Annotated in this window: 99 protein-coding genes and 5 pseudogenes (1 of these 104 only partly in view); 55 read left to right on the top strand and 49 right to left on the bottom strand. The window is 63.9% G+C overall.

Features of this window, described 5'->3' with window-relative positions:
- The 3 genes from WIN67_RS12305 to WIN67_RS12295 form a co-directional block, all read left to right on the top strand.
- A protein-coding gene (locus WIN67_RS12305; protein ID WP_339071359.1) for a transporter substrate-binding domain-containing protein crosses the window boundary here: on the top strand, window positions 1-2,743 show its 3' portion. The gene continues 905 nt to the left of window position 1, outside the view; the window shows 2,743 of its 3,648 coding nt (coding positions 906-3,648); its start codon lies off the left edge, out of view; the stop codon is at window positions 2,741-2,743.
- Between the two features lie 335 nt (window positions 2,744-3,078).
- On the top strand, window positions 3,079-3,738 hold the full coding sequence (locus WIN67_RS12300) for a hypothetical protein (protein WP_339071358.1): 660 nt from the start codon (window positions 3,079-3,081) through the stop codon (window positions 3,736-3,738).
- 199 nt (window positions 3,739-3,937) lie between these two features.
- The gene (locus tag WIN67_RS12295) at window positions 3,938-4,366 is read left to right on the top strand and encodes a hypothetical protein (RefSeq protein WP_339071357.1); all 429 of its coding nucleotides are present in this window, start codon (window positions 3,938-3,940) and stop codon (window positions 4,364-4,366) included.
- Window positions 4,367-4,526: 160 nt separating this feature from the next.
- On the opposite strand, the gene WIN67_RS12290 is transcribed toward WIN67_RS12295, so the two are convergent.
- Both WIN67_RS12290 and WIN67_RS12285 read right to left on the bottom strand, forming a co-directional pair.
- Window positions 4,527-5,213: a hypothetical protein gene (locus WIN67_RS12290; RefSeq protein WP_339071356.1), complete on the bottom strand. Its 687-nt coding sequence runs from the start codon at window positions 5,211-5,213 to the stop codon at window positions 4,527-4,529.
- Window positions 5,210-5,818 carry a TetR family transcriptional regulator gene (locus tag WIN67_RS12285; RefSeq protein WP_339071355.1) on the bottom strand — a complete coding sequence of 203 codons (609 nt, stop codon included), beginning with the start codon at window positions 5,816-5,818 and terminating at the stop codon, window positions 5,210-5,212. Before WIN67_RS12285 ends, WIN67_RS12290 begins: the two co-directional genes overlap by 4 nt.
- Window positions 5,819-5,923: 105 nt before the next feature.
- On the opposite strand from WIN67_RS12285, the gene WIN67_RS12280 reads away from it, so the two are divergent.
- From WIN67_RS12280 to WIN67_RS12265, 4 genes are all read left to right on the top strand, one after another.
- A complete protein-coding gene (locus WIN67_RS12280; RefSeq protein WP_339071354.1) occupies window positions 5,924-7,438 on the top strand; it encodes a 2OG-Fe(II) oxygenase in 1,515 nt (504 codons plus the stop codon).
- A 241-nt stretch (window positions 7,439-7,679) separates the two neighbouring features.
- Window positions 7,680-7,934: a bacteriocin immunity protein gene (locus WIN67_RS12275; protein ID WP_123393036.1), complete on the top strand. Its 255-nt coding sequence runs from the start codon at window positions 7,680-7,682 to the stop codon at window positions 7,932-7,934.
- A 246-nt stretch (window positions 7,935-8,180) separates the two neighbouring features.
- A complete protein-coding gene (locus tag WIN67_RS12270) occupies window positions 8,181-8,936 on the top strand; it encodes a DUF4239 domain-containing protein (protein ID WP_110595887.1) in 756 nt (251 codons plus the stop codon).
- Between the two features lie 443 nt (window positions 8,937-9,379).
- Window positions 9,380-9,916, top strand: coding sequence for a hypothetical protein (locus WIN67_RS12265; RefSeq protein ID WP_339071353.1), 537 nt, complete (start codon window positions 9,380-9,382; stop codon window positions 9,914-9,916).
- A 1,350-nt stretch (window positions 9,917-11,266) separates the two neighbouring features.
- Here WIN67_RS12265 and WIN67_RS12260 read toward each other — a convergent pair.
- Window positions 11,267-11,641 (bottom strand): annotated as a pseudogene (locus WIN67_RS12260) (PAAR domain-containing protein); the annotation flags it as partial.
- A gap of 228 nt (window positions 11,642-11,869) precedes the next feature.
- A complete protein-coding gene (locus tag WIN67_RS12255) occupies window positions 11,870-12,148 on the bottom strand; it encodes a hypothetical protein (protein WP_268562257.1) in 279 nt (92 codons plus the stop codon).
- 361 nt (window positions 12,149-12,509) lie between these two features.
- Between WIN67_RS12255 and WIN67_RS12250 the strand changes: the two genes are divergently transcribed.
- On the top strand, window positions 12,510-12,809 hold the full coding sequence (locus tag WIN67_RS12250) for a hypothetical protein (RefSeq protein WP_339071352.1): 300 nt from the start codon (window positions 12,510-12,512) through the stop codon (window positions 12,807-12,809).
- A gap of 794 nt (window positions 12,810-13,603) precedes the next feature.
- Here WIN67_RS12250 and WIN67_RS12245 read toward each other — a convergent pair.
- From WIN67_RS12245 to WIN67_RS12215, 7 genes are all read right to left on the bottom strand, one after another.
- Window positions 13,604-14,182 carry a HEPN domain-containing protein gene (locus tag WIN67_RS12245; RefSeq protein WP_339071351.1) on the bottom strand — a complete coding sequence of 193 codons (579 nt, stop codon included), beginning with the start codon at window positions 14,180-14,182 and terminating at the stop codon, window positions 13,604-13,606.
- Window positions 14,183-14,387: 205 nt separating this feature from the next.
- Complete coding sequence (locus WIN67_RS12240) at window positions 14,388-14,912, bottom strand: hypothetical protein (protein ID WP_339071350.1); 525 nt, start codon at window positions 14,910-14,912, stop codon at window positions 14,388-14,390.
- 150 nt (window positions 14,913-15,062) lie between these two features.
- Window positions 15,063-15,998, bottom strand: a complete 936-nt coding sequence (locus WIN67_RS12235; RefSeq protein WP_339071349.1) for a PoNe immunity protein domain-containing protein — start codon at window positions 15,996-15,998, stop codon at window positions 15,063-15,065.
- Window positions 15,999-16,145: 147 nt separating this feature from the next.
- Window positions 16,146-16,694, bottom strand: a complete 549-nt coding sequence (locus WIN67_RS12230; RefSeq protein ID WP_015635120.1) for a cupin domain-containing protein — start codon at window positions 16,692-16,694, stop codon at window positions 16,146-16,148.
- A 248-nt stretch (window positions 16,695-16,942) separates the two neighbouring features.
- On the bottom strand, window positions 16,943-18,223 hold the full coding sequence (locus WIN67_RS12225) for an NAD(P)/FAD-dependent oxidoreductase (RefSeq protein ID WP_306392676.1): 1,281 nt from the start codon (window positions 18,221-18,223) through the stop codon (window positions 16,943-16,945).
- A 55-nt stretch (window positions 18,224-18,278) separates the two neighbouring features.
- A complete protein-coding gene (locus WIN67_RS12220) occupies window positions 18,279-19,769 on the bottom strand; it encodes an aldehyde dehydrogenase (protein WP_339071348.1) in 1,491 nt (496 codons plus the stop codon).
- Between the two features lie 33 nt (window positions 19,770-19,802).
- Window positions 19,803-21,179 carry a glutamine synthetase family protein gene (locus WIN67_RS12215; RefSeq protein ID WP_110595901.1) on the bottom strand — a complete coding sequence of 459 codons (1,377 nt, stop codon included), beginning with the start codon at window positions 21,177-21,179 and terminating at the stop codon, window positions 19,803-19,805.
- Window positions 21,180-21,445: 266 nt separating this feature from the next.
- Here WIN67_RS12215 and WIN67_RS12210 point away from each other — a divergent pair, with 266 nt between their 5' ends.
- The 8 genes from WIN67_RS12210 (at window position 21,446) to WIN67_RS12175 (ending at window position 29,416) form a co-directional block, all read left to right on the top strand.
- On the top strand, window positions 21,446-22,201 hold the full coding sequence (locus tag WIN67_RS12210; protein ID WP_273906462.1) for a gamma-glutamyl-gamma-aminobutyrate hydrolase family protein: 756 nt from the start codon (window positions 21,446-21,448) through the stop codon (window positions 22,199-22,201).
- A gap of 250 nt (window positions 22,202-22,451) precedes the next feature.
- The gene (potA, locus tag WIN67_RS12205; RefSeq protein WP_273923171.1) at window positions 22,452-23,594 is read left to right on the top strand and encodes a polyamine ABC transporter ATP-binding protein; all 1,143 of its coding nucleotides are present in this window, start codon (window positions 22,452-22,454) and stop codon (window positions 23,592-23,594) included.
- Between the two features lie 44 nt (window positions 23,595-23,638).
- Window positions 23,639-24,520 (top strand): ABC transporter permease subunit, encoded by an 882-nt coding sequence (locus WIN67_RS12200; protein ID WP_170004810.1) that lies wholly within the window; start codon window positions 23,639-23,641, stop codon window positions 24,518-24,520.
- Window positions 24,517-25,413: an ABC transporter permease subunit gene (locus WIN67_RS12195; protein WP_102864200.1), complete on the top strand. Its 897-nt coding sequence runs from the start codon at window positions 24,517-24,519 to the stop codon at window positions 25,411-25,413. The genes WIN67_RS12200 and WIN67_RS12195 overlap by 4 nt, the downstream gene beginning before the upstream one ends.
- Window positions 25,414-25,553: 140 nt before the next feature.
- A complete protein-coding gene (locus tag WIN67_RS12190) occupies window positions 25,554-26,660 on the top strand; it encodes a polyamine ABC transporter substrate-binding protein (RefSeq protein WP_422394726.1) in 1,107 nt (368 codons plus the stop codon).
- Window positions 26,661-27,087: 427 nt separating this feature from the next.
- Window positions 27,088-27,612: a DUF2867 domain-containing protein gene (locus WIN67_RS12185; RefSeq protein ID WP_339071346.1), complete on the top strand. Its 525-nt coding sequence runs from the start codon at window positions 27,088-27,090 to the stop codon at window positions 27,610-27,612.
- 24 nt (window positions 27,613-27,636) lie between these two features.
- The gene (solA, locus tag WIN67_RS12180) at window positions 27,637-28,806 is read left to right on the top strand and encodes an N-methyl-L-tryptophan oxidase (protein ID WP_339071345.1); all 1,170 of its coding nucleotides are present in this window, start codon (window positions 27,637-27,639) and stop codon (window positions 28,804-28,806) included.
- Between the two features lie 169 nt (window positions 28,807-28,975).
- Window positions 28,976-29,416, top strand: a complete 441-nt coding sequence (locus WIN67_RS12175; RefSeq protein ID WP_102864196.1) for a CBS domain-containing protein — start codon at window positions 28,976-28,978, stop codon at window positions 29,414-29,416.
- A 161-nt stretch (window positions 29,417-29,577) separates the two neighbouring features.
- Here the strand turns inward: WIN67_RS12175 and WIN67_RS12170 are convergent, their stop codons facing one another.
- Entirely contained in the window at window positions 29,578-30,921 is a 1,344-nt protein-coding gene (locus WIN67_RS12170; RefSeq protein WP_339071344.1) for an ATP-binding protein, read from the bottom strand.
- Window positions 30,918-31,577 (bottom strand): response regulator transcription factor, encoded by a 660-nt coding sequence (locus tag WIN67_RS12165; protein WP_339071343.1) that lies wholly within the window; start codon window positions 31,575-31,577, stop codon window positions 30,918-30,920. Before WIN67_RS12165 ends, WIN67_RS12170 begins: the two co-directional genes overlap by 4 nt.
- A 235-nt stretch (window positions 31,578-31,812) precedes the next feature.
- On the opposite strand from WIN67_RS12165, the gene WIN67_RS12160 reads away from it, so the two are divergent.
- The 8 genes and pseudogenes from WIN67_RS12160 to WIN67_RS12130 all read left to right on the top strand — a co-directional run bounded on the left by WIN67_RS12160 (window position 31,813) and on the right by WIN67_RS12130 (window position 41,528).
- On the top strand, window positions 31,813-32,283 hold the full coding sequence (locus WIN67_RS12160) for a DUF2271 domain-containing protein (protein WP_339071342.1): 471 nt from the start codon (window positions 31,813-31,815) through the stop codon (window positions 32,281-32,283).
- A 26-nt stretch (window positions 32,284-32,309) separates the two neighbouring features.
- A complete protein-coding gene (locus tag WIN67_RS12155; RefSeq protein WP_339071341.1) occupies window positions 32,310-34,499 on the top strand; it encodes a PepSY domain-containing protein in 2,190 nt (729 codons plus the stop codon).
- Window positions 34,489-35,463: an FAD:protein FMN transferase gene (locus tag WIN67_RS12150; protein WP_339071704.1), complete on the top strand. Its 975-nt coding sequence runs from the start codon at window positions 34,489-34,491 to the stop codon at window positions 35,461-35,463. The genes WIN67_RS12155 and WIN67_RS12150 overlap by 11 nt, the downstream gene beginning before the upstream one ends.
- 55 nt (window positions 35,464-35,518) lie before the next feature.
- Window positions 35,519-36,220: a VIT1/CCC1 transporter family protein gene (locus tag WIN67_RS12145; protein ID WP_306408868.1), complete on the top strand. Its 702-nt coding sequence runs from the start codon at window positions 35,519-35,521 to the stop codon at window positions 36,218-36,220.
- 283 nt (window positions 36,221-36,503) lie between these two features.
- The gene (locus WIN67_RS12140) at window positions 36,504-38,729 is read left to right on the top strand and encodes an LTA synthase family protein (RefSeq protein ID WP_339071340.1); all 2,226 of its coding nucleotides are present in this window, start codon (window positions 36,504-36,506) and stop codon (window positions 38,727-38,729) included.
- 213 nt (window positions 38,730-38,942) lie between these two features.
- Window positions 38,943-39,719: pseudogene (locus tag WIN67_RS31115) on the top strand (CHASE3 domain-containing protein); the annotation flags it as partial.
- Window positions 39,711-40,574, top strand: a complete 864-nt coding sequence (locus WIN67_RS31110) for a methyl-accepting chemotaxis protein (RefSeq protein ID WP_422394725.1) — start codon at window positions 39,711-39,713, stop codon at window positions 40,572-40,574. The pseudogene WIN67_RS31115 and the gene WIN67_RS31110, both read left to right, overlap by 9 nt.
- A 111-nt stretch (window positions 40,575-40,685) precedes the next feature.
- Entirely contained in the window at window positions 40,686-41,528 is an 843-nt protein-coding gene (locus WIN67_RS12130) for an NAD-dependent protein deacetylase (RefSeq protein WP_110595910.1), read from the top strand.
- A gap of 3 nt (window positions 41,529-41,531) precedes the next feature.
- Here the strand turns inward: WIN67_RS12130 and WIN67_RS12125 are convergent, their stop codons facing one another.
- A complete protein-coding gene (locus tag WIN67_RS12125) occupies window positions 41,532-42,434 on the bottom strand; it encodes a LysR family transcriptional regulator (RefSeq protein WP_102879983.1) in 903 nt (300 codons plus the stop codon).
- Window positions 42,435-42,613: 179 nt separating this feature from the next.
- Here WIN67_RS12125 and WIN67_RS12120 point away from each other — a divergent pair, with 179 nt between their 5' ends.
- From WIN67_RS12120 to WIN67_RS12110, 3 genes are read left to right on the top strand one after another with little or no spacing between them, the layout of a single operon-like run.
- Window positions 42,614-43,312, top strand: coding sequence for a CoA transferase subunit A (locus tag WIN67_RS12120; protein ID WP_011060621.1), 699 nt, complete (start codon window positions 42,614-42,616; stop codon window positions 43,310-43,312).
- Window positions 43,313-43,348: 36 nt separating this feature from the next.
- A complete protein-coding gene (locus WIN67_RS12115) occupies window positions 43,349-44,008 on the top strand; it encodes a CoA transferase subunit B (protein ID WP_011060620.1) in 660 nt (219 codons plus the stop codon).
- 11 nt (window positions 44,009-44,019) lie between these two features.
- Complete coding sequence (locus WIN67_RS12110) at window positions 44,020-45,198, top strand: acetyl-CoA C-acetyltransferase (RefSeq protein ID WP_110652954.1); 1,179 nt, start codon at window positions 44,020-44,022, stop codon at window positions 45,196-45,198.
- 128 nt (window positions 45,199-45,326) lie between these two features.
- On the opposite strand, the gene WIN67_RS12105 is transcribed toward WIN67_RS12110, so the two are convergent.
- On the bottom strand, window positions 45,327-46,241 hold the full coding sequence (locus tag WIN67_RS12105) for a LysR family transcriptional regulator (RefSeq protein WP_110652953.1): 915 nt from the start codon (window positions 46,239-46,241) through the stop codon (window positions 45,327-45,329).
- Window positions 46,242-46,370: 129 nt separating this feature from the next.
- Here WIN67_RS12105 and lysA point away from each other — a divergent pair, with 129 nt between their 5' ends.
- On the top strand, window positions 46,371-47,603 hold the full coding sequence (gene lysA, locus WIN67_RS12100; protein WP_110595913.1) for a diaminopimelate decarboxylase: 1,233 nt from the start codon (window positions 46,371-46,373) through the stop codon (window positions 47,601-47,603).
- Between the two features lie 7 nt (window positions 47,604-47,610).
- On the opposite strand, the gene WIN67_RS12095 is transcribed toward lysA, so the two are convergent.
- Window positions 47,611-49,335 (bottom strand): alkaline phosphatase D family protein, encoded by a 1,725-nt coding sequence (locus tag WIN67_RS12095; protein ID WP_339071337.1) that lies wholly within the window; start codon window positions 49,333-49,335, stop codon window positions 47,611-47,613.
- Between the two features lie 36 nt (window positions 49,336-49,371).
- Window positions 49,372-50,808 carry an MFS transporter gene (locus tag WIN67_RS12090; protein ID WP_339071336.1) on the bottom strand — a complete coding sequence of 479 codons (1,437 nt, stop codon included), beginning with the start codon at window positions 50,806-50,808 and terminating at the stop codon, window positions 49,372-49,374.
- A 128-nt stretch (window positions 50,809-50,936) separates the two neighbouring features.
- Between WIN67_RS12090 and WIN67_RS12085 the strand changes: the two genes are divergently transcribed.
- Window positions 50,937-51,860, top strand: a complete 924-nt coding sequence (locus tag WIN67_RS12085) for a LysR family transcriptional regulator (protein WP_110652950.1) — start codon at window positions 50,937-50,939, stop codon at window positions 51,858-51,860.
- Between the two features lie 26 nt (window positions 51,861-51,886).
- Complete coding sequence (locus WIN67_RS12080; RefSeq protein WP_123392989.1) at window positions 51,887-52,342, top strand: hypothetical protein; 456 nt, start codon at window positions 51,887-51,889, stop codon at window positions 52,340-52,342.
- Window positions 52,343-52,413: 71 nt separating this feature from the next.
- On the opposite strand, the pseudogene WIN67_RS31105 reads toward WIN67_RS12080, so the two are convergent.
- The 10 genes and pseudogenes from WIN67_RS31105 to WIN67_RS12035 all read right to left on the bottom strand — a co-directional run.
- Window positions 52,414-52,947, bottom strand: a pseudogene (locus tag WIN67_RS31105) (methyl-accepting chemotaxis protein); the annotation flags it as partial.
- 588 nt (window positions 52,948-53,535) lie between these two features.
- Window positions 53,536-54,171: pseudogene (locus tag WIN67_RS31100) on the bottom strand (cache domain-containing protein); the annotation flags it as partial.
- Between the two features lie 718 nt (window positions 54,172-54,889).
- Complete coding sequence (locus WIN67_RS12070; protein ID WP_102864173.1) at window positions 54,890-55,183, bottom strand: DUF3144 domain-containing protein; 294 nt, start codon at window positions 55,181-55,183, stop codon at window positions 54,890-54,892.
- Window positions 55,184-55,388: 205 nt separating this feature from the next.
- A complete protein-coding gene (locus tag WIN67_RS12065) occupies window positions 55,389-56,507 on the bottom strand; it encodes a site-2 protease family protein (protein WP_110595918.1) in 1,119 nt (372 codons plus the stop codon).
- Between the two features lie 307 nt (window positions 56,508-56,814).
- The gene (gene rtcA, locus WIN67_RS12060) at window positions 56,815-57,843 is read right to left on the bottom strand and encodes an RNA 3'-terminal phosphate cyclase (protein WP_339071334.1); all 1,029 of its coding nucleotides are present in this window, start codon (window positions 57,841-57,843) and stop codon (window positions 56,815-56,817) included.
- Window positions 57,844-57,851: 8 nt separating this feature from the next.
- Window positions 57,852-58,640 carry a nucleotidyltransferase domain-containing protein gene (locus WIN67_RS12055; RefSeq protein WP_339071333.1) on the bottom strand — a complete coding sequence of 263 codons (789 nt, stop codon included), beginning with the start codon at window positions 58,638-58,640 and terminating at the stop codon, window positions 57,852-57,854.
- 16 nt (window positions 58,641-58,656) lie between these two features.
- Window positions 58,657-59,301 (bottom strand): hypothetical protein, encoded by a 645-nt coding sequence (locus WIN67_RS12050; RefSeq protein ID WP_339071332.1) that lies wholly within the window; start codon window positions 59,299-59,301, stop codon window positions 58,657-58,659.
- Window positions 59,302-59,320: 19 nt separating this feature from the next.
- The gene (locus WIN67_RS12045) at window positions 59,321-60,664 is read right to left on the bottom strand and encodes a PBS lyase (protein ID WP_110595921.1); all 1,344 of its coding nucleotides are present in this window, start codon (window positions 60,662-60,664) and stop codon (window positions 59,321-59,323) included.
- Window positions 60,665-60,668: 4 nt separating this feature from the next.
- Window positions 60,669-61,895, bottom strand: coding sequence for an RtcB family protein (locus tag WIN67_RS12040; protein ID WP_060838629.1), 1,227 nt, complete (start codon window positions 61,893-61,895; stop codon window positions 60,669-60,671).
- A gap of 754 nt (window positions 61,896-62,649) precedes the next feature.
- Window positions 62,650-64,200, bottom strand: a complete 1,551-nt coding sequence (locus tag WIN67_RS12035; protein WP_339071331.1) for an RNA-binding protein — start codon at window positions 64,198-64,200, stop codon at window positions 62,650-62,652.
- 204 nt (window positions 64,201-64,404) lie between these two features.
- Between WIN67_RS12035 and rtcR the strand changes: the two genes are divergently transcribed.
- Window positions 64,405-65,997 carry an RNA repair transcriptional activator RtcR gene (rtcR, locus tag WIN67_RS12030; protein ID WP_339071330.1) on the top strand — a complete coding sequence of 531 codons (1,593 nt, stop codon included), beginning with the start codon at window positions 64,405-64,407 and terminating at the stop codon, window positions 65,995-65,997.
- Between the two features lie 440 nt (window positions 65,998-66,437).
- Here rtcR and WIN67_RS12025 read toward each other — a convergent pair whose 3' ends face one another.
- Window positions 66,438-66,857, bottom strand: a complete 420-nt coding sequence (locus WIN67_RS12025) for a PaaI family thioesterase (protein WP_339071329.1) — start codon at window positions 66,855-66,857, stop codon at window positions 66,438-66,440.
- A 197-nt stretch (window positions 66,858-67,054) separates the two neighbouring features.
- Between WIN67_RS12025 and WIN67_RS12020 the strand changes: the two genes are divergently transcribed.
- Complete coding sequence (locus WIN67_RS12020; RefSeq protein ID WP_339071328.1) at window positions 67,055-67,852, top strand: DUF4349 domain-containing protein; 798 nt, start codon at window positions 67,055-67,057, stop codon at window positions 67,850-67,852.
- Window positions 67,853-67,960: 108 nt separating this feature from the next.
- On the opposite strand, the gene WIN67_RS12015 is transcribed toward WIN67_RS12020, so the two are convergent.
- A complete protein-coding gene (locus WIN67_RS12015; RefSeq protein WP_339071327.1) occupies window positions 67,961-69,052 on the bottom strand; it encodes a DUF1615 domain-containing protein in 1,092 nt (363 codons plus the stop codon).
- Window positions 69,053-69,528: 476 nt separating this feature from the next.
- On the opposite strand from WIN67_RS12015, the gene WIN67_RS12010 reads away from it, so the two are divergent.
- Window positions 69,529-70,143, top strand: a complete 615-nt coding sequence (locus WIN67_RS12010) for a LysE family translocator (RefSeq protein WP_016962992.1) — start codon at window positions 69,529-69,531, stop codon at window positions 70,141-70,143.
- A 63-nt stretch (window positions 70,144-70,206) separates the two neighbouring features.
- Window positions 70,207-71,757 (top strand): FAD-dependent oxidoreductase, encoded by a 1,551-nt coding sequence (locus tag WIN67_RS12005; protein ID WP_339071326.1) that lies wholly within the window; start codon window positions 70,207-70,209, stop codon window positions 71,755-71,757.
- A 41-nt stretch (window positions 71,758-71,798) separates the two neighbouring features.
- On the opposite strand, the gene WIN67_RS12000 is transcribed toward WIN67_RS12005, so the two are convergent.
- The 7 genes and pseudogenes from WIN67_RS12000 to WIN67_RS11970 all read right to left on the bottom strand — a co-directional run bounded on the left by WIN67_RS12000 (window position 71,799) and on the right by WIN67_RS11970 (window position 81,412).
- Complete coding sequence (locus tag WIN67_RS12000; RefSeq protein ID WP_339071325.1) at window positions 71,799-74,273, bottom strand: TonB-dependent siderophore receptor; 2,475 nt, start codon at window positions 74,271-74,273, stop codon at window positions 71,799-71,801.
- 103 nt (window positions 74,274-74,376) lie between these two features.
- The gene (locus WIN67_RS11995; protein ID WP_339071324.1) at window positions 74,377-75,348 is read right to left on the bottom strand and encodes a FecR domain-containing protein; all 972 of its coding nucleotides are present in this window, start codon (window positions 75,346-75,348) and stop codon (window positions 74,377-74,379) included.
- The gene (locus WIN67_RS11990; protein WP_102864158.1) at window positions 75,345-75,866 is read right to left on the bottom strand and encodes a sigma-70 family RNA polymerase sigma factor; all 522 of its coding nucleotides are present in this window, start codon (window positions 75,864-75,866) and stop codon (window positions 75,345-75,347) included. Before WIN67_RS11990 ends, WIN67_RS11995 begins: the two co-directional genes overlap by 4 nt.
- Before the next feature lie 111 nt (window positions 75,867-75,977).
- The gene (gene hemB / locus WIN67_RS11985; protein WP_016962997.1) at window positions 75,978-76,952 is read right to left on the bottom strand and encodes a porphobilinogen synthase; all 975 of its coding nucleotides are present in this window, start codon (window positions 76,950-76,952) and stop codon (window positions 75,978-75,980) included.
- Between the two features lie 284 nt (window positions 76,953-77,236).
- Window positions 77,237-78,082, bottom strand: a complete 846-nt coding sequence (locus WIN67_RS11980; RefSeq protein ID WP_102880006.1) for a PhzF family phenazine biosynthesis protein — start codon at window positions 78,080-78,082, stop codon at window positions 77,237-77,239.
- Window positions 78,083-79,188: 1,106 nt separating this feature from the next.
- Window positions 79,189-80,368: pseudogene (locus tag WIN67_RS11975) on the bottom strand (integrase core domain-containing protein).
- Window positions 80,369-80,707: 339 nt separating this feature from the next.
- Window positions 80,708-81,412 carry a glutathione binding-like protein gene (locus tag WIN67_RS11970; RefSeq protein ID WP_102864156.1) on the bottom strand — a complete coding sequence of 235 codons (705 nt, stop codon included), beginning with the start codon at window positions 81,410-81,412 and terminating at the stop codon, window positions 80,708-80,710.
- A 219-nt stretch (window positions 81,413-81,631) separates the two neighbouring features.
- Here WIN67_RS11970 and WIN67_RS11965 point away from each other — a divergent pair, with 219 nt between their 5' ends.
- The 3 genes from WIN67_RS11965 (at window position 81,632) to WIN67_RS11955 (ending at window position 84,449) form a co-directional block, all read left to right on the top strand.
- On the top strand, window positions 81,632-82,294 hold the full coding sequence (locus WIN67_RS11965) for a histidine phosphatase family protein (protein ID WP_339071323.1): 663 nt from the start codon (window positions 81,632-81,634) through the stop codon (window positions 82,292-82,294).
- 359 nt (window positions 82,295-82,653) lie between these two features.
- Window positions 82,654-83,709 (top strand): permease, encoded by a 1,056-nt coding sequence (locus WIN67_RS11960; protein WP_339071322.1) that lies wholly within the window; start codon window positions 82,654-82,656, stop codon window positions 83,707-83,709.
- A gap of 398 nt (window positions 83,710-84,107) precedes the next feature.
- Window positions 84,108-84,449 carry a DUF3077 domain-containing protein gene (locus tag WIN67_RS11955; protein WP_016964563.1) on the top strand — a complete coding sequence of 114 codons (342 nt, stop codon included), beginning with the start codon at window positions 84,108-84,110 and terminating at the stop codon, window positions 84,447-84,449.
- Between the two features lie 52 nt (window positions 84,450-84,501).
- Here WIN67_RS11955 and mnmH read toward each other — a convergent pair whose 3' ends face one another.
- The 3 genes from mnmH to WIN67_RS11940 are packed head-to-tail and all read right to left on the bottom strand — an operon-like array spanning window position 84,502 to window position 87,045.
- Window positions 84,502-85,602 carry a tRNA 2-selenouridine(34) synthase MnmH gene (mnmH, locus tag WIN67_RS11950; RefSeq protein WP_170004197.1) on the bottom strand — a complete coding sequence of 367 codons (1,101 nt, stop codon included), beginning with the start codon at window positions 85,600-85,602 and terminating at the stop codon, window positions 84,502-84,504.
- Window positions 85,602-86,636, bottom strand: coding sequence for a selenide, water dikinase SelD (gene selD / locus WIN67_RS11945; RefSeq protein WP_047303467.1), 1,035 nt, complete (start codon window positions 86,634-86,636; stop codon window positions 85,602-85,604). The genes mnmH and selD overlap by 1 nt, the downstream gene beginning before the upstream one ends.
- A gap of 43 nt (window positions 86,637-86,679) precedes the next feature.
- Entirely contained in the window at window positions 86,680-87,045 is a 366-nt protein-coding gene (locus tag WIN67_RS11940; protein ID WP_339071321.1) for a nuclear transport factor 2 family protein, read from the bottom strand.
- A 213-nt stretch (window positions 87,046-87,258) separates the two neighbouring features.
- On the opposite strand from WIN67_RS11940, the gene WIN67_RS11935 reads away from it, so the two are divergent.
- The 10 genes from WIN67_RS11935 (at window position 87,259) to WIN67_RS11890 (ending at window position 96,847) form a co-directional block, all read left to right on the top strand.
- Window positions 87,259-88,230 (top strand): LysR substrate-binding domain-containing protein, encoded by a 972-nt coding sequence (locus WIN67_RS11935; RefSeq protein WP_339071320.1) that lies wholly within the window; start codon window positions 87,259-87,261, stop codon window positions 88,228-88,230.
- 96 nt (window positions 88,231-88,326) lie between these two features.
- Entirely contained in the window at window positions 88,327-89,787 is a 1,461-nt protein-coding gene (locus WIN67_RS11930; protein ID WP_110594934.1) for a 2-hydroxymuconic semialdehyde dehydrogenase, read from the top strand.
- Between the two features lie 13 nt (window positions 89,788-89,800).
- Window positions 89,801-90,613, top strand: coding sequence for a 2-keto-4-pentenoate hydratase (locus WIN67_RS11925; protein ID WP_253166014.1), 813 nt, complete (start codon window positions 89,801-89,803; stop codon window positions 90,611-90,613).
- A gap of 13 nt (window positions 90,614-90,626) precedes the next feature.
- Complete coding sequence (locus tag WIN67_RS11920) at window positions 90,627-91,565, top strand: acetaldehyde dehydrogenase (acetylating) (RefSeq protein WP_213666070.1); 939 nt, start codon at window positions 90,627-90,629, stop codon at window positions 91,563-91,565.
- A 12-nt stretch (window positions 91,566-91,577) separates the two neighbouring features.
- On the top strand, window positions 91,578-92,612 hold the full coding sequence (gene dmpG, locus WIN67_RS11915) for a 4-hydroxy-2-oxovalerate aldolase (RefSeq protein WP_339071319.1): 1,035 nt from the start codon (window positions 91,578-91,580) through the stop codon (window positions 92,610-92,612).
- Window positions 92,609-93,400: a 2-keto-4-pentenoate hydratase gene (locus WIN67_RS11910; RefSeq protein WP_339071318.1), complete on the top strand. Its 792-nt coding sequence runs from the start codon at window positions 92,609-92,611 to the stop codon at window positions 93,398-93,400. The genes dmpG and WIN67_RS11910 overlap by 4 nt, the downstream gene beginning before the upstream one ends.
- Window positions 93,397-93,831 carry a RidA family protein gene (locus WIN67_RS11905; protein WP_102880017.1) on the top strand — a complete coding sequence of 145 codons (435 nt, stop codon included), beginning with the start codon at window positions 93,397-93,399 and terminating at the stop codon, window positions 93,829-93,831. The genes WIN67_RS11910 and WIN67_RS11905 overlap by 4 nt, the downstream gene beginning before the upstream one ends.
- Window positions 93,832-93,833: 2 nt before the next feature.
- Window positions 93,834-94,406 carry a 3-hydroxyanthranilate 3,4-dioxygenase gene (locus WIN67_RS11900; RefSeq protein ID WP_339071317.1) on the top strand — a complete coding sequence of 191 codons (573 nt, stop codon included), beginning with the start codon at window positions 93,834-93,836 and terminating at the stop codon, window positions 94,404-94,406.
- Complete coding sequence (locus tag WIN67_RS11895; protein WP_110653019.1) at window positions 94,403-95,392, top strand: amidohydrolase family protein; 990 nt, start codon at window positions 94,403-94,405, stop codon at window positions 95,390-95,392. The genes WIN67_RS11900 and WIN67_RS11895 overlap by 4 nt, the downstream gene beginning before the upstream one ends.
- 102 nt (window positions 95,393-95,494) lie before the next feature.
- Window positions 95,495-96,847 (top strand): MFS transporter, encoded by a 1,353-nt coding sequence (locus WIN67_RS11890; RefSeq protein ID WP_213666066.1) that lies wholly within the window; start codon window positions 95,495-95,497, stop codon window positions 96,845-96,847.
- A gap of 82 nt (window positions 96,848-96,929) precedes the next feature.
- Here the strand turns inward: WIN67_RS11890 and WIN67_RS11885 are convergent, their stop codons facing one another.
- The 3 genes from WIN67_RS11885 to kynU all read right to left on the bottom strand — a co-directional run bounded on the left by WIN67_RS11885 (window position 96,930) and on the right by kynU (window position 101,104).
- Window positions 96,930-98,261 carry an OprD family porin gene (locus WIN67_RS11885; protein WP_102880020.1) on the bottom strand — a complete coding sequence of 444 codons (1,332 nt, stop codon included), beginning with the start codon at window positions 98,259-98,261 and terminating at the stop codon, window positions 96,930-96,932.
- Between the two features lie 151 nt (window positions 98,262-98,412).
- Entirely contained in the window at window positions 98,413-99,828 is a 1,416-nt protein-coding gene (locus WIN67_RS11880; RefSeq protein WP_110594942.1) for an amino acid permease, read from the bottom strand.
- Window positions 99,829-99,859: 31 nt separating this feature from the next.
- Complete coding sequence (gene kynU, locus WIN67_RS11875) at window positions 99,860-101,104, bottom strand: kynureninase (protein WP_110594943.1); 1,245 nt, start codon at window positions 101,102-101,104, stop codon at window positions 99,860-99,862.
- Window positions 101,105-101,470: 366 nt separating this feature from the next.
- On the opposite strand from kynU, the gene WIN67_RS11870 reads away from it, so the two are divergent.
- The 3 genes from WIN67_RS11870 (at window position 101,471) to WIN67_RS11860 (ending at window position 103,932) form a co-directional block, all read left to right on the top strand.
- Window positions 101,471-102,418 carry a nucleoside-specific channel-forming protein Tsx gene (locus WIN67_RS11870; RefSeq protein WP_306392595.1) on the top strand — a complete coding sequence of 316 codons (948 nt, stop codon included), beginning with the start codon at window positions 101,471-101,473 and terminating at the stop codon, window positions 102,416-102,418.
- Between the two features lie 109 nt (window positions 102,419-102,527).
- Window positions 102,528-103,556 carry a purine nucleoside permease gene (locus tag WIN67_RS11865; protein ID WP_339071315.1) on the top strand — a complete coding sequence of 343 codons (1,029 nt, stop codon included), beginning with the start codon at window positions 102,528-102,530 and terminating at the stop codon, window positions 103,554-103,556.
- A gap of 148 nt (window positions 103,557-103,704) precedes the next feature.
- A complete protein-coding gene (locus tag WIN67_RS11860; RefSeq protein WP_011060569.1) occupies window positions 103,705-103,932 on the top strand; it encodes a DUF6555 family protein in 228 nt (75 codons plus the stop codon).
- 46 nt (window positions 103,933-103,978) lie between these two features.
- Here WIN67_RS11860 and WIN67_RS11855 read toward each other — a convergent pair whose 3' ends face one another.
- Window positions 103,979-104,149 carry a metallothionein gene (locus tag WIN67_RS11855; protein WP_102864137.1) on the bottom strand — a complete coding sequence of 57 codons (171 nt, stop codon included), beginning with the start codon at window positions 104,147-104,149 and terminating at the stop codon, window positions 103,979-103,981.
- 252 nt (window positions 104,150-104,401) lie between these two features.
- On the opposite strand from WIN67_RS11855, the gene glcD reads away from it, so the two are divergent.
- Genes glcD through glcF form a run of 3 tightly spaced genes read left to right on the top strand, consistent with a single transcriptional unit; the run spans window position 104,402 to window position 108,186 of the window.
- Window positions 104,402-105,901 (top strand): glycolate oxidase subunit GlcD, encoded by a 1,500-nt coding sequence (gene glcD / locus WIN67_RS11850; RefSeq protein ID WP_300246739.1) that lies wholly within the window; start codon window positions 104,402-104,404, stop codon window positions 105,899-105,901.
- Window positions 105,901-106,965, top strand: a complete 1,065-nt coding sequence (gene glcE, locus WIN67_RS11845; protein ID WP_339071314.1) for a glycolate oxidase subunit GlcE — start codon at window positions 105,901-105,903, stop codon at window positions 106,963-106,965. Before glcD ends, glcE begins: the two co-directional genes overlap by 1 nt.
- A gap of 3 nt (window positions 106,966-106,968) precedes the next feature.
- Window positions 106,969-108,186, top strand: a complete 1,218-nt coding sequence (gene glcF, locus WIN67_RS11840) for a glycolate oxidase subunit GlcF (protein WP_273923246.1) — start codon at window positions 106,969-106,971, stop codon at window positions 108,184-108,186.
- Between the two features lie 10 nt (window positions 108,187-108,196).
- On the opposite strand, the gene WIN67_RS11835 is transcribed toward glcF, so the two are convergent.
- Window positions 108,197-108,670: a DMT family transporter gene (locus tag WIN67_RS11835; RefSeq protein ID WP_102880028.1), complete on the bottom strand. Its 474-nt coding sequence runs from the start codon at window positions 108,668-108,670 to the stop codon at window positions 108,197-108,199.
- 2 nt (window positions 108,671-108,672) lie between these two features.
- Window positions 108,673-109,098: a DMT family transporter gene (locus WIN67_RS11830; protein ID WP_422394724.1), complete on the bottom strand. Its 426-nt coding sequence runs from the start codon at window positions 109,096-109,098 to the stop codon at window positions 108,673-108,675.
- 192 nt (window positions 109,099-109,290) lie between these two features.
- Between WIN67_RS11830 and WIN67_RS11825 the strand changes: the two genes are divergently transcribed.
- Window positions 109,291-110,238 carry a LysR family transcriptional regulator gene (locus WIN67_RS11825; protein WP_110653030.1) on the top strand — a complete coding sequence of 316 codons (948 nt, stop codon included), beginning with the start codon at window positions 109,291-109,293 and terminating at the stop codon, window positions 110,236-110,238.
- Between the two features lie 80 nt (window positions 110,239-110,318).
- Here WIN67_RS11825 and WIN67_RS11820 read toward each other — a convergent pair whose 3' ends face one another.
- Entirely contained in the window at window positions 110,319-111,638 is a 1,320-nt protein-coding gene (locus WIN67_RS11820; RefSeq protein WP_339071311.1) for an Nramp family divalent metal transporter, read from the bottom strand.
- 157 nt (window positions 111,639-111,795) lie between these two features.
- Between WIN67_RS11820 and WIN67_RS11815 the strand changes: the two genes are divergently transcribed.
- Window positions 111,796-112,257 carry a thiol-disulfide oxidoreductase DCC family protein gene (locus WIN67_RS11815; protein ID WP_339071310.1) on the top strand — a complete coding sequence of 154 codons (462 nt, stop codon included), beginning with the start codon at window positions 111,796-111,798 and terminating at the stop codon, window positions 112,255-112,257.
- Window positions 112,258-112,279: 22 nt separating this feature from the next.
- Here the strand turns inward: WIN67_RS11815 and WIN67_RS11810 are convergent, their stop codons facing one another.
- From WIN67_RS11810 to folE, 3 genes are read right to left on the bottom strand one after another with little or no spacing between them, the layout of a single operon-like run.
- Window positions 112,280-112,807: a DUF3833 domain-containing protein gene (locus tag WIN67_RS11810; protein WP_102880033.1), complete on the bottom strand. Its 528-nt coding sequence runs from the start codon at window positions 112,805-112,807 to the stop codon at window positions 112,280-112,282.
- A 24-nt stretch (window positions 112,808-112,831) separates the two neighbouring features.
- On the bottom strand, window positions 112,832-113,359 hold the full coding sequence (locus WIN67_RS11805) for a chalcone isomerase family protein (RefSeq protein ID WP_339071309.1): 528 nt from the start codon (window positions 113,357-113,359) through the stop codon (window positions 112,832-112,834).
- Window positions 113,360-113,920, bottom strand: a complete 561-nt coding sequence (gene folE, locus WIN67_RS11800; RefSeq protein ID WP_102864126.1) for a GTP cyclohydrolase I FolE — start codon at window positions 113,918-113,920, stop codon at window positions 113,360-113,362.
- Window positions 113,921-114,212 lie beyond the last annotated feature (292 nt).

Genomic DNA, 114,212 nt, shown 5'->3' with positions numbered 1-114,212 from the left:
GATCATCAACGATGACTTGGCGCCCGTGGCGTTCTTCGACGCCAACGGAGTGTTCTCCGGAGTTGCCGCCGAACTGCTGGAGATCATCTCGCAGCGCACCGGTCTGCATTTCCAGGTGACTGTGCGTAATGGCGGCTATCCGCAGCAGATTGAAGCCTTGAGCAACTCCGAGGCGGACATCGCCATCATGACGGCAGGCCCGCAGCGCGAGGACAAGCTACGTTTCACCCGGCCCTTCTTGACCAGCCCTTTTGTCCTGGTCACACCCAGTGGCAGCAAGGACAAGGGGCTGACCGCCGAAGACCTGGCAGGCAAGCGTCTTGCCATTCCATCAGGTCACGTGACCCTGCAACACGTCCGCGAGCTTTATCCGAGCACGCAACTGATCGAGGCCGGCACCACTCTGGACGCCATGAACAAAGTCTATGACGGCAGCGCCGATGCCGCCCTGGTGTCATTGCCAGCCGCTCGCTACTACATTGTCCGCCTGTTTCAAAATCGCCTGGGCATCGCCGACCTGATCCACACCAGTCGGGCAAACGCCAGCTTTGCTCTGCGGCGCAGCGACTCCGAGCTTCAGTCGATTCTCGACAAGGCCCTGCTCAGTCTACCGGCGGACGATCTGAACGCGATCGCCAACCACTGGCGCTCACCACCGGGCATGAGTGGCGAAACCTGGCGCGACTATGCGCTGCTGATCGCCGAAATCATCGCCGCCGCGGCGCTCCTGCTGTTGCTGACACTGGCCTGGGCCTTATATCTGCGACGTCGGATCAAGGCCGAGAAAACCCTGAATGAGCAATTGCGCTTCATCGAGGCCCTGGCCGAAAACATGCCCCCGGTTCTCTACATTCGTGACATGGACGGCAAGATGCTCTCGTGCAACCGCAGTTACCTGCAGAGTGTCGGCCTGACCGCCGACCAGGTTCTGCACAAATCCGTGCAACAGCTGCCCAAGGAGCATTTCTGCGCTGAACCCGACCTGCATCACAGCTACCTGCAAGCCATACGCGACGGTCAGACCATCAGTTCGGTGTACAAGGTCAAGTTGCAGGGCAAGGATGTCTGGATCGATCACTGGATCCAACCCTTCCAGGACAACAATGGCGTCACCAAAGGCGTTATCTGCGGCTGGCTGGACATCACCAAGCATCGGCATCTGGTCCAGGAATTGAAGGAAGCGAAGAACCTGGCCGACCAGGCCAGTCGCACCAAGACCACATTCCTGGCCACCATGAGTCATGAAATCCGTACGCCCATGAACGCGATCATCGGCATTCTGGAACTGGCGCTCAAACGCGCCGATAGCGACCGGATCGAGCGCTCCAGCATTGAAATCGCCTACAGCTCGGCCAAGAGCCTGCTGGACCTGATCGGCGATATTCTCGACATCGCCCGCATCGAGTCGGGACGTCTGAGCCTTTCGCCCAAACGCGCCAACCTGCGCGAGCTGGTGGAATCCATAGCCCGTGTGTTCGAAGGTCTGGCACGCCAGAAATGCCTGAGCTTCATCCTCGAAATCGACTCCAGCATCAATTGCGATGTGCTGGTAGACGGCATGCGCTTCAAGCAGATTCTGTCCAACCTGATAAGCAACGCCATCAAGTTCACCGAAGCCGGCTTCATTAAAGTGAGCATCAGCGGCGATCTGGTGGAGAACTCGTTGCTGCAGGTCAAACTGCGCGTCGAAGATTCAGGGATAGGCATATCTCCAAGTAACCAGCAGCGGCTGTTCCAACCTTTCGCCCAAGTCGAACGCAATGTCCTGAATACCGAAGGTACCGGCCTGGGGCTGGTGATCTGTCGCTCCCTGTGCGAAATGATGGGCGGCACTGTTTCAATGAGCAGCACCCTGGGCCAGGGCACCCTGGTGGAGGTGGATCTTCGCCTTCAAGTGCTGGAGCGCCTGGCCGCCGTAGAACCTGCTCCCAGCATCAAGCGACGGCAGATGTACCGCCTGCAGATTCTGGTGGTGGACGACCACCCGGTGAACCGTCAGGTCCTGGGACAGCAACTGGCGTTTCTCGGGCACGACATAGTCGAGGCGGAAAATGGACAACAGGCACTGAAGACCTGGCGCGAGCACGCTTTTGACCTGATCATCACCGACTGCCACATGCCCGTCATGAACGGTGCCGAACTGGCCCGCTCAATTCGCCAGGCTGAACGCGACACGCAGGACGAACCGATCGTGATCATCGGCCTGACGGCCGACGCCCAGCCCGAGGAAGTGGAACGCTGCATCCAGGCCGGAATGAATGACTGTCTGATCAAGCCCATCAGCCTGGATGAACTGGAGGCGCGCCTGTTGGCCCTGGGTCAAGTCGAGGAAGAAGAACGCGCACCCCTGCCGCCCGAAGAACGCGTCAGCAGCCAATCCCCACAGGTATTCGATCTGGAGTCGTTGCATACCCTGGTGGGCAGCGAGCCGACCATGCTGCAGCACATCCTGAGCGAATTGCTCAGCAACAATCGCACCGACCTGCAGACCCTGGAGACACTGCTGCGCGACCAAGCAACAGCGGAACTGTCCGAGTTGGCGCATCGCATCAAAGGGGCAGCACGAGTCGTCAAGGGCGAGCAACTGGTGGAAAGCTGCAGGCAATTGGAAGACGCCTGTCAGAGCCCGGACCTGAACATGCCCCTGGTGAGCGACTGTGTTGAGCAGGTTAAACAGGCCATCGTGACCCTTGAACAGCAGCTGCTTGAGCAGTACGACGGATCGGCACCACTGGCCGGGTGATATCGAGGAGAACGCACGGACTGCCCCGCTTCAGCGGGGCCAAGGTGATTTTCAAAGGCGCTGAGCGGCGCTGACCGCGCCAGTGAGTCGACCGCTGCAATGGCAGCAGGCTCGGCCGGCTTGGTGGCCAGGTTTGACTCATTGATCGCGGATTACCGGATGCCCGGTAGCCCCTCAAGGACATAGGCCGCCCCCACTCTTTTCCCAGGGGTGGCACACAGAAAAAAATCGGCAAGAAACCCGTAAAACGCAGCACCAACGCCTGCTAAACTCCCGTCCCCCAACCCACTTGAAGGTGACCACAGGTCCTGGTCACCCATTGAAAGGACTCTCCCATGAACAAGCTGATCTACAGCCTTTTTGCCTCGACACTGGCCCTGTCCGTTGACGTCGCCCATGCCGCCTCCGTGGCCGAAGTCTTCACTGGCGACATGCTGGGCACCAATCAGCGGTACTTTGAATCCGTCGCCGGAATCCCTCGGGAATCCTTCGGCGATGAGCACAAGTTCAAAGTCCAGGGCTGCAACATCACCGCCACCATAGAAGGCGGCACAGTCAGCAAACTGCGCATGGAGCTGACGCCCAAATGCCAGGCTGACCTGACCCAGTTCGTCGACACCTTCGCCCCCGCTCCCGGCAAGCCGCTCACCGTAGGCGCGTTCACCGAATCGTCCGGTGGCGGCCTGAGCTACAGCGCCAGTTGCCTGAGCATGTGCGGCAACGCCGCCGACCCTTCCGTCTACGCCCACTGGGAAGGCCCACGCGCCATAGGTTTCAGGGAGGTGCTGCTGGAGGTGGTGCTGGTCTCGGATGCCGCGCTCAGCGCCGCCGACCAGTGGGAGTCGCAGATGCGCAAAGCAGAAGGCGAAGACTACGTGATGGAAACACGCTTCAACTGCGACCAGAAATACAACGCCGCCGCGCAGAAGGCCTTTGAAAAGGTGCAGGTCAACGCGGTCACCATCGGCACCGGGCTCAAAGCTTCCGGTTGCTGACAGTCAGCACCAGAGGCCACCCGGGCTCTGTAAGAAAAGTTTTGAGACGAAGGTCAGACCGTTTTCAACGCAGCATCACCGAGTATCAAGGCTTTTCGTACAAAGCCCAGCAGCCGGAAGTGGACAACGACCGGCTGCGACACTGCCGTCTCCACTCTCAACCCACGCCCCCCAAAAAAAATACGCCCAAAGGATGGAGATGAAACTCTGGCCCCTCCATGCAGGCACGCGCCGGCCCTGGTACGTAAAGCTGCTCTGGATAGCGCTGCTGTTTGGGCTGGTCACGCATTGGGACATCGCATTGCCAACGGTGAATGTGCACTACTCCCAAGCCGGCCGGGATGAGCTCAGGTACATCTGGAATGTCCAGGATCGGATTGATAAAGGAGGAATGCTTCCCGGAGGCGGCGCAACCGATCATGGCGTGCTCTTCCGGGACGACGAGTTCTTCATGGAGTTCTCGTGGTGGAGCAAGAACACGGGGCGTAATCACTGCATCAGCATCACCCCGCAATGGCCCAACACCCATATCTACCTGAACGCCGACGGCGACATCGACAGGCGAGAAAAGAGCGGAACCGATGGGCACCGGTTGGCGGAATGTCGCTGGGATCGGGCCAAGCCTTAGGTCGGTATCACGGGCGCAACGGTAACGGCAGCCTGTGTGACCGGTAACCATGGTTTTTTGGCCGGCGATGCCCCGTCATCTGTTTGCGGTGGCGGCTTGAACTGCCGAGTGGCCAGGCACCTGAGAAGGCGAATGTCCCGCCTCCGCTGTTGGCCGTTTCTCAGTCGAGGCGCTCGATGGCGCGGGCAAGGTTGACGCGGGCTTGCTGTTCGAATGCATCGAAGTACGGTGCGGTCGTATAGATGCGCCCGCGTGCCAGGAAGCCTTCCAGGACCTGGCGCCGCTTTCGGCGGTACACAAACAGAGGCACATATCGGTACTCGCGACGGACTTGGCGGTCGTACTCCTCAAACCGCGCGGCCGATGCCCCAAGGATCGCCAGATCCGTGTCCACCAACACGGCCTCGTCTGCCGAGGCTGGAGCGCCGTCGTGTCGCGTCACCATGATCAGGCCGTAAAGCCTGCGTCGGGTTTCATCGTCCAGGCCGCTATCGCGTGCCACGTCGTCCAGCCATTGTGCACTGCGCAGCTCGTTGTCGCTGCGAAGGGGGTCGTATATGGCGTCATGAAACCAAAGTGCGAGGTCGACTTCAGCGGGGGCGTGGCAGGCTGCGTTGATGAGTCGGCGCACCTGGAGGCATTCCTGCAAATGCTGGCAGTTGTGATACGCACGATGGGGCTCGCGGTAGCGTCGCAGGAGCTCTTCGTAGGTTTCTCGCGGCGGGCAGCCGGCGCCAAGCTCCGCCCAGAGGCGAGTCCAGGCGGCGAAATCCACACCATCAGGCACCTCAGGGGCACCGTGCGCGCCGGCCGGAAAGAGACGGTGCCCTTCTGGCGGTTTCGTCATCGCTCCTCCTGCGTATCAATGTAACGCTCTACCCAATCGATCAACGTCGGTGCGGCGAAGGCCGTCGGCAGCAGTGGCCGCGCCGTGGTGGACAGCGTGAACGCCCCCTGGATAAAGCATGTAATGCCCGCCACCAGCGCGTCGAGCCCTCGGACGCGGCGTCCGCGTTCGGCGAATCGCTGCCGGAGCAGGCCCTTGAGAAGCTTCATCTGCGCCGCTAGCACAGCCTGATAGACCTCACGCACGTCTGGGTCGTGGGCCGATTGCTCGCCGATCATCACCCACGCCGCCACCGCATCGGGCTGCGCGTCCGAACCGTAGGCCAGGTGTGCTGCAATGTAGGCCTGAAGCCTTTGCTCGGCCGTCTGGGCCGTAGCGGCCCGGGACTCGTAGCGCTGACGGGCGTAGCCGGCCAGTGAGTCGACCAGTGCCACCAAGATCTCGCGCTTGTCCTTGAAGTGGTAGTGCACGAGGCCAGGCGCTAGCTCCGCGTGCCGGGCGATGGCCGCTATGGTTGCGCCTGCGTAGCCAGCCTTGGCCATGACGGCCTGGAGTGCCGCCACGATCTGGCCGCGTCTTTCATCAGTGTTCGAGCGCCGTGCCATGTCACCTTCCCAATGTTGGTTGCGCGACCAGCTTAGCATTGACATCGACCCCGTCGCACCCTAGCTTTCCAAATATTGGTTATTAGACCAATTTTGGAGATCACGATGAATTCCTTCGCTGAAAAACTGGTGGCCGGGGCCACTGCTCCGTCGGCCTCGGTCGAGCTACCGCTGGGTGAGCAGGTACGCTGTGTGTTGGTCCACGAGTTTCTTTCGGCCAGCGAGTGCGAGGCGTTGATAGAAGCCACGCAGAAGTGCGGGTTCGCCAGCGCAGGGTCTGACTACCCGTCCTCCTACCGCGATAATGACCGGATCGTCACAGACGACCCAGCTCTGGCCGGGCGACTCTTCGAACGCTTGAAGCACTGCGCCTTGCGGATGCCGAGGCTGGGGACGGTGATCGATGAGGACGGCTGGCGTCTGGTCGGCATCAATGAGCGGCTGCGCTTCTGCCGCTACCGGCCCGGCACCCAGTTCCGTGCCCATCAGGATGGTGTACACCATCGCCAGCGCCAACAGTCACGCCTGACCTTCATGATTTATCTTAACGACGATGCATTCAGCGGCGGAGAGACCGTGTTCTTCGAGGGGCGGTCCGCAGCCATGTCGAACCGGAATTCCACGCTCAGGCTGCGCCCCCGAAAGGGCAGCCTGATCGTATTCGACCACACACTCTGGCACGCCGGCGCCTTAGTGGACGCAGGCCAAAAATACATCATGCGCAGTGACCTGATGTACGAGCCACAGCATGCGTTGCACGTCGACGGCCCCTTCCAGCCGGGCCACCGCGGTTACGTATGGGCGCTTGCCGACCTTGGCGACAAGGGCTTTGCAAGCGCCGGGCGTGACGCAACCATCCGGCTGTGGGATCGCGAGGGCCGCTGCCTGGGTCAGCTTGACGGACATACACAGTCCATTCTGGGTCTGGTGGAAGTGGCGCCTGGCGAGCTGGTTTCTCACTCGCGAGACCGTACGATCCGGCATTGGTCCTTGGCGAGCGGCAAGTCAAGGTTGGTCGGCACATCGGATTCGGCCGTCCTGTCCTCGGCAAGGTTAGACGCTGGCCGCTTCGTGACCGGGGCTGCTGACGGTCGCCTGACAGTCTGGAACCTGGCGACAGGTGCCGCGGACAGGCGTCAGGCCCACGCCTGCTGGGTCTGGGCGATCGCACCTACGGGCGACGGCGGTTTCGCCAGCGCATCGGAGGACGGAACCGTCAGGCTGTGGCAATCCGAGGAGCGGGACTGCGTACAAGTGCTCGATCTGGGCCGCCCCCTGAGGACGCTGGCGAGCTGGATCGACGCCGATGGCAGCGTCACCTTGGCCGCTGGTGATCTTGACGGCGCGGTGCACCTGCTAGCGACCGAACCGATGCTGGCGCTCCTGGATTGCCTGGCCGCTCATGACGGGCCGGTCCGGCGCGTGCGCTTCGAGGCGCGACACATACTGCTGACCTGCGGCGAGGATGGATTCGTCAGACGCTGGAACCTGCCCTCACGGCAAGGGGCGATCATCGGCTCACACGACAACTTTGCAACCGATGTACTCCCCACCCGCTCCGGTCGCTGGATCAGTTGTGGGTATGACGGCCGGATATTGGTGCATGGCGACAAGGGCTAGGACGCCCTACCCCTGCACCACCCAATACCCGTGCTTTCGAGCGCACATATCGCACCGATAACCAAGACCGCGACCAGTCATGTGGCCCGATCAATGGCCGGACAGACCGTGGCCAAAGGTGCAGTCAGCACCGTTGCGGGTTTAGCGGCTACGGGTGGAGTTTCCAGCATGACGGCAGAAAGCTTGAGGGTTAAAAACCCACAAAATCACATTAATCTTCACAAGAAAAAACAGGCACAACATGGACGATATTTCTGATTTTACCGAAGCCGAATTCATTTCCTTCGTCAAAAACATACGGATCGTCAACAAGGGCGGGACGGACGATGAGCTGGGTGAGTTACTTGAAAAGTTCAGCAGACTCGCAGGCCATCCAGATGGCTACGACCTGATTTTCCACCCTGAACTCGGTGCGGATAACTCCGCCGAGGGAGTTACTAAAACAGTGAAGGAATGGCGGAAAGCCCAGGGGCTGCCGGGATTCAAGAACGACTGATTGAAGCGCTTACCCACATAAAGAGACACGCTCATAGTTAAAAACGGCCATAAGCAGACGGTCGTGATCTGTTGCCTCTAACGATTGGCAGAACTCGCCCAGTATCCACCGATGATCAGCGCTGGCGTTAAAACCAATATGGGGGGCATTCCCGGGGTGCAACCGCAGTATCTGCCGAGCAGAATTCGCAGAGAACCCCAACGGTCTATCCTTCAAGACTTGACTCCAATTGATCAGGGCTGATGTATGGACTCTCTCTGGATCGCACTGGCCATTTTTGGGTGCCTCGTTGCTGCCTCGCTTCTCATGATGCAGTGGTACCCAAAGCTGGCATCCCACCACAGGGATGAAGACACCAACTCCGTAATTCGTCTAGTAGCCAACATTTTTGTGGTTATGACATCGCTGGTCTTTGGTTTGATGATCAATTCTGCCAAAAACACTTTCGAGTCCATTGATGCAAACTTCCATGGGTATGCAACCAGCATGATCATTTTTGATCGGACACTGCGAGGCTATGGCGATGCGGCACAAGACACGCGAAACCGTCTGATCATCTATCTTGAGCGCGCTATCGAGACCCCGTATCGGGGAGACGAGGCGCTGCAGCATCGTAACAGCGAGGCGGCTAAACACCTGGATGATATAGGCAAGTCTTTGGCTCTTATAAAGCCCCCGGACCGCTACCATGAAACGATGCTTCAGGATATTCGTCAGCAATATCATTCGCTCATCGAGCAACGCTGGAGGATCGTAGAGCAGTCAGAGGGAGCGATTCCTGGTCCGCTTATTGGGATGCTTGCTGCCTGGTTGACGCTCATTTTCGCCAGTTTTGGATACCGCGCTCCCCGTAATTCGATGGTGATAGGAATGTTCATCATCTCGTCATTGCTCATTGCGGCTTCCGTTTACCTTGTTTTGGACATGGACGTGCCATTTCATGGTCCTATCCAGATATCCGACGAGCCCCTGCGCAGGGCCCTCGCAGTAATGCAGCTCTAGGGGCGCGTAAAGCTCTGGCGTTCTGATTCGCGGCCTCGAGGCGGACCAAGCCGAAGTCCGTTTCTGGCCGGTAGCTGCCTTTCGCTAAGGGCCACTATGGGTCGATAGCTGTCTCCCGTGAACGTCTGCTTTTTGGCCGATTGCTGCCCGTCAAGAACGGCACTAATCGGCCAATAGCGGACGTTTAGGCTAGAGAAATAAATCTCTCCGTGTCTCTTGGGGCAACCACTACAGTTCAGCTTTCATGTTGAAACGCGGGTTTCAATTTTTACTTGGGCTCTTCACACCGCCTGGGCCGGAAGCAGACAGCTGTCGAGATGGGGTTCGGTAGCCGAGCTAAAGAGCCTCCTTGCCTTTCTGCGCCTTTGGCCAACAGGTCGCTGGTATGATCTGCGTCCGGAGCCGCCTGCTGGAGCGCGGTGTGTTTGAGCACAGGAAGTCCCATGAAAAGAATGCTGTTCGGTGTGTGTCTGCTTTCACTGGCCGGTTGTGTCAGCTCGCCCGATACCTCCTTCACCCAGGCCACCCCAGGTTGCAAAGCGGCCACCTCTGAGGTCAATGGGAAACCGGTCACGACGCAGTTCTGCATCAAAACCATCGCCTTCAAACCCTCACAATACCGAGTCACTGTTAACGACCAGGTTCTGTTCACCGGTACTGACTACCAACGCGTCGCCTTTACCAAAGCCATCAAGGAAGGTCTGGCCAAGGGCACATGCAACGAGCTGATCGAGTTGCAGGGCTCCGGCTCGACAACAGTGCCATTGAACGAGTTGCCCACCGAATTGGTGGCAGGTTGCCGGATTACGGCAGACGCGGCCGGTAACACCCAAGCCTTCAGCAAAGACGACGCCTGCGACAAGGTGTTCTACAAGTCGCTGGCGCCGTTGCTGGGCAAGGTGATGCCGGCTGAAGTAGCCCGCCAATGCAGCGTGACGGTGGGCGAGCAGACCGTGTTTGACCAACGTTTCAACTTTTAGAACAAGGCACTGGAGCAGAGGGGTAGATTTCCTTTCTCTGCTCTAGCCGATACCCGCCTCTCCGCTGTCCCTGCGCCACCCACCACCAGAACGGCGGAGCCCTAAGGTAGTTTTTAAAAGTCAGTGAACGGGTCCGAGGGCAACGGCAGAGGAATTGCGTCGCCTTTTTTCGTATCTTCAGAACTCAATCGGGGTTGCTCAGAGTCAACCTGACGTACATAAGGTACGTAATGAATGCTCAACTAAATAAATACCGAACAACTAATAGCCAGGGAAAGCTCAGGATGCGTCACTCAATAATTAACAGCTTGATTGCTGTCAGCTTTGCCATAACATGCTCCGGCTGCACATCATATACGTCCAAGCCACCAATCAATGAACACTTCGAACCCAGAACAAAAGAAACCATCTCCAGCTTCACTTATAAAATGGACTCTGCATGGAAAAACAGCCGCTTCGCAAAGAGCGCATACGAAGCAACACAGAAAATCATTCCAAATGCACAAGACAATAGTTCAAGACTTATAGCTCCACGCCTTCCTGAATTAGAAATAAAAATCTCCGAGATTCCATCTGGCGGCGCTTGCGTACAAGAATACTTAACCAGCTTGAGTCTTGGCTTGATTCCTAGCTGGTGTACAAGACCCAACCTATTCAGGTTCGATTTCACACTGAACAATAGTCACGGTTTTTGCAGACAGAAATCCTACTCCATAAGTTCAATATCGTTCTCACACCTCGCAGTAATCCCATTCGCCCTACTCAGCACCAAAAGCAAACCGTTAACTATTTATCAGGCAGCGTTAAAAGACTTCCTTCAAGAAGGTCAATGTACAACGCGCTAACACGCTCTGTTCGACCTAGGAGAGGGAGCCACTTGCAGTGACAGCAGCCTAAAAAAACCTCCAACTACTATCAACCCACAGAACAGAGCACCCGCACCCAGGGTCGGGACACCGAATCCCATACTGACGGAACTTGCAACAGAATCAGTCGACCATTACCTGAAACGTAAAGCATATGAAATGCCATCAACCACTCACTTAACCCAGCCCATGTATTGACCGACAGACCACAGCAAAAGAAGAACCCCCAATAGAACTGCACCTGCTCGGTACCAGACCACCAGCCTCCTTCTAAGGCCTCGGGGAAAGTTATTGATATCTTCGATGCTTGCGCCCCCATCACGGATGTACATCGCAGGCCAGGCAATCACTCCAACAATACTCCCCATTAGAAACAGCCTCCCCGCTGGCCCGGCGCTCTTGAGCGAAGCTCTATTAGTGCCGAGCGGGACATGGGCTGCTCGACAATATGAAACCCCGGCTCGACGCCCTCCTGAAGGGCCGCCTTGGAAGCAGCCAACGGGCTGACCAGCGCATTGGCCGCCTGGGCTTTTTCCGTGAGCGCCGGATCGGCCAGCAGCGTGGCCATGCGCAACTCACCCACCGAGCCATCGGCGGGCGCGAAGAGCGAGCCGCCGAAAGTATCGACAAGGGTGCCGCCATGGCTGCTGAGGCTGCCCACATGGGCCAGGGGCCGGCCATTGACCAGCACAGAAGGAAATCCTGTGGTAATCACCGCGCCGCAGACACAGACATCACCGACCCGGGCCGCACCCATGCCGTTGATGATGACGTTGCTGGAGGCGGTAACGATGGGAGTGGTGCCGTGCCCCGGCATCGGGCAGACATGGCTGTCGCCCAGGCGAGAAGAAGCGATCATTGGGCACCCTGCGCTATGAGTGAAAAAGCCTCCCATCCGGGAGACAGGGGACCCTATCGCAGGAGTTCGGGCATGGCCCGAAGGTCATTCTTAAAAGTCAGCGAACAGAGCTGAGGCCAACGGCAGAGGCAGGACAGCAGCGCAGGGTCGATCTCTGGAAAGTGCTCCGCTCAAGCAAAAAGGCGACGCATTGCGTCGCCTCTTCGTTGCCTCAGTACTCAATCGAGGTTACGCCGGATCAGCCTGCCCCAAGGTTCTATCACCCAAGGTACGCAGCAGATCGAAGCCATCACTGAGCAACAAGCCGATGGCAAAGCGTATCTGGGAGAGGTCCTGCGGACCAGAAGTGCAGTCAAGGATCTCCAGCAGGTTGCGGGCTGCGCCGATGCGTTGCTGAGCGCAGGTATACAGATCGGCCAACGAGGCGTTGGCGTCCAGATAGAGGACGGGATGGTCGGTGTCGTTGCGGGTGAGCGGGATGGGGTTGCAGGTATGTGTGCGGGTCATTGGTGAAACTCCATGAGAGACAAGTCTTTACCGCCGTCAAACAGCCAAATGGAATCGGCTAAGAGACGAGGTTTATGCCCATAGTTTTTTGGCCCGCGATGACCAGTCACTGAGCTGCGGTGACGTGTTGGACTATAGAAGTGATATTCGCTCGATGACAGTTTCTGGGTAAAAGATCGTTCGGTTTATCGTTTCAAAAACACACAGTGATCAGCTTGTGACAGGCTACCTTTGCCCGGAAGCAGCCTCTGACTAATGGCCGCTTTTGACCCATAACGGTCTTTCGCTTTTGACAGTCTGAAAGTTTATGTAATCTCGCGAAATCCGTTCGCAAAATCGTTGTAATACCCGGGATACCTTTATGCAGACTGCTCAAACTAGGCTACTCGCGCTTGCACTGATAGAGATCAGGACGTTGCTTGCAGATTATCTGGGCAGTGATGTAGATGCTCCAATGAGCGTCCGTGTTGCGGCCCATATGGCCTATGCACTCCACAATGAGGCGGGGGCTACATACAGCAATGCTGACTTTCAACTCGACTGTGCGACCCAGAAAATAGCCGCAATTGATCAGATTCTTGGTGTTTCGGATGGAGCCGCATTGTTGAGTAGATTTGACGTCGAAGACAAAATCAACCCGGATGACGCCCAACCTGGATGACCGTTTCTGGCCGATAGGTGCCTCTCGCAAAGGGCAGCTACCGGCCAAAAGCAGACGCTCGATTTCGTCTGATAACAACTCTGAACTGCCCTTCGTGGCAGATAGCAATCGGCACAAAACAGCGTTAACCGTCGAACAATGGCTAAGAAATCTGATCACCTATCACTACGATAGATACTCCGAACGTTACGCTAGATAGCCGGGTAAGCTCAGCCAATGCCCGCAAAGGGGCAGGCAAGTCGTAAAGTCTTAATGGATTCAGTGGACGGTATTGCAGCTCATATCCGTTTAAGGCTTGGTGTGCATCGCGATGGACGTCCGACCAGTCATATGCAAAGAATCCACGTTTGGCAAAGGCAACGAAAGCGTTTGCGCTAGACATGGAAGTGACCAGATTTACATCGGACACCTCCGGCAATGAACAGACCCATTCTTCGGAGTGCTCGACGGCCGGAATTGCGGAGTCAGGAATCGGCCCCAGACCAGCCGTAGTGAAAAGCGCAACCTGCCCGATGGTATCAGTGGCGATCCATCCAACATCAAAGCCATGAAGAACGAGGGGAGTAACCATTGGCACCTACTTAGAAAAAAGAGGCTAGTTTATTTTTAAACTCTAGTTTCACAGATCTGAGTGTGTAAAAGCGCGTCGGCGAATTGCCAAGCCGGGAAGAAATGCGACGATATTACCTTCCCGTTCTAAATGTCCCTTCCCGGCCGAAAGCTACCTGTCAGAGTTGCAGCTTTCGGCCAAAGGCGGCCATTAAAATGCGCTGACGACAGTCATGGAATCACAGTTATTTTTCATTCCCGAGAGCTTCTTTTAGCTCTTCAAAAACCGCGCACTCGGTAAGTTCGGCGATCTTCATTAGCGTTTCCATTTTTTCAAAATTGCTTTGGTAGGAAAGTGGGAATAATGTTTTGCCTTCATGAGCGATTTGATGTCTTGCTTCTAAAAGCGTGCTCAGCGTTGAGGTAGCTTCATCTCTTGTTAATTCTTGCGACTGCCAATGATTTGAAATTTTACTTATGCCTAGTGCGTCTTTGAAAAGAAGATCTATGTTTTTTGTATTCGGCGTATTGAACCTACCTAGTGATTCGTCGAATTTTTGTTTCGCGATAGTTTTTAATATACTGCTCCCCTCGGAATTTTCGACTTGCCGAAAGGCATGTCTTGCAAGATCTTCAATAAATACTTGCCAAAAGGCGATCAGCTGGAATATGTATGATTGATTCAGAAATTGTATTTTTAGCTCGAGCCTTTTAGTTTTGCTATCTATTAAGTCTTTTTGGATATGTTGGATGTATTTTATCTTTACTAGGTTTTTACTAAAGATGTGGAGCGGTGTGTATTCAAGGTCGAGAATAATTGACATGGTTCGCACTGCCAAGGAATGGATTTTTATGTGTTAGCTGGAACGTTCCCTGTCCATTTGGAGGAATGGAAATTTCCGACGTGACAAGAAGATTCTGACCTAGCCTTACAGGGAAGTGAATCTCCGCTGATTTTTTAGACGTATCGGGCGGTCTGCTTCTGGCCGAAAACAGCCCACCACGAGAAAGCTTTTCAACCCATAGCTTTCATTGAATGAAGGTCACGAAGCTGGTTTCAACTTCGACGCATGTTGGCGGGAGCGTATTGACCAACATGGCGGCCTCGTCGCCTTGGTTAAGAAAAACCAGGAAGTCCCCGGACTCAAACTCGATCCTAAATCCGACTAGCCGAGATACCTGACCATTGAGGGCATCGAGCATGCCCTTGACCTCGAGAACTTTCTCGCCTTCGAGGTGGGACGCTGATAACGCTGCAAGGAGGTTTTCCCTCTTCCAGGCGCAAGTCACGCCAGGCTCTATCTCGAAGGAAACGGGCGTGTTGATGGGGAATATGTCAGCCCCAACACTCTCACCATCACTCAAGAGGTACATGGATATCACCTCTTGCTCGCCGAAATGCCATTCAATAGAACCGACATCTCCCAGACTCCTTTCTCCGTTGAAATAGTACTGGTCATGCATCAGCGCGCTCAGTCGCTTACCCACCAGCAAACGTGCCCTGTGCAAGTCTTGAGCTGCTCTCGTATGAGAAAAGCAATAGCGGCTATCCATTAAGCACCTCATGTACGTCGGACGAGGGGCAGTCCACTGCTGACCGAAAACTGCCGCTCAAGGACGATGCCGTTGAGTCGATAGCAGCCCCCTTCTGCATTCGACCAGAAACAAGGGTTGGAAAACGCTACAACGAATGGCAGCCCACCCCTACCCCTGCGCGACCCAATACCAAACCGCTCCCCCCTCAAAGGCCGGCATCACTTCCCCCTGTGCAAAGCAGCGCCGCGACTCCGGCTGCGCCGGGGTAAACCAATAACCGGCCTTGCTGCAGGACTGCCCCGCCACCACCGGCGCTACATGCTTCGGATCGCTCGGCCGAAGGTTCCTCGCATAGGCCACCAGATCCTTGGGATAGACCCTATGCTCGACCCCGCTGTCATCGATGCCATAAAGGAAGGCAATGGCAGCCGCCTCGAACGCCCAATACCCGCAATAGCTGCCTTCGTCCCCTTGCAGGTGGCTGTCGTGCCAGGGCGCTTGCTCGAACGCGGGGTACCAGTCGTCACAGTACTGCTGCAGAAGGTCGCTGGCCTCGGTCGGGTCGTCGGCGTAGATGGCTTGTATCAGCGGTGTGTAGACGTCGTGGTACCAGTCATCGACGTCATATCGATCGGGCAGCAGTTTGCTCAACAGGTCTTCGTAGAGGGTGTCGTCCCCGGCGTAGCCTGCGGGGTCGATCAGGGCCACGAAGCGTTGGAGCAGGTCGGCGCGGTGCAGCAGGATGCACAGGCTGAAAACCTGGACGCACTCTTGGTACTGATCGAGCCAGTCGTCAATCGCCAAGGGGGTGATGTTAGGAATCTGGTTGTACTCGGCCAGTTTTTTTTGCAGGTGTTCGTAACTGTCCACCAGGGTTTCCAGCAGGGGAATCAGCAGGTCGATGCTGTGGCCGGCGGTGTAGCGGATGAGGATTTCCTTGAAGATCCACTTCTGGAAATGCCGGGCCCTGAGGGACTTTTCCTGGGCTTCGGAGTCGGACTCAAAGGTGTTTTCGGCAAAGAATTCCACGCTGTGCTGGTAATTGCTGAAGAAGTTCTCCAGGCGCGCTGCGCTGAGGAATGCTTGTCGTCTGTCCTTGATCATGGGTCTTCCTTGTCTGAACGGCGCCCGCTCCAGGCCCTGCCCGCAAGCGCGGCAACGGCAGTCACCAGTCTAAAAAACAAAGCCCGCGACACAAGGCGCAGGCTGGATAAGGTTGCAACAGGTCGAGCCGGATCAGTCACCCAGCCCTTAGAAGTTCGCCGGGGTGTTGGCGCTGATGATTTCCGCCTCATCCTGGCCAATGTTGCGAAAGCTATGAGGCAAGGTGGTGGGGAAGTAATAGCCATCCCCAGGGTTGAGCACGCTGACTTGCCCGTCCACGGTCAACTCCACGGTGCCGCGGGTCACCAGCCCGCACTCCTCGCCTTCGCTGTGCACGATGGCTTCTTCGCCGGAGCTGGCGCCGGGAGCGTACTGCTCGCGCAGAAAGCGCATCTGCCGGTTGGCCACCGGGGCACCGATCATCAACAGACGCAGGCCATCGCGACCCAGGTCCGGCTGTTCGTTGGCGCGGAACACGTATTGGTGCTCCCGGGGCGGCTGGTCGAAGGTGAAGAAGTCGGCCAGGGACATGGGGATGCCTTCCAGCAGCTTTTTCAGGGAGCTGACGGAGGGGCTGACGCGGTTCTGTTCGATCAGGGAGATGGTGGCATTGGTGACGCCGCTACGACGGGCCAGCTCGCGCTGGGAGAGTTTGTAGCTTTCGCGAACGAGTTTGAGTCGGGTGCCCGTGTCCATAACAGCCTTATGTGAGAAGTACTTAAGGGTATTTTTGCGGCGGTTGGGTCGCGAGGATCGCGATTTGGCTGCCCTGGAGCCTGAAAAGGCGGCTATTTAAACATGTTTGACAGGCAAGCTGTAAAGGCTGGCGATGAGGGGTGCAGCGGGGGAAATGTGGGCGCTGTCGGGGGCGTCGGGAGGTCCTGCGGACCTCGTCGCAGCCTGCGGCAGCGGCTACAGGGGAAAGCTGTAGCCGCTACGTGCATTCAGATGCCGAAGCGGTCGCGCAGGGCGTAGTACGCGGCGCCCATGGCGGTCAGTGGGGCCTGGAAGGTGCGCCCGCCAATCATCGGCATGTGCGGCAGGGAGGCGAAGGCGTTGAAGCGTTCGGCGTCGCCGCGGATCATTTCGGCAATCAGCTTGCCGGCCAAGTGCGAACAGGTGACGCCGTGGCCGCTGTAGCCCTGCATGTAGTAGGCGTTCTTTTCGATCCGGCCAAATTGCGGCATGCGTGACATGGTCAGCAGGAAATTGCCGGTCCAGCGGTAGTCGATCTTCACGTCCTTGAGCTGGGGGAAGGTCTTGAGGATCTTCGGCCGGATCAACTGGTCGATGTCATCCGGTTCCCGGGCGCCGTAGACCACGCCACCGCCGTACAGCAGGCGGTTGTCGCCGGTGAGGCGGAAGTAGTCCAAGAGGTAGTTGCAGTCTTCCACGCAGTAGTTGTTGGCGATCAGGCTGCGGGCCAGTTGTTCGGGCAGTTGCTCGGTAACCACGATCTGCGAACCGCAGGGCATGCTCTTGCGGGTCACTCGTGGATCGAGGTCTTGCTGCAGGTAGGCGTTGCCGGCGATCAGCAGGTATTTGGCGCGCACCAGGCCCTTGGCGGTACGCACCACGTTGGGTTCGCCGTAGGTGATTTCCACCGCCGCCGACTGTTCGAAGATCTTGCCGCCCAGGCCGATGATGGCGCTGGCTTCGCCCAGGGCCAGGTTCAGCGGATGGATGTGGCCGCCCTGCATGTCCAGCAGGCCGCCGATGTAGTTCTTGGTGCCGACTTCGCGGTCGATCTGCGCCTTGTCGAGCATCTTCAGGTTGTGATTGCCCAGGCGCTCCCAGTTGCGTTTCTGTTCCGCCAGGCCCTTGAGCTGCTTGTTGTTCAGGGCGGCGAAAATGCCACCGGGGCGGTAGTCGCACTGGATGTCGTAGTGCTGGATGCGCTGGCGGATGATGTCGGCGCCTTCGAAGATCATGCTGCCGAGCACTTCGGCGCTTTTTTCGCCGTAGCGTTCTTCGATCACGTCCACGTCGCGGCTGTAGGAGTTGACCAGTTGCCCGCCGTTGCGCCCGCTGGCGCCGAAGCCGACCTTGGCCGCTTCCAGCACGGTGACGCTGTAGCCCGCTTCCGCCAGGAACAAGGCCGAGGACAGGCCGGTGTAACCGGCGCCGATCACACAGACGTCGCACTCCACACTCTCTTCGAGTGGCGGGTAGTCGGTGGTCTGGTTGCGGGTCGCGGCGTAGTAGCTGTTCACGTAGGTTTGCATGAGAAATTCCCCAGCGGGTACGGGCCCAGGCCCGCCGCCGCTGTTGTTATAAGAGTTAGAGCTTGATCCAGGTCGCTTTGAGCTCGGTGTATTTGTCGAAGGCGTGCAGCGACTTGTCGCGACCGTTGCCGGACTGTTTGAAACCGCCGAACGGCGCGGTCATGTCGCCACCGTCGTACTGGTTGACCCACACGCTGCCAGCCCGCAGGCCACGGGCAAAACGGTGGGCGCGGCTGAGGTTGGCGGTCCAGACCCCGGCCGCCAGGCCGAAGATGCTGTCGTTGGCGATCTGCAGCGCTTCTTCTTCGGTATCGAAGCTGATGACCGACAACACCGGGCCGAAGATCTCTTCCCGGGCGATGGTCATGGCGCTGGTCACGCCGTCGAAGATCGTCGGCTCGACATACAGGCCGCCAGTACTTTCCAGGGTGCGGACGCCACCGGCCAGCAGTTGGCCGCCCTGCTCCTTGCCGATCTCGATGTAACGCAGCACGTTCTCCAGTTGGCGCTGGTCCACCACCGCGCCAACCCGGGTTTCGGGATCGAGGGCATGGCCCGGTTTCCAGCCCTTGAGGGCCTCCACCAGCAGCGGGATGAACTGTTCGCGGATCGAGCGTTCCACCAGCAGGCGCGAACCAGCGGTGCAGACTTCGCCCTGGTTGAAGGCAATGGCCGCAGCCGCCGCTTCGGCCGCTGCGCGCAAGTCCGGGGCATCGGCAAACACCACGTTGGGGCTCTTGCCACCGGCTTCCAGCCACACCCGCTTCATGTTGCTTTCGCCGGAGTACACCAAGAGTTGCTTGCCCACGGCGGTGGAGCCGGTGAAGGCCAGCACGTCCACGTCCATGTGCAGGGCCAGGGCCTTGCCGACGGTGTGGCCGTAGCCCGGCAGGACGTTGAACACACCCTTGGGGATGCCGGCGTCCAGGGCCAGCTGGGCGATGCGGATCGCGGTCAGCGGCGACTTTTCCGACGGCTTGAGGATGAACGAGTTGCCCATCGCCAGGGCCGGGGCGAACTTCCAGCTGGCCATGATCAGCGGGAAGTTCCACGGCACGATGGCCGCCACCACGCCCGCCGGTTCCCGGGTCACCAGGCCCAGCTGGTCGTGAGGGGTGGCCGCCACTTCGTCGTAAAGCTTGTCGATGGCTTCGGCGTTCCAGCGGATGGCGTTGGCCGTGGCCGGAATGTCGATGCTCATGGAATCGCCAATCGGCTTGCCCATGTCCAGGGTTTCCAGGAGCGCCAGTTCTTCCTGGTGCGCAAGGATCAGGTCGGCGAAGCGAATCAGGATGCGCTTGCGCTCGGCCGGTGCCTTGCCCGACCAGACGCCACTGTTGAACGCCTGGCGCGCCACGGCCACCGCACGATCGGCATCGGCCTGATCGGTGCTGGCGACGTTGGCCAGAAAGCGCCCGTCCACCGGGCTCAGGCATTCGAAGGTGGCGCCGCTGGCGGCGGCGCAGTACTGACCGTCGATAAAGGCACGGCCTTCAAGGCTGAGGGACTGGAAGTGCTGCTCCCAGTCGCTGCGGGATTTAGTCATGGCAAATACTCAAGGCAGGAAATGACACGGTCATCAGACCGTGTGCAGGTACCAGTTGTATTCCAGGTCGGAGATGGAGTTTTCGAACTCCGCCAACTCGCTTTCCTTACAGGCCACGAACACGTCGATGTACATCGGGTCGATGTACTTGGCCATCACTTCACTGTCGTCCAGTACGCGCAGGGCGTCCCGCAGGTTGGTGGGCAGGCTTTGTTCGTTCTGCTCGTAGGAGTTGCCTTCAACCGGCGCGCCCGGGTCGATCTTGTTGGTCAGGCCGTGATGAATGCCCGCCAGTACCGAAGCCATCAGCAGGTAAGGGTTGGCGTCGGCGCCAGCCACCCGGTGCTCGATGCGCACCGCATCGGCAGAACCGGTGGGTACGCGCACGGCCACGGTGCGGTTGTCGATGCCCCAGGTCGGCGAGTTCGGCACGTAGAACTGCGCGCCAAAGCGGCGGTAGGAGTTGACGTTGGGGCACAGGAAGGCCATCTGCTCGGGCAGGGTGTCGAGCACGCCGCCGATGGCGTGGCGCAGGGCTTCGTTGGTTTCCGGGTCTTCGCTGGCGAAGATGTTGTTGCCCTGCTTGTCGAGAATCGAGATGTGCACGTGCAGCCCGTTGCCCGCCTGGCCTGGGTAAGGCTTGGCCATGAAGGTGGTGTCCATTTCATGGTCGTAGGCGATGTTCTTCACCAGGCGCTTGAGCAGTACTGCGTAGTCGCAGGCTTTGATCGGGTCGCTGACGTGGTGCAGGTTGACTTCGAACTGCGCCGGGGCGCTTTCCTTGACGATGGCGTCAGCCGGAATGCCCTGCTCTTTCGCGCCTTCAAGGATGTCTTGCAGGCAGTCGACGTATTCGTCCAGATCGTCGATCAGGTAGACCTGGGTGGAATGCGGACGTTTGCCGGAGATCGGCGAACGGGGCGACTGTGGACGGCCGTTCACGTTGTCCTGGTCGATCAGGTAGAACTCCAGCTCGAAGGCGGCGCAGATGGTCAGGCCCAGCTCGTCGAACTTGGTCACCACCTGGCGCAGCACTTCGCGGGGGTCGGCGAAGAATGGCTGGCCTTCAATCTCGTGCATGGTCATCAGCAGTTGCGCGGTGGGACGCTTCTGCCAGGGCTCGACGCTCAGGGTGCCGGGGATCGGATAGCAGATGCGGTCGGCGTCGCCGATGTCCAGGCCCAGGCCGGTGCTTTCCACCGTGGAGCCGTTGATATCCAGGGCAAACAGCGAGGCGGGCAGGTTGATGCCCTTCTCGTAGACCTTGTGCAGCGCGGTGCGCTCGATGCGCTTGCCGCGCACCACACCGTTCATGTCTGCAATCAGCAGATCGACGTAGAGAACCTCGGGGTGTTTTTTCAGGAAGGCATTGGCTTCATTGAGTTGAATGGCACGCGGGGGGACCGACATGATGCACCTATTGTGTTAATTATTATGTTCACTGCTGTGACACGCCAGCAGTCAACCCGAAAGAAAAACCGGAGTCAATAGCCAACAGCAGCGGCTTTTCGTCAATTATTTTGCTCCACCAGAGACAAATAACCGGCGCAATCCGCGCCACCTGCGGGTTTCGGACGATTAACGTTTAGAATTTTTTACATGGAAGTTGTTAATTAAAATCAACGAGGATAAGCTCTGGAAAAACTCGTTCCAGCGTGAATTTCGAGGTGATAAAAATGGCATTCAAGCCATTGATCGGCGTTACTGCGTGCGTCAAAGAGATCGGCCTGCACCCCTACCACGTCAGCGGCGACAAGTACTTGCGTGCTGTCAGCGTCGCGGCCGAGGGCCTGCCCCTGATCATTCCTTCCCTGGCGGATCTGATCGATATCGACGATCTGCTGCACAACATGGACGGGCTGCTGTTTACCGGCTCGCCATCCAATGTCGAACCCTTCCATTACCAGGGCACGCCCAGCGAACCGGGCACCGCCCACGACCCGCAACGCGATGCCACCACCCTGCCCCTGCTGCGCGCGGCGATTGCCGCTGGCGTGCCAGTGCTCGGCATCTGCCGCGGCTTCCAGGAAATGAACGTGGCCTTCGGCGGCAGCCTGCACCAGAAGGTGCATGAACTGCCGGGCTACATGGACCACCGTGAAGCCGACGACCCGCGCATCGAAGTGCAGTACGCCCCGGCGCACCCGGTGACGATCCAGCCTGGCGGCGTGTTCGAGGCCATGGGCCTGGCCGGCGAGATCCAGGTCAACTCGATCCACAGCCAGGGCGTCGACCGCCTGGCCCCCGGCCTGCGGGTCGAGGCCGTGGCCCCGGATGGCCTGATCGAGGCGCTGTCGGTGGAACACAGCACAGCCTTTGCCTTCGGCGTGCAGTGGCACCCGGAATGGCAGGTGCTGTCGAACCCGGCCTACCTGCGAATCTTCCAGGCCTTTGGCGACGCCTGCCGGCAACGGGCCGCGCAACGCCGCTAACCGGCAAACCCCGGCCGCCAAGGCGGCCTTCCAGGCATTCAACAAGATCCACCACGCCCTGCCCCACGGCGAGCGCGCCTGCGCGCGCCCCGTGTTCGGCGTGAGCAGCAAACGGCAAGACCACAACAACAAATAGCGTCAGGCCGCCAGGAAGGCAGCGCCGAATCAGCCCGCACCCCCTGCGGGCTGGCAATCAACCTTTAAGCCCGGCCGAATTGGCCAGGCTGCTGACACCTGTTGGGAGTTTCACATGGCAAACGCCTCCAGCACTTACCGCAAGGCCCTCGAAGGCACCCCGAGCCCGCAGAAGGTCCTGGTCAAGATCGACCGCGTGACCAAGAAGTTCGATGAAACCGTGGCCGTGGACGATGTCTCCCTGGAGATCCATCAGGGCGAGATCTTTGCCCTGCTGGGCGGTTCCGGCTCCGGCAAATCCACCCTGCTGCGCATGCTCGCCGGCTTCGAACGCCCCACCGAGGGCCGCATCCTGCTGGATGGCGTGGACATCACCGACATACCGCCCTACGAGCGGCCGATCAACATGATGTTCCAGTCCTACGCCCTGTTCCCGCACATGACCGTGGCCCAGAACATCGCCTTCGGCCTCAAGCAGGACCGCTTGCCGGCCGCCGAGATCGACGCCCGGGTCGAGGAAATGCTCAAGCTGGTGCACATGACCCAGTACGCCCGACGCAAGCCGCACCAGCTGTCCGGCGGCCAGCGCCAGCGGGTGGCCCTGGCCCGCTCGCTGGCCAAGCGCCCCAAGCTGTTGTTGCTGGACGAACCCATGGGTGCCCTGGACAAGAAGCTGCGCTCGCAGATGCAACTTGAGCTGGTTGAGATCATCGAGCGCGTGGGCGTGACCTGCGTGATGGTGACCCACGACCAGGAAGAAGCCATGACCATGGCCCAGCGCATCGCCATCATGCACCTGGGCTGGATCGCCCAGACCGGCAGCCCGGTGGACATCTACGAGGCGCCGGTCAGCCGCCTGGTGTGCGAATTCATCGGCAACGTCAACGCCTTCGACGGCACCGTCACCGAAGACCTGGAAGGCTACGCCATCATCGACTGCCCGGACCTTGAGCAGCAGATCTACGTCGGCCACGGGGTCAGCACCTCGGTGCAGGACAAGTCGGTGACCTACGCCATCCGCCCGGAAAAGATGCTGGTCACCACCCTCAAGCCCGACGCCCGCTACAACTGGTCCAAGGGCAAAGTGCACGACATCGCCTACCTGGGCGGCCACTCGGTGTTCTACGTCGAGCTGCCTGGCGGCAAGATCGTCCAGTCGTTCATGGCCAACGCCGAGCGCCGTGGCGCGCGGCCGACCTGGGACGACGAAGTCTACGTCTGGTGGGAAGACGACAGCGGCGTGGTGCTGCGGGCATGAGGACTTCGACCATGAGCACGTTCAATCAGAAGTTGTTCCGCATGCTGCCCAGCGGTCGCAAGCTGGTGATCGGCATTCCTTTTCTCTGGCTGTTCCTGTTCTTCATGCTGCCGTTCTTTTTGGTCATGAAGATCAGCTTCTCGGAAGCGGCCCTGGCAATCCCGCCCTACTCGGAGATCTACAGCTACGCCGAGCAGAAATTCCAGCTGCTGCTGAACCTCGGCAACTACGCCATGCTGGCCGGCGACGAGCTGTACCTCTCGGCCTACCTGGGCTCGCTGAAGGTGGCGCTGCTGAGCACCCTGATGTGCCTGGTGGTGGGCTTCCCCATGGCCTACGCCATCTCCAAGGCCAGCAAGGAAACCCAGAACGTCTTGCTGCTGCTGATCATGATGCCGACCTGGACCGCGATCCTGATCCGCGTCTACGCCTGGATGGGCATCCTCAGCAACAACGGCCTGCTCAACAGCTTCCTGCTGTGGACCGGGCTGATCAGCCAGCCGCTGGAAATCCTCAACACCAACATCGCCGTGTACATCGGCGTGGTCTACGCCTACCTGCCGTTCATGGTGCTGCCGCTGTACGCCAACCTGGTCAAGCATGACCAGAGCCTGCTGGAAGCCGCGTCCGACCTGGGTTCGAGCAACTTCAACAACTTCTGGAAGATCACCGTGCCCCTGGCCAAGAACGGCATCATTGCCGGTTGCATGCTGGTGTTCATCCCGGTGGTCGGCGAGTTCGTGATTCCGGAACTCTTGGGCGGCCCGGAAACCCTGATGATCGGCCGCGTGCTGTGGCAGGAATTCTTCAACAACCGTGACTGGCCGGTGGCCTCCGCCCTGGCGGTGGTGATGTTGGCGATCCTGATTATTCCGATCCTGCTGTTCAACCGCAGCCAGGCCAAAGAGATGGAGGCACGGGCATGAAACGCTTCGAATTTTCCAAACTGATGCTGGTGCTGGGCCTGCTGTTCATCTACCTGCCGATGCTGATCCTGGTGATCTACTCGTTCAACGCCTCCAAGCTGGTGACGGTGTGGGGCGGCTGGTCGATCAAGTGGTACGTCGGCCTGCTGGACAACCAGCAGTTGATGGGCTCGGTGATGCGCTCCCTGGAAATCGCCCTGTACACCGCCGTAGCGGCGGTGGCCCTGGGCACCCTGGCGGCCTTCGTGCTGACCCGAGTCACCCGCTTCAAGGGCCGTACCCTGTTCGGCGGCCTGGTCACCGCGCCGCTGGTGATGCCCGAGGTGATCACCGGCCTGTCGCTGTTGCTGCTGTTCGTGGCCATGGCGCAATTGATCGGCTGGCCCATGGAACGGGGGATCGTCACCATCTGGATCGCCCACACCACATTCTGCGCCGCCTACGTAGCCGTGGTAGTCTCCGCGCGCCTGCGGGAGCTGGACCTGTCCATCGAAGAAGCGGCCATGGACCTGGGAGCGCGCCCGTTCAAGGTGTTCTTCCTGATCACCATCCCGATGATCGCGCCGTCACTGGCGGCCGGCGGCATGATGTCCTTTGCCCTGTCCCTGGATGACCTGGTGCTGGCCAGCTTCGTCTCCGGCCCGGGTTCCACCACCTTGCCGATGGAAGTGTTCTCGGCGGTGCGCCTGGGGGTCAAGCCCGAGATCAACGCCGTGGCCAGCCTGATCCTGCTGGCGGTGTCCCTGGTGACCTTCCTGGTCTGGTACTTCGGCCGTCGCGCCGAAGCCGCCCGCAAGCGCGCTATCCAGGAAGCCATGGACTTCACCGCCAACGAATCCTGGCAGCCACCGGCGGCGAAAAAACCTGCTGTACCCGCGCCGGCAACGGCCTGACGGCCTCTTCGCCAGCAAGCTGGCTCCTACAGACAACACAAACCTGTAGGAGCCAGCTTGCTGGCGAAAGCCTCCACACCGATATCCACCTTGCACACGCAGCAATCTGCACAATAAGAAATGGAGTTGTAGTGATGAAAATGCTTGGCAGGACACTGTTCGCCAAAACCCTGCTCTCACTGTCCTTGATGGGCGCGATGGTGACCTGCGCTCAAGCCAACGATAAGGTGCTGCGCGTTTACAACTGGTCGGACTACATCGCCCCGGACACCCTGAAAAAGTTCGAGGCCGAAACCGGTATCCACGTCACCTACGACGTCTTCGACAGCAACGAAACCCTGGAAGCGCGCCTGCTCACCGGCAAGTCCGGCTACGACATCGTGGTGCCGTCCAACAGTTTCCTGGCCAAGCAGATCAAGGCCGGGGTCTACCAGGAACTGGACAAGTCCAAACTGTCCAACTGGAAAAACCTCAACCCGGTACTGCTGAAAAACGCCTCCGCCAGCGACCCGGGCAACGCCCATGCCTTCCCCTACATGTGGGGCTCGATCGGCATCGGCTACAACCCGGACAAGGTCAAGGCGGCCCTGGGCACTGACGCCCCGACCAACTCCTGGGACCTGCTGTTCAAGCCCGAGAACGCCGAGAAGCTCAAGGCTTGCGGCATCAGTTTCCTCGACTCGCCCACCGAGATGCTCCCGGCCGCCCTGCACTACCTGGGCTACCCGGTGACCAGCAAGGACAAGGCGCAGATCCTCAAAGCCCAGGAGCTGTTCATGAAGATCCGGCCTTCGGTGACCTACTTCCATTCCTCCAAGTACATCTCGGACCTGGCCAACGGCAACATCTGCGTGGCCGTGGGTTACTCCGGCGACGTGCTGCAGGCCCGTTCCCGCGCCGAAGAGGCCGGCAACCAGGAGAAGGTCGCGTTCAGCATTCCCAAGGAAGGCGCCGGCAGCTTCTACGACATGATGGCCATCCCCAAGGACGCCACCAACGTCGACAACGCCTACCTGTTCATGAACTTCCTGATGCGCGCGGACATCATTGCCGAGGTCACCAACAGCCTGGGCTACAGCAACGCCAACGCGGCGGCCACGCCACTGGTGGACGAAGCGATCCGCAACGACCCGGCGTCCTACCCGCCACAAGACGTACTGGCCACCCTGTACGCGGTGCCGGATCAGCCGATTGCCATCCAGCGCGTGATGAACCGCGGCTGGACAAGGATCAAGCTGGGCAAATGATCCAAGCCGCTGATCCAAGCCGCCCGCCGAACAGGCGGGCGCTGCTGCCTTTTTCCGTTCCTGTCGCGCCTTACCACCGCGACACCCCTGCGAACGGCTTCACCCGGCTCCCTCGGTTGGGGTGAATCCTTGGCGCCTTCGGGCGCCTTTTTTGCGTTCCCTGTAGCCGCTGCCGCAGGCTGCGAACGGCTTGGGCGGCATACCGACGCAGCAAACGCAGCGATCCTGAAGGCAGCAGAGGGTCCTGCGGCCCCTGTCGCAGCCTCGCTAACGCTCGGCAGCGGCTACAGACTCCAAACACCTTCTTGTGCATCCTGTAGCCGCTGCCGCTGGCTGTTCCCCGCCCCTAGAAGTGGTATTTTTTGCCGCTTCTGGCGTGGCTGATCGGCATGAAGCCAAAGCCGCCAACTTTCAGGGAGCTGCACCGATGAAGTCCGCCGTACACGCTTGCCCGTTGCCCCATGATTCCAGCATCGCCTCCCTGGCCCCGGGCGCGACCTTCGTCGACTGCCGCCGCACCCTGGCGACCGACCCCGAACGCAGCGCCATGCGCCACCTGCTGAACCTGATGAGCCAGACCCCGGCCTGGATCGACCGCCTGATGGGCCTGCGCAACCGTGTGGTGCAGTTGTTCGGCCTCAAGGACCTGGGACGCCTGACCCGCATTGACCTGTCGCGCCCCGACGAGGATTACCAGCCCGGCGACCGGGTCGGCATCTTTACCCTGATCTCCCAGAGCCCCGATGAGGTGCTGGTGGTGGATCGCGACAAGCACCTGGACGTGCACCTGTCCCTCAACCTCCAGCCCCTGACCGCCGAGGGCCTGCGTCCGATCGTGCTGTCCACCGTGGTCCATCCGCACAATCGCCTGGGGCGCCTGTACATGCTGCCGGTGGCGCCGTTCCACCGGATCATCGCGCCCATGACCCTGGCCACCATCAATAACCGCTGAGCCTTCACCCCCAAGGATCTTGCCGTGCAGACACCCGAATTTGATGTTGTCGTCGTAGGCCTGGGCGCCATGGGCGCCGCCACCCTCTATCAACTGGCCAAGCGCGGGGTCAAGGTGGCGGGCATCGACCGCTTCGCCCCGCCTCACGACCAGGGCTCCAGCCATGGCGACACCCGCATCACCCGCCAGGCGGTGGGCGAAGGCGCGGCCTATGTGCCCCTGGCGATCCGCTCGCAGCAGATCTGGCGCGAGCTGGAAGCCGAACTGGATGTGCCGTTGTTCGAGCAATGCGGAGTTCTGGTGATGACCGCCAGCACCGATCCGCAACGCCCGGCGGATGCCCGGGACTTCACCGACAACAGCATCGAGCTGGCCCGGCGCTACGGTATCGAGCATGAAGTGCTCGACGCTGCCGACATTCGTCAGCGCTTCCCGCAGTTCGCCCCGCTGGCCGACAGCGCCCGGGGCTACTTCGAACCCGGCGGTGGTTTTGTCCGCCCGGAACGCTGCATCGACGCGCAACTGACCCGGGCCCGGCAACTGGGCGCGACCCTGATCACCGGCCAGACCGTGCAGGAACTCAAGCCCGGCGCCGAGGGCGTGGAGATCATCAGCACCGGCTCGCCGATCAAGGCCCGGCAAGTCATCGTCAGCGCCGGCATGTGGTCGGCGCAGTTGCTCGGAGCGCCCTTCGACACACTGCTGCAGGTCTGTCGCCAGCAGCTGTACTGGTTCCGTCTCGATGAGCCCCAGCACTACCCGGCTCGCTCGCCGAGCTTCATCCTCCACAGCGCCGGCGATGTCGACGCCTGCTACGGTTTCCCGCCGATTCCCGGCGAAGGCAGCGTGAAGATCGCCACCGAGCAATACAGCGTCAGCAGCCAGCCGGACAGCCTCGACCGCCAGCCCAGCCTCGCCGACGCCCAGCGCCTGTTCCGCGAGCTGGTGGCGCCGCATATCGCCGGGCTCGCGCCGGAGCTGGTGAAGGCCAGCGTCTGCGCCTACACCGTGACTCCGGATTCGGGCTTTATCATCGACCGTCACCCGCACCTGGACCACGTCACCGTGGTCAGTGCCTGCTCCGGTCATGGTTTCAAGCATTCGGCGGCGATTGGCGAAGCCTTGGCCCAGTGGCACGTGGACGGACACAGCGAGATCGACCTGGGCAGTTTCTCTCTGCAGCGCTTCCTCTGAAGGCAACGACCCCTTTATCCGGGCGCTGATGAAAAAAAATCCCCGGGCTGACGTTTTTCGCCGTTTATCTGCCGTTTTCAGCCTTGCCGACGGGCCCAGTCTCTACGATTCTTTAACAAACCCTCAGGGCGGCGCATCGCCGCCCCACGTAGAACCACCGGAGCGCCCCATGAAGAGCGTCGCAGAACTGCTGAAACTCAAGGCCAAGCACAACCAGCAAGTGCACACCATCGCCCCGCACCAGATGGTCCTGGAAGCGCTGATGCTGATGGCCGAAAAAAACGTCGGCGCCTTGCCGGTGATGGAGAACGGTCAAGTGGTCGGGGTCATCAGCGAGCGCGACTATGCGCGCAAACTGGTGCTCCACGGGCGCTCCTCGGTGGGCACCCCGGTCAGCGCCATCATGAGCTCGCCGGTGATCACCGTGGACTCCCACCAGAGCGTGGAAACCTGCATGAGCATCATGACCGATAGCCACCTGCGCCACCTGCCGGTGGTGGAGAACGGCCAACTGCTGGGCTTGCTGTCCATTGGTGACCTGGTCAAGGAAGCGATTGCCGAACAGGCCGACCTGATCCGCCAGCTGGAGCAATACATTCGCGGCGAATGAGCCCACACGCCGGCATCGCCCCAGCCGACGCCTTCGCTGGCAAGCCAGCTCCTACAGACGCCCGCTCAGCGGCAGCCCATTGCGTAGGAGCCGGCTTGCCGGCGAACAGGCCCGCAAGACTTGCCCCGCTCCAACCGGCGCCTTCGTTGGCAAGCCAGCGCCTACGGTTGGGTCGGCCCCTCTAGGGGAAAGTGCACGCGAACTTCAAAACCCTCGCCGCGGCCGCTGGCCGGTGAGGCCAGGTGCAACTGGCCGCCGACGCCGTGGACGATGCTCTGGGCAATCGCCAGCCCCAGCCCGGACCCGCTGGTTTCGCTGTTGCCCCGCACAAAACGTTCGGTCAGGCGTTGCAGCACGTCCGCCGGCACCAGCGGCCCGCCATTGATCACCCGCAAGCAACCGTCGGCGCTGAGGCTGACGTCCACCGGCTGTGCCGGATCGCCGTACTTCAAGGCGTTCTCGATCAGGTTGCGCAGCAGGATGCCAAAGGCGTCCGGGTCGATGGCGGCGCACACCTGGGCCGCTTCCGGCAGTTGCAGTTGGATGCGCGGGGCACCGCCGCGATTCCACTCCTCGACGCCATGGGCCAGCAACGGAATCAAGTCCTCGGGGGTTTGCGAGAGCAGCCCGCCGCCCTCGGCCTTGGCCAGTTGCATGAGCTTTTCCGAGAGCCTGGCCAGCTCCCGCAGGGCGTTCTCGATCTTCGCCGCCCGCACCTGCAAGGGGCCCTCTGGGGCTTCCTGGCGCAGGCGCTGGATCTGCGCCAGGGTCGCCGCCAGGGGCGTGCGCAGTTCATGGGCGCTGTTGGCGGTGAAGCTGCGCTCCGCTTCCAGGGCTTTGCGCAGGCGCTCAAGCAGATGATTGACCGCCTCGGCCAGGGGATCGATTTCCGCCGGCAGGCGCGCCACCTTGATCGGTGACAAGTCGCCCACACCCCGGGATTCCACCGCCCGCCGGTATGCCAGCACGCTGCGCAGGCTGATGCGCACGAACACCCAGGTGCCCAGCAGGCTGATAGGAATCAGCCCGAGCAAGGGCAGCAACAGGGCCAGCAACGCCTCCCGCGAGGCTTCGCGGCGGTGGGCCAGGGGCTCGGCGATTTCGATGACGATCGAGTCGTTCTCAATGCTGGCGCTGTACAGGCGGTATTTGTCCGTGGTGCTGAAGCCGGGGCTCGGTCGGTGGCTGAAGATTTTCAGTTTGGCGTCGTGGGAACGCATGAGGATTCGCCCGTCGGCGTCGCGTACCAGGTAGGTCAGGTACTCGCTGTCCATCTTCAGGGTCGCCACGTGCCGCGCCCGACGCGGCCCGCGACGGTTGCCGATTTCCAACGCCGCCAAGGGCAGGATGCGCTGGGCAGTGGCTTCCAGGGCGCTGTCGAAGGTTTCGTCCAACTCGTGCTGGACCACCAGCCAGGTGCCGGCGGTAGCCCCCAGCCAGAGCAGGGTCATGCCCAGGGTCAGGCCCAGGCTCAGGCGTTTTTGCAGGCTGATGGGACGCTTCATGCGGGCATCAGCCGGTAGCCCATGCCGCGCACGGTTTCAATCAGTTCGCGGCCGAGCTTCTTGCGCAGGCGGCTGACGTAGACCTCAATGGTGTTGCTCTCGATTTCCGCGCCAAAGGCATACAGCCGCTCCTCCAACTGCGACTTGGAGAGCAAGGCGCTGGGGCGCTGGACAAAGGCTTCGAACACCGCCCATTCGCGAGCGGTCAGGTCGATGATGGTGCCGCCGCGCTGCACGGTGCGGGCACTCAGGTCCACCTGCAGCTCGCCGAGGCGGATCTGCGGATTTGGGTTGCCGCTGTAGCGCCGGGCCACCGCGGCGACCCGCGCCGACAGTTCGAACAGGTCGAAGGGCTTGACCAGATAATCGTCGGCGCCGGCGTTGAGCCCGGCGATGCGCTCGGAAATCTGGTCCTGGGCGGTGAGGATGATCACCGGGGTCACGTCCCCGGCGCTGCGGCGCTGACGCAGAAACTCCAGGCCGCGCCCGTCGGGCAGCATCAGGTCCAGCAGGATCAGGTCATAGGGCGTGCTGGCGACACTGGCCCGGGCCTGCTCCAGGCGCTGCACCCAGTCCACGGCGTGGCCATCGTCGGCAATCTGCTCACGCACCGCGTCCCCCAGCCCTGCCGCATCCTCGACCAATAACACCCGCATCGACGTTCTCCCTTGACCTGTGTGGTGCTGCACCTTAACCGCTGAACCTGACGCGAATCTGAAGAAGCAGCGGGCCTGCTCAGGGTAGCCAGTGTCGCGCCCGCGCGATGCGAGGCAGATCAGCAAAAGCCCAGGTACGCGACAGCGCCGGGGCCTGAAGTTTTTTCCAGGCCTTCAGGTTGCTGTCAGCTAAACGGCCCAGGCTGCGAGCACATTCAGCAAAAAGGACAACCTCATGAACAAGCTCGTGATCGCCGGTTGCCTCACCGCGGCCCTGGTCCTGCCGACACTGGCCCAGGCCCGTGAAGTGACCCTGACCACCCAACTCAAGCCCTACAGCGGCAACGGTGCCTACCTGGCGATCTACCTCACCGACGCCAACGGCACCTACAAGAAGACCCTGTGGGTCGCCGGCAAGAAGGCCAAGTACTACAAGCACCTGCCGGACTGGGCCCGGGGCGGCGGCGCGGCCGCCGGCCAGTACGACGGCGTCACCGGCGCCAGCGTGGGCAGCGGCGAGACCCTGACCGTCAGCACCGAACTGGCGGACAGCCTGATCGACGCCGGGTATCAGATCCGCATCGACAGCGCCGTGGAAGACCAGCGCGACGTCCGTGCCGACGTGGTCCTGCCCCTGACACTCAAGGGCGCGGGCCAGCCCGCCAGCGGCAGCACCTATGTGCAGTCCCTGAGCTACGACCTGTAAGCCCTGCACCCCGAGGAGGCCCGACCATGTTGCGCTCGTTGCACTCAATCCCCGGACTGCTGGCCGCCCTGCTGTTGATGCTGCTGGCCCTCAGCGGCGCGACCCTGGCGCTGAACCCGGCCCTGGAACGCCTGCAGGCACCCGCCGCCGCGGCCGACATCAACGTGGCGCAGCTGGCCGGGCGCGTGGCCGGCCAATTGAGCGAGGTCGAGCAGCTTCGCCGCACGCCCTCGGGCACGCTGATCGTCTACCACCGCGAGCATGGCCAGACCCTGGCCAGCCGCGTCGACCCACAGACCGGCGCGGTGCTGGCGCCCTACACGCCCTCGGCCTTTGACCGCTGGGTCAAGGAACTGCACCGTTCACTGTTTCTCGACACCCCGGGGCATATCGTGGCGGCGCTGGGGGCCCTGGCAATGCTGTTGCTGTCGGCGTCCGGCGCTGTGCTGCTGGCCCGCCGCGCCGGTGGCTGGGGCAAGCTGCTGCGTCCCTTGCGCGGCAGTTTCAGCCAGCGCTGGCACGCCGAGGTGGGACGCCTGACGATCCTTGGCCTGCTGCTCTCGGCCCTGAGCGGGCTGTACCTGTCGGCCGGCACCTTGGGCCTGATCGCCGACGACGGCCAGGGCCAGCCGCCCCAGCCGCCCCCGATCAGCGCCGGCCCGGCCTTGCCGGTGGCCAGCCTCGCGGCGTTGCAGGCGGTGAACCTCAACGACCTGCGCGAGCTGGTCTACCCCGACCCTGACAGCCCCCAGGATCTGTTCAGCCTGCACACCCGCAGCGGCCAAGGTTATGTCGATCCGGCCAGCGGTGCCCTGCTGGCCTTCCAGCCCGAAAGCGGAATGCAGCAGCTCTCCGGGCTCATCTATCAACTGCACACCGGGGAAGGCCTGTGGTGGCTGGGCCTGCTGCTGGGCGTGTGCGCCCTGGGGGTACCGCTGATGAGCCTCACCGGTCTATGGCTGTGGTGGCGCCGGCGTCGCGACAGCGCCGCGATCGATGACAACAGCACAACCAGCGACGCCGACTGCGTGATCCTGGTGGGCAGCGAGAGCAACAGCACCTGGGGCTTTGCCCGAACCCTGCAGCAGGCCTTGGTGGCGGCAGGACGCAAGGTCCACAGCGCGCCGATGAACCAGCTGCGCAGCGACTACCCCAAGGCCCGCCAGTTGCTGATCCTCACCGCCACCCACGGCGACGGCGATGCCCCGGCCTCGGCCAGCGACTTCCTCGCGCGCCTGCAACAACAGCCCCTGGTGCCTGATCTGAAGTACGCCGTGCTGGGCTTTGGCGACCGGCAGTTCCCGCGTTTCTGCGGCTTTGCCGAACAGGTACACAAGGCCTTGAGCGCCAGCGGTGCGCAGTGCCTGCTGCCCCAGGAAAACATACATCGCCAGTCGCCCCAGGAATTCCGCCGCTGGGGCCAGGCCCTGGGACAGGCCTTGGGCTTGCCCCTGGACCTGCAGCATCAGGCCCTCGCCCTGCCCTGCCATGAGTGGCAACTGGTGGAATCGGTGGCCTATGGCGATCAGGTCCAGGCACCGACGCGGATCCTGCGCTTCAAGGCGGCCGACGGCAGCGGGCAACAGTTGCCCGAGTTCCAAGCCGGCGATCTGGTGGGCATCCTGCCCCCCGGCACGACCCAGCCCCGCTTCTATTCCCTGGCCAGCAGCCGCGCCGATGGGGTGCTGGAGATCTGCGTGCGCAAGCACCCGGGTGGCCTGTGCTCGGGCTTTCTCCATGAACTGCAAACGGGCGCGCGGATCGCGGGGTTCATCCAGCCCAACCCGCAGTTTCGTCCCGCCCAAGGCACGCAGCCGGTGATCCTGATCGGTGCCGGCACCGGCATCGGCCCATTGGCGGGGTTCATCCGCGGCAACCGCTCCCGGCAGCCCATGCACCTGTACTGGGGCGGGCGTCACCCAGCCTCGGACTTTCTCTACGAGCCGGAGCTCAAGGGCTACCTGGCCGACCGGCGCCTGACCGCCCTGCGCGCGGCCTTCTCCCAGGTCCAGGAGCGCGGTTACGTGCAGGACCGGCTGCTGGCCGATGCCCTGGCACTGCGCAGGCTGGTGGAAAAAGGCGCCCAGGTGCTGGTCTGCGGCAGTCGGGACATGGCCAAGGGCGTGATGCTGGCCCTGGACGAAGTGCTGGCCCCGCTCAATCTCAGCGTACTGACCCTCAAGGCCCAAGGACGTTACCGTGAAGATGTCTACTGAAACCGTCGCACTGCAACGCTACAGCCTGAACGGCCCGACCATGGGCAGCCGCTACAGCGCGCTGTTCTACGCCGTCCCGGGCTTCGCCACCCTGGACCTCGGCGAGCGTCTGGCCCAGGCCGTGGCGCGGGTCGAGCAGCAGATGTCGGGTTGGAACCCCCAGTCCGATCTCAACCGCCTCAACGCCGCGCCCCGGCATCGCTGGATCAGCGTGCCCCGGGAGCTGATGAGCGTCATCACCACCGCGCTGCGGGTCAGCGAGCAATCGCGCGGCGCCTTCGAGATTGCCGTGGGGGATCTGGTCCAGAGCTGGGGCTTTGGCCCCACGCCACGGACCCTGGACCTGCCGGCCTTGCGCGAGCTGGGCCGGCAGCGCCGCAGCCCGGCCACCAGCGCCCTGGTGCTGGAGCCCAGGCGCCACCGCCTGCGCAAGCGCGGCAAACTGCGCCTGGACCTCAACGGCATCGCCAAGGGTTTTGGCGTCGACGAACTGGCCCGGGCCCTGGAAGCCTCGGGCATCCGCGACTACCTGGTAGGGATCGACGGCGAAATGCGCGCCCGGGGCCGCAAGCCCGGGGGCCAGCCCTGGAGCGTGGCCGTGGAAAAACCCCTGCGCGGCGAACGCCAAGTGATGGGGGTGATGGAACTGGAAGATGCGGCCATTGCCACCTCCGGCGACTACCGCCGGTGGGTGGACATCGCCGGACAGGCCTACGCCCATACCCTTGACCCGACGACGGGCGAACCCCTGCGCAATCGTCTGGCCTCGGTCAGCGTGATGGCCAGCAGTTGCATGCTGGCCGACGCCTGGGCCACCGCGCTGCTGGTGCTGGGCGAAGTCGAAGGGCCACGGCTGGCCCAGGAACGCGGTATGGATGCCTTGTTCGTGATCCGCGACGGTGCGCAGTGGCGGGAAGTGTCTATTGTGGGTGGACAGCTGCAGGCCGAGATCGAGGTCCGCTGAAACCCGTATCCGCAGCTTCCGTGTCTGCAATGCCATCAACCTGAGTCCATCGCCGATGAAATTCATGCACCGACACCGCGAACTGCACCGCAACGACCGCATCGGTTGGTTGCGCGCCGCCGTCCTGGGGGCCAACGATGGGATTGTCTCCACCGCCAGCCTGCTGATCGGCGTGGCCGCGGCCAACGCCAGCCACGGCACACTGCTGGTGACCGGCATGGCCGGGCTGGTGGCGGGGGCCATGTCCATGGCCGCCGGAGAATACGTATCCGTGCACTCCCAGGCGGACACCGAACAGGCCGACCTGGCCCGGGAGCGGCTCGAACTGGCCAGCGACCACCCGGCCGAGCTCAACGAACTGGCCCGTATCTACCAGAGCCGCGGCGTGAACCCGGAACTGGCACGGCAAGTGGCGGAGCAACTGATGGCCCACGACGCCCTGGGGGCTCACGCCCGCGACGAACTGGGCATCAGCGAGGCCCTGGCGGCCAATCCGCTGCAGGCGGCCCTGGCCTCGGCGGCGAGCTTTGTGGTGGGCGCGGCCCTGCCCCTGGCGGTGACCTTCATTGCCCCGACGCACAGCGTGGTGCCGTGGATTGCCGGCATGTCCCTGGTGTTCCTCGGCGGCCTGGGTGGCCTGGCAGCCCGTGCCGGTGGCGCCAAAGTACTCCCGGGTGCCTGGCGCGTGACCCTCTGGGGCGCCCTGGCCATGGGCCTTACCGCCGCCGTGGGCAGCGCCTTCGGCACCGCGGTCTGACCCCGCTGGCGAACAGGTCCGCAAGCCTTGCATCGTCCATACGGTCACCTGCGCTTCTGAGCTGATCCGTAGACGGTGCCTTTTTAACACCCTGAAATAGTAAATCCCGCCACTGACAGCCCCGTCCACAACAGCCGTCAGACGCCTGAGTACTGGCCTTCAGCTCAATCTGAAGAGCATCCGGGCCAATTCTCAACTCGGCCAAAACTGAATTCCCCCCATGAATAAGAAACGTCTTACCTGAAGCTCTTGTTAAACTCGCGCACATTTGCGTGAAGATTTAATGACAGGCAGGTTATTTGTGAAGTTGATCCGTCGTTGCCTCCAACACCCTCTTGCTCCCCTGTGCACCTTGTTCGGCCTGCTGTTGCTGGTGCCAATGGGCGCGCGCCTGGCCCTGGGCTGGTCCAATCCGCTGGGTTACCTGTCCGACCTGGCCAGCGCCAGCCTGCTGACCCTGCTCTTGTACCGCCGCCGCTGGTGGCTGGCGCTGCCGGTGCTGCTGGTGTGGGCACTGCTGACCCTGGTCAGCGCCGAGCTGGTGAGCGCCGTGGGCCGCATGCCCAACCTCGCCGACCTGCATTACCTGGTGGACCCGCAATTTGTCGGCAACTCCACCGGTGGCGGCCTGACCCACCCTGAGCTGGGGCTGACCCTGCTGCTGGGGCTGATGCTGTGGCTGGTGGTCCAGCGCAGCAGTCGCGCGGTGAAAACCCCGACACTGCCACGCACGCTCTGGATTCTGCCGCTGGGCTTGCTCCTAACCCACGGCGCCACCCAATACCTCAAACCCAGCGAAGCCGATCAGTGGCAGCTGTTCAACCTGCCCCACCAGGCCCTGGCCACCGCCACCGGCCAGGCGCAGATGCAATTGGAAGACTGGCTGCAAGGCGATGTCGCCGATGTGCCGCCGCCCATGGCCGGCCTGACCCGTCTCGACCTTGAAGGCCAGCCGCTGCTGCCCAGCGCCGGCCGCGCGCGTAACGTGCTGCTGATTACCCTGGAAGGCATTCCCGGGGCCTATATCCGCACCAACCGCGAGGCCCTGAACAGCCACTATCAGGAAGACCTGATGCCCAAGCTCAGCGCCTGGGCCGAGCGTGGCATGAACACCCCGGACTACGTGCTGCACAGCCACCAAACCATTCGCGGCCTGTACGCCATGCTCTGCGGCGACTACGACAAGCTCGACAACGGCACCCCCAAGGGCGTCGAGATGCTCACCCAGAACCAGCGCAACCAGGCCTGCCTGCCGGCGCAGATGCACAAGTTCGGCTTCAACACCCACTACCTGCAGGGCGCCGGCCTGCGCTTCATGGCCAAAGACAAGATCATGCCGCACATCGGCTTTGACGCGACCCATGGCCTGGAGTGGTTCAAGAACGACAACTACCTGGAATTCCCCTGGGGCAAGGACGACAAGGCCTTCTTCGAAGGCGCCCTGAGCTACGTGGATCAGTTGAAGAAGAAAAAGCAGCCCTGGATGCTCACCCTGCTGACCGTCGGCACCCACCAGCCCTACTCCGCGCCAGAGGATTACCTGGAGCGCTACGAAACGCCCAAGCAGGCGGCCGTCGGCTACCTGGACGACGCCATCGACCAGTTCCTCACGGAGCTGGAACGCAAGGGCGTGCTCAAGGACACCCTGGTGATCATCACCTCCGACGAGTCCCACGGCATCGACGGCGTGCGTCTGGCCTCGTCCTGGGGCTTCAACCTGATGCTGGCCCCGGACCAGGACCTGCTGCCCCATATCAAGTCCGGGACCTACGGCCACGTCGACCTCAGCGCCTCGGTGCTGGACTACTTCGGCCTGCCGGTGCCCGCCAGCCTCAGCGGCCGCTCGTTGTTCCGCGACTACGCCCAGGGCCGGGAAATCATGTCCTACACCAACGGCAAGCTGCGCTACCACGACGGCCAGGGCACCTTCACCGAATGTGATTTCCAGCAGCGCTGCCGCTACTACTCAAGCCCCGGTTTCATCGCCGACAGCGCCAGTCTGCAGGGTCAGTACGGCGGCCTGCGGGCCCGGCAGATCAGTGCCAGAGCCACGCATCTGGATCGCAGCCTGCTGCAATCACCCCTGAACCAGCACTATCAGTTCGGCAGCCCGGCGATCATCCCGCTGCAAGCACAGATCAAGGATGACTGGGCCGACAACCTGATCGGCGCCCAGTACCTGGAAATGCCCAAGGGTTCCCAGACCCGGGTGCGCTTCACCGTGCGCTCCGCCGACCCGCAGCAAAACGCCTACATCCTGCTCAAGGGCAAGGAACTGGAACAGGACGTCCCCCTGGGCCTGCCGGAAGAAATGCTGGTAACCCCCGACCAGCCGCTGCAGATGGACTTCAGCTTCGACAACCCGGAAACCCGCAAGGCGTTCTCCTTCCACCTTCTGGGCTACGGCCTGGGCGCGGTGGAAGTCAGCGACTTCAGCGTGATCACCGAGTTGCCGGGGCAACCTGAGAACGTCGACCCCGAAGAAGACAGCAGCGCCCATTCCAGCTGAACCCTGCCGGACATCGAGCATCGCCCTTTCGGGCGACGCTCGATGCGCCCCTCTACACGCCCCGCAAAAAATATTTTCCTGTACATGAAACTTTTTTTGTACAGGAAAAGTCGGACCGTTGATGTCATTTGAACATCATTGAGCTATCACGCTGCCTCGTCGAGACACAGCCCTGTGAAGCATTCAGTCAACGGTTTAGGAGCGGTCCTTCCTATGTTTTCCAATCTGAGCATTTCACAAAAGCTCTATGCCGGTTTCGGCGTCGTCCTGCTGATCCTCCTGCTGCTGGTACTAGCGGCCCTGCGCGGTTTCGATCAGGTCAGCAGCAGTGTCAAAAGCAACATCCACAGTTACGAGGTCCTGAGCCAGTCCGACGCCCTGCTGCGCAGCCTGATCAATGTCGAGACCGGCATGCGCGGTTATGCCCTCACCGGTCGCGACAGCTTCCTCGAACCTCTGGAGCAAGGCGAAAAAGCCTTTGCCGACTATTACGCCCGGATCAAAAGCAGCACCTCCGACAACCCCGAGCAGCAGGCACGCCTGGAGCGACTCAAGGCCCTGCACGACCAGTGGCTGCGCGACGACGTCCAGGGCAACCTGGACCTGCGCCGGGCGATCAACGCCGGAAGCCAGCCTGCCGAAGCCATGGCGGCACAAATCAGTGCCGGCCGCGACAAGGCCAAGATGGACGCCATGCGCCAGCTCACCAGTGAGTTGCGCGACGCGGAAAAAAGCCTGCAGGACGCCCGCAGCCAGGCCATGGACAACGCCAAGGCCTCGGCCCTGGCGATCCTGATCGGCGGCGGCTTGCTGGCGGCGGTGCTGGCCATGCTGGTGGCCTGGTCGCTGTCCAGCAATCTGGTGGGCCGTATCCGCCAGGCCGTGGACGTGGCCAAGGCCATCGCCGCCGGCCGCCTGGACAGCAGCATCAGCGCCACCGGCCGTGATGAGGTGAGCAACCTGCTGCAGGCCTTCGCCGCCATGCAGGAGCGCCTGCGGACCATGATCAGTCAGATCAAGCAGGGGGCCGACCAGTTGGTCAGCGCCTCCCAGAGCATTTCCAGCGCCTCGTTGCAGCTCTCGGCCTCGACCCAGGAGCAGTCCCACTCGGCCTCCTCCATGGCGGCCACGGTGGAAGAGCTGACCGTGAGCATCAACCATGTGGCGGACAACGCCGGGGATGCCCACGCCCTGTCCAGCGAGTCCGGGCGCCAGTCCGAGGAAGGCGGCAGCGTGATCCAGGACACCCTGGGCAGCATGCGCCTGATCGCCGAGACCGTGCAGGCTTCGGCCACCCAGATTGGTGAACTGGGTCAGCACGCCGAGCAGATCTCCAGCATTGTCAGCGTGATCAAAGGCATTGCCGAACAGACCAACCTGCTGGCCCTGAACGCGGCCATCGAAGCCGCCCGGGCCGGGGAACAGGGTCGCGGCTTCGCCGTGGTGGCCGATGAGGTGCGCCTGCTGGCCCAGCGCACGGCCAACTCGACCCAGGAAATCACCGAAATGGTCGGCAAGATCCAGCTGGGCACCCGAGAGGCGGTGAGCAGCATGGACGTGGGGGTCAATCAGGTGAAAAACGGCGTCGAACTGGCCCAGCAGGCCGGTGAGGCCATCGTCAATATCCGCACCTCGTCCGGCAATGTGGTGCGGGTGGTGGACCAGATCTCCCTGGCCCTGCGGGAGCAGACCGCCGCCAGTCAGGATGTGGCGCGCAATGTCGAACGCATCGCGCAGATGTCCCAGCAGAACAGCCAGGCCGTGGAGGAAACCACCGAGACTGCCCGCTCCCTGCAGCAACTGGCGCAGAACCTGGAGCAGCAGGTGAGCGTGTTCCGCCTGTAGGTGCAGCGCCCTGGCCAGGGCGACCGCCCAGTCATCGACGCAAAACCCTGGCATCCCCGGGGTTTTGCGTTTATTTCTGATCACCGTCCCCTCTGCAAAGGAGAGCAGCCCATGATCGATCGACCCACCGCTGCGCCGTTCGAACAAGTCGCCGCCGCCATGCACGGCCAGCCGTTCATGGTCCTGACCGGGGCCGGCATCAGCACCCCGTCAGGCATCCCCGACTACCGCGACAGCGAAGGCGTGCGCCGCGGCAAGCAGCCGATGATGTATCAGGAGTTCCTTGGACAGGCCAACGCCCGTCGTCGCTACTGGGCCCGAGCCATGCTCGGCTGGCCGCGCATGCGCCAGGCCCGGCCCAATGCCGCGCACCAGGCGTTGGCGCAATTGCAGGCCGCAGGCCGGATTGCCGGGGTGATCACCCAGAATGTCGACGCCCTGCACGATCAGGCCGGCAGCCTGGACGTCATCGAACTGCACGGCAGCCTGCACCGAGTGCTGTGCCTGGATTGCGGCCAGCGCAGTCAGCGTGATGCCATCCAGCAGCAGTTGCAGGCGCTCAATCCCTACCTGGCCGGCGTCGACGCGGTGCAGGCGCCGGATGGCGACACCCTGCTGGACCCGGCCTTCGAGGAACGCTTCCAGGTCCCCCGCTGCCCCTATTGCGACGGCGACCGCTTGAAGCCCGACGTGGTGTTCTTCGGCGAGAACGTGGCCCAGAACACCGCCGCCCGGGCCTTGAGTGCCGTACACGAGGCCGCCGGCCTGCTGGTGGTGGGTTCATCGCTGATGGCGTATTCGGCGTTTCGCTTGTGTCGCGCCGTGGCTGAGCAGGGCAAGCCGCTGCTGGCCATCAACTTCGGCAAGACCCGCGCCGACGAGTTGCTGGACCTCAAGCTCGGCGAGCCCTGCGACCGGTTACTGCCGCTGTTGGCCGAACGCCTGCTGCGCTAAGCCTCAAAGCATGGCCACGCGCTGGTCGAGGTTTTCCTCGCGCAGGATGTCGAACAGCGCCTGGGCCGCGGTGGACAACTCCTCCCCCGGCTTGGTCAAGACGCCGATGGCCCGCTCCACCACCGGATCATCCAGGGTCAGGCAATGCCCGCCCAGCTCGCGCATGTGCTGGGCACACAGCGCCGGCACCGCACTGACGCCCAGGCCGCTGGCGACCATGCGCCCCACGGTCGCCAACTGATGGCTTTCAAATTCCACCGGCAACTGCACGCCCCGGGCCCGCAGATGGTCCTCCAGCATCACCCGCACCGTGGACGGCCGCTGCAGGGTGATAAAGGGCTCCTGCAGCAGCGTCTGCCAGTCGATGCGGCTACGCTGCGCCAGGGGCGAATCCTTGGGCACCACGGCCACGAAACGGTCGATGTACAGCGGGGTGAAGAGCAAGGAAGTGCTGTCCTGAGGCTCGAACGCCACCCCCAGTTCCACCTCGCGGTCGCGGACCATCTCCAGCACCTGCTCGTTGACCACGTCATTGACCGTGACGTTGACCTGGGGGTAGCGGGCGCGAAAGCGCTTGAGGATCGGCGGCAGCAGATTGCCGGCAAAGGACGGCATGGCCGCCACCGTCACCCGCCCGCGCTGCAGGGTGAAACGCTGGCGCAGTTCGTCCTCGGCGTTGTCCCAATCGGCGATCAGGCGCCGGGCCAGAGGCAGCAGAGCCTCGCCTTCAGGGGTCAGCGCCACATTGCGTGTATTGCGGGTAAACAACCGTCCGCCCAAGCCTTCTTCCAAGGCCTTGATGGTCAGGCTCAAGGCCGACTGCGACAGGTGCAGGCGCTCGCAGGCCAGGGCAAAGCTCAAACTGTGGGCCACCGCCAGAAAGGCCCGAATCTGTTTAACCGTCATCTGTCATCCTCAGGAGGCAGCCGCCAGCTATAAACTCCAGGCCGCAAGCTTGGAGCTGATTATGCTGCTTTTCAAATCAATCAACCTTAAAAATCAACTTAACAAATCAATCGTGCAGCGCAACACTGATCCGCAAACGGCTGGCCAGCCGCCAACGAACAAGAAAGAGGATGGTGCAAATGGCAGGTTTCGATAAGCGCGTGGCGTCCTACGAGGAAGCCCTGGAAGGTCTGCAAGATGGCATGACCGTGATCGCCGGCGGCTTCGGTCTGTGCGGTATCCCCGAAAACCTGATCGCCGAGATCAAGCGCCGCGGCACCCGCGATCTGACCGTGGTGTCGAACAACTGCGGGGTCGACGGTTTCGGCCTGGGCGTACTCCTGGAGGACCGCCAGATCAGCAAGGTGATCGCCTCCTACGTCGGTGAAAACGCCCTGTTCGAGAAACAGCTGCTCAGCGGCGAAATCGAAGTGGTGCTGACTCCCCAAGGCACCCTGGCGGAAAAAATGCGCGCTGGCGGCGCCGGCATTCCGGCCTTTTTCACCGCTACCGGCGTCGGCACCCCGGTGGCCGACGGCAAGGAAACCCGCGAGTTCAAGGGCCGCACCTACCTGATGGAAGAGTCCATCACCGGTGACTTCGCCATCGTCAAGGGCTGGAAGGCCGACCATTTCGGCAACGTGGTCTATCGCCACACCGCGCAGAACTTCAACCCCCTGGCGGCCACCGCCGGCAAGATCACCGTGGTCGAAGTGGAAGAAATCGTCGAGCCGGGCGAGCTGGACCCGACGCAGATCCACACCCCCGGCATCTACGTCGACCGGGTCATCTGCGGCACCTTCGAGAAGCGCATCGAACAGCGCACCGTGCGCAAGTGATCGCCCTTCCCCAGCCCGACTAAAAGGACAACAAACATGGCTCTTACCCGCGAACAAATGGCTCAGCGCGTCGCCCGCGAACTGCAGGACGGCTTCTACGTCAACCTCGGCATCGGCATTCCGACCCTGGTGGCCAACTACATCCCCGACGGCATGGAAGTCATGCTGCAGTCGGAAAACGGCCTGCTGGGCATGGGCGCCTTTCCTACTGAAGACGAAGTCGACGCCGACATGATCAACGCCGGCAAGCAGACGGTCACCGCACGCATCGGCGCCTCGATCTTCTCCTCCGCCGAATCCTTCGCGATGATCCGCGGCGGCCATATCGACCTCACCGTGCTCGGCGCCTTCGAAGTCGACGTGCAAGGCAACATCGCCTCGTGGATGATCCCCGGCAAGCTGGTCAAGGGCATGGGCGGCGCCATGGACCTGGTGGCCGGTGCCGAGAACATCATCGTCACCATGACCCACGCCTCGAAAGACGGCGAATCCAAGTTGCTCAGCCGTTGCAGCCTGCCGCTGACCGGCGCCCAGTGCATCAAGCGCGTGCTCACCGATCTGGCTTACCTGGAGATCGAGAACGGCGCCTTCATCCTCAAGGAGCGCGCCCCCGGGGTCAGCGTCGAGGAAATCGTCAGCAAGACCGCCGGCAAGCTGATCGTGCCGGACCACGTGCCTGAAATGCAGTTCGCTTAAGGAGCCCCAACATGCAAGACGTCGTTATCGTTGCCGCTACTCGTACCGCCGTGGGCAGTTTCCAGGGCTCCCTGGCGGGCATTCCCGCCGTCGACCTGGGCGCCGCGGTGATTCGCCAACTGCTGGCCCAGACCGGCATCGACCCGGCCCAGGTGGACGAAGTGATCATGGGCCAGGTGCTCACCGCCGGCGCCGGGCAGAACCCCGCCCGCCAGGCCGCGATCAAGGCCGGCCTGCCCCACGCCGTGCCCGCCATGACCCTGAACAAGGTCTGCGGCTCTGGTCTTAAAGCCCTGCACCTGGGCGCCCAGGCCATCCGCTGCGGCGATGCCGAAGTAATCATCGCCGGCGGCCAGGAAAACATGAGCCTGTCCAACTACGTGCTGCCCGGCGCCCGCACCGGCCTGCGCATGGGCCACAGCCAGATGATCGACAGCATGATCAGCGACGGCCTGTGGGACGCCTTCAACGACTACCACATGGGCATCACCGCCGAGAACCTGGTGGAAAAATACGGCATCAGCCGCGAAGCCCAGGACGCCTTCGCCGCCGCCTCCCAACAGAAAGCCGCAGCGGCCATCGAGGCCGGGCGCTTTGTCGACGAGATCACCCCGATCCAGATTCCCCAGCGCAAGGGCGAACCGCTGACCTTCGCCACCGACGAACAACCGCGCCCCGGCACCACCGCCGAAGCCCTGGCCAAGCTCAAGCCGGCGTTCAAGAAAGACGGCAGCGTCACCGCCGGCAACGCCTCGGCGCTGAACGACGGCGCCGCCGCAGTGATGCTGATGAGCGCCAGCAAGGCCCGGGCCCTGGGCCTGCCGGTGCTGGCCAGAATCGCCGCTTACGCCAACGCCGGGGTCGATCCGGCGATCATGGGCATCGGCCCGGTTTCCGCCACCCGCCGCTGCCTGGACAAGGCCGGCTGGACCCTGGACCAGTTGGACCTGATCGAAGCCAACGAAGCCTTCGCCGCGCAATCCCTGTCGGTGGCCAAGGAGCTGGCGTGGGATGCGAGCAAGGTCAACGTCAACGGTGGCGCCATTGCCATCGGCCACCCGATCGGCGCGTCGGGCTGCCGGGTGCTGGTGACCCTGCTGCATGAAATGCTCAAGCGCGACGCCAAGAAAGGCCTGGCGACCCTGTGCATCGGCGGCGGTCAGGGCGTGGCATTGGCCATCGAGCGCTAACCATCCGGCCCGCGACCTGCGCGGGCCTGTCCCTCAGAAACATCCCGTTGTGAGCTGGCTTGCCAGCGCAGGCGTTCGAGAGATCGCCTTTGCCAGCAAGCGGGCCCCTGTACCGAGGGTGTCGGTTTTCATAGGATGTTTCGTAGCTGCCCCTCCAGGCGCCGCGCTTCCTCTCGCAACGACTGGCAAAAGCCCTCGACAAAACTCGATGACGGCCGGTAGTCCGGGCGGATCAGCATCACCCGATACGGCACCGACAGCTGCAACGGACGGATCGCCAAGCCACGCCCCACTTCCTCCATGGCGCTCAAGGGATTGATGATCGCCACCCCCAGTTTCTGGCGCACCATGGCGCACACCGAGGCGGCGTTGGTGGTTTCCACCACCACCCGGCGATCGACCCCGGCCTGGCGAAAATGCTCGTCCAGGGTTTGCCGGTAGATATCCAGGCCCGAAAGATTGATGAAGTTCTGCCCGCGAAAATCCTCCGAAGTCAGCCGTGGCCTGGCCAACAGCGGATGATCGTCCGGGAGGATGCAGACCATATCGGCGCAGAACAGCAGTTCCCCTTGAGTACCTCGTGGCAGGTGCTCGCTTTCGGTGAGGCCCAGGTCATGGCGCTGGGCGCTGAGGGACTCTTCCAGCAGCGGCGATTCCTGGGCAGTGATGCTCAGGCCGATTCCCGGATGCGCTTGCAAAAAGCGCTGGCACACCCGCGGCAGCAGGGTCTGGGAGAACAGTGGCAGGCAGCTCAGGCTCAACTGACCGTGCTCGAAACGGCGGATCGACTGGGCCACGCTGTTGATTCGCTCCAGCCCCACATAGGCCCGCTCGACCTCTTCAAGCAACAGCAGGGCCTGGGCCGTGGGCAGCAGGCGCCCGCCTTCGCGGTCGAACAGGCGCAGACCGGAAAGCGCCTCCAGCCGCGCCAGTTCGCGGCTCACCGTGGGCTGCGAGGTGAACAGCAGGCGCGCGGCGCCGGTGACGCTGCCGGCCTGCATGATGGCGCGGAATACTTCGATGTGCCGCAGGGAGATGTCCATGAACAGAGGCTCGCTTGATCGCTCAACCCATATCAGATCTGAATCAGGCTACAAAGAATAGATATTTTATTGAATGACCGGAAATCGGCATGCTGCAACCACTCTCACTGACCACAGACAGCAATCGCCATGGCCATTCCCTTCTCTCCTGCTCAACTCGTCGCCGCTGCCCGCCAATATGGCACTCCACTGTGGTGCTATGACGCCGCCACCATCCAGGCGCGCATTGCCCAGCTGCAGGCCTTCGACGTGGTGCGCTACGCCCAGAAAGCCTCGTCCAACCTGCACCTGCTGCGCCTGATCCGCGAGGCCGGGGTACGGGTCGACGCCGTATCCCTGGGGGAGATCGAGCGTGCCCTGCTGGCCGGTTTCAGCCCGGTGGATGCCGGCATCGTCTTCACTTGCGACCTGTTCGACGAGGCCACCCTCAAGCGCGTGGTGGAACTGCAAGTGGAGGTCAACGCCGGCTCCATCGACATGCTCCGTCAACTCGGGGAGCAGTCCCCGGGGCACCGGGTCTGGCTGCGGATCAACCCGGGCTTCGGCCACGGCCACAGCCGCAAGACCAACACCGGCGGCGAGAACAGCAAACACGGCATCTGGCACGATCAGGTCGGCGAAGCCCTGGCGGTGATCCGCCAGTACGGCCTGCACCTGGTGGGCCTGCACATGCACATCGGTTCCGGGGTCGACTACGACCACCTGGAGCAAGTGGGCGCGGCCATGGTGGCGGCGGTGAAATCCCTGGACCACGACATCGAGGCGTTCTCCATTGGTGGCGGCCTGTCCACCCCTTACCGCGACGGCGACACCGCGGTGGACGTGCAGCGCTACGCCAACGCCTGGAGCGTTGCGCGCCGGGAGATCGAGGCCTACCTGGGCCACGGCGTGCGCATGGAAATCGAGCCCGGGCGTTTCCTGGTGGCCGAGGCCGGTTGCCTGGTCAGCGAAGTACGGGTGGTGAAGACCGCCGGCCAGCACCACTTCGTGCTGGTGGACACCGGCTTCAACGACCTGATGCGCCCGGCCATGTACGGTGCCTACCACGGCATGAGCCTGCTGGACGCCAGCGGCCAGCCGGTGCAGCGCCCGCAACAGCTGACCGTGGTCGGCGGCCCGCTGTGCGAATCCGGCGACATTTTCACCCAGGACGACGAATGCCTGACCCCGCGCCTGCTACCCCAGGCCCAGGTCGGCGACTTGCTGGTGCTGCACGACACCGGCGCCTATGGCGCCAGCATGTCCTCCAACTACAACAGCCGGCCGCTGCTGCCGGAAGTGCTGTTCGCCAACGGCCAGCCACAGCTGATCCGCCGGCGCCAGCCCCTGGCGGACTTGCTGGCGCTGGAACTGGGGTTGTAAGGCGCCGTTACCAGGGCTCCAGCCGGAGCCGTTCCTCCTGGTTGTTCACGCTGTCGTCCTGCTTACGGGTCAACAGCGGCGCACCGTCGGCGCCGTAGAACTGCACCACCAACTCGGCGCTGCCGGGATGCAAGTCGAGACGGGCGAAGTTATCGGCCTGGGTAAAGGCCCAGGTGTGGTAATCCATGGTGTGCGTACCGTCGAGAAGCGCAAAGCTATCGGGCGTCTGCGGCGCCGTTGAGTCGTGCACGTAACCAGCCGGGTCACCGTCGGCAAAGGGAAAAGGCCAGTAGAAGGCCGACGAGGTGACGGCGTAGGACTTCAGGGCCTGACCCGCGGCACTGAACGCCAACCGGGAAATGTTCGAGCAGTGAATGTCTCCGGACAGGAACACCACGTTCTGCACCTGGTGCTCGATCATGGTTTCCAGCACGGCGCGCCGCGTGGAGGGGAAAGCCGACCAGGAGTCACTGTCGTTCTTGTGGCGCACGGCATCAGAGTCTGTGCCCACGGTATCCACGCCGTTGGGCACAAAGACGCTGGAAGTGACCACGAACTTGGGGATGTTGCCCCGATCCTCCTGCATGTGCCGCAACCAGGCACACAGCCGGTCGAGCTGACCCGGTTCGCTGGGGTGCAGTGAAGGACGGCCCAGCAGATGGTTGTCCTCCAGGGCATCGGGCACATCATCGAGAAAGCGCTGGGTACGGGTGTCGAGCACGAAGAACGGGTAGTCGCCACAGGAGAAGTCGTAGAACAGCTGGTTAGTCTGCAACTGCTGCAGGTACTTGTCGTCACCGGTCATGGCCCGGCCATGGACATAGCTGTCGGCAAAGCGGGGTCCATGGCTCCACTGGTAACTCATGTAGGCGCCCATGGCGAGGTTGAACAGCAGGCGCTTGTCACGGTCCTTGCGAATCCGATCCTGGGTCCAATTGTCCTCGATCTCGTGGTCGTCGAGGATCATGTAGGTGGGCAGGTGGGCCAGCAATTGGCGGATGTTCGGCGAGCCGAAAGCGCTGTGGTAGCGCTCCTCGAATTCCTCGAAAGTATCCGCCAGCCCCACCGGCACCAGGCGGTTGAACAGGTCGGCATAAATCTGGTCACCCACCATCAGCACCAGTTGCGCATCCCCATGGTCGGCCAGCATCGGCCCGAAGATGGTGTCGGAATTCTTGCGTTTCCACAGCAGCCCCGGGTAGCGGCAAGACCCCAGCAGAAAGCTCAGGGGCGCGGGTTTGGCGCCGGCACTGGCGTGGGTTGTGAACTCGGCTTCGACGTACATCTTGTCGGCCCCGGTGCGGTTCAGATCATTGGCCCAGGCGCCAGGCTCGGGCAGGCGCTGCACCACCGACTCGCTGGACACATCATCATCGTTGCTGCCCGCGTCATCGACGTTGAGCGACGCCATGCGCACCCGATACCGGGTGTCAGGCGTCAGCACAAAGGGCTTGAGCTGCTTGCGCGCAGCCTGGTTGCTCCACAGGCTGGTGTCGACACCGAGATTGAAAGTGCCGGTACGGTGGTACTCGCGTCGCAAGCGAAAATAGAAGATGTTGTCCGCCGCGACCCGACCATTGCTGCCCACCACGCCAATCACGCCGATGGTGCGGATATCCTCCGCCACGCCCTTCTCGTCCAGGGCATCGGAGGCGGCGATCCATAAACGGCAGGACGTATCGGTGGTGTGCCCGACAATCGGGCCTAAAGAAGGGGTGCGAAGTGTACTCACGGTGACCTGCTCCTTGGTGAGGTGTGCAGGCCAAGCTTAGTTCGGGCGCGGCAACCGACAAGCCCGATCAGGCGCCTCGGACAACCGGTCGAAACAGGCGACAATCAGCGCCAGCAGCATCAGAACGGCAGCGACCGCAAAGGTCCAGTGCATGCCACGGGCCACCGCCGCGACATCGGCAGGACCGCCCTCGCCCGGCCGCGACATCACGGCAAACAACGCCCCCATGGCGGCCGCGCCGCTGATCAGGCCAAGGTTGCGTGACAAGCTCAACAGGCCCGCCGTCAGCCCCCGTTGCTGCGCTGCCACGTCGAGCATCACCAGGCTGTTGTTGGCCGCCTGGAACAGCGCATAGCTGGCAGTCACCAGGGCAATGGGCAGCAGGTACCCCGCCAGCCCCAGGCTCACGGGCAACAGCGCCAGCAGGCACAGACCGAAGAACATGCCCAGCAGCCCGAGCCGGCACAAGAGCCGGGCGCCGAGCCTATCCACCAGGCGGCCGGCGGGTACCCCGCTCAGGGTCGCCACCAGCGGCCCCAGGGACAGGCACAGGCCCACCCAGACAGTCGCCAGCCCCAGCCCCTGGGACAGATAGAAAGGCCCGATCACCAGAGTGGTCATGATCACCGTGGACACCAGCAGGCTCAGTAGCAGGCTGCGGCGCAGTTGCGGCCGGCGCAGCAAGGCGGGCTGAAACAGCGGCGCGGCTACCCGTCGCTCTACCCACACCAACAGCACGCCCCCACCCACCGCTACCGACAACAGCCCCAGGTTCAACAGCGCCAGCGGGTTGTCCCCCAGGGTCAGGGCCAGGGCATAGGCACCCAGGCTCAGGGCCAGGAGCAGCATCCCGGGCAGATCGAAAGCGCTGGCTGAGGTGGCTTTGGGGTCCTGTGGCAGGCAACGCCAGGCCAGCAGCCAAGCCAGTAGTCCCAACGGCACATTGACCAGGAAAATCCAGCGCCAGCCGACGCCGGCCAGCAACAGGCTGCCCAGGGACGGACCGAGAGTGGTGCCCAGGGCCGACAGGCTGCCCAGCACGCCCATGGCCGTTCCCGTGTGAGCTTTGGGTAGCGCATCGCCCACCAGGGCCATGCTCAGGGCCAGCATCAGGGCCGCCCCCAGGCCTTGCAGGGCCCGGGCCGCCAGCAGCCAACCAAGGCTTGGCGCCAGACCACAGAGCAGCGAAGCCAGGGTGAACAGGGCGATCCCGCCCAGCAGCACCCGGCGCCGGCCCAGCAGGTCTCCCAGGCGCCCGGCGCTGGCAATCAAGGTGGTGATCACCAGCAGGTAGGCCAGGACAATCCACTGCACCTGCTGGAAGGATGCCTCCAGGCTCCGGGCCAGGCTCGGCAGCGCGGCGTTGGCAATGCTGGTGTCCAGGGACGGCATCAGCGTCGCCAGCGACAGGCTGGCCAGGGCCCAGCGTGCACGGGGTTGAAGCGCGGGACGGTTCGACTCAAGGGTGGACATTGCGCAGACTCCATCAAGGCATTTGCCCGCCAGCCTATGTCCGCGCCAGACCTGGCGGAAGACGCAGGCTTTGCAGTTAATTGATGCATGCAACGCCATGTCAGCTCTGGGCGTGCTAGATTCCGCCCATGTCGACTCCCGATCTGAATCTGCTGCTGACCCTGGACGTACTGCTGAGCGAAGGCAGTGTGGCCCGGGCCGCCCTGCGCCTGAACCTGAGCCCATCGGCCATGAGCCGGGCCCTGTCCCGCCTGCGCCAGGCCACCGGTGACCCGTTGCTGGTCCGCGCCGGACGCGGCCTGGTGCCCACGCCCCGGGCACTGGAGCTGCGCCAGCAAGTCGGACCGCTGGTGGAGCAAGCTCAGGCCGCCCTGCGCCCGGCCGAGCAGATCGACCTCAGGCAACTGGTGCGCACCTTCACCCTGCGCAGCCGCGACGGTTTCGTCGAGAACTTCGGCCCGGCCCTGGTCAACCGCCTGCGGGCCGAAGCGCCCGGGGTACGGGTGCATTTCGTGCCCAAGCTGGACCGCGACAGCAAGCCCCTGCGCGAGGCCAGCGTCGATCTGGAAACCGCAGTGATCGATGCCGACACCAGCCCCGAGTTGCGCACCCGGGCGCTGTTTCGCGATCGCTTTATCGGCGTGGTGCGCAGCGACCACCCCTTGAGCCGCGGCCCGGTGAGTCTCGACCACTACCTGGCCGGCCAGCACATCCTGGTGTCCCACCAGGGGCACGACCATAGCCGCATGGACGATACGCTGCAGGCCCTGGGCCGGCAGCGACAGATCGTCACCCTGGTCAGCGGTTTTTCCGCGGCCCTGGCCCTGGCCCGGGGTTCGGACCTGATCGCCTTGGTGCCCGAACGCCACACCAGCAACCTGCGAGAAGGCCTGCACAGTTTCCGCCTGCCGGTACCGCTGCCGGAGCTGACCATTTCCCTGCTCTGGCACCCGCGCATGGAGGCCGACCCGGCCCATCGCTGGTTGCGCCAATGCGTCCACGAACTCTGTAGCGACACCACAGATACCCTACCCGGCGGCCACCACCGCTGATGCCCCTTGATCCTCGAGACCCTGCAATGCCCTCACCCTCACTCGCTGTACCCGTTGCCCGCCTCAAGTACCTACCCGCCATCGTCGCGCTCCTCTGGGGGCTGTCCCTGGCAATCGTCCGGGCCGGGCAACCGATGGAGTATTTCTGGGAAAACTTTGCCGCCTACTGGCTGCCCCAGGGGCTGATCCTCGGCCTGCTGCTGTGCACCCGGCCCACGCCGGCGCTGTTCACCGGAGTGGCCCTGGCCCTGGCCGCGCACCTGCAGCTGTTCAGCCTGTGGATCAGCTCCCCGGAGGACTCCATGGGCTGGCTGTTCTACCTGTTGGACTTTCCCGGCGCGCTGATCGGCGCCGCCATCGCCCGTTTCCTGGCCACGCGCGTGGCTCCCGGCAAGCCACTGATCAATGGCCTGCTGGGGGTCGGCTGGGTGTCGTTGGGGCTGTTGCTGAACCTCAAGCTGATGATGTCCAGCCAGGTCTGAAACGGGCCGGCGACTGCGGCCCGGGGGAGTGAAACCCGCCCGGACCACTGACGGCCCGGGCAGGCAATGCCTCAGCTGTGGCCCTGGCTGAGGTTCGACAAGCGCCCGGACAGGGCCTGCATGGCCTCGCTGACCTTGTCCAGGGCCTGGGCGTCCCGGGCGTTGTCCTCGCTGATGCCGTGGATGCGCACCGCCAGTTCGTTGATCTCCTGGGTCACATGGCTCTGCTGCTGCGCCGCCACGGCAATCTGCTGCGCGCGCTGGGAAATATCGTCGAAGCTGGTGACGGTGCTCGACAGTGCCTGCGACGCGCCGGAGGCCTCGCCCACGGCTTCACGGGTCCGCGCCTCACCGGCCTGAATCGCCTGGACCGCCTGACGTGACGCCTGCTGCAAATCGCTGATCATGCCGCTGATCTCGTTGGCCGAGGTCTGAGTGCGGCCGGCCAGGGTCCGTACTTCATCCGCCACCACGGCAAAGCCGCGGCCTTGCTCCCCGGCCCGAGCGGCCTCGATGGCGGCGTTGAGCGCCAGCAGGTTGGTCTGCTCGGAGATGGCCTTGATCACATCCAGCACCGCGCCGACCTGCTGGCTGTCCTGTTCCAGGCGCTGGATCACCGCAGTGGCCTCGGCCATCTCCGTGGACAGCTGCTGGATCGACTGACTGTTGGCCGCGACCCGCTGCTGGCCGTCCTGCACCACCACCAGGGATTGGCGGGCGGTGTCGGCGCAGTTGTTGGTGTTCTGCGCCACTTCAAGAGCACTGGAGGACATCTGGGTAATGGCCGTGGCCAACTGGGTGTTTTCCTGGCGTTGCTGCTCAGCGCGCTGGGCCAGGGTGCTGCTGAGCTCACCCAGGCGCGCGGCTTCGTTCTGCAACTGCTGGGCTTCGCTGGCGATCTTGTGCAGCATCTGCCGCAGTTGCCCGGCATAGCGGTTAACCGCACCGCGCAAGGCGCCGATCTCATCGGCCCGGGCCACGTGCAGCTCGGCGTTGTCCGTGGCCTGACCGCGGCCCAGGGCATCGATCTGCTGGGTGGTTTCCTCCAGTTGGGCAATCAGCTTGTGCCCGGCCAGCCAGGCGAAGAACAACAGCAGCGCCAGCAACGGCAGCAGGAACAGCAGGATCTCGGTGGTCATGGCCCGAGCCAGGCCGGTGACCTTCTGCTCGGGGGTCACCAGGCCGATGGTCCAGCCACTGCCGGGCATGCTGAACAGGCTGACCCGCGCCGCTTCCTGCAGCCGGCCATCCTCTGCCAGATCCAGGCTGCGCACCTGCCCGGCAGGCGCCGCCTTGGCCAGGGCCTCGGCCACCGGATGCAGCCAGGGCTGCTGCTTGCTCAAGGCGTCGAAGCTGAGCATCTGCCCACCGCCACCGGCCTGGGCATCAGGGAAATACAAGACATTGCCGGCCTGATCCAGGGCAAAGGCATAACCGCCGGTGACCGCGCCCTGTTCCTTGAGGAAACGCGCCAAGTCATCCAGGCGCAGGTCGATGGTGGCGACCCCGGCGAAGGCGCCGTCCTGACGATAGGGCACGCTGCACGTGGTCATCGGCACCTGGGTCACCGGGTCCTGGTAGGCCTCGGACCACAGGCAACGCCCCGGCGCACTGTTGCGCGCGCCGGTGTACCAGGCTTCATGGTGATAGCCGGCGCTGCCGGCAGCGTTGTAGTCATCGGAGAACGCCAGGGGCCCGGCATCGCTGCGCGCCCAGAAGAAGCTGCGGCGCTCGACCCCGGCAGTGAAGGCATTGGGTTCCGGCCAGATGCCGCCCCCGGCGATCGCCTTGTCGCCTTCGTGGTCGATCAGCTTGGGCAAGGTGGCCATCACCAGCGCCTGCTCCTTGGGCAGCCCTTCCACCAGATGGGCCATGCTGGCCGTCACCCCTTCGATCCCGGCCAACTGCAAGGCCAGTTGCCGGACGATGGCACTGCCGGTCTGTTCAATCAGGGCCGAGCTCGCCGCCACCACTCTGGGCTGCCCCCGCAAGGTCATCACGGCGAACACCGCCAACGCCGTGAACAGCAACAGCAGCACACTGCCGAGGGTCAAACGATGAGACAGACGAACCGGTAGCAAGGCCATGACGAACTCCGTATCAATAGGCATGCAGAGCTTATCGACCAGGGTCATGGATCACTTGAGAAAAGAGTGACGCCGATCACGTTTTGTGTGACCAGAATGTGTGTATGAATTCCCGCGACCGGCTCGGCAACGGCGCTGATGGCAGCACTCGCGCTCGACAGAGTGTGTCCGGCCCTGCACCACGGGTTCAATCGGTGGACGAATGCTCGCAGCTGCGAATGACCGTCACCGCCTTGCCCCGGCCAGCGCCAGGGAGCTACCCAATCACCCGGGCATCAACCTTCCAGAACCAGCATGAACTGGCTGAACCGGTCGATCCCGTCCTTGGACAACTGGAGCCCGGTCTCGCCCATCCGCGACATGCAACCCGAGGCGATAAGTGCACGGGTTGCAGCAGGGCAGCAAGCGACTGCCCGACAGTCTCACGAAAGCGGCCCAGGCAAGACCGCGTCGACTGTTTTCAATCCGGATTGGCGTTCATGTAGCGCGAGTAGTTCTCGACGTAGTCAGTGAGGTTCTCCTCCAGCATCAGGCGGAACTCCTCAAGGAAATAGTCCACCGCCTGCTGCTTGGACGCCGCCAGTTCCTCGGCATTACGGCAGCCGCAGGCGCTGACCCAGGCGCTGAAGCGCGCGTTGGCGTACATCAGCGAAGCGCTGGCCTTGCCCCGGCTGCTGTCGGCGATGTGGGAGTTGGTCAACTCGATGATGGCATCGGCGCGGTTGTAGAAATCCTGATCCGGTTCGTTGGCCACGGGGCGTTCCTCTGGCTGGCTGGGAAAATAAGGCGCAGGAGTATAAGAGGTTTGCCACCGCGAACCGATTATTTTCACCCCGCCCACTCCCCCATCACCCCGGAAACCGGCTGGACGCTGCACAGACCTTGGTCCCCCAGCGGCAAACCTTCGCAGGCAAGCCCGCGCCAGCACAACGGCCTGTTCGATGCCGTGGGCCGGGGCCTTAGCGGCCTGGTGCCGGCAACGCCCGCAGGTATTCGGCCAGCAGCGCTTCGCTCTTGCCCTGGGCCAGCACCACGCTGTTATTGGCCGCTTGCAGCGCCTGCTGCAGATGACGCTCGCCCTGCTGCCGGTCGCCCTCCAGGAAGGCTTGCAAGGCCAGGCAGCGCGGTCGCAGCCAGGGTGCGTTCCAATCCACTTCGGCGCTCATCGGGGGGCTGTTCAAGGGGGCGACGTCACGCTGCACAAAAGCGCGGCAGAAGGCCAATTCGCTACGCAACAATTCGATCAGGCCACTCATGCCGTTCAGCTCCGTCGCCCGGGCCACCAGCAGCTGTTCCAGCGCCTGTTCCATCTGCACCGCGGCCGGCCAGTCGCCCTGATCCTGCAGGGCATTGAGGCGACAGCCGAAAGCGAGCAACGGCCCGGGCATGGCGCCTTCGGCCAAACGCTGCAGATCTTCCTCCGGCAACTCCGCGCTGGGCACCCCGGCCACGGTCTGGGCCAGCAGGCGCGCCTGGGCCAGCTCCGGGCGTTGATCGTCGCGATGCATAAACCAGCCCAGCAGGAGCATGCCGTCGCTGGGCGACACCCGCCAGGCCGGCATCAGGTTCCCCAGGCCCATGGCCAGATTGATCGCGGCGAACGCCAGGGCCATGGCCCCGGGCACCCCGGACCAGGACAGCCCGAGCCCCAGGGCAGCGGCGCCCAGCAGCAGGTTCAGCAGCGGCCCGCAGAGGACCACCACCATCCACTGCCGCCGCAGCGGGCGTTGCAGATTGCTCACGGCAATCACATAACCGCCCAGGCGATTGCGCTTGAGCTGCGGCGCCCAGCGCAACCGCCAGCCGCGCCGCTGCACCTGGATTTCCACCGCGGCCACCCGCACCTGCAACACCGGCATGGCGCACCCGCGTGCCCCCAGGTAATGCCCGCCCTCATGCACCACCAGCGCGACCACCCCCAGCAGCGACGCCAGGAACATCGCCAGAAAGGGCTGCAACCCGGACTTGATGGTGAACCCCAGTATCAGCGCGGCGATAAACCAGCCACTGAGCAACACCAGGCGTTGCAGAAGCGTCAGCAGTGCGTTCAAGGCCTTGAGCCAGGTATTGCCATCCATTGGGTACATCCTTGTGAGAAAAACCGACACCAGCGCGGGCGCGCAGACTGCCAGTTTCTCCGGTACACACTCAACTGCCGCTTCAACCTGTCGCCCTCACCCCGCCTACTGCAGAAGATGGGGGCCGCCAGCAAGCCAGCGCCTGTGCAGATGCGCAGGCCGACGGCGCTTCAGGCAGCAGCCCGGAGTCGGGACACTCCGGGCCGAAGCGGATCAGGATCGCCGCGCTGTCGCTGAGGATACGGCCGTCAGGGTGGCCATCTGCAACAGCGGGTTGAGCCGCGCCAGGGCCTCGCGCCCCGGGCTGTCATCCCAGGCCGTGGCACTCCATCCGCAACAGGTGCGCGCCCAGCGAACGCGACTCGATGCGCACCGGCAGGAACGCTTCGATCACCCGGATATTGCTCTCCAGATGCTCGGTCATGCACGGCGTGGTGAAGCTGCCGCCACCGGCCAGGGCCATGGGCAGCAGCAGTTGATCGGCCAGGTACTCGGCCACCGCCGCGCCGGAATCCAACCAGGCGCGGGCCTGATCGATAGCAACGTCGGCGACCTTTTCCGCCCGCAGGCTGTTCTGGCCGAATCCGCTGAACAGCTCGGTCAGGTGCTCGAAGGCGAACTCCAGCAACAGCACATTGCCCGGGCCGTATTGTTCATCCAGCTGCACCGGGGTGAGGTGCTCGCGCGGCAGTTCCAGGCGATTGTGCACCCGGCGCAACTCGCGCTCCGCCACATGCTCGGGCAGGCCCGCGCTCAGCGCCCAGGCCCGGCTGCCCAGCAGTGCGCCACGCTCTTGCAGGTGCAGGGGCTGCAGCACCGACGGTTGGACAAAGGCCTCCAGCTCGCCACCGCCGGCCGGGACGAAACCGTGGCGCAGCAATTGCAGTTCCACCCGCCCGCCCATGCGCCGCAGCAACGGCAACCAGGCCTGCTGGAGGAAATCCACCGGCGGCGCCAGGGGGTTGTGGGTGCCGCCGCTGATGCTCACACGGCTGGGCTGCGGCGCATGCAACAAGGCCGGCAGCAGGGTCTGCAGCACCAGGGTGCAGCTGCCCGCAGTGCCGATGGCAAAGCGGTAGTCGCCGCCACGGATCGGCCCCGGTTCGAAGGTCAGGGCCTGAGAGCCGAGTTCGACCCCCGAGGTCTTGGCGCCACACACCTGGGCCGCGGCCTGCACCGCCGTCAGGTGCTGACGCAGCAGCCCCGGGCGGCTGCGCCGGGCACGAATATTATGGATACGCAGGGTCTTGCCGCTGAGCATCGACAAGCTCAAGGCGCTGCGCAGTACCTGGCCGCCGCCGATGGCGCCGTCCAGTTCGATGACATCCTGTTTCATCTCATTCCTCAGGCGTAGTGCCGGACGGTTTCCCGCAGGTAAGCGTCCAGCAACGCGTTGTCTTCATGGGTACGCGCCAGTTTCGGCACCGGGCGTTCCAGCTCGGCGGCGATAAAGGCGTGCAGTGCCTGGCGCCGCGGTCCGTAGGCGGACTCGTCGGCGCAGCGTTTCAAAACCAGCAGCTCAGCCACTTCGTCCAGCAGTGGCTGATGGTCGACGGTGGTCAGCAGATCGGCAAAGGTCATCGGCGGTCGGCCACGTCCTTGATCGATCCAGCGCACCGCCAGCAACGGCCGCAGCACGTAGAAGTACTTCTTGAAACGCACGCTGTCGCCTTGCAGGTAACCGCGAAAGTTCTTCTTGGCCATCGACAGATAATGATTGCGCGCTGCCGGCGGGCTGTAGAACGCCTCCGCCAGCTCCCGCAGGCGCGCGGCGGCGGTCGGTTCGCTGCGATACACCAGGGGCGAGTCCAGCCATTCCAGCAGGGTCGGGTTGGACTTGCGCAACAGCCCTAGGGTCTTGCGCAGTTCCCAGCCGCTGATGTCCAGCTCGTCATCCAGGGGCCGCTCGATCACATCGCGCCCGGCATCCACCTGGATGAACCATTCGGGCTTTTCCACATAGACGAAACGCACGTCGTAATCACTGTCGGTGGAGGCAAAGCCCCAGGCCCGACTGCCGGATTCGCAGGCGTACAGCACCTGCACATTGCGCTCGCGCTCGATCCGCGCCAGCTCGGCCAATACCCGTTCGCGCATGGCGCTGCTCAGGGGATGGTGCTCCAGGTGTTTCATGATCCTTTTTCCTTGTTCAATCGGTGGTGCTGGCAGCCAGCACACTCAGGGTCCGGCGCACGGGGTTCCACACCGTCAGGCACCAGACGCCCCACCACTCCAGGCCTTCGTCGAAATAGTCACTCCAGGGCAGCAGGTGCGGGCCCATGTCCGGCGCCAGAAAGTCCAGTTCCAGGTTGCCTACCCAGTTGATGACATGCGGCCCCTCGGCGGGGTCGAGCCCCAACACCTGCAACCAGTGGCCGAACGCCTGCCGGGCCTGCTCGATGCCGCCGGGGAACTGCGTCCCATACGGCGGGTCGTAAAACGCCTGGAACAAGGCCCACTCCTGCGGCTCCAAATTTTCGCAGACCAGCTGCCGGACCTGTTCTTGGCCGAGCGCCTCAGGCACCGCCCGCTCCTGCTCCCAGCGCATCGACGTCAGGCCGACGTCGGCATAGCGCGGGTCCTGGCGCAGTATTTCCCAGCGCTCGCGGCGCTCGGCCATGAGTTGCAGGTACAGGTGCTGCAAGCCCTGGCGATGCAGGGCTTGATCCACCTCAGCCTCGGGCTCGACCGCCAGCACCACAAAATCGAAGACGCAGTACACATCCTTCAGTTGCTGGCGCAGCGCGCGGCAGTGTTCATCTTCCATCCGGGTCAACAGTGGCCGCGGCTGCATAAAAGGCTCTCTCCATTTTTCAAAGCAGGCGCTTGGCTGAACCTGCGGGCAATTCACCGGCTGCCTCCATCGCCTGCACACGCTGCAACATGGCTTCGCGCAGCGGCTTGGGGGTGACCGGATCGAACATCCCGTAGCGGCTATCGCACCAGCGCGCCAGAGTCTCACGCCAATAGGCGGCCTCGCTGCCGCCCTGCCCCAGGCGCCACAGCAGGTATTCCAACTGGCGCCAGCCCGGCTTGAGAGCCAGCAGGGCCCAGCGCCGCGCCTTCGGCAGGTCGTGCCAGTGCTGGTCCAGACGCTGCTCCAGGACCTCGTCGAACACCGCCCAGGGTTGCTCGTGCAACAGGCCCAGGGCGCAGTTGAAGACTTTGTCCGAGGCGTCGTCCAGGGCCGCCAGTTGCTCGGCCATGCCACGCTCGCCCAGGGTCTGCAGGGCCAGCAGGCGCACACTCGGCGCCGGCGAGGCCAGGGCCTGTCGCACCATGGCGTCGGCCATGGGTTCCTGCAGTTCCTTGACCAGCCCCAACAGGCCCAGCCAAGCACGCTTGTTCCGTGGTGCCGGTTGTTGCAGCCGTTGCAGCAACACCTCGCGCGGGTCCAGCCCGTGACGGGGCGCGGCCCAATGGGCCAGGCAACGCAAGGCCCCCGAAGGGTCCAGCAATGCCTGACTCAGATACTCGCGAGGATCGGCCAGCAACGGCAGCAGCAAGCGCAGCGCCTTGACCCGCACACTGGCCCCGCAGCTGTGCATCACCTCTTCCAGCAGGGGCACGGCCTGCGCGGCCGGCAGTTCGGCGCAGGCATCCACCGCCATCTGCCGCACACTGACCTCACTGTGGCGCAGAGCCCGAGCCAGCAGCGCTGCCCGATCCTGCGCCCCTTCGAGCAACAGCTCGAAGACAAAGCGCGCGGCCTTGCCCCGGCAATCACCAAAGGCGTCTTCAACTTCTTTGCGTACCTGGGCCAACTGCAACACCGAGCGCGCCCGTTCCAGGGTCGCGCCGTGGTCGGCGCGCTGTTTGCCGGCCAGGGCCAGCAGCGGTTTCAGGCTCTGCAACAGCAGCTCGGCGCGCTCTGGTGCCAGATACCCCTCGACCGCCGCGGCAGCCTCCTGGCGTACCTGGGGCACCCAATCGTTGAGGCGCTCCAGCAAGGCCGCCAGGGCCTCGGCCGAAGGCTGTGCGGCCAGGCCGCGCACGGCGGCCTGACGCACGAAACCGTTGCCAAAGCGGCTCAGTTCCAGCCAGGCACTGTGCCGATCCAATTCGTCCATCACCTCCCGCACGCGGCGGGCTTCGTAGTCGCTCAGCTGGTAATGCCAGCCGGGCGGCGCCGCTATCAAGGCGTCCATGTCGTCCATTGTTCTACCCCTTAACGCACACCACCTGACGCAGGGTGTGCAGCACTTCCACCAGCTCGCGCTGGGCGTGCATCACTTGGTCGATGTCCTTGTAGGCCATCGGGATTTCGTCGATCACCGCTTCGTCCTTACGGCACTCCACATGGGCGGTCGCGCGGATCTGGTCGGCCAGGGTGAAGGTGTTCTTGGCCTTGGTGCGGCTCATGGTACGCCCGGCACCGTGGCTGCAGGAGCAGAACGCCTCCTCGTTACCCAGCCCGCGAACGATGAAGCTCTTGGCCCCCATCGACCCCGGAATGATCCCCAGCTCGCCCTTCTTCGCCGACACCGCGCCCTTGCGGGTCACCAGCACCTCCTCACCGAAGTGGCGCTCCTTCTGCACGTAGTTGTGGTGACAGTTCACTGCCTCCAGCGCCACTTCGAAGGGCTTGCTGATCACCTTGCGGGTGGCCTGGATCACCAGTTGCATCATCAGCTCACGGTTCTGCCGGGCGAAATCCTGGGCCCAGGCCACGGCTTCCACGTAATCGTCGAAGTGCTGGCTGCCTTCCTCGAAGTAGGCCAGGTCGCGGTCCGGCAGGTTGGCGATATGTTGACGCATATCGGCCTGTGCCAAGTGAATGAACAGGTTGCCGATGGCGTTACCGACGCCACGGGAACCGCTGTGGAGCATGAACCAGACCCGGTTGGCTTCATCCAGGCAGACCTCGATGAAGTGGTTACCGCCGCCGAGGGTTCCCAGGTGCTGGCGGTTGTTGCTGTTGGCCAGGGCCGGGTACTTATCGGTGATCGCCTTGAAGCGTGGGTGCAGCGCAGCCCAGGCCTGATCGGTCTGCTGCGGCACATCACCCCAGGCGCCCTTATCGCGACCGCTACGGGGCGAAGTACGACCGTGAGGCACCGCGGCCTCGATGGCGCTACGCAACCCGGCCAGGTTATCCGGCAGGTCGGAGGCGGTCAGCGAGGTACGGGCAGCGATCATTCCGCAACCGATATCCACCCCGACCGCCGCCGGAATGATCGCGCCTACGGTGGGGATCACGCTACCGATGGTCGAACCTTTACCCAGGTGCACGTCGGGCATCACGGCCAGGTGCTTGAAGATGAACGGCATCTTCGCGGTGTTCATCAATTGCTGGCGCGCTTCGTTTTCCACCGGCACGCCCTGGGTCCACATCTTGATCGGCTTGCCGTTGGCCACTTCCAGCAGTTGGTAGGTTTTGTGTTCCATGTCGTTGACTCTTTTTCCTGTGGCCGCTGATTCGGCCTTGTTCAATAGATTGTGTAGGAGCCGAGTCGCAGAAGACGATCTCAAGGGCCTCTTCGCTGGCAAGCCAGCTCCTACGGAGTTGCGGTGTTCGGTACAGACGGCGACCAGTGAAGGTGGAACATGCAGCGCGCTCTGCCTCTGAGCTAGTGAGCGGGACTCGAACCCGCGACCTCGCTGTCCTGTAGTTCCACCGGCATTCGCCGGGTCAATCGGTGCAGGCCGGGCCTGCGGGCAGCGACAAGGGAACAGGCACATTTGCTCTACCGACTGAGCTACAGCCTTGCGGCTGGCGGGGTTCGAACCCGCGACACCATGTAGTACCCGTGGCATTCACTGCCATCCCGCCGAGGCGGGGGAAAAGATGCGACGACAAGAGTCGATGGAACAATGCGTTCGTGTTCTGACCATTGAACCACGGCGCCGTTTTCCAGCACCGGCGGGAATCGAACCCGCATCCCGAACCTGGGATGTAGTTCCATCCGCATTCGTCGCAAAAACTGCAAAAAAGGTGGCACGACAAAAGTAGTGACTGATGGCCGGATTCGAACCGGCTTAACCAGGATGTACAGCCACTGGCATTCGTGCCCTCACCGGCCCTGACAAAATTTGCTGAGACGCCTTTGGATGTAGTCACAGCGGCATTCAGGGCCAATGATCAAAAAATCTGTGGTGTGCGCCGGCTGGCCGGCGCACGGTTTATCTCATGTTCCAGCGATCAGAGCGCCATCGCCTCGATTGCCTTGACCCAGTGCTGCGCACCGTAGTTGCCTGCGGTGAACTGCTCGATCACATCGAACACCGCATCACTGAAGCCGCCGACGTTGAGGATGTCCTCGCGGTCTGGCGCCTGGGTCGTGGCGCCGGGTTGCATGTCGATGCACACCAGCTTCGCCTGCGGGTTGATGGCCCGGATCCGCTCCCACTGGCGCATGGTTTCCGTAGCGCCGTGGCGCCGCGCATCGATCCACGACTCGTTGTCCGAGACCAGGATCAGGGTGTCCACGCGGCTCTTGGCGTTGGCCAGTTGGGCCAGGGGCGCCGAGCAGTTGGTCCCGCCTCCGCCGATGTTCGCCAGCTTTTGCGCATTGCTCATCACGCTGTCCCGCGGGTTGAGGTGGATGTTCACCACCCCCCGCTCGAACGGCATGACCCGCGCCGCCGGCTGCTTGCGCAACACCGCTGCCGCCACCAGGGCCGCCACATCGATGCAACGCACCGCGGTGGTGGCGCCCTGGCGATAGCCGGTAACCGGGCTGTGCATCGAGCCCGAGACATCCGGGCAGACCACCACGTTGCCCGCCAGCGCCGGCACGTTGGCCAGGGACAGCTCCAGGGCATCCTGCAGCGCCTCGCGGACCGCTTGCGGTACGTCCTCGCCAGCCATGCGGTAGGCCGCCAGCAACTGGTACGGGTAGACCCGGGCCTTGACCACCTCCCCCGCATCCGCCATCCGCGCCGCCACGTACTCGCTGCAACCCGGCACCTGGAACGCGCCGTGGCGGGCCAGGGTGTTGAGGTTCATGCGCAGCCCCTGCCAGCCCATGTTGCGGGCCTGTGCCGCCCATTGTTCAGCACTCAGTGTTTCGTTGCCGAGCAACTGGAACGGCACCTGCGGCACCTGAGTTGTCGCACCACTGCGAAACGCCAGCAGGTCCCGGGTCAGCTCAGGCAGCGCTTGCACATCCACCGGCTTACCGATCACCCAGGCGAAGAAGGCTTCGCGCCAGGCTTCGCTTGGCTTGGGATGAACCATCTTCACCACGTCCGCCAGGGACGGCTTGGTGCCGATCGAGGCCTGCAACAGCTGACGCTCGCTGGCGCTGTTCAACCAGTTCTGCACCAGGCGCTTGGGCTGCGACCCCAGGGATTTGCGCCCGGTCACGCCGCTGCGCAGGATCTGCACGAAGTTGCGCAGCATCTTGCCGTTGTCCACCACCTGGGCGAACAGCTCCGGTACCAGGACCGAGCGTTGTGCGGTCAGCGCCGCCAGCAGCAGCGCCGGCATGTCCTTCATATGGCCTTGCTGCCGAGCGTAACGGGCGGCCTGGGCGACGAAGCGGCTGTCCAGCTCGCTCACCAGTTGCAGCACCGCGTCCAGTTGACCTTCAGGCGAGGTGTAGAAGGTCGAGTTCAGGCAACCGGTGACCGCCAGCTGGGCCAGGCGATGCTTGGCGTTGTAGGCATAAGCCCCGGCCTTGGAAGCGTTCAGGGTGGTGCTCACTGGCGCTTTTGCCTGTTGGGTGTTGAACAGCTGGAAGTTGGCCATCTTGGCGTCTCGCTCTGTTGTCTCGTTCGTTGCCAGATACATTGCAGCCGCTGTGCCAGGTTTTGATTTTTCAGAAAATTATTTTTCAAGCCATTGATTTATAACGATTTTATTTTTAATCGATTTTTCACTTGGCATTCGACAAGACAAACACATCGATAATTTTATATCTTTACTTATCGCTTTTTATCTTCAGGTATAAACATGTCGAGCAAGTCCACGGTCGCCATCGGTTTTGTCGGTTCCACCCTCGATCGCGTCGGCAAGGGTGCCAACCGCTGGAGCCATTGGCGCCCCACGGTCGGCCTGTGCCAGCAGCAGGATGTGCTGATCAACCGCCTGGAATTGCTCCACGGCCTCGACGCCCGGGATATCAGCCTGGCCGAACGGGTGGCCAACGATGTGCGCCAGGTGTCGCCGGAAACCGAAGTGCGCCTGCACCCCATGGGCCTGAAGAATCCCTGGGATTTCGAGGAGGTGTACGCCGCCCTGCACGACTTCACCAGCGCCTACCCGTTCGACACCGAGCGCGAGGACTACCTGGTGCACATCACCACCGGCACCCACGTCGCGCAGATCTGCTGGTTCCTGCTGACCGAGGCGCGCTACCTCCCTGCCCGACTGATCCAGACCTCGCCGGCGCGGCGCCGCGACCCCGACCAGCACGCCACCGGCACCCACGCCCTGATCGACCTCGACCTGTCGCGCTACGACCGCATCGCCTCGCGTTTTGCCCACAAGCGCCTGGAGGGCCTGGCCTTCCTCAAGTCCGGGATCGCCACCCGCAACCCGGCGTTCAACCGCTCCATCGAGCAGATCGAGCGGGTCGCGGTGCGTTCCAAGGCGCCGATGCTGCTGATCGGCCCCACCGGTGCCGGCAAGTCGTTCCTGGCCCGGCGCATCTATGAACTCAAGCGCGGCCGGCACCAGGTGCAGGGACGCTTTGTCGAGGTCAACTGCGCCACCCTGCGCGGTGACGGCGCCATGTCGGCGCTGTTCGGCCATATCAAGGGCGCCTTCACCGGCGCCCAGAACGCCCGCGAGGGCCTGCTGCGGGCGGCCCACAGCGGCATGCTGTTTCTTGATGAGATCGGCGAACTGGGACTGGACGAACAGGCGATGCTGCTCAAGGCCATCGAGGAAAAACGCTTCTTCCCCATGGGCGCGGACCAGGAAGTGGAGAGTGACTTCCTGATCATCGCCGGCACCCACCGCGACCTGCGCGGCCGGGTGGCCCAGGGCCTGTTCCGCGAAGACCTGTATGCGCGGATCAACCTCTGGACCTTCAACCTGCCGGGGCTGGCGGGACGCCGCGAGGACATCGAGCCGAACATCGATTTCGAGCTGGAACGCCACGCCCGGGAGCAAGGGCAACTGGTGCGTTTCAACCTGGAAGCACGGCGCCGCTACCTGGCCTTTGCCAGCTCCAGCGAAGCGGCGTGGCTGGGCAACTTCCGCGAGCTGTCGGCCTCCATCACCCGCATGGCCACCCTGGCCGACAGCGGACGCATCGACCAGGCCCAGGTCGAAGAGGAAATCCAGCGCCTGCGCCACGCCTGGGGCCTGGAAAATGCCGAGGATGAACTGCAGCAACTGTTGGGCGACGAGGTAGAGCTGGACCTGTTCGACCGCCTGCAGCTCAAGGCGGTGATTGCCGAATGCCGTCGCGCCGACAGCCTGTCGGACGCCGGGCGCCGGCTGTTCGGCGTGTCACGCCTGGGCAAGGCCAACCCCAACGACGCCGACCGCCTGCGCAAATACCTGGCGCGCTTCGGCCTGGACTGGAAGCAACTGTAGCCGCTGCCGCAGGCTGCGCACGGCCCGCAGGGACGCAGGGTTCTCAAGATCGATAGAGGTTTGGCTGGCAATCGCCAAGCAAGGTCCTGCGGACCTTCGCGCAGCTTCGCAGGCTCAGCAGCGGCTAGAGGGCCAATGCCGATCCGGGATTTGTGTAGCCGCTGCCGCAGGCTGCGCACGGCCCGCAGGGACGCAGGGTTCTCAAGATCGATAGAGGTTTGGCTGGCGATCGCCAAGCAAGGTCCTGCGGACCTTCGCGCAGCTTCGCAGGCTCAGCAGCGGCTACAGGGCCAATGCCGATCCGGGATTTGTGTAGCCGCTGCCGCAGGCTGCGCACGGCCCGTAGGGACGCAGGGTTCTCAGGATAGATAGAGGTTTGGCTGGCAATCGCCAAGCAAGGTCCTGCGGACCTTCGCGCAGCTTCGCAGGCTCAGCAGCGGCTACAGGGCTGCAGTTGGGACGGCGAAGACGCCACTGGCCCGCGCCACTTCACGCTCGCCGACCCGCAGCAGCACCGTGGCAAAGGCTATCTGCCGACCGCGCTTGGCATGCTCCAGGCGCACCTCGATCCAATCCCCTACCTGCACCGCCCCCAGGTAGTCGAGGGTCATGCTGGCGGTGATCAGCGGCAGCGGTGGATCGCTGGAAAACGCCATGGCGTAGCCCATGCCGACGTCCGCCAGGGTGGCGATGATGCCGCCATGCACCGTGCCCCGGCCATTGGCGTGGCGGGCATCGGCACGCAGACCCAGGCACAGCTCGCGGCCACTGCCGCGACCATAGACCGGGCCGATCAACTCCAGCAGCGGGCTGCTGCGGGGCAAGGGACTGAAGCCCTGGGGGATGTCCGATTGGCTCATGAGGCTCTCCTTGAACCGCTGGGTGACAGAGGGTTGCACAGGGCGACAGGTGTAGCCCTGATTGACCACGATGCCTATGAGCATCAGCCAGGCAAATTGGCGAAAATAAGTTGCGCCGTGATCGTGGTGATCCTGGGAACAGCAGTAAGATGCGCACCTGCGCACTAGCCGCAATTTCAAGTACTCAAGGAGCCTCCATGCAGCATCAGGACGATCACCCTGCCATCCGCCGCCGACTGGCCTTTGTCTTCTTCGGCGCCCTGGCCCTCAGCGCCTGTTCCCCCAGTGATCACAACAGCTCTGCGGTGGCCCTCGGTGGGGCCCAGGGCAAGGCCGGCGCCCTGCTGGCCTACGAGCACGAACTGACCCTGTCCCTGCCTGCCGAGCAAATCGGCCCGCACCTGACACAAACCCGTGAAGCCTGCGAAAAAGCCCAGTTCGGCCCCTGCAACATCTTGCTCCTGGAGCAAGGCCCGTACCGCGCCCGGGTGGTGCTGCGAATCGTTCCGGAGGGGGTCGAGCCCATCGTCCAGCAGGCGTCTCAAGGGGCCGAACTGGGTGAGCGCATCACCAGCGCCGAAGACCTGGCCGATGCCGTGGCCGATGTGCAACGCCAGCAACAGCGACTCAAGGCCCAGCAACAGCGCCTGGATGAACTGGCGGCGCGCAAGGACATCAGCGTCAGCGACCTGATCGCCCTGAGCAAGGAGCAAGCGGGCATCGAGAATGACCTGCAAGCACTGGCCCAGACAGCTGCCGGACAACAGCGTCGCCTGGACACCAACCGCCTGACTCTGAACTTCCTGCCCAGCAACGGCGCCGAACGCGGTTCAAGTCTCAAGCGCGCCTTCAGCAACCTGCAGGACAACCTGTCCGACGGCACAGCCGAAGCCCTGGAGAAAGGCAGCTATGCCCTGCCTTTCGTGATCCTGGCCTTCCCTCTCGCGATGCTGTGGGTGTGGCTGTGGCGCAAGTTCGTCCGCCGTCGCCCCTGACCCCGCCGTAGGAGCCGGCTTGCCGGCGAACAGGACCGCAAGCCTTGCATCGCCCTGGCGGGCGTCTTCGCTGGCAAGCCAGCGCCTACAACGGGCAGGCCCTTGGGGTTACAGCGGCCTTTGCAGGCAGCGCTGGTAGCGTTCATCCACGCGTTTGGCGAACCAGGCGGTGGTCAGTTGGCGGGTGATCTTCGGGCTCTTGAGTTCGATGCCCGGCAGTTGCTGGCGCGGCACGGGTCGGCCCGCCGCGCGGTCGGCCAGGGCAAATACCTGGCGGTACAGCTCGGTCTGTGCAAAGGCCTGGCTGTCACCCTTTTCCAGCTGGGCGCGAATCTGCGGGTTGCGCAGCCCCAGCTGCTTGCCCAGGGTGCGCACCGCCAGTTCGGTGCTGCCGGGCAGGAGCGAGTCATAGCGGATCAGGTCGCCATCCAGGGCCAGCTTGATCCCGCTGAGGCGGCTCACCGCGGCCTGGAAAGCCGCATTGCGGCTGGCGTACCAGCCGGCGTTGAAGTCGGCGAAGCGATACAGCGGCTGCGGGTAGTCCACCGGATAACCCAAAAGGTGGGCGATGCCGAAGTACATGCCACCACGGCGACTGAAGACTTCATGGCGGATCGAGTCCTGCACCGGGTACGGATAACCCTGGGCCTGCTGCTGGGCGAATTCAATGCTGACCTGCATCGGCCCGCCGGTGTGCACTGGATTGAAGCCACCGAACAGGGTCTTGCCCAGGGGCACCATGCCGATGAAGTCATCGAAGATCGCACTCAGTTCCTTCTCGCTGCGGGCCTTGGCCAGACGCTGGCTGTAGGACTGGCCGTCCGAGCCGCGCACTTGCAGGGCGGCACTGACCAGCAGCGCCGGCACATGCACCTTGGCCGCGCGGCGGTCGATTTCCTCCCGGGCAATGCGCCCCAGGCCCGGCACTGTCGGATCGACCTTGAAGGTGGATTCCTGTTCGGTCACCGCCAGCACCGCGCACAGGTTGCTCTGGCTCGGCTCAAGGCCCTGGGCGCTGAAGGCCACCTGGATATCCCGGGCCCAGCCCGGGCGATCGCTGACCTGGGCCGGCAGCAGGCGCAGGATGCGCGCCTGGATCTGCTCCGGGGTCAGCACCGGCGCCTGGGGGCCGCGCGAGCTGGCGCAACCGGCCAGCAGCGACAGGCCCAGGCAGCAACTGAGAAGACGGTGGAAAATCATGGGACTCCGCAAGATGGCTGGACGAGGGCCGTGCAAGTAAAGCAGCGGCATGGGGCGTTCGACCAAAGAATGCAAGCGCTGTTCCCGCCACGCCCCTGTAGCCGCTGCCGCAGGCTGCGAACGGCTTGGGCGGCACTCCGTCGCAAGGATGCGACGTTCTCAAGGCCGATTGAGGTTAGGCGGGAGATCGCCAGGCAAGGTCCTGCGGACCTTCGCGCAGCTTCGCAGGCTCAGCAGCGGCTACAGGGCCAATGCCGATCCGGGATTTGTGTAGCCGCTGCCGCAGGCTGCGAACGGCCCGTAGGGACGCAGGGTTCTCAAGATCGATAGAGGTTTGGCTGGCGATCGCCAGGCAAGGTCCTGCGGACCTTCGCGCAGCTTCGCAGGCTCAGCAGCGGCTACAGGCTAAAATCCTTCTATTGGCGGTGTGGCTGGGTGTACTTTGATGACCCCGCCCTCAATGGAGTGACACCCGGATGTTGACCCTGGATTTTCTGCTTACCAGCCTGATTGTCGTGCTGATTCCCGGCAGCGGCGTGATCCTGACCATTTCCACCGCCCTGGTGGCCGGCAAGCGCGCCAGCCTGTTCACCGCCATCGGCTGCACCGCCGGGATCGTCCCCCACCTGCTGGCCTCGATCCTCGGTCTGTCGGCGATCCTGCACACCAGCGCCCTGGCCTTCCAGGGCCTGAAGTTCGCCGGGGTCGCCTACCTGTTGTACCTGGCCTATGCCACCTGGCGTGATCGCTCGGCCTTTGCCGTGGACAGCAACACGGTGAGCCACGGCGCCGGCGCGCTGATGCTCAAGGCCTGCCTGCTGAACATCCTCAACCCCAAGCTGACCATTTTCTTCCTGGCCTTCCTGCCCCAGTTCATCGCCCATGACGGTAGCGATCCGATCCCGCAGATGCTGCTCTTGAGCGGCGTGTTCATGGCCATGACTTTCTTCGTGTTCGTGCTCTACGGCCTGCTGGCCAATCTGTTCCGTACCGCGGTGATCGAGTCGCCCAAAGTCCAGAACTGGTTGCGCCGCAGCTTTGCCGCAAGCTTCGCGGGACTGGGCCTGAACCTGGCCTTCGCCCAGCGTTGACCCCGCGGCAGGCGCCGCCCGCAGTCAGATGCATAACGTTGATCTCTTAGCGAGGGCAAACACATGAACTGCAGCGACGTACTGATCATCGGCGCCGGCCCCACCGGCCTGGTGCTGGCGCTCTGGCTGCGCCAGCAGGGGGTCAAGGTACGGATCATCGACAAGACCCTGGGCCCGGGCACCACCTCCCGGGCCCTGGCGGTCCAGGCCCGGACCCTGGAGCTTTACCGCCAGCTGGACCTGACCCAGGCCATCGTCGAGCGCGGCCACCACGTGCCGGCGGTCAACCTCTGGGTCCGCGGCGAGCGGGCCGCGCAACTGCCGTTCAACGCCATCGGCGAAGACCTGACGCCCTACCCCTTCCTGCAGATCTTTCCCCAGGACGAGCACGAGCAACTGCTGATCGAACGCCTGGAACGGCTGGGCGTGCGCGTCGAACGCGACACCGAGCTGCTGGCCTTCACCGATCACGGCCACCTGATCAACGCTCGCCTGCGTGGCCCCGACGGCCGCGAGGAACACTGCCAGGCCTTCTACCTGGCCGGCTGCGACGGCGCCCGCTCCACGGTGCGCAAGACCCTGGGCACTGGTTTTCCCGGCGGCACCTACCAACAGGTGTTCTACGTCGCCGATGTCGAGGCCGACGGCCCGAGCATCGACGGCCAATTGCACGTGGACCTGGACGATGCCGACTTTCTCGCGGTGTTTCCCCTGGCCCACAGCGGCCGCGCGCGGCTGATCGGCACCGTGCGCGACGAGCGCGCCGAGCACCCGGAAAACCTGCGTTTCGAAGACGTCAGCCAGCGCGCCATGCATCAGCTCAAGGTCAACGTCACCCAAGTCAACTGGTTCTCCACTTACAAGGTGCACCACCGGGTGGCCGAGCAGTTTCGCCAGGGACGGGTGTTTCTCCTGGGGGATGCCGCCCACGTCCACAGCCCCGCCGGCGGCCAGGGCATGAACACCGGGATCGGCGACGCCATCAATCTGGCCTGGAAACTGGCGGCGGTGCTCAGCGGCAAGAGCGCCGAAAGCCTGCTGGACAGCTATGAAATCGAACGCATGGAGTTTGCCCGGCGCCTGGTGGCCACCACCGACCGGGTGTTCAGCTTCGCCACCGCCGACGGCCCGGTCGCCTACCTGGTACGCACCCGCCTGGCCCCCCTGCTGCTGCCGAAGATCGCCGCCTTTGACAGTGCCCGGGAGTTTCTCTTTCGCACCGTATCGCAGATCACCCTCAACTACCGGGGCATGCCCCTGAGTGCCGGCGGCGTCGGCCCGGTGCACGGCGGCGACCGCCTGCCCTGGGTCAGGGACGGCGAGCACGACAACTTCGACAGCCTGGAGTACCTGGGCTGGCAGGTGCATGTCTACGGCGTCACCAGCAACGCGGTGCAGGACTGGTGCGCCGAACACCGGGTGCCGTTGCGGGTCTTCGACTGGTGCTCGGCCCACGCCCGCGCGGGGCTGGCGCGCAACGCCCTGTACCTGCTGCGCCCGGACACCTACGTGGCCCTGGCCGAACGTTCGGCCGATCCGCGGGTGCTGGAGCGTTATTTCCGCGAACGCGAGATCTCCCCGCAGAACAGCCCGGCCGCCCTCAAACCGCGCTGATCCGCGCTCGACGCACTGCGCAGCCGGGGCCGGGGCCGGGCTTAGAAGTCAGCCTTGACCGACAGGGTGAAGTTGCGCGGATCGCCGTAGAAGTTGCCGAAGCCTTCGGTGCCGACGGTGGTGTAGTAACGCTTGTCCAGCAGGTTGTTGCCGTTGAGCGCCAGGGACCAGGTGTCGTCGATGCGATAGCCGATCCGGCCGTTCCAGATCGCATAGCCGGCCTGGCTGATGTGATTGCCGCTGATGGGCGAGACCCGGTAGTTGTCGCTCTGGGCGTTGACCCCAGCCCCCACGGTGAAGCGTTCCAGGGCACCGCCCAGCTGGTAGTCGCCCCACACCCGTAGCAGGTGCCGCGGTACGTAGGAATTGAACGACTGGCCGTTCTTGCTGCTGTCGGCATCCTCCAGGGTCTTGGTCTGGGTGTAGGTGTAGCCGGCCAGCAGTTGCAGGCGTTCGATCACCTCACCGCTGACTTCGGCTTCAAAGCCCTGGGCGCGGACCTTGCCCGAGTTCAACGAGCAGGTGCTGTCCGGGCAGGCCGGGTCGTCCTGCTGCGCATCTTCCTGAAGGGTGCGGAACAGGCTGAAGGCGCTGTTCAGGCGGCCGTCGAACCACTCGCCCTTGATCCCCAGCTCATAGCTCTTGCCCACCAGCGGCTTGAGGGAGGCGCCGTCCAGGGTCCGATAGCTGCCCTGGGGGGTGAAGATGCTGGAGTAGCTGGCATAGGCCGTGAGGTTGTCGTTGAGGTCGTACAGCACCCCGGCGAACGGCGTGACCTCGCCGGTTTCCTTGGAACGGGCACTGCTGGGGGTGCGGGTGTCGCGCCAGTAGGCCACGGCATCGTTCTGCGACTTGTACCAACTGACCCGGCTGCCCATGACCAGGGTCAGCGGGTCGGCGAGTTTCAGGCGCAGGGTGGAATACAGCCCTTGCTGCTGGATGCGCAGATCACTGGGGCCGCCCCGGGTGGAATTGCTTTCGTAGTAGCTGTCATCGGGCTTGGGCAGGTGGTGATCGGGGTCCAGCACGTTCTGCCGCTGCGGCAAGCCGGCCACGGCGTAGAAGTCGTCCTTGATCGAACGGCTGGCGTTGGCGCCGAAAGTCAGTTCGTGCTCCTGGCCAAAGGCCTGGAAGTGGCCGTCGACATAGGCATCGAAGCCGTAGTCCACCTGGTCGTAGTCATAGGTGCTGCCCAGCATCAGGGTGCTGGAGCGGCTGGCACCCACCGGCACCGAACCGCTGGGGAAGGCGTACTCGATGTCCTGGGTGTTGCGGCTGTAGACCCCGGCCACCTTCAGCGCCCAGTCATCGTTGAGCTGTTGCTTGAGGTCGGCGAAATAGGTCGCGCGCTTGCTGCGCGAGTTGTTCCAGGCGGTGTTCAGGCAGGTGGAACGGCCGAGCTTGAGGTCGCTGCCGTCGCTGTAGCGCGGCAGGCCGCCCCAGCACGGGCGCGAGTCAACGTCTTCATAGGCCATGCCCAGGCCCAGGGTGGTGTCGTCACTGAGGTCGAAATCCAGGGCGCCGTAGTAGACCTGATCCTTGCGCTCCCCCAGGTCGTAGAAGTACTGCCGGGTCTGCTGGGTCACCACCGCCCGGCCACGAACGGTGCCGGCATCGTTCAACGGCCCGCCGGTGTCCACCTGGGCCCGGTAGTTGTCCCAGCTGCCGGCGGACATCATCAGCTGGGTGTGGGGCGTGGCCTGGCCACGCTTGCGCACGAAGTTCACCGAACCGGCGGTGCCGCCCGCGCCCTTGAGCATGCCGGCGGCGCCGCGCAGGATCTCCACCCGGTCATAGAAGGCCATGTCGCTGCTGAAGCTGTCGGCCTGCACGTAGCTGTTGCCCATGTCCAGGGGCACGCCGTCGTACTGGTACTGGCCGGTCATGCGAAAGCCCCGGGAGTAGAAATACTTGCCGCCCATGGGCGAGTCGTAGAGGGTGATGCCCGGGGTCTTTTCCATCACTTGGTCGATGGTGTTGAGGTTCTGGTCATCGAGCATCTTGCGGGTGATCACGGTCACCGACTGCGGGGTTTCCTTCAGCGAGTGCTGGCCCTTGCCGATGGTGACCGCACCGGTGGTGTAGGAACCGGAATACTCGGTGGTGGCCCCCAGCTCCTGGCCCTGCACCTGGGTGGTGCCCAGCTCCAGAGCGCCGCTGCCCTGGGGCACGGGGCGCAGCACATAGCTGCCGTTGCTCTGCGGCTCGGCTTGCCAGCCGCTGCCGGCGAGAATCCGGGTAAAGCCTTCCTGTACCCCGTAATCCCCCTGGAGCCCCGCCGAACGCAAGCCGGCGGTCTGCCGGGCATCGAAGGAGATGGCCGCCCCGGCGGCACTGGCGTAACGGCTCAGCACCTCAGTGAGATCACCCGCCGCGATATCGAAGCGGCGCACCGCCGTCTGTTCGCTGGCCGCCACCGCGGTCAACGGCAGCAGCGCCGCGCCATACACCGCCAGCGCGCCCCAGAGCCCGACCTTGATGGCCTGGGCCAACTTCGACTTGTGAACTTCAGACATGCTTTGCCTTCCCCCGATCTTGAAAATGAATCCACTGGGGGATGAGCCGGATCAGAGTGAGCAAAAGTGCAAAGACCGGAATAATTATTTTTACCGTTTGGTTTCAGCCGAGGCGGCGGTGGGACACCCGCACCCAATAGCGGGTGTAGCGCTCGATGCGCAGCGAGAAACCGCTCTCAAGCGCCGCCAGGGCGCGATCGGTGTCATCAATGGGAAAGGCCCCGGAGACTTTCAGTCCGGCAATCTGCGGATCGCACTGCACCACTCCGCGGCGGTAGCGCGAAAGGTCCGCCAGCAAGTCCCCCAAGGGTCGGTCGAGGGCGATGATGCTGCCCTGGCGCCAGGCGCCTACTGAAGCGTCGTTGGGTTGCAACGCGGCGAAACTCCGGGTGTTGAAGGCCAGTTGCTGCCCGGCTTCGACCCGACGCACCAGCGCCCCGTTACCCAGGCTGACCTGCACGCCCTGCTCCAGCACCGCCACCTGATCCTCACGTTCGTCGCTGCGCAACACGAAACGCGCGCCCTGGGCCTGGACCTCACCGTGGCGCGTGATGACCCGCAATGGCCTGTGCAGCGCATCGATGCCGGTGCTCACCAGCATCTCGCCCCAGAGCAACTGCAACCGGCGCTGCTGACCGTCGAAAGCCACATTCACCGAGGTGTCGGTGTTGAGCAGCAATGCACTGCCGTCCGCCAGGCGCACTTCGCGGCGCTCGCCGACCTGGGTTCGATAGTCCGCCAGCAATTGCTGGGCGCTGTCGCTGCGCCAACCCAACCAGCCGAGGGAGCCGGCCGAAGCCAGCACCACCAGGTTGCGCATCAGCTCGCGGCGCGAGCGCCCGGCCCCGCGCAAGGTGGAACCGGCCAGACCGCCAGGCAGGGCCGACATCTGCTCGCCCAGTTGCTGCATGCGTTCCCAGGCCTGGCGATGCAAGGGGTCGGCGGCCAGCCATTCGCGCCAGGCCGCCTGTTCCTGTTCGCTGGCGGTGCCGGAGCGCAACTGCGCATACCAGCGCGCCGCGCCGCTGATGGCCTGGCGCTCACTCACGCTCAGTTGCAGGTTGGCAAAACTCATGACAGCTGCATCCGCATCTGCATCAGGCAGCAATGCTCCATGGCCTTGGCCATGTAGTTGTTGACGCTGCGCACCGAGATCTGCAGGCGTTCGGCGATCTGCTCGTAGGTCAGGCCATCGCACTGGGACAGCAGGAAAGCCTGCTTGACCCTGGCCCCCAGGCCGTCCAGCAGCCGGTCGACTTCCAACAGTGCCTGGAGCATCAGGTTCTGCTCCTCCGGCGACGGCTGCTCGCCCTCGGGCACCAGCGCCAGGGCCTCCAGGTACGCCTGCTCCAGGGAGCGGCGGCGAAACAGATCGATCAGCAAGCCATTGGCGATGCGCGACAGGTAGGGCCGCGGCTCGCGGATCTCCAGGGCATTGCGCGCCTTGAGCACCCGCACGAAGGTGTCCTGGGCCAGATCGGCAGCATCGAAGGTGTTGCCCAGGCGCTGGCGCAACCAGCCCTGCAGCCAGCCGTGGTGATGGGTGTACAGATCGGTGACGGCACTGCGCAGGGATAAGTCGTCGGCGGGCATGACAATAAGGATTCATATTTGATAATGAATCGCATTGTCATGTAGGGGCGGAAGTCTTGGCAAGAGCCACGAACGCCGGACGACGTTCGTGGCGGTACGGCGGGGGCCTGGTCAGATCCCGGCCAGGGCCAGGTCCATGGCGAAGTAGGTGAAGATCAGGTCAGCACCAGCGCGCTTGATCGAACCCAGGCTCTCACGCACGACGCGCTGCTCGTCGATGGCCCCGGCCTGGGCGCCGAACTTGATCATCGCGTACTCGCCGCTGACCTGATACGCCGCCACCGGCAGGCGCGAGGCCTCGCGGATGTCGCGGATGATGTCGAGGTAGGCCCCGGCGGGCTTGACCATCAGCGAATCGGCGCCTTCCTGCTCGTCCAGCAAGGACTCGCGCACCGCTTCGCGACGGTTCATGGGGTTCATCTGGTAGCTCTTGCGGTCGCCCTTGAGCGCGCTGCCGCCGGCCTCGCGGAACGGGCCGTAGAGCGCCGAAGCGAACTTGGTGGAATAGGCCATGATCGGCGTCTGGGTGAACCCGGCGGCGTCCAGAGCCCGGCGGATGGCCTGGACCTGACCGTCCATGGCCGCCGACGGCGCGATCACGTCGGCACCGGCACGGGCCGCAGCCACCGCCTGCTTGCCGAGGTTGATCAGGGTCTGGTCGTTGTCCACTTCATGGCCGTGCATCACGCCACAGTGGCCGTGCTCGGTGTATTCGCAGAAGCAGGTGTCGGACATCACGATCATTTCCGGCACCGCGTCCTTGGCAATGCGCGACATGCGCGACACCAGGCCGTTTTCCTTCCAGGTATCGCTGCCGTCACAGTCCAGGTGGTGCGACACACCGAAGGTCATCACCGACTTGATCCCGGCGCGGGCGTAGCGCTCGATCTCCCCGGCCAGCTTGGATTCGGGAATGCGCATCACCCCGGGCATGCTCTTGATCGGCACGAAATCGTCGATTTCCTCCTCGACGAAAATCGGCAGCACCAGGTCGTTGAGGGTGAATTCGGTTTCCTGGAACAGACTGCGCAGTTGTTCGGAGCGACGCAGGCGACGGGGACGGGCTTCTGGGAACTGGCTGGACATGATTTTTCCTAAGGCTGAGCGCGAAACAACACGAGCGATGGCGAAAAAAGGCAGAAAGCTTATGCCCAGAGCCGCCAGGGTACAAACCCGCACGGCTCAAGAGAGTCTTGCAAATCTGCCAACAATCAGCGCCAGGCCCGCTATTCATGGGCTTGGCGAGGGCCCGCACAGGCCGGCCTGCGACCATCTGACGCAAGGTCAAGGAGCAGCGACAAGCGACAAGCTTCGAGCAGCAACTGACAAGAGCGCCGCGCTTGGCTTGCACCTGGAAGCTTGCCGCTGCTTCACCCCGCGAGAAACTTGCCTTCGATACAGGTGACTGCGGCCCCACCGATCCACACCTCATCGCCCAACTGCTGCACCTCGATCCTGCCAGCGCGGCCCATGCTCAGGCCCTGGCTGACCCGATAGCGCGACGGCGCCAGCCCGGCGCCCAGCAGCCACTGGGCGATACCGGCGTTGAGGCTGCCGGTGGCCGGGTCCTCGGGCATGCCGTCGCCGGCGATAAAGGCCCGCACTTCGAACTGTGCATCGGTGTCATCGCGCTCGGGGTCACAGGGCGCGATCACCCCTACGGCCAGACCGATCAGTGCCGGGTAGTCCGGTTGCAGATCCAGCACCTGCTGGCGCTCGCCGAGCATCACCGCCAGCCAGCCGGCGCCGTTGTCGACCCATTGCGCCTGCAGGATATCCCCGGGCGCCAGGTTCAGGCCGCGACGCACCTGCTCCAGCACCTCGGGCTCCACCGGGCCGGACTTGAGCAACGGCGGCGCGAGAAAAGCCAGTTGATTGCCCTGACGACGAATGCGCACCAGACCGACTTCGCACTCCTGAATGATTTCCTCGCCCTGGGGCACACCGCCGGCTTCGAGCCAGGCGTGGCAACTGCCCAGGGTCGGGTGACCGGCGAAGGGCAGCTCTTGGGTGGTGGTGAAGATCCGCAAGCGATAGTCGGCCCGGGGGTCACGGGGTTTGAGCAGGAAGGTGGTTTCGCTGAGGTTGGTCCAGGTGGCGAAAGCGGCCATGCGTTCGTCGCTGAGCTCGTCGGCGTTGAACACCACGGCCAGGGGGTTGCCCTTGAGGGGGGTGGCGCTGAAGACGTCGATTTGCTTGAAGTTCAGGGCGGGCATTTAGAGGGGGCCTGGGGTCGGTGGGGGGGCTGGGGGTGAAGTGTACATATTCGTTGCTGCGGGTGTGGCGGTTGGTGGTTTCGCTCTTACAGCGAGTGGGAGGGGGTACATATCCGGTGCTGCGGTAACGGCCGCTTAGGGTTTCGCTCTTGCAGCGAGTGGGAGGGGGGACATATCCATTCCTGCGGGTGCGGCCGCTTAGGGTTCCGCTCTTGCAGCGAGTGGGCTGTGTACATATCCGTTGCTGCGGTAACGGCCGCTTAGGGTTCCGCTCTTGCAGCGAGTGGGCTGTGTACATATCCGTTGCTGCGGTAACGGCCGCTTAGGGTTCCGCTCTTGCAGCGAGTGGGCTGTGTACATATCCGTTGCTGCGGGTGCGGCCGCTGGCGGTTTCGCTCTTACAGCGAGTCACTTTGAAAAGCCCAAAGTAACCAAAGGCTCCTGCCCCTCCACTCGGTGCCTCGCCTAGGCTCGGCATGCCCTCACTCCGGCATTGATCCGTGGGCCGCCGCAATGGGCCATCCCTGGCCCAGTGCGGCTAACCCGGCGTCCTGCCGGGTTACCCACGGCTCAATGCCTGCGTTCGGCCATCGTGGTTAACGGGGCTAACAGATCAAGATCAAAAGCCAGAGCAAGATCAAAATCTGACGGCGGCCTGCCGGCCGGCCTGTTTCATTGCCGTTCGCGTTACATGTAGCCGCTGCCGAAGGCTGCGAACGCTCTGGGCGGCACTCCGTCGCAGGAGACGCTAAACCTGCCTCCCCGATATTCCTGACATATCGCGTCGCCTGGTTTCGCAGCCTTCGGCAGCGGCTACAAAGAGCCGGCCTGCGCACCTTGGCTTTGGCTTTGGCTTTGGCTTTTGATCTTGATCTTGATCTTCAGGCCCCTTCCCAGCCGGCCGAGCGTAGGCGTTGCGTAGGGGGCAGCTCGGCAAGGATGCCGAGCTAGCCGCCACCCGGCCATGGATGGCCGGTTGGCGGCGGGCCCCCGGAGCAATGCCGAAGCGAGGGAACCCCGAGCCCTAGCGAGGGGCCCATGGAGGGGCAGTGAACGGGACAACCACATAGGTAACAGAAAAGTTCAGGCACATCGGTAACACCCAATCAGGCCTGCACTGCCGTATTGAGCCTGATGTAACCATCCTTGGCGTCTTTCAGATCAAAGCGGCCCAGCTTGATTGGGCCAAATATGACCTCCCAAACCCCCTCGCTAATGCGTTCCAAGCCAACAGTTTCGCGCTTGAGAACATTGCCGACATAGATCCTGAGACGACCTCTGTTGACCACACCACAAGAGTCAACAACATAGACTTCTATATGACTCGGGTATCTCATTACGGGTAACCGAGCCGGATAAGTACGCTGCGAACTGTAATAACAAGAAGCCGGTGTTTTCTGTCCAAGTGCTTCATGCAGCCGTTCATGATTGTAGTGCTGCATGAACAGATCAAAGTGTTTTTGCTGAGCGCCCCATTCGATTTCCGGAGGGCTGGCCAGAGTACTTTTCAGTGTGCGATGCATCCGTTCATGGCGACCATTTTGCTCGGGACGACCCGGCTGGATTCGTTCGGGAATAATGCCCAAACGTAGCCACCAGATAGACAACAACGACAACCCAGCATGCCCTGCACTGGCAAAAGGAACTCCATTGTCAGTACGTATCCGCTCAGGCATCCCATAGGTTCTAAACAATCGCTCAAAGGCAGTCTTGGCGTCTTTGAAGTTGGTGCTGGGCATGCTCTCGCAGGCCAATAAGAAACGGCTCGCATGGTCCATAACCGTCAACGGGTAACACCAAACACCTCCTCCCGTCAGGTACTGCCCCTTGTAGTCAGCACTCCATAACTGATTGGGAACATCTGCTTTTTTCAAAGGACTTGGATAAATCGCAACACGCTGACGCAGCCGCCTAGGCGTCACCAGGCCTGCTTGTTTGAGGATGTTGTAGATACTGGTTTTAGAGGGCGGTTCCTGTCCTGGAAAACGTTCGGCCAAAGAAGCCTGGATCTTCTTGGGCCCCGGCGTTGTAGGACCTTTTTGAGCGCAACTCGATAATCGCGGCCTTGATTTCAAAGGGAATCAGATGCGCCTGACAATGTCGACTTCGACTCTTCTCATCAAGGCCGCGCACACCGTCTGCGTTGTAACGGGCTACCCATTTGTAACCCGTTTTTCGGCTGATGCTGTGTGCCGCACACAGCTCGCTGAAGTTAAAGCGTCCCAATAAATAGTCCGCAATGAACATCACTTTAAGGTCCATAGGGTTCAGCTCTCGCCACGGCATGGTCAGATCCTCGGAATCGACCCTGCCAGTTAAAAACTGTTACCTATGTGCTTGAACTGGTTTGTTACCTATGTGGGTGAGTCATACCCAAGCGTTTTTTGGTTCCTTTTTTTGGCGTTTGAAAAAAAGGGACTCGCCGTAAGGGCGAAACCCTAAGTGGCCGCACCCGCAGGAATGGATATGTCCCCCCTCCCACTCGCTGTAAGAGCGAAACCATAAGCGGCCGTTACCAAAGCACCGGATATGTACCCCATCAACCTCGCCACAAAGACAAAACCGCCAGCCGCCACACCCGCAACACTGAAGATGCCCCCTTCACCCCCCCCCAAAAAAAACACCTCAAACCACCTTGGGAATCTCCAACCCACGGATCACCGCCGGCCGCGCCACAAACTTGGCCAGCACCCGCTGCACCTGCGGGAAGCTATCAATCCCCACCAACCCGCCCGCCTCATAAAACCCGACCAAATTCCGAATCCACGGAAAGGTCGCAATATCGGCAATGGTGTAGCGCTCACCCATGATCCATTCGCGCCCCTCCAGGTGCTTGTCCAACACCCCCAGCAAGCGCTTGGCCTCGTTCACATAACGCTCCAGCGGCCGCTTGTCCTCGTAGTCCTTGCCGGCGAATTTGTGGAAGAACCCCACCTGCCCGAACATTGGCCCGATGCCGCCCATCTGGAACATCAGCCACTGGATGGTTTCATAACGCGCTGCCGATTCCTGGGCCAGCAACTGCCCGCTCTTGTCCGCCAGATAAATCAGGATCGCCCCCGACTCGAACAACGCCAAAGGCTGGTCGCCAGGACCATGGGGATCGAGAATCGCCGGGATCTTGTTGTTCGGGCTGACGCTGAGGAACTCCGGGGTCATCTGATCCTGAGTCTCGAAGCTGACCCGGTGCGCCTCGTAAGGCAGGCCGATCTCTTCGAGCATGATCGAGACCTTCACCCCGTTGGGGGTCGGCAGGGAATACAGTTGAATCCATTCGGGAAACTGCGCAGGCCATTTCTGGGTAACGGCAAAGGCGGAAAGATCGGTCATGACAGGCTTCCAATGACAGTCAAAAGGGGGGCGCCACACGAGGCAACGGTCGGCGATTATCCGCCGGGTTTTCTTAAATCGGCAACATACCGCGGTTAGTCTGGCGCCTCATCGAACCAAACGCCGTCCAGGGACTCAGAAGCACTGCCTTCACCGGCCGTGATGACAGGGAACACACAGGTTTGTCAGCCTCCACCCCTTGCGCTGAAGAATCCCGCCATGCCCCTGCCCCGCCGCTTCAAGAACCGCGCCTACCTGCTGCTACCGGCCTTGCTGCTGGGCAGCGCCCTGTGCCTGTCGCTTGAGTCCAGCGTCAGCCGCGCGCAACCGGTGGACGGCACTCAGACCCTGGTGTTCCTGCGCCATGCGGAAAAGCCCGCCGGCGGCCTCGGCCAGCTCAACTGCCAGGGCCTGAACCGAGCCATCGACCTAGCCTCGCTGCTGCCGGAAAAGTTCGGCAAGGCGCAGTACGTGTTCGCCGCCAACCCGACGCGCAATGTCGAGGAAGGCGAGCTGGACAATTCCTACAGCTACATCCGCCCCTTGATGACCATCAGCCCCAGCGCCATCAAGCTCGGCCTGCCGGTGAACATCGATTTTGCCGCCAATGACACCAGCGACCTGGCGGACGAACTGCTGCACGACCGCTACCACAACTCGATCATCTACACCGCCTGGTCCCACGGCTACCTGCCGGAGCTGATCAACAAGGTCGCCGAAGAAGCCGTGGGCCAGCGGCGCCCGATTACCGAGGATTGGGCCTCCAGCGACTTCGACTCGCTGTACGTGCTGACCCTGACCTGGCGCAACGGCAAGGCCAGCCTGCACAGCCAGAGCTACAAGCAGGGCCTGGACGGCGGCGAGCAGGATTGCCCGAGCTGATGGTTCCGGACTACAGGCGCCCTCCGTCCCTGTAGCCGCTGCCGCAGGCTGCGAACGGCTCCGCAGGAGACGCCACGATCTTTAGGTTGCTGCGCGTTCGACACGAGATCGCCAAGCAAGGCCCTGCGGGCCTTTGCGCAGCCTCGCTGACGCTCGGCAGCGGCTACAGGGCCAGTGCCGATCCGAGATTGGTGTAGCCGCTGCCGCAGGCTGCGAACGGCCCGCAGGGACGCGGCGCTCTCAAGGCCGACAGCGCTCCGACGAGGGATCGCCAGGCAAGGCCGGACGAGATCGGTTCGCGGCGCACCGGCGCCAGCGGCTACAATTCGCGCTTATTGTCTTTGTGCGGAAACCCCTTCATGTCCAACCTCGCCTCCACCCAGCCCGCTCGCGGCTGGGCGTTCTGGTGCAAACCCCTGCTGTTCCTGCTCGTGGCCGCCATCGGCCTGTATTACGTGAAGTGGTCGCCCTACTACCTCAAGGCCTTTGTCGCCGCCGACAGCCACAGCATCGGCGCGTCGATCCTCAACGATCAGCAAAGCTCGCCCTGGAGCGCCGCCCTGGCCTATTCCCAGGTGTACTTCCTGGCCATCTGGAAAGCCGCGGTGCTGGCGGTGATCTTGGGTTCCCTGTTGCAGGTATTGATTCCCCGGGACTGGCTGCTGCGCCTGTTCGGCCGCGCCGGTTTCGGCTCGACCCTGCGCGGTGGGCTGTTCGCCTTGCCGGGCATGATGTGTTCCTGCTGCGCCGCCCCAGTGGCTGCCGGGCTGCGGCGGCAGAAGGTTTCGGTGGGCGCGGCCCTGGCGTTCTGGATCGCCAACCCAGTGCTCAACCCGGCGACCCTGGTGTTCATGGGCTTTGTCCTGGGCTGGGGCTTTTCCGCCCTGCGCCTGGTGGCGGGCATCGTCCTGGTGCTGGGCGTGTCCCTGTTGGCGCAGCGGGTCGCCGGCCCCGAGCAACTGCCGGAAGCCGCGGTGGATGCGGTGGTGGAAGCCAGCACGGTGAACGACCAGCCGTTCCTCAGCCGCTGGGGCAAGACCCTGTGGCAACTGTTCTGGAGCACCATTCCGATCTACGTGCTGGCGGTACTGGTGTTGGGCGCGGCGCGGGTCTGGCTGTTCCCCCATATCGACGGCGCCATGGGTGACAGCCTGTGGTGGCTGGTGCCGCTGGCGATTGCCGGAACCCTGTTCGTGATCCCCACAGCAGCGGAGATTCCCATCGTCCAGACCATGATGACCCTGGGCTTGGGTACAGGCCCGGCGGTGGCCCTGCTGATGACCCTGCCGAGCATCAGCCTGCCGTCGCTGCTGATGCTGCGCAAAGACTTCGATGCCCGAGTGCTGGTGACCGTGGCCGTGCTGACCATGCTGGTGGGGATTGTTTGCGGGTTGATTGGTGCGGTGTTGTTGTAGAGCCCTGTTTATTGTCTTGAAACACACTGGTCAGGGAATGCCGCTCCCGAAACCAGAGTTTTTGCTTTGTTTTGTAAGGCTTGTCCGAGAGAATCGCCAACGCCTTTGAGCGGCTTGTACCCATGGTTTTCGTCAGGCAGTCTCCCCCGGTCGCTGCACCATCAGCGACTCGGATGTGGAAGTCCGGAAGGGTCATAGGTACAACGCTTCAACGCGCCTGCCGACGCTTTGCGCCTGCGGATACGTGTTATGGCGGCCATGCGTGGGGCACCTTCGGGTGCGCCGGGTTTTGGGTACCAAAAGACTCCCCGGTCTTCCACACCCACGCACGGCTGCCACCCTCTCGTGTGGAAGCGAGACCGGCGGCTCTACTTAACCTTAGAGTCGTAGGTACCCCAATGAAAAAGCTCGTCCCCGATCCACCCCGCCCGCTACGCGATCCCGAGCTGGATCGCGCCAACGCTAACCTGCTCAGCGCACTGAAACCGACCCAGGCACGCCCGTTCGGCCTGCGCGATGCCCAGGGCAATACCCTGTTCAGCGTGCAAGCCGGGGTCAGCGCTGAAGAGGCCCTGAGGCACGTCGCCCTGCTGCTCAAGTGCGCCGAGGAGGTGTCCGATGAAATCACCGAGCGCGCCAGCGGCATCGAACGCGGCCTGATCTGGTCCATGGTGCATTCCGTGGAAATGGCCCGGGCCGTGGTCGAGGCCTTGCTCGACCGTCCACGCCCTGCCGGCTGACGCCCGCGCACACCGCGCGCTCAGGTGCTGTGAGCGCGCGGAACATTGAGCGCTAGCGCGATGGCGGCTGGCGCTGGCGCAGGTAATCGAGCACGGCGCCGTGATCGCCGCTGAACTCGATCCGCGCGCCCTTGCTCTCGCGCTGGAAGGCGTACATCGGGTCGTAGTATTCACCCAGCAAGCCTTCGATCCAGGCCCGGTGCAGCTCCACGTCACCGCTGCGGGCCTGTTCCGCCAGGGCCGCTTCCATCAGCAGGAACAGGCGCTGGTGACGCTCGCCCCCCAGGCGCTTGTGGATCTTGTTCAGGCTTTCCAGCAGGCGTTCGGCAAACAGGGCAAAACCTTCTTCGCCATGCACGGCCACGAACTCGGCGCTGAGGTTGACCACGTAATCGTCAAGGATGCGCTGCACCCGGCTGTCGAGGCGGTCTTCCAGCCAGACCATGGGCAGGCCCTGCATGCTCTGGTACAGCGGCAGCGGCAAGGCGCAGCTGCCGATCATGCGGTTCTCGTCTTCCAGGACAAAGCTCTGCACGCCGCGCTCACGCTTTTTCAGCAGGTCCACCGCCAGACGGTTTTCGAAGTCGATGTTGCTCGGCTGTCCGGTGGCGCGGCGGCCGAAGCTGGAGCCGCGGTGGTTGGCGTGGCCTTCCAGGTCCAGGGCGTTGTCCAGCTGGCCCAGCACTTCGGTCTTGCCGGTGCCGGTCATGCCCCCCAACAGGACGAAATCACATTGCTGCAGGGCCTGCTCGGTGGTGTCCAGAAGGAAGGTACGCATGGCCTTGTAGCCGCCACCAACCCGCGGGTAGTCGATGCCCGCCTCCCTGAGCCACTGCTGGACGATCTGCGAGCGCAGGCCGCCACGGAAGCAGTACAGCAGGCCGTCGGGGTGAGCCCGGGCGAAATCGGCCCAGGCCTGGACGCGCTGTTGCTTGATGTCGCCGGACACCAGTTGATGGCCCAGGACAATCGCCGCCTGCTGGCCCTGCTGCTTGTAGCAGGTGCCGACCCGCTGGCGTTCCTGGTCAGTCATCAGTGGCAGGTTGAGCACCCCGGGAAAGGCGCCCTTGGTGAATTCGATCGGCGCCCGGGTGTCCATCATCGGCCGGTCGTTGAGGAAGATCTCGCGGTAGTCGGTGCAGTCCAGAGGCATCAGAACACCTCGACCGCGTGGCTCTGTCGCTCCACCAGTTCACCGATGGGCGCCAGTTCCAGGCCCAGCTCCGCCGCCAGGGCGAGGAACTCGGCATTGCCTTGCGGGGTCACCGCCACCAGCAGGCCGCCACTGGTCTGTGGATCGCAGAGCACGCGTTTGTGCAGCTCCTGGACCCGGCCGATCTTCTCGGCGTAGCTGCTGTAGTTGCGCAAGGTGCCACCGGGCACGCAGCCCTGATCCAGGTAGTACTCGACCCCAGGCAAACGAGGCACGCGGTCGTAGTGGATCTGCGCGGTCAGGCCGCTGCCGTCGGCCATTTCCACCAGATGCCCGAGCAGGCCGAAACCGGTGACGTCGGTCATCGCGGTCACCCCTTCGAGCTTGCCGAAACGGCTGCCGGGCTTGTTCAGGGTGCACATCCAGTCGCGGGCCAGGCCGATGTCGGCGTCGCGCAGCTTGCCCTTTTTCTCGGCGGTGGTGAGCACGCCGATCCCCAGGGGCTTGGTCAGGTACAGCAGGCAGCCGGCGGTGGCGGTGTCGTTGCGTTTCATGAAGCGTTTTTCCACCAGCCCGGTCACCGCCAGACCGAAGATCGGCTCCGGCGCGTCGATGGAGTGGCCGCCCGCCAGGGGAATGCCTGCCGCGTCGCATACGGCGCGGCCGCCACGGATCACTTCCCGGGCGATTTCCGGGGCCAGCACATTCACCGGCCAGCCAAGAATGGCGATCGCCATCAACGGGTCGCCGCCCATGGCGTAGATGTCGCTGATGGCGTTGGTGGCGGCGATGCGGCCGAAGTCGAAGGGGTCATCGACGATGGGCATGAAAAAGTCGGTGGTGGAGACGACGCCGCGTTCTTCGTCGATGGCGTAGACCGCCGCGTCATCGCGCGAAGCGTTGCCAACCCAGAGCTTGGGATCGAGGTTCTGCGCCCCGCTGCCGGCCAGAATCACCTCCAGCACCTGGGGGGAAATCTTGCAGCCGCAGCCGGCTCCGTGGCTGTACTGGGTCAGGCGAATCGGCTCGCTCATGGGGCACCTCGTCAAGTCTGGGACCGGGATTCTAGCAGAGCCCTCAGGCACTGGGCCGAGGCGTGCCCTGATGGAACAGCATCTGCCAGCGCCCTTCGCGGCAGCGCCACAGCGAACTGCGCCAGGCGCTGCCGGCCGCGCGCCCACCGGCTGCGGCGTTATGGCACAGGTAGGTGACCTGGGCCAGATCGGCCGCCAGGCGCTGCAGCGCAAACTCGCTGATGCGCCGTTCGATGAAGTCCTGCTGCGGCAGGCTGTGCAGCACCTGGGCCTTGTTCCAACGTCCGCCGCTGGCGCCGAATTCGAGAAAGTCATCGGCCAGCAAGGCTTCCAGCACCTGGCGATCGGCGCGCACTTCGGCTTGTTGCAGTTGGCGTTCGAGCATCAACAGGTGGTCGGACAATTCCATGGTCACTCCCGGGGCGGCGGATCAGTGGCGCACTCTAGCATCCGCGCCCTGCCCCTCAAGGCAGGACACCTGCGGTAGCGCTTGAACCAAGCAAATGCGCCGGACTTTGGTTAGGCTTGCAGCGCCCTGCCCGGGCACGCTTGTCCTCATACCCACAAAAGCGCCCCCCCGACCCTCACCCGAGGCCAGGGCAAGACGCTGACGGAGCCCGCCATGAAGTTCACCACCCAGTCCATCGCCCGCAAGCTCAAGTTCCACCAATTGGTGGTGTTCGAGCAGGTGCTACAAAGCGGCTCGCTGGTGCGCGCCTCTCAGGCGCTGAACCTGACTCAGCCGGCGGTGACCAAGATCATTCACGAGCTGGAATCCTACTTCGAGGCGCCGCTGCTGGTGCGCAGCAACCGCGGGGTCAGCGCCACCGAGCTGGGCCAGGTGGTGGTGCAACGGGCCAAGTCCTTGCTGGCGGAACTGCGGGCCCTGACCGACGAGGTCAACGCCTTCCAGGAAGGCACCTCGGGGCAGGTGATGGTCGGCACCCTGATCTCGGCCTCGACCTCGCTGCTGCCCCGGGCCATCCAGTTGCTCAAGCAGCGCGCGCCGGGGGTGCTGGTGTCATTGCGGGTCGGGCAGATGGACCAGTTGTTCCCGGCGCTGGCGGTGGGCGATGTGGATCTGGTGGTGGGCCGAGTGCCGGACGACTGGCACCGGCGCAGCGAGGCCCTGGAGGTCGACGTGCTGTACCGCGAGGACTTGAGCATCGTCGCCGGCGCCCATCACCCGTTGCACCAGCAGACGCCGGTCAGCCTGGAACACCTGCACGCCTACCCCTGGGTGCTGCCGACCCGCGACTCGTTGCTGCGGCGCACCGCCGACCGGTTGTTCGCCGACAATGGCCTGCCGACGCCGGACAATGTTGCCGAGTCGCTGTCGATCCTCACCAACATCACCCTGATGCAGGATCAGCGCACCGTGGCCCTGATGCCCTATGAGGCCTCGTTGCAGTTCATCCAGGCCGGCATGCTCCAGGCTTTCGATCTGGGGACGCCGTTGCAGTTCGGCGAGATCGGTTGCTTCTACGCCGCCCAGCGCAATCTGGGCCCTGCGGCCCGGCTGTTTCGCGAATGCCTGGACCTGGCCCGGGCAGAGTCCGACAGCGGGCAAGTGCCGATCCAGGCCTCGCCCTGATATTCCAATTGTTAATAGTTAGCGGCCGATCTTTGATTATTCACTAATACCAGGCCTTCCTACACTCGCCCCGAAACCCATGTTTCGGAGGTTCAAGTGTCCACTGCCCTGCTGCGTCATTTCATCGACGGCGAGTTCGTCGCCAGCCCCCAGACCTTTGCCAATATCTCCCCGGTCGACGGCCGCGTGCTGGGCCAGGTCTGCGAGGCCGACCGATCCCAGGTGGACCGCGCCGTGACCGCGGCCAAGGCGGCGCAGTCCGGCCCCTGGGCCGATTACAGCGCCAGCCAGCGCGCCGATCTGCTGCTGCGGATTGCCGCCGGCATCGAGGCGCGTTTCGAGGCGTTCGTCGCCGCCGAAGTCGCCGACACCGGGCGCCCGGTGCAGCAGGCGCGCACCCTGGACGTGGCCCGCGCGGTGCAGAATTTCCGCACCTTCGCCGAGCTGCTGCGCCAATCCGGCGGCGAAATCTTCGAGATGCGCGGCGCCGACGGCAATGACGTGTTCAGCTACAGCGTGCGCAAGCCCCACGGCGTGGTGGCGATCATCTCGCCGTGGAACCTGCCGCTGTTGCTGCTCACCTGGAAAGTCGCCCCGGCCCTGGCCTGCGGCAACTCGGTGGTGGTCAAGCCGTCCGAGGACACCCCCTCCAGCGCCACCCTGCTGGCCGAAGTGATGCGCGACGCCGGGGTGCCGGCCGGCGTGTTCAACCTGGTGCACGGCTTCGGGCCGAATTCGGCCGGGGAGTTCCTCACCGCCCACCGCGACGTCGATGCCATCACCTTCACCGGTGAGTCCCGTACCGGCGCCACCATCATGAAAGCCGCCGCCGAAGGCGTGCGCGAGGTGTCCTTCGAGCTGGGCGGCAAGAACGCCGCGGTGGTGTTCGCCGACTGCGATTTCGACGCCGCGGTGGCCGGGGTGCTGCGCGCAAGCTTCACCAACGCCGGGCAGGTGTGCCTGTGCTCGGAGCGGGTCTACGTCGAACGGCCGATCTACCAGCGCTTCGTCGCGGCCCTCAAGGCCGGCGCCGAACAGTTGAAGATCGGCTACCCCGATGAAGACGGGGTCAACATGGGCTCGCTGATTTCCCACAAGCACCGGGACAAGGTCCTGGGCTACTTCCAACTGGCCCTGGAGGAAGGCGCGACCCTGGTCAGCGGTGGCGGCATTCCGCAGTTCGGCGATGCCCGGGACCAGGGCGCCTACGTCCAGCCGACGATCTGGACCGACCTGCCGGACCACGCCCGCTGCCTGCGCGAAGAGGTGTTCGGCCCGGTCTGCCACATCGCCCCGTTCGACACCGAGGACGAAGTGTTGCGCCGGGTCAACGACTCGGCCTATGGCCTGGCCACGGCCCTGTGGACCCGCGATCTGAAGCGCGCCCATCAGCTGTCCCGGCGCTTCCGTGTGGGCATGGTCTGGGTCAACACCTGGTTCCTGCGCGACCTGCGCACGCCGTTCGGCGGCACAAGGCTCTCGGGCGTGGGGCGCGAAGGCGGCCGTCACTCCCTGGATTTCTACTCCGAGATCACCACCATCTGCGTCAACCCTTGAGGGGCACCCCGACATGCATGCAGACCTGATTGAAGCGGCGCACCACCTGCGCCAGGCCCAGTTCACCGGCCAGCCCTGCGCCCCGGTGCGCGAGCTGATCGCCCAGGCCCAGGCCGCGCAACCCCACACCTCCCTGGCCGACCTGGCCTACCAGGTGCAGCACTACAACAACCTGGCGGCCATCGATGCTGGACGCCGCCCGGTGGGCCACAAGATCGGCCTGACCTCCCGCGCCGTGCAGCAGCAACTGGGGGTGGACCAGCCGGACTTCGGCCAGCTGTTCGCCGACATGGCCCGGGGTGACGACCAGCCCATCGCCTGGAGCGACACCTGCCAGCCCAAGGTCGAAGCCGAGGTGGCCTTGGTGCTGGAACATGACCTGAACCATGAGCGCCACACCGTGGCCGACCTGATCCGCGCCACCGCCTTTGCCCTGCCGGCCATCGAAATCGTCGGTAGCCGCATTGCCCAGTGGGACATTCGCCTCAGCGACACCATCGCCGACAACGCCTCGTCCGGGCTGTTCGTGCTCGGCAGCCAGCCGGTGGCCCTGGAAAAACTCGATCTGGTGCGCTGCGGCATGAGCCTGACCCGGCGTGGCGAGCCGGTGTCGGTGGGCGCCGGCGCCGCCTGCCTGGGCAACCCGCTGAACGCCGCCCTGTGGCTGGCCGACACCCTGGCCCGCCTGGGCACGCCGCTGCGGGCCGGCGACATCCTCCTGACCGGCGCCCTCGGGCCCATGGTCGCGGTGCAGCCGGGAGATCGCTTCACCGCGCACATCCAGGGCCTGGGCAGCGTCAGCGCCGCCTTCGCCAGCGTCCAATGAACCGGAGCCACTCATGAACCCAACCCTCAAGGCTGCGATCATCGGCTCGGGCAATATCGGCACCGACCTGATGCTGAAGATCCTGCGTCAGGCCCGGCACCTGCAACTGAGCGCCATGGTCGGCATCGACCCGGCTTCCGACGGCCTGGAACGGGCCCGGCGCCTGGGCGTGGCCACCACCCACGAAGGCGTCGAAGGCCTGCTGCGCATGCCTGAATTTGCCGCCATCGACATCGTTTTCGACGCCACCTCGGCCGCCGCCCACCAGCACCACGAGGCCGTGCTGCGCCAGGCCAAGCCGGGCATCCGCCTGATCGACCTGACCCCGGCGGCCATCGGCCCCTACTGCATTCCGGTGGTCAACCTGGAGCAGCACCTGAACAGCCTCAACCTGAACATGGTCACCTGCGGCGGCCAGGCGACCATTCCCATGGTGGCCGCGGTGTCGCGGGTGGCCCAGGTGCACTACGCGGAAATCGTCGCCTCGATTGCCAGCAAATCCGCCGGCCCCGGCACCCGGGCCAACATCGACGAATTCACCGAAACCACCCGCCACGCCATCGAGACCCTCGGCGGCGCCACCCGGGGCAAGGCGATCATCGTCATGAACCCGGCCGAACCGCCGCTGATCATGCGCGACACGGTGCTGATGCTGTCGGCCGCCGCCGATCAGCGGGAGATCGCCGCCTCCATCGACGAGATGGCCGCGGCGGTGCAGGCCTATGTGCCCGGCTACCGGCTCAAGCAGCAGGTGCAGTTCGAGCCGATCCCGGCCTCGGCGCCGCTGCTGATCCCGGGCCTGGGGCGTTTCAGCGGGCTCAAGACCTCGGTATTCCTGGAGGTCGAGGGCGCCGCCCATTACCTGCCCGCCTACGCCGGCAACCTCGACATCATGACCTGCGCCGCGCTGGCCACCGCCGAGCGCATGGCCCAGTCGCTGCTCAACCGCTGAAGGAGCTTCGCCATGACTTTCAACCCCGGCAACAAGCTCTACATTTCCGACGTGACCCTGCGTGACGGCATGCACGCCATCCGCCACCGGTACAGCCTGGATCAGGTCCAGGCCATCGCCCGGGCCCTGGACGCGGCCCGGGTCGACAGCATTGAAGTGGCCCACGGCGACGGCCTGCAGGGTTCCAGCTTCAACTACGGTTTCGGCGCCCACACCGATCTGGAATGGATCGAAGCCGCGGCCGATGTGCTCGAACACGCGCGCATCGCCACCCTGCTGCTGCCCGGCATCGGCACCGTGCACGACCTCAAGGCCGCCTACCGGGCCGGCGCCCGGGTGGTGCGGGTGGCCACTCACTGCACCGAGGCCGATGTCTCGCGCCAGCACATCGAATGTGCCCGGGAACTGGGCATGGACACCGTGGGCTTTCTGATGATGAGCCACATGACCAGCCCGGAAAATCTCGCCGTGCAGGCGCAGAAGATGGAAAGCTACGGCGCCACCTGCATCTACGTGGTGGACTCCGGCGGCGCCATGAACATGCAGGACATCCGCCTGCGCTTCCGGGCGCTGAAGGCCGTGCTCAAGCCGGACACCGCCACCGGCATGCACGCCCACCACAACCTCGGCCTGGGGGTGGCCAACTCCCTGGTGGCGGTGGAAGAAGGCTGCCAGCGCATCGACGCCAGCCTCGCCGGCATGGGCGCCGGGGCCGGCAATGCGCCGCTGGAAGTGTTCATCGCCGCCGCCGACAAGCTGGGCTGGAACCACGGCACCGACCTCTATCGCCTGATGGACGCCGCCGACGACCTGGTGCGCCCGCTGCAGGACCGACCGGTGCGGGTCGACCGCGAAACCCTGGCCCTGGGCTACGCCGGGGTCTACTCCAGCTTCCTGCGCCACGCCGAACAAGCCGCCCACAAGTACGACCTGAAAACCGTCGACATCCTGGTCGAACTCGGCCGCCGGCGCATGGTCGGCGGCCAGGAAGACATGATCGTCGACGTCGCCCTCGACCTGCTCGCTGCCCGGGAGTCCCGCCCATGAACCTCGATCTTGCCCCCATCGCCAGCGCCCTGGATCAGGCCGCGCGCAACGCTCGCGCCCTGCCCCAGTTCAGCCGGCACACGCCCTTCAACCTGGAGCAGGCCTACCAGATCCAGCGCGCCTCCATGGCCCACCGCTACGCCGATGGCGAACGCATGATCGGCCTCAAGCTGGGCTTCACCAGCCGCGCCAAGATGCAGCAGATGGGCGTCGACAGCCTGATCTGGGGCTGGCTCACCGATGCCATGCTGGAAGAGGACGGCGGCCTGCTGAACCTGGATCGCTACATCCACCCCCGGGCCGAACCGGAGCTGTGCTTCCTCACCCGGCGCGCCATCGACCGGCCGCTGACCCAGCTCGAAGCCGTGGACTATCTGGAGGCCGTGGCCCCGGCCATCGAGATCATCGACTCGCGCTACGAGGCCTTCAAATTCAGCCTGGAGGACGTAGTGGCGGACAACTGCTCCTCGGCCGGGCTGGTGCTCGGCCCCTGGTCCCGGGATTTTTCCACCCTGGCCAACGCCGGGGTACTGATGCGCCTGGACGGTGCCCTGGTGGAGGCCGGTTCGACCGCGGCAATCCTCGGCCATCCGCTGCGCAGCCTGGTGCACGCCTCGCAACTGCTGGCCCGGGCCGACATCAGCCTGCCCGCCGGCAGCCTGATCATGGCCGGCGCCGCCACCGCCGCCGTGGCCCTGACACCCGGCGCGCAATTGACGGTGGAGATCAATGGCTACGGCGAATGCGCCTTCACCTGCAGCGGCCAGGCCCAAGGGGAACGCTCATGACCGTCAACCGCGCGACCCTGGTGCCGGGCAAGGCCAAGCCCCGGGGCCGCTTCCCCCATATCAAGCGCGCCGGCGATCTGCTGTTCGTCTCCGGCACCAGCTCCCGGCGTCCGGACAACAGCTTCGACGGCGTCGAAGTGGACGAGCTGGGCACCACCTGCCTGGACATTCGCGCCCAGACCCGGGCGGTGATCGAGAACATCCGCGATATCCTCGCCAGCGAAAACGCCGGGCTGCAGGACCTGGTGGAAATCAGCGCCTTCCTGGTGGATATGAACGACTTCGGTCCCTACAACCAGGTCTACGCCGAGTACTTCGACGAACAGGGCCCGACCCGCACCACCGTGGCCGTGCATCAGTTGCCGCACCCGCACCTGCGCATCGAAATCAAGGCGGTGGCCTACGCCCCGCTCAATCGCCGAGAACAATAACAATGGACAAGCACCACTACAGCGCACCGCTGAACTTCAACCGTTGGCTGGACGAACATGCCCATCTGCTGCAACCGCCGGTGGGCAACCGTCAGGTGTGGCAGGACGCCGACTTCATGGTCACCGTGGTCGGTGGCCCCAACCAGCGCACCGACTTTCACGACGACCCCATGGAAGAGTTCTTCTATCAGTTCAAGGGCAATGCCTACCTGAACATCTGGGACCGCGGCCGCTACGAACGCATCGACCTGCGTGAGGGCGACATCTACCTGATGGCGCCCCACGTCATTCATTCCCCGCAACGCCCAGAGCCCGGCAGCCTGTGCCTGGTGGTGGAGCGCCAGCGGCCCAAGGGCCTGCTGGACGCCCTGCAATGGTCCTGCGCCCGCTGCGGCACGCTGATCCAGCGCTATGAAATGCAGCTGCACAGCATCGTCAACGACCTGCCGCCGATCTACGAAGAGTTCTACGCCACCAGCCAGGAGCAGCGGCGTTGCACCGGCTGCGGCGAAATCCACCCGGGCCGCGACTGGCAGACCTGGCACCACACCCTCAAGGCAGCGACCCCCTTATGAAAATCGACATGCATTCGCACTTCTTCCCCGACATCAGCCAGGCCGAGGCCGCGCGCCTGGACCCGGTGCGCGCGCCCTGGCTGCACAAGGACGGCGCCCGGGGCCAGATCATGGTCGGCGACAAAGCCTTTCGTCCGGTGCACGACGTGCTCTGGGACCCGGCGCGACGTGTCGAGCACCTGGACGAGCAAGGCCTGGACCTGCAGATCATGTGCGCCACGCCGGTGATGTTCGCCTACGACGCGCCCATCGAACGGGCCCTGCCCTGGGCCCAGTTGATGAACGACCGGGCCATGGCCATGACCGCCGGCCACGAACGCCGGCTCAAGGTCCTGGCCCAGGTGCCGCTGCAGGACCTGGACGCCGCCTGCGCCGAAGCCAGCCGGGCCCAGGCCATCGGCCACGTCGGCGTGCAGATCGGCAACCACGTGGGCAATCACGACCTGGACCATGATCATCTGGTGACCTTTCTCGATCACTGCGCCCGTAACCAGATCCCGGTGCTGGTGCACCCCTGGGACATGATGGGCGGCGAGCGCATGCGCAAATGGATGCTGCCGTGGCTGGTGGCGATGCCGGCGGAAACCCAGCTGGGAATTCTGTCGCTGATTCTCTCCGGGGCGTTCGAGCGCCTGCCCGAGTCCCTGCGCATCTGCTTCGCCCACGGCGGTGGCGGCTTCGCCTTTCTTCTGGGGCGGGTGGACAACGCCTGGCGTCACCGCGACATCGTCCGCGAAGACTGCCCGCAGTTGCCGTCCAGCTACGTCAAACGCTTCTGCGTCGACTCCGCGGTGTTCGATCCCGGCGCCCTGAAACTGCTGGTAGAGGTGATGGGCAGTGAACGGGTGATGCTGGGTTCGGACTCACCCTTCCCCCTCGGCGAACAGCGCATCGGCAGCGGCATCGCCGACCACCCGACCCTGGCCGAAGCCGACAAGGCACGCCTGCTCGGCGGCAACGCCCAGGACTTCTTCAACCTGTACTGAGTGCCCGCACTCAGCCCCTCATCCCCCTCGCTGCACCCGTCACCGTGGTCATCCGGCGGGCACCCCATGCCCGCCTCGAACAAAACCTATAAGGAGCCACCCATGTACGAGCGAACGCAACACCTGAGTGAACTCATCGACCGCAGCCCACTGGGCGCCTTGCAGATACGCGTGTTGCTGCTGTGTTTCCTGATCGTCCTGCTGGACGGTTTCGACACGGCCGCCATTGGCTACATCGCCCCGGAGCTGATCCACAGCTGGAACATCGAACGCGCGCAACTGGCCCCGGCCTTCGGCGCCGGGCTGTTCGGCATGCTCCTGGGCAGCTTCTGCTTCGGCCCCCTGGCCGACCGCCACGGGCGCAAGAGCGTACTGCTGATTTGCGTGGCGATCTTCGGCCTGGGCACCCTGGCCACGGCGCTTTCACCGAACATCGAAGTGCTGAGCATCCTGCGCTTTGTCACCGGCATCGGCCTGGGCGGCGTGCTGCCCAACTGCATCACCCTGAGCTCGGAATACTCCCCGGCGCGGCGGCGCATGCTGCTAGTGACCCTGAGCTATTCCGGCTTCACCCTGGGCCTGGCGCTGGGCGGCGCGGTGGCCGGCGCGCTGCTGCCCCGGGTGGGCTGGCAGGGTCTGCTGCTGATCGGCGGCCTGGCGCCCCTGCTGCTGTTGCCGGTGCTGTACCTGGCGCTGCCGGAATCGGTGTGCTTCATGGCCAACAGCCCGCGCCACACCGCCACCTTGCGCCGCATCATCACCCGCATCAGCGGCCAGTCCGACTGGGAACGGGTGCGACTGGTGGGCGATAGCGGCGAGGCCGGCGCACGCTCGCCACTTTCAGCGTTGTTCAGCCCCGGCCAGCTGGCCCGCACCTTGCTGCTGTGGCTGACCTTCTTCTGCTGCCTGTTCGTGTTCTACCTGCTGACCAACTGGCTGCCCACGGTGCTGCGCGCCAGCGGCTACGACACCGGCGGCGCGGCACGGATCAGCGCCATGATCCCCTTTGGCGGCGTGCTCGGTGGCATCGCCATGGCCCTGCTGATGGACCGTATCGGCGCCCTGCGCATCCTGCCCTGGCTGTGCCTGATCGCCGCCTGCGCCCTGGCCCTCACCGGCAGCCAACTGCACAGCGCCGCCGGCACCCTGGCCATCGTGTTCCTGGCCGGTTTCAGCCTCACCGGCACCCTAAACAACCTCAGCGTGGTGGCCGCCACCCTCTACCCCACCGCCTCCCGGGCCACCGGCGTGGCCTGGGCCCTGGCGGCGGGTCGTGCCGGCTCGATCATCGGCTCGCTGCTCGGTGGCTGGCTGTTCGCCCAGGCCGGCGGCCTGCAGCAATTTTTCGCCTGGATCGCCGTGCCGGTGCTGCTGGCGGGATTGGCCCTGGGCTGGATGAAGCGTCTGGGGCATTCGGCCGCAATACCGACGAGCAAGGCCATGGAACAGGACTGAGCCCAAGCCAAGGTTATCGTCCAATAGCAGCGAGCCGCGCCTTCTTCGGAGGCGCGGCTCGCTGCTGTCAGGCCGGGTCGATTCAGAAGAGATCGATCGGGTAATCGGTAATCAGCCGGAACTCATCGATATTGCCCTCGCCCTGGGCCACGTTGGCCCGGTGCCAGGTCTGGCGCAGACGAAAGCTCAGGTCTTTCAGCGGGCCGTTCTGCACCACATAGCGCGCTTCGAAGTTGATCTCGCGGTGCACGCCGTCCTGGCCATACATCCCGGCGTAGGCGCTGCCTGCCGGGGTGTGCGTGCCGTCGATGCCGGAGCCGCGCAGGTAGCGGGTCATCAGGTTCCAGCCGGGCATGCCGTAGCCGGCCAGCGACAGGTCGTAGCGCAGTTGCCAGGAACGCTCGTTGGGGCCGTTGAAGTCCGAGTACTGCACCGAGTTGGGCAGGTAGATCGAGGCGCCCTGGTCGCGGCCATTGCGGCCGTTGCGGTCCAGGTCGCCCACCCCCAGGTAGTCGAACGGGGTGTTGCCGTCGACGTTCTGCAGCGCCAGGGTCAGGCGGTGGGCGCCCAGGCCATAGAACACCGAGGCGCCCAGGGTGGTGTTGTCGATGGCGCCGGCTCTGGCCCGACCGGTGTCGAGGGTGCGGTAGAGGTTCAGGTCGAAACCGGCCTGCTGGCCCTGCCCCAGGTCGGTACGGCCATTGAGGTTGGCGTAGTACTGGTTCCAGATGTCGGCGAAACGCGCCGCATAGAAGCTGGCGCCCCAGTCAGGCGTGAACCGGTACTGGCCGCCCAGGTAGTCCACCGAGGGTGTGGTGACGCCAGCATAGAAGGCCCAGAGGTCGCCGTTGCTGTTGGTGGTGACGTGGCCGGTGGCCGAGGTGAAATGCCCGGCCTGCAGCTTGAGTTTGTCCAGTTCCTGACTGTCCAGGGCAAAGCCGGTGGCGGTTTCCGGGATCAGGCGGTTGTGGCCGACGGCGAACACCGGGGTGTCCACCGACTGCTCGCCGAAACGCAGCACACTTTCGGAGACTTTCAGTTTCAGCGCTGCACCGGCCTTGGCGTATTGGTCCGCCGGCTTGCCGTTGTCGTGGATCGGCAGGTTGTAGGTGCCGGTCTTGCCCCCGGAGGCATCCAGCTTGAGCCCGAGAGTGGCGAAGGCATCCACGCCGACGCCGACCGTGCCCTGGGTGAACCCGGATTCGAAGCGGCCGATAAAGCCCTGGGTCCAGTCCTTGCGGTCGGCACGGCCGTCCTGGACGCTGCGGTTGAGGTAGTAGTTGCGGGCTTGGATGCGCAGATGGCTGTCCTCGATGAAACCGGCCGGCTCCTCCTCGGCACCGTGGACGGTCCAGGGCAGGCAACCCAGCAGCGGCAACAGCAAAAGCGGTGAACGGCGCATTACGTCAGACATGGCAAAACCCTTGTGGATTATTGTTTTTGTAGAACTGGCGACAGGGATCGACAGGGGCCCAAAGGCCCCGTAGGAGCCGGCTTGCCGGCGAAGCGATCACGCAGACCGCTTCGCCGACCAGCCGGCTCTCGCGAGCGGGCTGGTCCGGGACTCAGGGTTGGATCGGCAGCGGCTTGGGCGCCGCGGCGTCCAGCGGGCGCTGGCCGCGAAAACGCAGGTAGTAGATGAGCAGGATCAGCGCCAGGAACGGCAGCCCACAGACCAGGGTCAGGAAGAACTGCTCGGTGAACAGCGTGGTGATCATCACCGCCAGCATCAGCAACAGCCCTCCCAGGCTGGTCCAGGGGTAGCCCCAGAGCTTGAACGCCAAGGGTTCGGAGCCCTGTTGCCGGCGAAAGAACAGGTGGGTAAGGAAGATCCCGGCCCAAGTGAACATGGCGCCGAACATGGCGATCGACATCATCAGGGTGAAGGCCTGGTCGGCGTAGGCCAGGTACAGCAAGGTGGCCAGGGCAATCCCCAGGGACGACAGCAGCAGCGCCGCCAGGGGCACGCCGTTGCGGCTCAGGCGCCCGAACAGCGCCGGCGCCTGGCCGGCCCGGGACAGGCTGAACATCAGCCGCGTGGTGATGTACAGCTGGCTGTTCATCGCCGACAGCGCCGCCACCAGGATCACCGCATTGATCACCCCGCCGGCATAGGGAATGCCGGTGGCCGCCATGACCATGACAAAGGGGCTTTCGCCGCCGGTGTTGCGGCTCCAGGGCACGATGGCCAGGACCAGGGCGATGGTCAGCAGGTAGAACACCACCAGGCGCACCATGGTGATGCGAAAGGCCCGGGTCACTGCACGTTCCGGGTCCTTGGCCTCGCCCGCGGCCACGGCGATCATCTCGATGCTCAGGTAACTGAAGAAGGCCACGATCACCGCCACCCAGGTGCCCCAGGCGCCGTTGGGAAAGAAGCCGCCCTCGTTGCTGTAGTTGGCAAAACCGATGCCCGAGCCGGGCGCCGCGCCGTACACCACCCAGGCCCCGAGCAGGATGAACACCAGGATGGCGCACAGCTTGAGCAGCGAGAACACATACTCGATGCCGCCGAACACCTTGACGCTGAAGGCGTTGGCCAGGATCAGCGCCAGGGAGAAACCGAGCATCCAGTAACCGCCGGGCACCTCGGGATACCAGTACTTCATGTACATCGCCGCCGCAGTGATTTCCGTGCCCACGGCAAACACGATGGAGGCCCAGTAGGCGTAGCGGATGGCAAAGCCGAACCAGGGCGCCACATAGAATTCGGCGAATGAACCGAACGAGCCGGACGTCGGATGGCGCACGGTCATTTCCGCCAGACAGCCCATCAGCAACAGGGCGATTACCGCGCCGATGGCGTAGCTCACCAGCACGCTGGGGCCGGCAAAGCCGATGGCGAAACTGCTGCCCAGAAACAGCCCGGTGCCGATGGCCCCGCCGATGGCGATCATCGACAGCTGGCCGCTGCTCAGGCTTTGCTTGAGGCCGTGTTCACGGTCTGCCACTTGTTTGAAGGTGCGTATTGTTTTTGTCATGACACTCTTGCTCCAAGGCTGGGCACGGGGTTCAGGTCACCGCTTTGCGGGCCAGGAACTGCGGCTGGTTCCATGCCTCGCTGACGAGGATGTCGCGCAGTGCGTCGACGCAGGTCCAGATGTCTTCAAAACGGTTGTACAGCGGGGCAAAACCGAAGCGCAGGATGTCCGGCGCGCGGAAGTCGCCGACGATGCCCCGGGCAATCAGGGCCTGCATCACCGGGTAGGCCTGGGGGTGGCTCAGGGAAACCTGGCTGCCGCGCTGCTGGGCATCGCGCGGGGTCTGCAACTGCACGCCCAACCCGGCCAGTTGCTCGTCACACAGGCGGATGAACAGCTCGGACAAGGCCAGGCTCTTGCTGCGCAAGGCATGCAGGTCAACGCCGTCGAACACCTCCAGCGCCGCTTCCAGGGCCAGCACGCCCAACTGGGGCGCGGTGCCCACCAGCATCCGGTCGAGGCTCGGGTGGGGCTGGTAGTCATGGCTGAAATCGAAGGGCTTGGCGTGCCCGTGCCAACCGGTCAGCGGCTGGCGCAATTGGGCGATGTGACGCTCGGCGACAAACACAAAGGCCGGCGCGCCAGGGCCGCCATTGAGGTACTTGTAGCCGCAGCCCACGGCAAAGTCCGCGCCGGCCGCGTTCAGCTCCACCGGCATGGCGCCGGCCGAGTGACACAGGTCCCAGACCACCAGCACACCCAGCTCGTGGGCCCGCGCGGTGATCGCCGCCATGTCGTAGCGGCGGCCGGTCTTGTAGTTGACGTGGGTCAGGGAGAGGATCGCCACCTGGTCGCTGAGGGCATCGAGGACCTGCTCCGGGTCGACGCACTGCAGCCGGCAGCCGGTCAGCTCCGCGACGCCCTGGGCGATGTACACATCGGTGGGAAAGTTGCCGTTCTCCGCCAGGATCACCCGGCGCGACGGCTGCATGCGCAAGGCCGCCACCAGCACCTTGAACAGGTTGATCGAGGTGGAATCGGCCACTATCACTTCGTGCCCCTGGGCCCCGATCAGCCCAGCGATGCGGGCCCCGGTGCGCTGCGGCGCGGGGTACCAGTCGGCGTCGTTCCAGGAGTTGATCAGGCCCTCGGCCCACTCCACCTTGAGCACCTGCTCCAGGCGCGCCGGGACATGGGCCGGCATGGCCCCCAGGGAGTTGCCGTCGAGGTAGATCTTGTGTTGCGGCAAGGTAAAACGCTGGCGACAGAAGGCCAACGGGTCTGACTGATCCAACTGCTGGATCTGCTCCCGGGTACAGGGCGCGGAACGGCTCATGACGATCCCTCGGTATCGATGATTGGGCGCCGGGGTCGCAGCAAACGGCCACCAGCGAGTCCGGATGCTAGCCAGGGCCGTCATTACTGGATAATAGAAAAGGCGGCCCTTTATATTCCCGCTGGTAATACCCAATCCTGCTCAGCGCCTGCCCTCCATCGGCGGGCCGCTCGGTAGCGCCGCAGCCGCAACAGCGCTGACGCAAAAGCCCCGTCGACGATTGATTGCAGCTTTTATTTGCGAAGGCTATTTCAAGTTGGTACGCCATGTGCAAACGTTTGCGAGTTGCAATTTTGTGGGTGTTCGCCACCGCCACGCGCGCGAACGGACATCAGGGACTTCACACCGCACGAACAGGGACTTTCCATGCACAACCGCTTCCCCCGTCATGGCCAATGGGCTGTTTCCCTCGGGCTGGCCGGCGTTACGGGTCTACTCAGTCACGCCGCACTGGCCCAATCCCCCGCCCCGGACGCATCAGCCCAGGGCGAAAGCCTGAGCGCCGATGTGCAATCCGCGAAACCGGGCGCCTACCTTTCCGACTGGTACAACCAGGACCTGATGCTGATCGGCAGCAAGGACATCAGCTTCGGCCCGCGCCCGGCGGACGACATCTACCTGGAGTACGAATACTTCGGGCGCAAGGGCCCCTTCGAGCTGTACGGCTACATCGACCTGCCGAAGATCCTCGACATCGGCAACAGCCACGACAAGGGCATCTGGGACCACGGCTCGCCGCTGTTCATGGAGCACGAACCGCGAATCTCCATCGATTACCTGGCCGGTCGCAGCCTGGCCATCGGCCCGATCAAGGAGTGGTATGTGGCCTTCGACTGGATCTACGACCACGGCAGCCGCACCGCCAACCGCGCCAACACCCTGTACAGCGGCCTGGGCACCGACATCGACACCCATTCGCGGGTCAATCTCTCGGCCAACTTCTATGGCCGCTACCAGTGGGAAAACTACGGCGCCAGCAACGAGTATTCCTGGGACGGCTACCGCGCCCAGCTCAAATACATCGTGCCCATCGACAGCTACAGCAACGGCGCCTCGCTGACCTACATCGGCTTCACCAATTTCGATTTCGGCTCCGACCTGCACAAGGACAACCCGGCGCGCACCGCCAATGCCACGGTGGCCACCAACGTGCTGCTGTACGCCTTCACTCACCTGCGCTTCACCCTGGTGGGCCGTTACTTCCACAACGGCGGCAACTGGGAGGATGGCAGCGTGCTGAATTTCGGCGACGGCGAGTTCCGTGCCCGCTCCAATGGCTGGGGCTATTACGCCGGGGTCGGGTATCAGTTCTAGAAGCTGAGGCAAGCTTCGAGCGGCAAACGGCAAGACAAGAACGGTTGCGATGAGTTGCAACCTGGATCAGGCAGGATAAGCGCCGGTTAACGGCAGTCATGGAGGTTGTATGCGTGGGATTAAAAAGGTTTCGTGGGTATTGGGACTGGGGGCTCTGCTGGCAGGCGGCGCCTGGGCCAACGAGGCACCGATCAAGCCCAAGGTGGTGCTGATCAGCATGTTCGCGCCGGAAGCGCAGCACTGGATCGAGCGCCTGGAGCTCAAGCGCGAGATTCGCGTGCCGGGGCTGGCGGCGGAGTATCCGAGCATTCGCTGCAATGACCGGGACGTGTGCCTGTTGACCACCGGCATGGGCCAGACCAATGCCGCGGCGTCGACCCTGGCGCTGGCCCTGTCGCCGAAGTTCGACCTGCGCAAAAGCTATTTCCTGATTGCCGGGATCGCCGGCATCAGCCCGCACCACGGCACCATCGGCACCGCCGCCTGGGCTCATTACCTGGTGGAGTTCGGCACCCAGTGGGAACTCGACTCCCGGGATGCGCCCAAGGACTGGCCCACCGGTTACCTGGGGATCAACACCAAGGGGCCGAACGAAAAACCGCCCCTGGACTACAAGACCGAAGTCTTCGAGCTCAACCCCAAGCTCCAGGCCAAGGCCTTCGCCCTGAGCCACAAGGTGAGCTTGAGCGAAAGCCAGCAATCGGCGGCCTGGCGCCTGAAATACCCCCAGGCTCCGGCCAACCAGCCGCCGGTGGTGACCCGCTGCGACACCCTGGCGGGCAACACCTGGTTCTCCGGCACTCGCCTGAGCGAACGGGCCGAAGTCTGGACCCGCCTGCTGACCGATAACAAAGGCACCTACTGCACCACCCAGCAGGAAGACAACTCCACCTACGAAGCCTTGCTGCGGGCCAGCCGCGAGGGTCTGGTGGACATCCAGCGCCTGGCGGTGCTACGCGCCGGTTCCGACTTCGACCGCCCGGCACCAGGGGCCAGCGAAGTGGACAACCTGCTCAAGTACGCCGACCAGGGCGGCTTTGTCCCGGCCCTGGAAAACCTCTACCGGGCCGGCAATCCGCTGGTGCAGGACATTCTCGACAACTGGTCGACCTGGGAAAAAGGCGTCCCCGAAGCCTGATCCGTGCCAACCCGCAACCCGCAGGAGCCGGCGTGCCGGTGAACGCACGCTCAGGGCCATGACCGTTGGCGCCAGAGTCGGCCAATCAAAGTGAATTTTTGCGCCTGCGGGGGATCACTCAAGGATCACAGGGAGGAACAGAGGCTTTATGAACAACGCAAAACTCTTCGTCATCGAATACACCCTTCACGGCGCTCCCAAGTCCTTCATCATCCGCCAGGAAAAGATGGACAACGCCGAGGCCTGGCACTGGGCAAGCTGTGATGCGGGAGTGGGCCGCATCGGTCGTTTCGGCCGGGAACGGGTGAAGAAGACCAGCAAGCCCATGGCGGAAAAGTTCGGTATCGAGAATGTCACCTGGCGGCCTTCGGTCTAGGCCCGCCGCAAACGGGTGGAGCCGCAGCCCCACCCGTTTGCGCTCTTCAGCCGTGGGCGCCCTGGGCGCATTTGCACCCTTGGGTGGAAGCACAAGGCTCACCGTGGGCGTGATGATCGGCGCAAGCCTGACAGCAGTAGTGCTTGCCGTGACGGACAATCGCATGGGGCCCCAGCTTGCAGGTGCAGGCCGGACAGGCGCAGGTTTCATTGGACATGGCAGGGTTCCTTTTTATCAGTCTTTCAGGGGACTCGATCACCGCGCCACCTCAGACAATGGCGGCCACTGCACGGTACGAGCCCTCCAAAGACTAGGCCAACCCAGCCCCCCCGCCACGCCAACAGCGACTAAAGTGATTCGGCCAGCGCCCGCATGGACCGATGGCCACCCCGGCCCGGCCAGCCAATGATGCAGGCCGTGGTCATGCTGTCTCGACCTGACAAGAACAACCCAAGGTCATTCGCCGCCCATGACGATTCTCTATGACGAAACCCTCGACGGCGCCCTGCCCGACGTCGACAAGCAGGCCCTGATCCGGGCCTTGCGCAGCCAATTGCCGGACCTGGAACTGCTGGACCAGGAGCCGCAGCTCAAGCCCTACGAATGCGACGGCCTCAGTGCCTATCGCACCACACCGATGCTGGTGGCCCTGCCGCGGCACCTGCACGAAGTCCAGCGCTTGCTGCAGATCTGCCATGAGCACCGGGTGCCAGTGGTCCCCCGAGGGGCCGGTACGGGTTTGTCCGGAGGCGCCCTGCCCCTGGAAAAAGGCCTGCTGCTGGTGATGGCGCGCTTCAAGGACATCCTGCAGATCGACCCGGCCGCCCGCTGCGCAAGGCTCCAGCCGGGGGTGCGCAACCTGGCGATTTCCCAGGCGGCGGCGCCTTTGGGCCTGTACTACGCCCCCGATCCTTCATCACAGATCGCTTGCTCGATCGGCGGCAACGTCGCGGAAAACGCCGGGGGCGTGCATTGCCTGAAATACGGCCTGACCGTGCACAACCTGCTGCAGGTGCAGATGCTCAGCGTCGACGGCCAAGCCATGACCCTGGGCAGTCAGGCCCTGGACGCGCCGGGGTTCGACCTGCTGGCGCTGGTCACCGGCTCCGAGGGCCTGTTGGGGGTAATCACCGAGGTCACGGTCAAGCTGCTGCCCAAGCCACCGATCGCCAAGGTGCTGCTGGCGGCCTTTGATTCGGTGGAAGCCGCCGGCCGCGCCGTGGCCGACATCATTGCCGCCGGGATCATCCCGGGTGGCCTGGAGATGATGGACAACCTGGCGATCCGCGCCGCCGAGGACTTCATCCACGCCGGCTACCCGGTGGACGCCGAAGCCATCCTGCTGTGCGAGCTGGACGGGGTGGAGGCCGATGTGCATGACGACTGCGAGCAGGTGCGCCAGGTGCTGGAACGCGCCGGCGCCAGCGAGGTACGCCTGGCCCGGGACGAAGCCGAGCGAGTGCGCTTCTGGGCCGGGCGCAAGAACGCCTTTCCAGCGGTGGGCCGCTTGTCCCCGGACTACTACTGCATGGACGGCACCATTCCCCGGCGCCAACTGCCGGGGGTGTTACGGGGCATTGCCCGTCTCGCCGCCGAGCATCAACTGCGGGTGGCCAACGTGTTCCATGCCGGGGACGGCAACATGCACCCGCTGATCCTGTTCGACGCCAACCGGCCGGGCGAGCTGCAGCGGGCCGAGGCCCTGGGCGGCAAGATCCTCGAACTGTGCGTGGCGGTGGGCGGCAGCATCACCGGCGAGCACGGCGTAGGCCGGGAGAAAATCAACCAGATGTGCGCCCAGTTCAACACCCACGAGCTGGCGCTGTTCCATGGGGTCAAGGCCGCCTTCGATCCTGGCGGCCTGCTCAACCCCGGCAAGAACATCCCGACCCTGCAACGCTGCGCCGAATTCGGCGCCATGCATATCCATCATGGGCAACTGCCCTTCCCCGAACTGGAGCGCTTCTGATGACGGCGCCACCCGACGGCGATGCCAGCGCCGCGCTGCTGGAACAGGTCCGCAACGCCTTGCAGGACAGCACCCCGTTGCGCATCCAGGGTTCCAACAGCAAGGCCTTTCTCGGCCGCGACTGCGCCGGGGAAATTCTCGACACCCGCAGCCATCGCGGCATCGTCAGCTACGACCCCACGGAGCTGGTGATCAGCGCCCGGGCCGGCACTCCGCTCAGTGAGTTGCACGCCACCCTGGAGGCCGCCGGGCAGATGCTGCCCTGCGAGCCGCCATCGTTCGGCGCTGGCGCCACCCTGGGCGGCATGCTCGCCAGCGGCCTGTCCGGGCCGCGTCGGCCCTGGGCCGGCGCGGTGCGCGATTTCGTCCTCGGCACCCGGATCATCAGCGGCAGCGGCCAGCACCTGCGCTTTGGTGGCGAGGTGATGAAAAACGTCGCCGGTTATGACCTGTCGCGGCTGATGGCCGGCAGCTACGGCTGCCTGGGGCTGATCACCGAAGTCTCGCTGAAGGTCCTGCCCAAGCCCCGGCAATGCCTGAGCCTGAGCCTGGAAATGACGCCCGGCCAAGCCCTGGCCAAGCTCGCCGAATGGGGCCAACAGCCCTTGCCGATCAGCGCCGCCTGCCACGACGGCGAGCGCCTGCACCTGCGCCTGGAAGGCGGCGCAGGTTCGGTGGCCGCCGCCCATGAACGCCTGGGCGGCGAGCCCCTGGACGGGGGCTACTGGAGCCAGCTCAATGAACAGCAACTGGACTTCTTCAACCCCGGCCTGCCGCTGTGGCGCCTGTCGCTGCCGCACAACACGCCGCTGCTGGCACTGCCCGGCGAACAACTGCTGGACTGGGGCGGCGCCCAGCGCTGGCTGAAAACCGCTGCCACGGCCAGCGAGATCCGCGCCGCCGTCAGCGCCGTTGGCGGCCACGCCAGCTGCTACAGCCACGGCCTGCAGGACAGTCCGTTCCAGCCCCTGGCGCCGACCCTGCTGCACTACCACCAACGGCTCAAGGCGCAGCTGGACCCGCAAGGGATCTTCAACCCCGGCCGACTCTACGCGGAGCTCTAGACCATGCAGACCACCCTCAGCCCCGAGGCCCGGCAACTGCCCCGGGCCGCCGAAGCCGAGCGCATCCTGCGCAGCTGCGTGCATTGCGGTTTCTGCAACGCCACCTGCCCTACCTACCAGTTGCTGGGCGACGAGCTGGACGGCCCACGAGGGCGCATCTACCTGATCAAGCAGGTGCTCGAAGGCGCCACCGCCACCGCACAGGTCCAGCAACACCTGGACCGCTGCCTGTCGTGCCGCAACTGCGAAACCACCTGCCCGTCCGGGGTCGATTATCACCACCTGCTGGACATCGGCCGCGCCGTGGTGGATGCCGCCCTGCCCCGGCCCGCCGGCCAGCAACTGCTGCGCCGCGGACTGCGAGCGCTGAGTGCCAACCCGCAACTGTTCAAGGCCCTGATCCAGGGCGGCAGCCGCCTGCGTCCGCTGCTGCCCCAGGCGCTGCAGGACAAGCTGCCGCGCCAGTTGCCCAGCGCCAAGCCGCGTCCGCCCCTGCGCCATGCACGGCGCGTGCTGTTGCTCGAAGGCTGCGTGCAACCGGGGCTGTCGCCCAATACCAATGCCGCGGCGGCGCGAGTCCTTGATCGCCTGGGCATCAGCGTGCAGCCGGTCGCCGAGGCAGGCTGCTGCGGCGCCGTGGACTATCACCTGGACGCCCAGGAAGCCGGCCTGCAGCGCGCCCGGCGCAACATCGACGCCTGGTGGCCGCACCTGCAACAGGGCGCCGAGGCGATCATCCAGACCGCCAGCGGCTGCGGTGCCTTCATCAAGGATTACCAGCACCTGCTGGCCCATGACCCGGCCTACCGCGACAAGGCCCGGCAGATCAGCACCCTGGCTCGGGACCTGGTGGAAGTGTTGCGCGCCGAACCCCTGGAGCAGCTCGGCGCCCACAGCGAACAGCGTCTGGCCTTCCACTGCCCCTGTACCCTGCAGCACGGGCAAAAGCTCGGCGGCGCCGTGGAAGCGCTGTTGCAGCGAGCGGGGTTCAACCTGACCACGGTGCCTGACAGCCATCTGTGCTGTGGCTCGGCAGGCACCTACTCCCTGACCCAGCCGACCCTGGCCCGACAACTGCGGGACGACAAGCTGCGGGCTCTGGAAAGCGGCCAGCCGGAGTTGATCGCCACCGCCAACATCGGTTGCCAGATCCACCTCGACAGTGCCGGCCGCACCCCGGTCCGCCACTGGATCGAGGTGCTGGAAGACGCGCTGAGCTAAGCGCCAAGCTTCAAGCTCGTGGCTTGCCACTCACGGCTTGCGGTGTGCGGCTCCGGTACATGAATAGCAACGCCAGGGCCAGGCACAGCATCGCCAGCACGCGGTGGGGTGACAGCTCGATGGCCGGGTTGCCGAACCAGCCGAAGTGGTCGATCAGCATGCCCATGCCCAGTTGTCCGAGGATCACCGCCACCGTGGCCACCGCGGTGCCGACCCGGGGCACCGCGCCGACCATCACCAGCATGTAGACCACGCCAAACAGCGCGCCAGTCAGCTGCCATTTCGGCGCCTGCAACAGGCTCATGGCCTGAGGGGGCTGGAAAAACACAATCAGCAGCCCGGTGATCAAGGCGCCCACGGCGAAGGTCAGCAGGCTGCTGCGCAACACCCCGACGCTTTCACCCAGGCGGCCATTGATCGCCGCTTGCACACTGAGCACCGCACCCGCAGCCACCACCAGGACCAGCAAAAGAATCAGGTTCATGTTCAACCTCGGGCAATCAGGATCAGGGCTACGACAATCAGCACCAGGGCCAGCCAGCGTTCGCCATTGACCGGCTTGCGGGCGCTGCCGAACCAACCGAAATGGTCGATCAGCACGCTCTTGCCCACCTGCCCGGAGAGGATCGCGATCATGGTCATGGCAATGCCGATATGGGGCGTGGCCAAAGTCAGCACCACCACGTAGATCGGTCCCAGCACCCCGCCGAGCAATTGCCAGCGCGGCAGTTGGCTGAAGGCCGGCCCCGGCTGCGGACCGCTGAACAACAGCAGCAGAAACAGCAACGCCGTGCCCACGCCGAAGATGCTCAAGGTCGCCCACAAATGCCCGACCTGGACGCCCAGCGGGCCGAGCAAGCCGGCCTCCACCGACAGGCCCATGCCCGCCAGAATCACCAGGGGCAACAACATCAAGCGCTGCCAGCCAGCGCGGGGTTCAACCTGGGCCGCCGGGGTCGGCAGCGCTGGATCTAACACATTGGAAGACATGCAACACCTGCTTGGGGATCAAGGAATGGCAGGCATTATCGATTGCGCCCGTTTTGCGATAAATGGGAGCATGCCGACAACACCTTTGCGTAAAACGCACAGCAAGGATTTCCTATGCAAGGCTTCAACGACCTGGGTTTCAAGGCCCTGCGCCTGTTCATCGCGGTGCTCGACCAGGGCAGTTTTTCCGCCGTGGCACGCCGCGAGGGGCTGGCGCCTTCGTCCATCTCGCGGCAGATCCAGCTCATGGAACAGGCCCTGGGCCAGCAGTTGCTTTATCGCCACACCCGCGCCGTCAGCCCCACCGAGGCCGGGCGCTTGCTGGGCCACCATGCGCGGCGGGTGCTGGCGCAATGGGAAGAAGCCGAACAGGCGCTGCAGGAACAGCAGGACGAACCCGCCGGGCTGGTGCGGATCAATGCCCCGGTGGTGTTTGGCCAGCGGCACCTGTCGCCCTGGCTGGGCGAGCTACTGGGCCGCTACCCCAAGCTGCAACTGGACATCCAGCAAACCGACAACTACATCGATCCTTTGCAGGACGGCACCGACCTGCTGTTTCGCATCGGCACCCTGGAAGATTCCTCGATGCAGGCACGCCTGCTGGCCCCGCAGCGCTACCGGGTGGCGGCCAGCCCCGCCTATCTGGAACGTCATGGCACGCCACAGCACCCGCAGCAGTTGCAGCAGCACCAGTGCCTGGCCTACAAGGGCGAAACCGGCCAGCAGCGCTGGTTCTTTCGCCGGGGCCGGGAAGACTGGACGCCCTACAGCGTCAAGGGCCCCCTGACCGGCAACCACGCCGACACCCTGACCCAGGCCGCCGAACAGGGCCTGGGGCTGGTGATGTTTCCTTCCTGGCTGATTGGCGAGGCCCTGCATCAAGGCCGCCTGGTGGCCTTGTTCGAAGGCTTCGACGTGGCCACCAGCCTCGAACCGCAGCAGATTGCCGCCCTCTGGCCCGGCAGCCGGCGCCTCTCACTGAAAGTGCGCACGGTGATCGACTTCTTCGTCGAGAAATTCGGCCCGGAGCCCTATTGGGATCGCCGCGCCCCCGCCCCGTAACCGTAGGAGCTGGCTTGCCAGCGAAAGCGTCGGCAAGACCTGCACAAGACTCAGCGGCCCCTTCGCCGGCCAGCCGGCTCCTACAGGAAGAGTTGAGCAATCAGCCAGGCGTTGGCTGCGCTGATGACGGCGAACAGGCTCCAGGCCAGCCATCGCGTCGGCCAACGGTTGACGAACTCGCCCATCAGGCGCCGGTCGTTGGTCATGCGGATCAGCGGGTACAGGGCAAACGGCAGTTGCAGGCTCAGCACCACCTGGCTCAACACCAGCAGTTGGCCCACTGCGCCATCCCCCAGCAGCCAGACGCCAATGAACGCCGGAATCAGCGCCAGCCCGCGGGTGATCAGGCGTCGCTGCCAGCAGGGAATCCGCAGGTTCAGGTAGCCCTCCATGATCACCTGCCCGGCAATGGTCCCGGTGAAGGTCGAACTCTGCCCCGAGGCCAGCAGCGCCACGCCGAACAGCACGCTGGCCAGGGCTCCGCCCACCAGTGGGTCCAGCAGATGGTAGGCATCCTGGATCTCCACCACGTCGCTGTGGCCGGTGTTGTGGAAGGCCGCGGCGGCGAGGATCAGGATCGCCGCGTTCACCAGCAGCGCCAGGGCCAGGGAGCCGATGGTGTCGATGCGCGCCAGCTTGATGGCGTCGGCGCGACTGGCCCGGTCCTGGCCGATCAAGCGGGTCTGCACCACCGAGGTGTGCAGGTAGAGGTTGTGGGGCATCACCGTGGCACCGAGGATGCCGATCGCCAGGTACAGCGGCGCCGCATCGCTGATGGCCGAGAGCGACGGGGTGAACCCCCGGACCACGTCCGGCCAATAGGGTTTGATCAGCAGCAGTTCAATGAAGAAGCACACACCGATGGTCGCCACCAGCGCCAGCATGATCGCTTCCAGCCGGCGAAAACCGCGGTTCTGCAAGGCCAGCACCAGCAAGGTGTCGAAGGCGGTGATGACAATCCCGGTGCTCAGGGACACCCCCAGCAGCAGGTGGAACGCCAGGGCACATCCCAGCACTTCGGCCAGGTCGGTTGCGATGATCGACACCTCGGCCGCCAGCCACTGGGCCCGGGCCGAACGGCGGCTGTAGCGCTCCCGGCAGAGCTGCGCCAGGTCGCGCCCGGTGACGATGCCCAGGCGTGAGCACAGGCATTGCACCGCCATTCCCGCCAGGCTTGCCAGCAACACCACGAACAGCAGGTTGTAGCCATAGCGCGACCCCGCCTCGATGGCGGTGGCCCAGTTGCCCGGGTCCATGTAGCCGATGGAAATCAGCAACCCGGGGCCGGCAAAACGCAGCAGGCGCTTAAACAGCGAAGCGCCGGGATCGACGGACACGGAGCCCGCCACCTCCGGCGGACAAAAGGGGGCGGTGGCTATTTTCGGTAGGCTGAATTTCACGGGGATTCCCACGACGAATTGACGCGAGGGCTCAGCTTAGAGGTTTCAGCGCAGCCACCCAAGCCTGAATTTTCATCCTGAAGGCGAGTATGCTGCAGCCACTCCTGCCCCTTGCGACGCCTGCTGCAGGTATCGATTTCCCGCCCAAGGTGACCCCGTGAACAGCGCTGCGACACCCCCTGAACCCGACACCCAGCCCCCCTTCCTGCAACCCGGCGACCGGGTGCTGCTGTTCGATGGCGTGTGCAAGTTGTGTAACGCCTCGGTGCGTTTCGTCATCCGCCACGACCGCCAGCGGCGTATCAAACTGGCGTCGATGCAATCGCCCCAGGGCCAGGCGTTGCTGAAATGGTTCGGCCAGCCCACCGAGCAGTTCGACAGCGTGCTGCTGATCGAGGACCAGGGGCTGTCGCAACGCTCCGAGGCCTTTACCCGCCTGATGGCGCAACTGCCTGCCCCCTGGTGCTGGCTGCGCCTGTTGCGCTGGATTCCCCGACCACTGCGGGACTGGGGCTACGACCGTATCGCCGGCAACCGCTACCGCTGGTTCGGCCGGCATGACGTCTGCCTGCTGCCCAGCCCCGACCATCGCGGGCGCTTTCTCGACGACCCGTCCTGAGTCCGGAGCCGGCCAGCGCGCCTCAGCCGGGCTGACGGCGGAAGAACAGGGTCACCTGCCCCAGCTCGAAACCGAACTTGGTCATGTAGGAACGATTGGCCAGGGTGTTTTCGTCCAACAGGTACATCCAGTCATCGAAATGCACCTGATAGGTGGTGCCATCCACCGGCAGGTTGAGCACGTAACGCCAGCGCAGGGCATTGCCGGAGACTTCGCCCCGGGCCTCGCCGACCACGTCGTCGGCGGTCCCGCGCCACAGGCCGGGTCCCGTCGGGACCAGGGTCCAGATCCGGGTCTGGCGGGTGCCGTCGCTGTAGGTAAAGTCCTCATGCATGATGAGTTTCTCGCCTTCGCTGCGGCTGTTGATCTGCACATGGAAGCGCTTGATCACTTCACCGGAGCGCTTCTGGAACAGGCCCCAGGCCTCGACCCGGCCACTGAAGAACTGCCGCAGTTCCAGCTCGGGCTTCTGGTCACGGTACTGCTTGACGTCGGTGTCGCTGCAAGCAACCAGGCCAAGGCACAGCACCAGCAAGTATTTCTTGAACATGGAACATCTCCTGCGCTGCGCCCGCTATCGGCCCAGCAGTTGTGCGCGCAACTGCGGATTGCGGGTGCGCGGGTCGAGCCAGATGGCAAAGAACGCTCGGGCAAAGGCCTCGTCGTCGACCGCGTGCTGCAAGCGCTGGTCGACAAAGAACTGCACCCCGCGACCGGGCAGGAACACCCCGGTGATGCGCTGGCCCGGTTCGACATCGACAAAGGCGCGCTGCATCTGCGCCTGCCAATCCTTGAGTTGCTCCGGGCTGACTGCAGTGCCGGACAAACGCTGGATCTCATCCAGGCTGGTCTGCACCAGCTCGTCACGACGGATCGTGCGCCGATAAGTCAGCTCCAGGGCAAAGGGGCTTTCGGCCGTCAACGGCAAGGCCGTGCCCCAGAGCCGCGCGTTGTAGACCTTGAAGCCGAACCAGCTGAACTCACCGCTGCCCAGCAGCCGTGCATTGGGCAGCGACTCTTGCCAGCCGGCACTGGCGGTGGCGCTGAACAACACCAGCAGCCACAACAACCGCGCCGCGAGCACTCGCCGGATGCTGTTCATTCAAGACCGCCTGGGCAATAGCTGGAGAAATTCCTGGCGGGTGCTGGCGCAGTCGCGAAAGGCCCCGAGCATCACTGAGGTGTTCATCAGCGAGTTCTGCTTCTCGACCCCGCGCATCATCATGCACATGTGCCGCGCCTGGATGACCACCGCCACCCCGGCCGCCCCGGTCACTTCCTGGACCGCCTCGGCAATCTGCCGGGTCAGGTTTTCCTGGATCTGCAGGCGTCGCGCATACATGTCGACGATCCGCGCCACCTTGGACAGCCCCAGCACCTTGCCGGTGGGGATGTAAGCCACATGGGCCTGACCGATGAAGGGCAGCAGATGGTGCTCACACAGGGAATACAGCTCGATGTCCTGAACCATCACCATCTCGTCGCTGGTGGAGCTGAACAACGCGCCGTTGACCAACTCTTCGAGACTGGTGTCGTAACCGTGACACAGATAACGCAAGGCCTTTGACGCTCGCTGCGGGGTATCCCGCAGGCCCTCGCGGGATGGATCTTCACCCAGCCCCTGAAGAATGCAGTGGAAATGCTCGGAGAGAGGATCGTACATGGCGCACAGGTTCCGCAAAGTGAATGAGGCGGGCAAATCCTTGCACGCGCCAAGGGGAAAAAAAGGGCCCCGAGGTGACCAACCACACAACTGGCCCAGCCCTGATTCCACCAGGGCTTGACCTCGGGAACCCCAAAGTGTGGAGAGTGACAGCCTGGACAGCTAAAACTGGCCAGTGATCACCTCATCTCACACTGAAAAACCTATACGAGAATTTCATTTTTGTACAACTTTTATCGATAAAAACCCGATAAAACCCGTAAATACTTGTACAAAAAGCTCAAAAACCGAT

Source organism: Pseudomonas idahonensis, assembly GCF_037903935.1.
Lineage (GTDB): Bacteria > Pseudomonadota > Gammaproteobacteria > Pseudomonadales > Pseudomonadaceae > Aquipseudomonas > Aquipseudomonas danubii.
The sequence above is the reverse complement of the archived record's forward strand: the minus strand, read 5'-3'. Positions and strand labels throughout refer to the sequence as shown.

Coding starts and splice junctions, on each gene's coding strand:
- WIN67_RS12300 (WP_339071358.1), top strand. CDS start 3,079: ATGAACAAGCTGATCTACAGCCTTTTTGCCTCGACACTGGCCCTGTCC.
- WIN67_RS12295 (WP_339071357.1), top strand. CDS start 3,938: ATGAAACTCTGGCCCCTCCATGCAGGCACGCGCCGGCCCTGGTACGTA.
- WIN67_RS12290 (WP_339071356.1), bottom strand. CDS start 5,213: ATGACGAAACCGCCAGAAGGGCACCGTCTCTTTCCGGCCGGCGCGCAC.
- WIN67_RS12285 (WP_339071355.1), bottom strand. CDS start 5,818: ATGGCACGGCGCTCGAACACTGATGAAAGACGCGGCCAGATCGTGGCG.
- WIN67_RS12280 (WP_339071354.1), top strand. CDS start 5,924: ATGAATTCCTTCGCTGAAAAACTGGTGGCCGGGGCCACTGCTCCGTCG.
- WIN67_RS12275 (WP_123393036.1), top strand. CDS start 7,680: ATGGACGATATTTCTGATTTTACCGAAGCCGAATTCATTTCCTTCGTC.
- WIN67_RS12270 (WP_110595887.1), top strand. CDS start 8,181: ATGGACTCTCTCTGGATCGCACTGGCCATTTTTGGGTGCCTCGTTGCT.
- WIN67_RS12265 (WP_339071353.1), top strand. CDS start 9,380: ATGAAAAGAATGCTGTTCGGTGTGTGTCTGCTTTCACTGGCCGGTTGT.
- WIN67_RS12255 (WP_268562257.1), bottom strand. CDS start 12,148: ATGACCCGCACACATACCTGCAACCCCATCCCGCTCACCCGCAACGAC.
- WIN67_RS12250 (WP_339071352.1), top strand. CDS start 12,510: ATGCAGACTGCTCAAACTAGGCTACTCGCGCTTGCACTGATAGAGATC.
- WIN67_RS12245 (WP_339071351.1), bottom strand. CDS start 14,182: ATGTCAATTATTCTCGACCTTGAATACACACCGCTCCACATCTTTAGT.
- WIN67_RS12240 (WP_339071350.1), bottom strand. CDS start 14,912: ATGGATAGCCGCTATTGCTTTTCTCATACGAGAGCAGCTCAAGACTTG.
- WIN67_RS12235 (WP_339071349.1), bottom strand. CDS start 15,998: ATGATCAAGGACAGACGACAAGCATTCCTCAGCGCAGCGCGCCTGGAG.
- WIN67_RS12230 (WP_015635120.1), bottom strand. CDS start 16,694: ATGGACACGGGCACCCGACTCAAACTCGTTCGCGAAAGCTACAAACTC.
- WIN67_RS12225 (WP_306392676.1), bottom strand. CDS start 18,223: ATGCAAACCTACGTGAACAGCTACTACGCCGCGACCCGCAACCAGACC.
- WIN67_RS12220 (WP_339071348.1), bottom strand. CDS start 19,769: ATGACTAAATCCCGCAGCGACTGGGAGCAGCACTTCCAGTCCCTCAGC.
- WIN67_RS12215 (WP_110595901.1), bottom strand. CDS start 21,179: ATGTCGGTCCCCCCGCGTGCCATTCAACTCAATGAAGCCAATGCCTTC.
- WIN67_RS12210 (WP_273906462.1), top strand. CDS start 21,446: ATGGCATTCAAGCCATTGATCGGCGTTACTGCGTGCGTCAAAGAGATC.
- potA (WP_273923171.1), top strand. CDS start 22,452: ATGGCAAACGCCTCCAGCACTTACCGCAAGGCCCTCGAAGGCACCCCG.
- WIN67_RS12195 (WP_102864200.1), top strand. CDS start 24,517: ATGAAACGCTTCGAATTTTCCAAACTGATGCTGGTGCTGGGCCTGCTG.
- WIN67_RS12190 (WP_422394726.1), top strand. CDS start 25,554: ATGCTTGGCAGGACACTGTTCGCCAAAACCCTGCTCTCACTGTCCTTG.
- WIN67_RS12185 (WP_339071346.1), top strand. CDS start 27,088: ATGAAGTCCGCCGTACACGCTTGCCCGTTGCCCCATGATTCCAGCATC.
- WIN67_RS12175 (WP_102864196.1), top strand. CDS start 28,976: ATGAAGAGCGTCGCAGAACTGCTGAAACTCAAGGCCAAGCACAACCAG.
- WIN67_RS12170 (WP_339071344.1), bottom strand. CDS start 30,921: ATGAAGCGTCCCATCAGCCTGCAAAAACGCCTGAGCCTGGGCCTGACC.
- WIN67_RS12165 (WP_339071343.1), bottom strand. CDS start 31,577: ATGCGGGTGTTATTGGTCGAGGATGCGGCAGGGCTGGGGGACGCGGTG.
- WIN67_RS12160 (WP_339071342.1), top strand. CDS start 31,813: ATGAACAAGCTCGTGATCGCCGGTTGCCTCACCGCGGCCCTGGTCCTG.
- WIN67_RS12155 (WP_339071341.1), top strand. CDS start 32,310: ATGTTGCGCTCGTTGCACTCAATCCCCGGACTGCTGGCCGCCCTGCTG.
- WIN67_RS12150 (WP_339071704.1), top strand. CDS start 34,489: ATGTCTACTGAAACCGTCGCACTGCAACGCTACAGCCTGAACGGCCCG.
- WIN67_RS12145 (WP_306408868.1), top strand. CDS start 35,519: ATGAAATTCATGCACCGACACCGCGAACTGCACCGCAACGACCGCATC.
- WIN67_RS12140 (WP_339071340.1), top strand. CDS start 36,504: ATGACAGGCAGGTTATTTGTGAAGTTGATCCGTCGTTGCCTCCAACAC.
- WIN67_RS31110 (WP_422394725.1), top strand. CDS start 39,711: ATGCAGGAGCGCCTGCGGACCATGATCAGTCAGATCAAGCAGGGGGCC.
- WIN67_RS12130 (WP_110595910.1), top strand. CDS start 40,686: ATGATCGATCGACCCACCGCTGCGCCGTTCGAACAAGTCGCCGCCGCC.
- WIN67_RS12125 (WP_102879983.1), bottom strand. CDS start 42,434: ATGACGGTTAAACAGATTCGGGCCTTTCTGGCGGTGGCCCACAGTTTG.
- WIN67_RS12120 (WP_011060621.1), top strand. CDS start 42,614: ATGGCAGGTTTCGATAAGCGCGTGGCGTCCTACGAGGAAGCCCTGGAA.
- WIN67_RS12115 (WP_011060620.1), top strand. CDS start 43,349: ATGGCTCTTACCCGCGAACAAATGGCTCAGCGCGTCGCCCGCGAACTG.
- WIN67_RS12110 (WP_110652954.1), top strand. CDS start 44,020: ATGCAAGACGTCGTTATCGTTGCCGCTACTCGTACCGCCGTGGGCAGT.
- WIN67_RS12105 (WP_110652953.1), bottom strand. CDS start 46,241: ATGGACATCTCCCTGCGGCACATCGAAGTATTCCGCGCCATCATGCAG.
- lysA (WP_110595913.1), top strand. CDS start 46,371: ATGGCCATTCCCTTCTCTCCTGCTCAACTCGTCGCCGCTGCCCGCCAA.
- WIN67_RS12090 (WP_339071336.1), bottom strand. CDS start 50,808: ATGTCCACCCTTGAGTCGAACCGTCCCGCGCTTCAACCCCGTGCACGC.
- WIN67_RS12085 (WP_110652950.1), top strand. CDS start 50,937: ATGTCGACTCCCGATCTGAATCTGCTGCTGACCCTGGACGTACTGCTG.
- WIN67_RS12080 (WP_123392989.1), top strand. CDS start 51,887: ATGCCCTCACCCTCACTCGCTGTACCCGTTGCCCGCCTCAAGTACCTA.
- WIN67_RS12065 (WP_110595918.1), bottom strand. CDS start 56,507: ATGGATGGCAATACCTGGCTCAAGGCCTTGAACGCACTGCTGACGCTT.
- rtcA (WP_339071334.1), bottom strand. CDS start 57,843: ATGAAACAGGATGTCATCGAACTGGACGGCGCCATCGGCGGCGGCCAG.
- WIN67_RS12055 (WP_339071333.1), bottom strand. CDS start 58,640: ATGAAACACCTGGAGCACCATCCCCTGAGCAGCGCCATGCGCGAACGG.
- WIN67_RS12050 (WP_339071332.1), bottom strand. CDS start 59,301: ATGCAGCCGCGGCCACTGTTGACCCGGATGGAAGATGAACACTGCCGC.
- WIN67_RS12045 (WP_110595921.1), bottom strand. CDS start 60,664: ATGGACGACATGGACGCCTTGATAGCGGCGCCGCCCGGCTGGCATTAC.
- WIN67_RS12040 (WP_060838629.1), bottom strand. CDS start 61,895: ATGGAACACAAAACCTACCAACTGCTGGAAGTGGCCAACGGCAAGCCG.
- WIN67_RS12035 (WP_339071331.1), bottom strand. CDS start 64,200: ATGGCCAACTTCCAGCTGTTCAACACCCAACAGGCAAAAGCGCCAGTG.
- rtcR (WP_339071330.1), top strand. CDS start 64,405: ATGTCGAGCAAGTCCACGGTCGCCATCGGTTTTGTCGGTTCCACCCTC.
- WIN67_RS12025 (WP_339071329.1), bottom strand. CDS start 66,857: ATGAGCCAATCGGACATCCCCCAGGGCTTCAGTCCCTTGCCCCGCAGC.
- WIN67_RS12020 (WP_339071328.1), top strand. CDS start 67,055: ATGCAGCATCAGGACGATCACCCTGCCATCCGCCGCCGACTGGCCTTT.
- WIN67_RS12015 (WP_339071327.1), bottom strand. CDS start 69,052: ATGATTTTCCACCGTCTTCTCAGTTGCTGCCTGGGCCTGTCGCTGCTG.
- WIN67_RS12010 (WP_016962992.1), top strand. CDS start 69,529: ATGTTGACCCTGGATTTTCTGCTTACCAGCCTGATTGTCGTGCTGATT.
- WIN67_RS12005 (WP_339071326.1), top strand. CDS start 70,207: ATGAACTGCAGCGACGTACTGATCATCGGCGCCGGCCCCACCGGCCTG.
- WIN67_RS12000 (WP_339071325.1), bottom strand. CDS start 74,273: ATGTCTGAAGTTCACAAGTCGAAGTTGGCCCAGGCCATCAAGGTCGGG.
- WIN67_RS11995 (WP_339071324.1), bottom strand. CDS start 75,348: ATGAGTTTTGCCAACCTGCAACTGAGCGTGAGTGAGCGCCAGGCCATC.
- WIN67_RS11990 (WP_102864158.1), bottom strand. CDS start 75,866: ATGCCCGCCGACGACTTATCCCTGCGCAGTGCCGTCACCGATCTGTAC.
- hemB (WP_016962997.1), bottom strand. CDS start 76,952: ATGTCCAGCCAGTTCCCAGAAGCCCGTCCCCGTCGCCTGCGTCGCTCC.
- WIN67_RS11980 (WP_102880006.1), bottom strand. CDS start 78,082: ATGCCCGCCCTGAACTTCAAGCAAATCGACGTCTTCAGCGCCACCCCC.
- WIN67_RS11970 (WP_102864156.1), bottom strand. CDS start 81,412: ATGACCGATCTTTCCGCCTTTGCCGTTACCCAGAAATGGCCTGCGCAG.
- WIN67_RS11965 (WP_339071323.1), top strand. CDS start 81,632: ATGCCCCTGCCCCGCCGCTTCAAGAACCGCGCCTACCTGCTGCTACCG.
- WIN67_RS11960 (WP_339071322.1), top strand. CDS start 82,654: ATGTCCAACCTCGCCTCCACCCAGCCCGCTCGCGGCTGGGCGTTCTGG.
- WIN67_RS11955 (WP_016964563.1), top strand. CDS start 84,108: ATGAAAAAGCTCGTCCCCGATCCACCCCGCCCGCTACGCGATCCCGAG.
- mnmH (WP_170004197.1), bottom strand. CDS start 85,602: ATGCCTCTGGACTGCACCGACTACCGCGAGATCTTCCTCAACGACCGG.
- selD (WP_047303467.1), bottom strand. CDS start 86,636: ATGAGCGAGCCGATTCGCCTGACCCAGTACAGCCACGGAGCCGGCTGC.
- WIN67_RS11940 (WP_339071321.1), bottom strand. CDS start 87,045: ATGGAATTGTCCGACCACCTGTTGATGCTCGAACGCCAACTGCAACAA.
- WIN67_RS11935 (WP_339071320.1), top strand. CDS start 87,259: ATGAAGTTCACCACCCAGTCCATCGCCCGCAAGCTCAAGTTCCACCAA.
- WIN67_RS11925 (WP_253166014.1), top strand. CDS start 89,801: ATGCATGCAGACCTGATTGAAGCGGCGCACCACCTGCGCCAGGCCCAG.
- WIN67_RS11920 (WP_213666070.1), top strand. CDS start 90,627: ATGAACCCAACCCTCAAGGCTGCGATCATCGGCTCGGGCAATATCGGC.
- dmpG (WP_339071319.1), top strand. CDS start 91,578: ATGACTTTCAACCCCGGCAACAAGCTCTACATTTCCGACGTGACCCTG.
- WIN67_RS11910 (WP_339071318.1), top strand. CDS start 92,609: ATGAACCTCGATCTTGCCCCCATCGCCAGCGCCCTGGATCAGGCCGCG.
- WIN67_RS11905 (WP_102880017.1), top strand. CDS start 93,397: ATGACCGTCAACCGCGCGACCCTGGTGCCGGGCAAGGCCAAGCCCCGG.
- WIN67_RS11900 (WP_339071317.1), top strand. CDS start 93,834: ATGGACAAGCACCACTACAGCGCACCGCTGAACTTCAACCGTTGGCTG.
- WIN67_RS11895 (WP_110653019.1), top strand. CDS start 94,403: ATGAAAATCGACATGCATTCGCACTTCTTCCCCGACATCAGCCAGGCC.
- WIN67_RS11890 (WP_213666066.1), top strand. CDS start 95,495: ATGTACGAGCGAACGCAACACCTGAGTGAACTCATCGACCGCAGCCCA.
- WIN67_RS11885 (WP_102880020.1), bottom strand. CDS start 98,261: ATGTCTGACGTAATGCGCCGTTCACCGCTTTTGCTGTTGCCGCTGCTG.
- WIN67_RS11880 (WP_110594942.1), bottom strand. CDS start 99,828: ATGACAAAAACAATACGCACCTTCAAACAAGTGGCAGACCGTGAACAC.
- kynU (WP_110594943.1), bottom strand. CDS start 101,104: ATGAGCCGTTCCGCGCCCTGTACCCGGGAGCAGATCCAGCAGTTGGAT.
- WIN67_RS11870 (WP_306392595.1), top strand. CDS start 101,471: ATGCACAACCGCTTCCCCCGTCATGGCCAATGGGCTGTTTCCCTCGGG.
- WIN67_RS11865 (WP_339071315.1), top strand. CDS start 102,528: ATGCGTGGGATTAAAAAGGTTTCGTGGGTATTGGGACTGGGGGCTCTG.
- WIN67_RS11860 (WP_011060569.1), top strand. CDS start 103,705: ATGAACAACGCAAAACTCTTCGTCATCGAATACACCCTTCACGGCGCT.
- WIN67_RS11855 (WP_102864137.1), bottom strand. CDS start 104,149: ATGTCCAATGAAACCTGCGCCTGTCCGGCCTGCACCTGCAAGCTGGGG.
- glcD (WP_300246739.1), top strand. CDS start 104,402: ATGACGATTCTCTATGACGAAACCCTCGACGGCGCCCTGCCCGACGTC.
- glcE (WP_339071314.1), top strand. CDS start 105,901: ATGACGGCGCCACCCGACGGCGATGCCAGCGCCGCGCTGCTGGAACAG.
- glcF (WP_273923246.1), top strand. CDS start 106,969: ATGCAGACCACCCTCAGCCCCGAGGCCCGGCAACTGCCCCGGGCCGCC.
- WIN67_RS11835 (WP_102880028.1), bottom strand. CDS start 108,670: ATGAACCTGATTCTTTTGCTGGTCCTGGTGGTGGCTGCGGGTGCGGTG.
- WIN67_RS11830 (WP_422394724.1), bottom strand. CDS start 109,098: ATGTTGTTGCCCCTGGTGATTCTGGCGGGCATGGGCCTGTCGGTGGAG.
- WIN67_RS11825 (WP_110653030.1), top strand. CDS start 109,291: ATGCAAGGCTTCAACGACCTGGGTTTCAAGGCCCTGCGCCTGTTCATC.
- WIN67_RS11810 (WP_102880033.1), bottom strand. CDS start 112,807: ATGTTCAAGAAATACTTGCTGGTGCTGTGCCTTGGCCTGGTTGCTTGC.
- WIN67_RS11805 (WP_339071309.1), bottom strand. CDS start 113,359: ATGAACAGCATCCGGCGAGTGCTCGCGGCGCGGTTGTTGTGGCTGCTG.
- folE (WP_102864126.1), bottom strand. CDS start 113,920: ATGTACGATCCTCTCTCCGAGCATTTCCACTGCATTCTTCAGGGGCTG.